Origin of the sequence: Paenibacillus typhae, assembly GCF_900099765.1 — a bacterium.
Taxonomy (GTDB): Bacteria; Bacillota; Bacilli; order Paenibacillales; family Paenibacillaceae; genus Paenibacillus_AQ; species Paenibacillus_AQ typhae.
Map to the genome: position 1 here is coordinate 57,672 of NZ_FNDX01000006.1, position 115,343 is coordinate 173,014.

Consider the following 115,343-nt stretch of genomic DNA (forward strand, 5'->3'; position numbering starts at 1 on the left):
TATTCCAAATGGATTCAGTCGTACCGCGACCTGCCGGTGCTGATCAACCAGTGGGCGAACGTAGTACGCTGGGAAAAACGCACCCTGCCGTTTATCCGGACCACAGAGTTCCTGTGGCAGGAAGGCCATACGGCGCATGAGAACGAATCCGAAGCACGCGAAGAAACGATGCGGATGTTGGAGAACTACCGTGATTTTGTGGAGAGCTTCTTAGCGATTCCGGTTGTTACCGGCCAGAAGACGCCTTCGGAGCGTTTTGCCGGTGCAGTGGATACTTACTCTATTGAAGCGATGATGAAGGATGGACGGGCTGTTCAGGCGGCCACCTCCCATTATCTCGGAACCAAGTTTGCCGAAGCGTTTGAAATTCAGTATCTGAGCCGCGAGAACTCGCTGGAGTATGTACACACTACTTCCTGGGGATCTACAACCCGCCTGATCGGCTCGCTGATTATGGTTCACGGGGATGACCGCGGTCTGGCGCTGCCGCCAAAGGTTGCTCCGACTCAGGTTATTATGATTCCAATCGGACCGCCTAAGACCCGTGAAGCGGTAATTGGCCGGACGGACGAGCTGTTCAAGCAGCTGAAGGATGCCGGAGTGCGTGTGCGTGTAGACGACCGGGCCGATCTGACCCCAGGCTGGAAGTTCAACGAATACGAAATGCGCGGTGTACCTGTTCGTCTGGAGCTGGGCCCGCGTGATATGGAAAACGGCGTCTGCGTACTGGTGTCCCGGATTACCGGCGAAAAGAAGGTCATCCAGCAGGACAATCTGGTGGAAGAAGTACAAGCCATGCTGGAGCAGGTGCACAACGAGATGTTTGAGCGTGCGCTGAAATTCCGCGAGGACCACTTCTATTCCGTGGACAGCCTGGAAGAGATGAAGGCCTCGATGGAGGAAAAGCGCGGCTTTGCCTTAGCAGGCTGGTGCGGAACCGAAGAGTGCGAAGATAAAGTTAAAGAAGAAACGGGAGCAGGCAGCCGCAATATTCCGTTTAATCCGGCAGAGCAGAAGACTACCTGCATCTGCTGCGGCAAGCCGGCCAAGCATACGGTTGTTTTTGCCAAAGCTTATTAAACAACAATAGATTATAATAGACAGTATCTGAATGCAGCTTCTGGCGAGAGGAGTCGGCGGGCCGAAAGAACCCAACACTTTGTCGACCCGGAAGCTTTTTACAATTTATCATTGTGTAAGTGGGTGGGGGAAGCATGGAACAGAACGCGGAGAGAAGAAAAAGGTTCGAGCTTCTGATGAAGCAGGGGGAGATTCCGCCTGCGCTGATTGATTCCTATTTCATGGATGGACAGATTGAGCGTGTAGAGATCAGCCGTGGCAATAAGGACTGGCATATTGTCATCGCCAAGGATAGTCTCGTCCCGGCACAGGCGTACCGGACCTTTTGTTTGAGAATGCGTGAGAAGCTGCAGCATATCGCCAAAGTCAGCTTCCTGTTTTTATATGATGAAAAAAAGGTTGGCAGACAGGAGCTTGTACAGGAGTACTGGGGGCTGTTCATTGAGTGGGTGCAGCGGGAGATCCCGTCGGTTAACGGCTGGCTGACCCGGTCTGCACAGGAGCTGCAGGATAGCACGCTTGTCCTCAGCCTGAATGACAAGATGTCACTGGAGCTTGCCCGCAAAAAGGGAATCGAAGCGGCTATTATTAAATTTTATGATAAATATTTCGGATTTCCGCTGAAGGTAAAGCTGCAGATTGCCGAGAATGAAACCAGTAAAGCGGATGCTTATGAGGAATTCCAGCAGAAGCTGCAGCAGGAGCAGCGTGAGCTCGTGGAAATGATGATGATGACGAGCAGCGAACCGGAGGAGCCGGAGGAAGATGTTGATCCGAATGAAGTGATAAAGCTCCAGGTTGGCTATGAAATCAAGGAGCAGGCAACTCCGATTCTGCAAATCCAGGATGAAGAGAAGAAAATTACCATTCAAGGGACGATTTTTGGGCTGGAGAGCAAGGAGCTGCGCAACGGCAATACGCTGTTCACTTTCTGCATAACCGACTTCACTGATTCCCTGCAGATGAAGATGTTCGCCAAGACCAAAGAAGATCTGAAAATTATGAGCCAGCTGGCAAACGGCAAGTGGGTTAGAGCGCGCGGTAAGGTCGAGTACGACCGTTTCATGCAGATCCCTGAGCTTGTAATGATTCCATCAGACCTGACTGAGGTAAACGCGCCGCCGGCCCGCAAAGATAATGCCAAGCAAAAACGGGTTGAATTCCATCTGCACACGACCATGAGCACCATGGATGCCGTTACGCCGATTGGTGAATACATCAAAACTGCCGCCAAATGGGGCCATCCGGCCATTGCAGTTACAGACCACGGGAACGTGCAGAGTTTTCCGGAAGCCAACCATGCGGTCCATAAGCATAAAATCAAAATGCTCTACGGTGTGGAAGCTAACGTTGTCAACGATGCGGTCAATATAGTGGAAAATCCGCAGCCTATGGATCTCAAAACAGCTACCTATGTCGTATTCGATATCGAGACCACCGGCCTGTCCATCACACGCAATAATATTACCGAGCTTGCTGCTATCAAGATGTGTGAAGGCAAGGAGATCGGCCGTTATACAACATTCGTTAATCCGCACGAAAAAATCCCTTACCATATCCAGCAGCTGACCAACATTACTGACGAAATGGTTAAGGATGCACCGGATTTGGAACCGGTACTGAAGGAGTTTGTAGAGTTCATAGGCGATGCGGTTCTGGTTGCCCATAATGCGCGGTTTGATATGGGCTTCATTCAGGCCTCTCTGCTGAAGCTGGGCCAGCCGCAGCTGCCGAATCCGTCACTGGATACGCTGGAGCTGGCGCGGCTGCTGTTTCCGAGTATGAAGAATCACCGTTTGAACACACTTGCGGATAAATATAAAGTGCTGCTGGAAAGCCATCACCGGGCTGTTGATGATACCATTGCGCTCGGCGGCATTTTGACCGGCCTTCTGAATGACGCCGAGAAGATGAAGAATCTGACCCGGCTGGAGCGGCTGAACGACTATGTAGGTAACGATCTGTCCAATGTCCGGCCGTTCCACTGCGGAATCTATGCTCTGAACCCTACCGGCAAAAAGAACCTGTATAAGCTGATCTCCATGAGCCATACGGAGTACTTCAAGCGTGTGCCGTGCATCCCGAAATCGAAGCTTGAGCAGCACCGCGACGGGCTGATCGTGATTTCCGGCTGTGAGCGCGGGGAATTTTTTGAGACAGTGCTCAACAAGACTGTAGAGGAAGCGATGGAGGTTGCCCAGTTCTATGATGTTCTGGAGATTCAGCCGCTGACGATGTATATGCATCTTGTGGATAAGGGCTTTGTGGCAACGGCTGAGGATTTAAGGGATGTTGTGCGCAAAATCTGTGAAATTGGCGAACAGATGAACAAGCCGGTCATTGCCACGGGCAATGTTCATTATCTGGAGCCCCGCCAAAAGCTGTTTCGTGATATCACGATCCACGGAATTACCGGATTCAGTCCGCTGAAGGATCAGGTTAAGCCGGATGCCCATTTCCGGACAACGGATGAAATGCTGGCGGAGTTCGAGTTCCTGGGTGCGGAAAAAGCGATGGAGGTTGTTGTCACCAATACCGTAGCGCTTGCCGACCGGTTCGAGGAATATGATCTGTTCCCGAGCGAGCTCTTTACGCCGAATATTGAAGGGGCGGACGAAGAAATACGCAGCACCTGCTATAACACGGCCAAGTCCATTTACGGTGAAGATCTCCCGGAAGTCGTGGTGGCCCGCCTGGAAAAAGAGCTTGCGCCGATTATCAAATACGGCTTCTCGGCCAACTATCTGATTTCGGAGCGGCTTGTTAAAAAGTCGAATCAGGACGGTTACCTCGTAGGTTCCCGCGGCTCGGTCGGCTCGTCTGTAGTTGCGACTTTCCTCGGCATCTCCGAGGTTAATCCGCTGCCGGCGCATTACATTTGCCTGAATCCCGAATGCAAGCACAGCGAATGGTTCCTGGACGGCAGCGTGCCGAGCGGTTTTGACCTTCCGGATAAAGCCTGCCCGGACTGCGGCGGCAGGCTGAAGGGAGAGGGGCAGGATATTCCGTTTGAGACCTTCCTTGGCTTCAAAGGGGACAAGGTTCCCGATATCGACCTTAACTTCTCCGGGGAATACCAGCCCAATGCCCATAACTTTACCAAAACGATGTTCGGCCCGGATAATGTATTCCGTGCAGGAACGATTGGTACGGTAGCTGAGAAGACAGCCTTCGGTTTCACCAAGAAATATGAGGAGCATCACCAGAAGCGCTGGCGGGGGGCCGAGCTTAACCGTCTGGCGGCGGGCTGCACAGGCGTTAAGCGCAGCACCGGACAGCATCCGGGCGGTATCGTCGTTCTGCCGGATTATATGGAGATCGAAGATATTACCCCGGTCCAGTTCCCTGCGGATGATGTGACAGCCGAGTGGAAGACAACCCATTTCGATTATCATGCCTTTGACGCCAACCTGCTGAAGCTTGATATTCTGGGCCATGATGATCCGACCATGATGCGTATGCTGCAGGATCTGACCGGCGTCGATCCGACAACCATTCCGATGAATGACCCGAAGGTTATGAGCATGTTTAACTCTACCGAGGCGTTAGGGGTGCGGCCCGAACAGATCCGCACCCCTGTGGCCACCTACGGTGTACCCGAAATGGGAACCAAATTCGTCCGCCAGATGCTGATCGAATCGAAGCCGTCCAGCTTTGCCGACTTGCTGCAGATATCAGGACTGTCCCACGGTACCGGCGTATGGCTGGGCAACGCACAGGAACTGATCAAAAATAACACCTGCAACATCAAGACCGTAATCGGCTGTCGTGACGATATCATGCTCTATCTGATCTATAAGGCGGGTATGGATGCCAGCCTGGCCTTTAAAATTACGGAAAGTGTGCGTAAAGGAAAAGGGCTGCCTCCCGAATGGATTGAAGAGATGAAGAAATGCAAAGTGCCGCAATGGTACATTGATTCCTGTCTGAAGATCCAGTATATGTTCCCTAAGGCGCATGCCGCTGCATATGTAATCTCTGCAGTGCGGACCGCCTACTTCAAGCTGTATCATCCGATTGAATATTATGCGACCTACTTCTCGGTACGTGCGGCTGACTTTGACATCGAGCTCTGCTGCCAGGGCTATGAAGCGATCAACCGCCAGATCGGCGAGATCGAAGCCAAGGGCTTCCAGGCGCTGCCTAAGGAAAAAGCGATGCTGCCGGTGCTCGAGATGGCGCTGGAGATGACGGCGCGCGGGTTCACCTTCAAGAACATCGATCTGTACCGTTCCGATGCGAATCGCTTTACCGTTGACGGCACCAGCCTGATTCCGCCGTTCTCCGCGCTCGCGGGAATCGGTGAGAATGCGGCGATCAATATTGCTGCCGCCAAGGATGCCGGCGAGTTTCTGTCAATTGAGGATTTCCAGCAGAAATCCAAAGCAAGCAAGACGGTTATCGAGCTGCTGACCGGGATGGGCTGCTTCCGCGGACTTCCGGAGAGCAACCAGCTGTCACTGTTCTAAAAATACCCCGCAAAGTGAAGCGATGACTCCGAAGAATCACCTGGTACTTTGCGTGGACTCCCTGAATATCAGCCCCGCAAAGCCTTGCCGGACAGGCAGTCAAGGGCTGGTACTTGTCAGTGCAGATGCACTATGGTATAATTTTTCTTGGTAATAATGAGATAAGTCCGTTGTGTAAAGAGTGGGGAAACCCACTCTTTATCTTTGGTATATAGCAAAAGACAAGTTCGTGGAGGTAATTTTCTTTTGAGCACATCCAAATCCAAAATCAAACAAACGGTAGAGCAGATGCTCGGGTCCTATCTTGAGGACAATGGTTTCGAACTGGTGGACGTTGAATACGTGAAGGAAGGTTCCAACTGGTTTTTGCGCATATTCGTAGATAAAGAGGGCGGCATCGACATCGATGACTGCGGCATGATCAGCGAATATTTCAGTTCAAAGCTGGATGAGAATGATCCGATCCCCGAGGCCTATTTCCTGGAGGTTTCCTCTCCGGGGGCTGAACGCCCGCTCAAAAAAGCAGCGGATGTAGCCAAAGCGGTAGGCAAGGACGTATATGTAACGGTTTATGAGCCGATTCAGGGCCTTAAGGAATTCGAGGGCCGTTTGGTCTCGTTCGAGAATGAGGAACTGCTCATCTCCGCGGGCAAAAAAGAACATGTTGTGCCGTATGCCAAAGTCGCCAGCGCGAGATTGGCCATTATTTTTTAACGTTTTGAAAGGGGGACCGGAATTTCATGAGTATGGATTTTATTGAAGCTATGAATGAACTGGAAAGGGAGAAAGGCATCAGCAAGGATGTGCTGTTTGAAGCCATCGAAGCTGCGCTGATCTCCAGCTATAAACGCAACTTCAATGCGGCGCAGAACGTGCGCGTGGATATGAACCGTAACACAGGTGTTATTAAAGTGTTTGCGCGCAAGATGGTAGTCGAGGAGGTTCTCGACGCCAGAACTGAAATTTCCTTGCCTGCCGCAAGAGAAATTAACCCGCATTTCCAGCTGGAAGATGTCGCCGAGCTTGAAGTAACACCGCGCGATTTTGGACGCATTGCCGCGCAGACTGCGAAGCAGGTCGTAACCCAGCGTATCCGTGAAGCGGAGCGCGGACTTATCTATAATGCTTTTATTGATAAGGAAGATGATATTGTTACCGGTCTGGTTCAGCGCCAGGATATGCGCAACATCTACGTCGATCTAGGCAAAATCGAAGCTGTGCTTCCGCTCAGCGAGCTGATGCCTGGTGAGAAGTTTAAGCAGAGCGAGCGGATCAAGGCGTATATCACTAAGGTGGAGAACACGACCAAGGGGCCTCAGATTATGCTGTCACGCAGCCACCCCGGCCTGCTCAAGCGTCTGTTCGAGCTGGAAGTGCCGGAAATTTTTGACGGAGTCGTTGAAATTCGTTCCGTTGCCCGCGAAGCAGGCTTCCGCTCCAAGATTGCCGTATATTCGCGCAATGAAGAGGTTGATCCGGTCGGCTCCTGCGTAGGCCCTAGAGGTACGCGTGTCCAGACTATCGTGACAGAGCTGCGCGGCGAGAAGATCGACATCGTGCGTTACTCTGACGCGGTACAGGAATATGTAGCCAATGCGCTCAGCCCGTCCAAGGTGCTTGAAGTTCAAGTCTTTGAAGCTGAGAAAATGGCCCGCGTTATCGTGCCTGACTATCAGCTGTCGCTGGCTATCGGCATCAAGGGCCAGAACGCCCGCCTTGCCGCCAAGTTGACCGGCTGGAAAATTGATATCAAGAGCGAGACGCAAGCGGAGCAGGAGTACGGCAGACCGAAAACGTTTAGCGATGAAATGCATCAGGATTCCGTCTCCATCGATTAATTTGGCTGTTGACTGACGGGGGGCGATTAGAATGAAGCAAAAGAAGGTTCCGCTGCGCAAATGTGTTGCCAGCCAGGAAATGATGCCCAAGAAAGAACTGATCCGCGTAGTCCGGACTCCGGACGGCGAAGTGATGATCGATCTGACCGGGAAGAAATCAGGGCGCGGGGCTTACATCTGCGGTAAACTGGAATGCTTTAAACTGGCACAAAAAAACAAAGCGCTTGACCGTGCATTAAAGTGTCAGGTGAGTCCTGAAATCTATGCCCAGCTGGCCAGGGATTTTGCATCCGTAGAGGAAGAATTTCTAGCAGCAAAGGATAGTGAGGACAATGAGTAAAACCCTTTCTTATTTAGGGCTTGCGATGAGAGCAGGCAAGATTGTCACCGGAGACGAGGCTGTACTCAAGGCAGTGCGGTCTTCAGAGGCGAAGCTGGTCGTCCTGGCAGGTGACGCTTCAGATAATACCCAAAAAAAGTTTCGCGATAAGTGCGGAACCTACGATATTCCACTAGTAATCGCATTTCACCGGGATGAACTCGGTGCAAGTATTGGTAAGGACCAGCGCGTTGTGCTGGCCGTTACGGATAAAGGATTCGCGGAAATGATCTCCAGAACGCTTGGAGATACTGTCGGAGGTGGAGTTATTGACTAAAGAAGACAATAAGGATAAACTGCGCGTGTATGAATACGCGAAATCACTGAATATGAGCAGTAAAGAAATTATTACAATTCTGAAGCGTTTGAATGTTCCTGTGAATAATCATATGAGTGTGATGGAGGACGGCTCCGTAAACAAAGTGGAGCAGTTCTTTAAGGATATCAAGTCAAACGCTGCAGCCAAGCGGGACACCGGCACCAGCAGCCGTCCGGCATCAGCCGTTACGGTAACCGCCGAACCCCAGAGTGCTCAGAATGCCAACAAAAATCAACCGGAAAAGCAGGTAGGTATGAACAGTAACCAAAACAACAACCAATCGACAACGTCACCTAGGCCCCAAAGCGGACAAGATTCCCGCAGAAGCAACTCAGGCTCCACCCAGAATTCCCGCCCGCAAGGCAGCTCGACTGGCGGCAACCGTCCGCAAGGCAGCTCCACTGGCGGCAACCGCCCGCAAGGCAGCTCGGCCGGCGGCAACCGCCCGCAGGGCAGCTCGACCGGCGGCAGCCGTCCGCAAGGCGGCTCCGGCGGCAACCGCCCGCAAGGCAGCTCAACCGGCGGCAACCGTCCGCAGGGCAGCAGCGGCGGCAACCGTCCGCAAGGCGGCAGCGCAGGCAGCCGTCCGCAAGGACAAGGCGGCGGTGCTCCGCGTACCGGCGACCGTCCGCAGAGCAGCGCTCCGCGCACAGACAGCCGTCCGCAAGGACAAGGCGGCGGTGATTTCTCCCGCGGCGGAGACAGAGGTCCGAAGAAGAACACATCCGGCGGCAGACCCAACAACAACGGCGGCCAGAAGCGTTTTGAAGACGGTAAAGGCGGCGGTAATTTCCGCAACAACCGCGGCGGCAAGAACAACCGCGGCGGCAGAAACCAGCCGGTCGTACACCGTGAGAAGATTGACAACACACCGAAGAAGATTATCGTCCGCGGTAATATGACTGTCGGTGAAACAGCCAAGCTGCTGCATAAGGATGCTTCTGAAGTCATCAAGAAGCTGATCCTGATGGGTGTAATGGCAACTATTAACCAGGAGCTTGATATCGACACCATCCTGCTCCTGTCGGGTGAATTCGGCGTAGAAGTTGAAGTGAAGATCCCTGTGGACGAAGACAGCTTCGAAACCGTGGAGGAGAACGATTCCGAAGAGGATCTGCAGACCCGTCCGCCGGTTGTTACGATCATGGGTCACGTTGACCATGGTAAAACAACATTGCTGGATGCGATCCGTTCAACGAACGTAACCGGCGGCGAAGCCGGCGGGATTACGCAGCACATCGGTGCGTACCAAGTGGAAATCAACCACAAGAAAATTACGTTCCTGGATACTCCGGGTCACGAAGCGTTTACCGCCATGCGTGCCCGCGGTGCACAGGTCACTGATATGACCATTATCGTTGTAGCTGCCGATGACGGCGTTATGCCGCAGACGGTAGAAGCAATCAACCACGCGAAGGCTGCCGGTCTGCCGATCATTGTTGCTGTTAACAAGATTGATAAACCGGGTGCAGATCCAGACCGCGTGAAGCAGGAGCTTACCAATTATGAGCTGGTACCGGAAGAGTGGGGCGGAGACACCATCTTCGTTAACCTGTCCGCCAAACAGCGCATTAACCTGGAAGAGCTGCTGGAAATGATCCTGCTCGTTGCCGAAGTTAACGAGTACAAAGCGAACCCGGACAAACGGGCACGCGGTACAGTAATAGAAGCCGAGCTTGATAAGAACCGCGGACCGGTTGCCCGTATTCTCGTGCAGAACGGTACACTGAAGGTCGGAGACGCTTTTGTAGCAGGTAACTGCTTCGGCCGTGTCCGCGCCATGGTGAATGACAAGGGACGCAAAATTAAGGAAGCGGGACCTTCGACTCCGGTGGAAATTACCGGTCTGACTGAAGTGCCGCAGGCGGGCGATCCGTTCATGGCCTTCGAAGATGAGCGCAAAGCCCGTGCAATTGCCGACAGACGTTCCACAACCCAGCGCCAGTCTGAGCTGAACACAAATACCCGTGTTACACTGGATGACCTGTTCAAGCACATCAAGGATGGCGAGATCAAAGACCTGAACGTAATCATCAAGGGTGACGTGCAGGGTTCGGTTGAGGCACTCAAGAGCTCTCTGGCGAAGATTGAGGTTGAAGGCGTACGCGTGAAGATTATTCACAGCGGTGCCGGTGCGATTACAGAATCTGATATTACGCTGGCTGCAGCATCCAATGCCATCGTAATCGGCTTCAACGTACGTCCGGACGCACAGACCAAAGCTGCTGCAGAGCAGGAGAAGGTTGATGTGCGCCTGCACAACATCATTTACAACGTAATTGAAGAAATCGAAAGTGCCATGAAGGGCATGCTCGATCCGGTCTTCAAAGAAAATATTATCGGTCATGCCGAAGTGCGCAACGTCTTCAAAATCAGCAAAGTGGGCAGTGTTGCTGGGTGTATGGTTACAGACGGCAAAATTACCCGCAATGCCGAAATGCGCCTGATCCGCGGCGGAATTGTTGTCTTCGAAGGCAAGATTGATACCTTGAAGCGCTTCAAGGATGATGCAAAAGAAGTGGCGCAGGGTTATGAATGCGGCATAACTTTGGAACGCTATAATGACCTCCAAGAGGGGGACGTTATCGAAGCGTTCATCATGGAAAAGGTAGAGCGCTAAGCGAAGAGGTGAATACAAATGTCTAAAATCAGAGCAGGACGGGTTGGCGAGCAGATTAAGAAAGAGCTGAGCCAGCTTATCCAGAGCGGATTGAAGGATCCGCGGGTAGGCTTTGTTACCGTAACCGGCGTAGACGTGACGAACGATCTGTCGCAGGCCAAAGTATACCTGAGCGTGTTCGGCGATGCGGAGCAGCAGAATGCCTCGCTCAAAGCGATTGAGAAAGCCAATGGCTTTCTCCGCTCTGAGCTTGGCAAGGCGATCCGCCTGCGCCACACGCCGGAGCTGATCTTCAAGATTGATGAATCCGTTGCTTATGGAAGTCATATCGAGAAGCTGCTCGGCGAGATCAAGCACGAAGAAAGCTAGGAAACATAAAGGAGACGGCGAATGCAGAGCTATGAACAAAGTCTCCAGCAGACCCGTGAGTTTCTGCTGGAACACGACGATTATCTTGTAGTGTCGCATGTTCAGCCGGACGGAGATGCAGTCAGCTCCACCCTTGCGGTGGGCTGGCTTCTCTCATGTCTGGGCAAAAAATACACTATGCTGAATGAAGGTCCGATTCCTAAGCGGATGGAATATTTATGGCATGCCGGTGAAATCGTGAATCTGGCGGACGGTGAGCTCCCCCGCCAATACAGCAATATCATTTGCGTCGATTGTGCAGATTTTCAGCGCGTGGGCCTGACCCAGCGTTACTTTGCCAGCGATGCGCGCATCGTGAATATTGATCATCATCCAACCAATAACGGTTATGGCCTCGTTACGCTGATTAAGCCGGATGCTGCTGCGACTGCAGAAATTTTGTTCGACCTGCTGAAGACGTTTCAGGTGGAATGGGACCTTGATATTGCTACAGCCATTTATACCGGACTGCTGACAGATACGGGCGGCTTCCGCTACACGAATACTTCACCAAAGGTTATGGCGGCCGTTTCGGAGCTGCTGGCAATGGGTGTAAACGGCCCTGAACTGGCGGAGAACCTGCTGGAGGAGATGACGCTTGCACAGGTAAAGGTGCTGAACCGGGCGCTTAATACCCTGCAGCTGTCGCCGGAAGGAGATATTGCCTGGCTGTATGTTACCCCGCAGGATATGATCGATTGCGGTGCAGCTAATGAAGATCTGGAAGGTATCGTCAATTATCCGCGTAACATCCGCGGGGTAGAGGTTGGCATTCTGTTCAAGGTGATTGATGAACATGCGGTCAAAGCCAGCCTGCGTTCAGCCGGCAAGGTGGACGTTGCTGCACTGGCCCAGGTATTCGGCGGAGGCGGACATACCCGGGCAGCAGGAGCGCGTATCGACGGGACACTGGACGAAGCGGTTGCGCTGGTGCTTCAGGAGGTCAGACGCCATCTATGAGTGAGCTTACAGGTGTACTCGCAGTCTTTAAGCCTGCAGGTTTTACCTCACATGATGTGGTCGCCAAAGCCCGGCGTATTCTTGGCATGAAGCGGATCGGCCACACCGGGACACTTGATCCTCAAGTGACCGGGGTGCTCCCGCTGTGTCTTGGACGGGCTACCCGGGTGGTGGAGTACATACAAGAGCTTCCCAAGGAATATGTAGCCACACTGCGTCTGGGCCTGTCGAGCGATACCGAGGATATGACTGGAACGATTACGGAATCGGTGGATGAGGTCCGGGTAACCGAGGCTGAGGTGCTGGCTGTACTGGAATCGTTCAAAGGAGTTATTTCTCAGGTGCCGCCTATGTACTCGGCGGTCAAGGTCGACGGCAAACGGCTTTATGAGCTTGCCCGGGAAGGCAAGACCGTGGAGCGCAAGAGCCGTGAAGTGGAAATCTATGAGATAGAAATGACGGATATGGTCTGGAACGGCAAATATCCCGATATTACCTTCCGCGTGCTTTGCTCGAAGGGTACCTATATCCGTACGCTTTGCGTGGATATCGGCCGTGCGCTAGGAATACCCGGTGTCATGGCGCAGCTTACACGTACGATGTCTGCCGGAATCTCTGCCAGCCACTGCCTGACGCTGGAACAGATCGCGGAATATAAGGAAGCAGGTACGCTTCAGCAGCATCTGATTGCAGCTGATGAAGCCATCTCCAATTTGCCCCGGCATACGGTGGCTGATGAGAAGAAAGGGGCCGCCCTGCAGGGGCAGCGTCTCTCCATCCGTTATGTAGCGCCTGAGGTGAAGGAGAGCGGCGATTTCCGGCTGTATGACGGTGCAGGTGAGTTCCTCGGCATTTACAAGCTCGACGATGCGGGAGCCATTGCTCCGGTCAAGGTATTCGCACAGCGCTAATTATTAATTTATTTGTGAATTGTAGGTGAGAAACAGCGTGAGAACCGTAACCTTAAGCTATCCAATACCGCCGGAGACCGCAGCTTCATGGGCTCAGCCGCAAGTAGCTGCCCTGGGACAGTTCGACGGGCTGCACCGCGGACATGCCAGCGTCATTACATCCGCTGTTGCCCTGGCCCGCAGACAAGGCGTTCCGGCTGCAGTGATGACCTTTCATCCCCATCCCAAGGATGTTATGGGCAAAGGCGATTATGATGGATATTTGACCCCGCCTAAGGACAAGCAGAAAATCCTGGCCGGTATGGGCGTCGATATTTTGTATATAATAGAATTTAATGAGCATCTTTCCCGGGTCAGCCCGCAGGATTTTGTATCTGTAATGCTGCTGCCGCTGCAGATTATAACGGCCGTGGTCGGATTTGATTTCCGATTCGGTTATCTGGGCGAAGGGGATGCGGATATGCTTCGTGAACTGGGGCAGGGAGCAATGGGGGTCGAGACGGTTCCGCCTTTCCTGCTTGAAGGGGAGAAGGTGAGCAGCTCAGGAATCCGGAGAAGCCTGCACAGCGGGGATCTGGCCCTGGCGAACAGCTGGTTCGGCCGCTGCTATCATCTGCGCGGAACGGTTGGACATGGTGAGAAGCGGGGGCGTACGATCGGTTTCCCGACAGCGAACCTTCAGCTTGAGGACCGTTATGTCATTCCGGCCAAAGGCGTTTATGCCGTTAAGGTTTTCTATAAGAATGAAATCCTGTATGGTGTCATGAATGTCGGTGTCAAGCCTACCTTCCATGAAGGAATGACAGCGCCGAGCTTTGAAGTGCATCTGTTCGATTTTGCTGATGATATTTACGGGCAGGAGCTTAAGGTTGAGCTTCAGGCGTTCATCCGGCCTGAACGGAAGTTCGAGTCGATTGATGCGCTGATCTCGCAGATTGCACAGGATGCCGGTACGGCAAAAGAGCTGCTGGGTTATTCTTCATAATCTTCTGCGGACATGCGTTTACTTTTGTCTCCGAAGATGCTATACTGATTAACGTTGCTGGAATGACAGCATCATAACCTTAGCTTGGTTGCACGTTCTCACCGACGGCGACGAGGCTACTGGCGATTATAATGAAGGAGGTGAACAGGATGGCATTGACTCAAGAACGTAAACACCAATTGATCGACGAGCACAAAACTCACGAATCCGATACAGGATCCCCTGAGGTGCAAGTTGCTATCCTTACGGAGAATATCGTTAATTTGACTGACCACTTGCGTACGCACAAGAAGGATCACCATTCCCGCCGCGGACTGCTGAAGATGGTTGGACAACGTCGTAAACTGTTGGCTTATTTGAAGAATAAGGATATCCAACGTTACAGCGCCCTGATCGAAAAACTGGGATTGCGTCGCTAATTTCCATAAGAGTAACCTTAAAGCAGCCTGGTTGTATACCGTATGTCCTTCTTACGATCGACAACGGGACAGCCGGGTTGCTTTTTGAAAATTTACGGAGATTTTTCCAGTTTTCAAAAAGGATATGATTCGCAGAAACGGCTATTTTACCTTTATGGAGGACAAGCCGTTTTTGCTTGTAGAATGAACCGCAGAAAATTACCCATCAAGGAGGGATTTTATGGAACAACGTGTTGAGATGCAGCTTGGCGGAAGACGCCTTGTGCTGGAAACCGGGCGTCTTGCCAAACAGGCAAATGCCGCTGTTATGGTCCGCTACGGAGATACTGCAGTATTGTGTACGGTTACTGCCTCCAGTGAGCCTAAAGATCTGGATTTTTTCCCGCTTACAGTGAACTATGAAGAAAGACTATATGCAGTAGGTAAAATTCCGGGCGGATTCATCAAGCGCGAAGGCAGACCAAGCGAGAAAGCGATTCTGTCCAGCCGTTTGACGGACCGTCCGATTCGTCCTTTGTTCCCGGAAGGGTTCCGTAACGATGTTCAGGTATTGAACATGGTAATGAGTGTGGATCAGGACTGTGCGCCGGATATCGCGGCAATGATCGGTACCTCTGCTGCACTGAGTATTTCCGATGTGCCGTTTGACGGACCTATTGGCGGAGTGGCTGTCGGCCGGATCAATGGCGAATTCGTCATCAATCCTGACGTTGCCCAGCAGGAAGCCAGCGATATTTATGTCGTGGTTGCCGGAACAAAAGACGCCATTATGATGGTTGAAGCAGAAGCAAATGAAGTGCCGGAGGATGTGATGCTGGAAGCCATCATGTTCGGGCATGAAGAAATCCGCAAGATCGTAGCCGTTATTGAAGAGCTGGTAGCTGTTGCCGGTAAAGAAAAGATGGCCGTGAAGCTGCATGCGGTAAATGCTGACGTGAATACTGAGGTTCGTGCTTATGCCGGAGACCGTCTGGTGGAAGCTGTTAAAATCGCCGAGAAGCACGCGCGCCAGGACGCAATCGATCAGATCAACAGCGAAACAGTGGAGTATTTCGTTGAGAAATACATAGAAACACCTGAGCTGCTGAAGGATGTCAAGGAAGTGCTGCATGATATCGTCAAGGATGAAGTGCGCCGCCTGATTACGCATGACAAAGTGCGTCCGGATGGCCGCAAGCTGGATGAGATCCGTCCGATCGAATGTGATACGGCATTGCTGCCGCGTACACACGGTTCCGGACTCTTTACACGCGGACAGACACAAATCCTCAGCGTATGTACACTTGGTGCGCTTGGTGACGTGCAGATTCTGGATGGAATCGATCCGGCTGAAACCAAACGCTTCATGCATCATTACAACTTCCCGCCGTTCAGCGTAGGGGAAGCCCGTCCGCTGAGAGCACCGGGCCGCCGCGAGATCGGTCACGGAGCATTGGGTGAACGCGCCCTGTCCAAGGTTATCCCTAGTGAAACGGAATTCCCGTACACCATTCGTCTGGTATCGGAAGCTATTGAATCCAACGGTTCGACTTCCCAGGCAAGCATCTGCGCCAGTATCCTGGCGATGATGGATGCAGGCGTACCTATCAAGGCTCCTGTAGCCGGGGTAGCGATGGGTCTGATCAAAGACGGAGAGCATGTCTCCATTCTGACTGACATCCAGGGTATGGAAGATCACCTCGGTGATATGGACTTCAAGGTAGCAGGTACTGCTGAAGGCGTAACTGCAATCCAGATGGATATCAAAATTGCCGGTATTGACCGCAAAATCCTGAAGGAAGCTTTGGACCAAGCCAGAGAAGGACGTCTGTTCATCCTGGACAAAATGAATGAAGCGATTTCTGCGCCAAGACCTAACCTGTCCAAATATGCGCCTAAGATCATCATCATCAATATCAATCCGGACAAGATCCGTGATGTTATCGGTGCCGGCGGCAAGATCATCAACAAGATCATTGAAGAAACCGGCGTGAAGATCGATATTGAGCAGGATGGACGCGTATTTATCGGTTCCTCCGATGAGGCGATGATTCAGAAAGCCCGCGGTATTATCGAAGGTATCGTGAAGGAAGTTCAGGTTGGCGAAATCTATGTAGGTACAGTCCGCCGTATTGAGAAGTTTGGTGCGTTTGTGGAACTGATTCCCGGCAAAGACGGCCTGGTTCATATTTCCCAGCTGTCCACAGAGCGCGTAGCCAAGGTTGAAGACGTTGTTGCCATCGGTGATACCATCACCGTTAAAGTAACCGAAATCGACCAGCAGGGCCGTGTTAACCTGTCACGCAAGGCGGTATTGACTGCTGAGAGCGGTGCGAAGGCCTAAGCCTTCCCATACCGGTCTATAAGGAATATGTATGAAGAAGAGACAGAAGCTTATGCATTCTGGCTCTTTTTTAACGTTCCTGCAGGTTTGCTCCTGAAGCCGGTTACTTTAAAGTTGAAGTGTCATATTTCATTTCTGTCAATCATAGGCTGGGACAAAGCGTCCTGTGTGTGCTATGCGGGACGATGTAGACCGTATCTAGCCGGGGAGGACAGTTGCATGAAAACGGACAAGGCGGCGCTTGTGCTGGCCTGTATAGCTGTTGTAATCGGAATAGGCAGTACCAACGGTCCGGTAAAGGAGATGCTGGCGCAGCTTAAGCCGCAGGATGCTCTTGCGGTAACGGCCGTATTGCCTGGAGAGAAGGGCCGTAAAGATCTGCGGGCCCAGGTGGAGCAAAAAGCAGCTGAACTGAATACCCCGCCGGTGGATGCCACTGTAGACCGTGTCTGGAAGGCTATTCCGGGCTATAACGGCCTTGAGGTGGATGTGGAAGCGAGTTACCGGAACACCCTGCTGCAGGGGCCGGGAGAAGGACTAAAGCTGGTCTACCGCCAGACGCAGCCCAAGGTTTCTTTAAATGACCTGGGCGCTCATCCGATCTTCCGCGGCAATCCGGCCAAGCCGATGGTAGCCTTCATGATTAATGTGGCCTGGGGCAATGAGTATATCAAGCCGATGCTTGATATTCTGGATGAGGAACAGGTAAAGGTGACCTTTTTTCTGGACGGCACCTGGCTGAGCAAGAACAAGGAGCTTGCGGCTGAAATGCTGAAGCGCGGGCATGAGATGGAGAATCATGCTTACACCCATCCGAATATGAGCACTTTAAGCAGGGCAAGGGCAACCGCCGAGATCCAGAAGACACAGCTTTTGTTAAAAGAGAGCCTGGGGGTAACCAATCAGTGGTTTGCTCCACCGTCTGGAGATTTTGACCAGGAGACCGTGGAGATTGCTGCAGCGCTCGGGCTGAAGACGGTGCTCTGGACCCTGGATACGGTAGACTGGCGCAACCCGGCACCTGAAGCTGTTGTAGCCAAAATCAGTGCGAAGGCGGAGCCGGGTACACTGGTGCTAATGCATCCGACAGCCTCGTCATCCAGGGCGCTTAAAGGGATGATCCGGGCGGTTAAGGCAAAAGGACTTAAGCTCGGAACCGTCAGCGAGACCTTGTCAGCAGAACGGCTTTTACCCTCTGATGTTGAGTGAGCCGTTATTTTCTGGTAGGATTAAATTCGCTTAAGATTTTGGACAGAACAGAAACAGGGCTATGCCAGGAGGACGTACAATTGGAAAAAATAGTGTTATCGAACGGCCTGCGGGTGGTGACGGAGAAAATCCCGACCGGCCGGTCCGTTTCCTTTGGAATCTGGGTCAGAACCGGTTCCCGCAATGAAAATCCCTTGAACAACGGTATTTCCCATTTCATTGAACATATGCTCTTTAAAGGCACCGACCGCTTTAGCGCCAAGGATATTGCCGAGCAGTTTGATGCGATTGGCGGCAACGTCAATGCATTTACCTCGAAGGAATATACATGCTATTATGCAAAAGTGCTGGATGAGCATCTGCCGATAGCGGTGGATGTGCTGTCAGATATGTTTTTCCGCTCAAAGATGGACGCCGAAGAGCTGGCCAAGGAAAAAAACGTCATTCTCGAAGAAATCGCCATGTGCGAGGACACACCGGATGATCTGGTGCATGACCTGATGTGTGCTGCCGCTTACGGGGAGCATCCGCTTGCTTACTCGATTCTCGGGCTGAAGGAACGCCTGCTTGAGATGACGCCGGATGATCTGCGGGCTTACATGAAAGAGCAGTATACGATCGAAAATACAGTAATCAGCGTAGCCGGGAACATTGATGATGGCCTGACTGAGCTGCTGGAGCGCCATTTCGGCGCATTTGACAATCATGGCCAGGCCCCGGAGCTTACATCGCCTGATTATCAGGGCGGACTGCTGTTCCACCGCAAAAAAACCGAGCAGAACCATATCTGTATTTCCCTGCCGGGTGTACAGAGCGGCGGACCGCTGCAGTACCCGATGGTGCTGCTTAATAATACGGTCGGCGGCGGAATGAGCTCACGCCTGTTCCAGGAGATCCGCGAGAAACGCGGACTTGCTTATTCCGTGTATTCGTACCACAGCTCCCAGGTAGACAGCGGCCTGTTCACCGTGTATGCGGGAACGGCTCCCAAGCAGACGAAGGAAGTTACGCAGCTGATCAAGGAAATGATGCAGGAGCTGGCTGTGAAGGGCATCAGCGAGGATGAGCTGAGAAAAGGCAAGGAGCAGCTCAAGGGCAGCCTGATCCTCAGCCTCGAAAGCACCAGCAGCCGGATGAACCGGATTGGTAAAAACGAGCTGATGCTGGGAAGACATGATACACTGGACGATATGATTGACAAAATCAGCCGGGTAACGATGGACGATGTAAACCGGCTGCTGGACCACATGTTTGCTGAACCTCTCGCACTGGCGATGGTCGGCTCAACAGATAAAGCGATTGCCAATGTTAGGAGAGATGACCTTGTCTTATCACGTTCAAATTAACAAGCTTCCGGGAAATGAGGATGTGCAGCTCCCGCGCAAAATGTCGGAGCAGGCATCAGGCTTTGACCTGCATGCCTCAGTGGCAGAGCCTGTAGTGCTTGCTCCCGGCGAGCGTGCCCTGATCCCTACCGGTATTGCTCTGGCCATGCCAGACGGGCTGGAGGCACAGATCCGGCCGCGCAGCGGGCTGGCCTTCAAGCACGGCATTACCTGCCTGAACACCCCGGGAACCATCGATGCCGATTACCGCGGTGAGATCAAGGTGCTGCTGATCAACCTGGGGCAGGAGCCCTTTGCCATTGCCCGCAATGAGCGGATTGCCCAGATGGTGTTCCAGGCTGTTCCGGCAGTAACACTGGTGGAAGTGGAAGAGCTGTCTGAAACGGTGCGCGGCGCCGGCGGCTTCGGCCACACCGGGAAGTAAGGATTTATTGCACATTTAAAAGCTTGCAGATAAACCGCCTCTTGGGCGGGCTGTCTGCAAGCTTTTTTCTTGCTGTAGGGCCTTTATTTGCCACTGCTATTCATTTTCGGGCCGGCCCGTACAACCTCACGCAGCTTCTTCAGCTGGGCATCCTGCCGTTCGATGATCTCGTTGGCTGTAATGTAGGCTTCAATGTCCGGATGCAGGGAATCGGCTGGATCACGTTCCGGTGCGGACCGGATGAATTTTTTAAACGAAACCTGAAAATGGATGCCTGAGGCAGGAAGCTGGAAGGTAAGGATATCACCGTAAGACGACGGCTGGTTGCCTGTTGCTTCACCGATAATCCGGCCAAGGCCGTTATCCTGGACAGTGACAGCGAACATGTCGGCTGAGCTGAACGTCTGGGGAGAGGTCAGCAGGTACAGCTTGCCCATGTATGGAGAGTCTGTCTTCCTGACGTTCTTGATTAGCTGCCTTGGCGACCGCACTACTCCATCATCCTGATCTGCATCGTAGGCTGCCTTAACCTGCGGGGAGTAGCGGACAATAGCACCGTAAGTGTAGTAGGATTCAACATCCGTACAGGACAGAAATTCCTCAATAACGGACGAGTCACCGCCCCCGTTACTCCGCAGATCCGCTGCCACATGCTGTAAGCCCCGCGCCTTAACCTTATTGAAGAATACCTGCGAGAATACCCGGAAATATCAGGTCACGGTAAAAATGCTTCTGTGATACTCGAGGTCAGTAGGAGCATTAAGGGGCTATACTTCCGATAATTATTGCTTCTTCTGTCAGTTGTTATTATTTGAATGGAAAAGCGGAGATCAGAAATCTCCGCATTCTTGAACAGATTCAATTGTTTATTCTACAGCTGCCGCTTAATGAAGCGTCTGAGCAAAACCTTCACGCCATGAAGCGAACCGCGGACTCCAGCCATAACGAAGTGCTTTTGCATTAAGCGCTCCACGTTCTCCTCTCACGCTTCCTGGTATTGCCATGGGTTCAGGAGCGTTAAGGGCTTTCGCATAGACAGGCACCCATTCGGTACCCGCTGCTGGATCGCTATCCACAATGTTATATGTTCCTGTGGGCCATTCCAGTGCCAAAACAGCTGCAAATGCGGCGTCTTCTGTATGCACAAAAGAAGTGACGCCGTCAGTAGCAGGCAAGTTCCCAAGCCGAGCTTGCTCTGCGAACAATCCGTTCGAATCGTACCAGGTCCCTTCACCGTACAGCACGCCATATCTAAGAATGACATGCTCCAGCATTTCCGCAGCGGTGGTTTCCAGTGCATGAACACCGTTCACGCTTGTGAGTTGCGGTTCCGGAGCCTCAAAGTCTAGTGGGCAATCCTCCGTTGCCGGCCCTTCTCCGGGCGCATAGGTCATTGTGATGCTTTGTGCGATCATCCGGCGAACGCCAGCGGCGAGCGAAGCATCCACTAAGTTTCTCGTTCCTTCCACGCGAATTCTTGCATTGGCGGATGGATCCATAGCCTGCAGCGAAGTCAGCTGGTGAATGACCACCTCTGGGGAAGTTTCGGCAAGTACGCTGAACAGATTCTTGCGATCATATACATCCGCTTGGACGAATGAAGCCCCAGCATTCTTTAAACTTTCTGCATGCTCCGGGTTGCGTATTAACCCAACCACTTCATGTCCCTTCTGTACTAGCATCGGAATGAGTAACCTCCCGATGACGCCACTTGCTCCAGCAACTAAAATCTTCATTTGTTATTGCCTCCTTTATCTATTTTTATTTAAGACAATTCTGCTATAGCATTTGTGACATAAGATGCGACAAGGGCTAAATTAATATGCTTGAGGGGAACGTTAGCACCACGACATGAAGGCAACCGACTACACGATCGGTTGCCTTTGTTCGTTGAAACGGGCAGAATAGGCACCCCGTCCCCGGCGAGGACGACAGCTGCCTGATTCTATGGCATAAATCCGTAGCCGTTGGCCGATTAAGCTAGAACCGGTCTCGAAAAATTTCTGGACGGCGCAAGTCTCGATAAAAACCTGAAGGAGCTTGTCAAAATTCGCGCTTCACAACTCAACAGATGCGCCTTCTGTCTCCATATTCACGCAACCGACGCCCGCAAGCTGGGCGAAACGGAGGTTCGCATCTACACGCTTAATGCTTGGCGCGAAACAACTTACTTCACATAGCAAGAGCGCGCAGCGCTGGCGTTGACGGAAGCCGTGACCCTGGTCGCCTCTAATCACGTTCCCGACGACGTGTACGAAGAAGCAGCCCGCCACTTCAGCGAGCAGGAAATCAGTGAGCTGCTGATGGCCATCATCACGATCAACGCCTGGAACCGCATCGCGATCACGACGGGCTTGACCCCTCCGGCATAATGGATGTGGTATGGGCGCCAGTCGTTCTTGCGGGCGCTGCAGCCATGTACGTTGCAGAGCAAAGCAGATACAGGTACAATCAAAGCGAGGAAAATGGATGAGAGGCTATATGAACAAAATCAGGAGAGAAACGATGATATAGCAATTTTTATAATATAACGCCTGATAACATTCCACTATTGGAGAACGATAGATGAATGACAGCAGCGGCAGTCTAGGACTTTATTTTCTTGTCCTTGGCTGCCGCTCTTTATATTAACGCTTCAGTCTGAAACTTATTTTACAAAAGCTGCCCATTCTTCGATTCAAAAACCACGCTAGATCAACAACTCTAGTCTAATACTTTTTTCCTGCATTACACGAGCTCCTGTTCCAGATCATTAATGCTGCGTCCCCGATAGCTGTAACAATATCACCGGTATGCAGATTGCCCCGGTTATTATTAACCACCAGTCCGTCACTAGTCCAAAACAAAGGAAGATTAAGGAACTTCAGGTTCTCCTGCTCCCAATATAAAACCGTATGCCCGTCATGCATCAACAAATGATTTTGGATCATTTTCTGTGATTTATGTGGACCGCCCAGGAATTATTCTCCACTTTTCACCCATCCGCGAGCCCCGGCATAAGATGCTTTATAGTCGATAGTGTATGTGGAAAGGAGCGTCATCCCTATGCTTACTGGCATCAGGATCGTGTTCCTGGGCGGGGACGCGAGACAGCTTGAAGTGATTCGAAAGTGTGTGGAAATGGATGCGGTGGTCAGTGCCGCCGGATTCGAGAAATGGGAGGCCCCTAGCCCGGGGGTGAACCTGGAACAGCTGTCGCCTGAGCTGCTCGGCAATGCGGATGTGCTGGTACTGCCTACGGTGGGCTGTGACGAGGAAGGAAATATCAATGCGCTGTTTTCATCCGGCCGTCTGCAGCTGCTGGAGGAGCATGCTGCCGCGCTGCCGGAAGGATGTACAGTATACACCGGAATGGCCAAGGGCTATCTGCGCAGCCTGTGCGCAAGACATAAGCTTAAGCTTATAGAGCTGCTGAACCGGGATGATGTGGCGATCTATAACTCGATTCCGACAGCGGAAGGTGCGCTGGTCATGGCCATTCAGAATACCGATTTTACCATTCACGGCTCCACTTCCATGGTGCTTGGGATGGGACGCACCGGCTTTACTATGGCAAGGGCACTTCAGGGGCTCGGCTCCACAGTCAAGGTGGGTGTAAGGAAGCAGGATCATTATGCCCGGGCGGAGGAGATGGGCTGGAAGCCGTTTATGACCGGGGAGCTGCTAACACAGGTGGGCGATACCGATCTGATTTTTAATACGATACCAAGCATGATTATTACAGCACAGATTCTTTCCCGTGTTCCCAAGAGTAGCGTCATTATTGACCTGGCTTCAGCTCCGGGCGGATGCGACTTCCGGTATGCGGAGAAGCGAGGCATCAAGGCGATGCTTGCACCCGGGTTGCCCGGGATTGTCGCCCCGAAAAGCGCCGGGATGATTATGGGCAATGCGCTGGTACAGTCGATCTCGGAGGAGATTCTAACGAAGGGGGACCAATAAATGGATTGGCACGGAAAAACAGTAGGTTATGCGATTACCGGCTCACACTGCACCTTTGCGGAGGTGATGCCGCAGATTCAGCGGTTTATGGACGGGGGAGCGAAAGTGGTGCCGATTGTTTCCGCATCCGTGTTGAATACGGACACCCGGTTCGGCACATCGGAAAATTGGCTAAAACAGTTGAAAGATATAACGGGGAATGATATCATTTCTACAATTGTTGATGCGGAACCGCTGGGTCCATCCAAGCTGCTCGATGTGCTGACAATAGCTCCCTGCACAGGCAATACGACGAGCAAGCTGGCTAACGCCATGACTGACAGCCCTGTCCTGATGGCTGCCAAATCGCAGATGCGCAACGGCCGTCCGCTTGTGCTGGCCATTTCGACAAATGACGGACTGGGTCTGAACGCGGCGAATATTGCGAAGCTTCTGGTAGCCAAACATATTTATTTTGTGCCGTTCGGCCAGGATAACCCTGAGGGCAAGCCCAATTCGCTTGTAGCACGCATGGAGCTCATTCCTGAAGCCTGCTACGCCGCTCTGCAGGGCAAACAGCTGCAGCCGATGATTATCGAACGGTTTCATTCAGCATAGCATGAAGGCCTGCAATAAGCAGACCTGAATTGATTTATAAGCCTTACTTGCGCCGTCCTCATGCTGGGGGCGGTTCAGCACTTTTTTAGCTTGTTTAGAGAAGTAATGGAGGAATTATACGATGGGTATTCTAGTGCAAAAATTCGGAGGGACTTCACTTTCGACACCGGCAGCAAGAGAGCATGTCATCAGCCATGTCAAACGGGAGCTGGCAAGCGGATTCAATCTTGTAATCGTTGTATCTGCAATGGGCCGCAAAGGCGAGCCTTATGCTACCGACACCCTGCTGGACTGGGCGGTACAGAACGGCAACGCGCTGCCTGACCGCGAGAAGGATCTGCTGATGTGCTGCGGAGAGATCATCTCGGCAGCTACGCTGTGCGGGCTGCTGGAGGAACAGGGCATTCGCGCTACTGTGCTGACGGGGGCACAAGCGGGCTTTTTGACTGACAGTAATTACGGAAATGCAAGAATTCTCGATGTCCGCACCGAACGGATTCTACGTGAACTGCGCGAGCATAAAGTAGTAATAGTAACCGGGTTCCAGGGTCAGACCGAAGCCGGGGATTTCACGACCCTTGGCAGAGGCGGAAGTGATACTTCGGCAACTGCGCTCGGAGCTGCCCTCCGTGCAGATATGGTCGATATTTATACCGATGTGGACGGAATCCTGACTGCTGATCCGCGGATTGTCGAGGATGCCAAGCCTCTTAGTTATGTCAGCTATACCGAAATCTGCAACATGGCTTACCAGGGGGCTAAGGTTATTCACCCGCGTGCCGTGGAAATTGCCATGCAGGCCAATATTCCGGTACGTGTACGCTCTACCTTTTCCGAATCGGAAGGCACGCTGGTTACCCATCCCGAAGGGTTTAATGATGTATCCAACGGCATTGTTGACCGGTTTGTAACAGGGATAGCCTACGTGAGCAACATTACACAGATTTCTGTTGAATGCCCGGACGGCAACGGTACAGGCGTACAGCTGCAGATTTTTAAAAGCATGGCCGACAACGGCATCAGCGTTGACTTTATTAACGTAACGCCTACAGAGGCGCTGTATACCGTCAATGACGACAAATCCGAGCGGGCTATCGCTGCGCTGCAGGAGCTGGGGCTCCGTCCCAAGAGCTTATCCGGCTGCGCCAAGGTCTCCGTAATCGGGGGCGGAATTAACGGTGTGCCGGGGATTATGGCCCGGATCGTGGAGGCGCTCAGCTCGCAGAATATTCAGATTTTACAGTCGGCGGATTCGAATACTACCATCTGGGTTCTTGTGAAAAAGGAAGATATGGTGCAGTCGCTGCGTGCGCTGCATGCCAAATTTGAATTGCACCGCTGACAAGGAGGAATTCAAAGTGGATTTCGGTAGACTGATCACTGCGATGGTAACCCCCTTTGACGGGGATGGAGAAATCAACTGGGAAGGAACTTCCCGGCTGGTCGATTATTTGATCGAAGAACAGAAATCCGAAGCGCTGGTGGTCTGCGGGACGACGGGAGAATCGCCTACCCTGACCGATGAGGAGAAGCTGAAGCTGTTTTCCTTTGTCCTGAATAAAGCAGATGGACGCTGTAAAATTATCGCCGGAACCGGCACCAACAGCACGAGACATTCCATACATCTTACGAAGGAAGCAGAAAAGATCGGCGTTGACGGTGTTCTGCTGGTCGTTCCTTACTACAACAAACCGAACCAGGAAGGGCTGTATCAGCATTTCTCGGCGATTGCCGGCAGCACCTCTTTGCCTTGTATCCTTTATAATGTTCCCGGACGAACAGGGGTGAGCATGAGTGCGGCAACGACACTGCGGCTTGCGGAGATTCCGAATATTGTCGCCACCAAAGAATGTGCCTCCGTGGACCAGATTACACTGATTGCTACGGCATGCCCTGAAGATTTTCATGTCTACACAGGCGATGATTCTGCAGGTTTGGCTACCCTTGCGGTCGGCGGGCACGGAATTATCAGTGTGGCGGGACATATTATCGGCTCCCAGATGTCAGACATGATTCAGGCATACCTGACCGGAAATGTGAAGCGGGCAGGAGACCTGCACCGTCAGCTGTTCCCTGTGTTCAAGGGTCTTTTTGAATGTCCGCAGCCGCTGCCGAATCCGGCCGCAGTCAAGTATGCCTTGTCGCTGCGCGGAATCGACGTCGGTTCGGTCCGGCTTCCGCTGGTCGGCCCGAATGAAGCCGAGGCTGCTTTTATCAAAGCGCTGCTGAATTAGCCTTGATCCGACACTGAATCGTTGCTAACTGAAACCGGCATCCCATTAACGGGAGCCGGTTTTTTTTAATGAAATTCGGCATTTTATATGGGCTGGTTGATGCACCTTTTCTGTAAATAATGCCTGTATTCTAAGGAAAGAATAAGCTTACATAGCGGATGACTTGTCTTTTGCCAAAAAAATCATGTATAATGTTCTTAAGTGACTGGGTGCGGTTAATTAAATATGCGGTAATCTTCCGTCAATGTTTTTTTACATTGTGAGACAGGGTAGGTCCTTCTATAAGTCTGTGCTATTGCTGTCGTTTTTTTGCGCGAGGAGCGCAGCATTGATCTTTGACGGATATTATCCGGTTCAAGAAGCTACTCACTTCTCGGTTTCGGGATTTTTCGCATTGCACAGCAGATATGGTTAGACTTAAGCGGAATATCCCTGTTCTTTATGGAAGCTATCGGCAATTTGAACAATGTGTTCAGCGCCGCTGAAATATGAAGCTTAATGATTTGCCAATAAAAGGGTGACGTCCAACATCATAGGAGGGTTAGATTCATTTGTCCAAAAAAAATAACAACAACGATAAGCTAATGATTTTCGCTTTGGGCGGAGTCGGAGAAATCGGAAAAAACATGTATGTAGTCCAATATGCTAACGACATTGTGGTCGTGGATGCAGGACTTAAATTCCCGGAAGAGGACATGCTCGGTATTGATATTGTTATCCCAGACATCTCATACCTGACGGAGAACCGTGATAAGGTTAGAGGGATCGTCCTCACTCACGGACACGAAGATCACATCGGCGGTCTGCCTTATGTGCTCAAGAACCTGAATGTTCCGGTATACGGAACAAGACTTACGCTCGGCCTGGTCGAGAACAAGCTGAAGGAAGCCAACCTGCTTGGCGAAACGAAGCGCATCCTGATTAACGAAGATTCTGTTATCGATCTGGGAACTTCCCTGCAGGTGACCTTCTTCAGAACCAATCACAGTATTCCGGATTCCGTAGGCGTATGCATTGAGACCCCGGAAGGTAATGTCGTTCATACAGGGGACTTCAAATTTGACCATACACCAGTCAATGGCCAATATGCGAACCTGCACCGGATGGCGGAAATCGGCCAGAAGGGTGTACTAGCCCTTATGTCTGACAGTACCAATGCTGAGAAGCCGGGCTTTACCCCTTCGGAGAAAAATGTCGGCATCGTGCTGGAGGATATTTTCCGCAAAGCCGACCAGCGCGTAGTAGTGGCGACTTTCGCCTCTAACGTGCACCGTATTCAGCAGGTGGTTAATGCTGCTGAATCGACAGGCCGCAAGATCACTGTTATCGGACGCAGTATGGTTAATGTAGTTGCCATTGCTTCCGAGCTTGGATATCTGCATGTACCAGATGGCATGCTGATTGAGCCGGAGGAAATGAACCGCATGGCCGCCAACCGCGTTGTGGTGCTCTGCACAGGCAGCCAGGGTGAGCCGATGTCGGCACTTACCCGCATGGCCCGCTCCAGCCACCGCAAGGTGGATATCCTGCCGGGAGATACCGTTATTATTGCGGCCACTCCGGTTCCGGGGAACGAGAAGTATGTCGGCCGTACCATTGATGAATTGTTCCGTCTCGGCGCCAATGTAATCTACAGCGGCTCGAACTCCGGGGTTCACGTATCCGGTCACGGCAGCCAGGAAGAGCTCAAGCTGATGCTTAACCTGATGAAGCCGAAGTACTTCATTCCAATCCACGGTGAATTCCGGATGCAGCGCAGACATGCGCTTCTGGCAGAATCCGTCGGCGTGGATCCAAGCAACATCTTCATCACCGAGATTGGTGAAGTGATTGAAATTCAGGGCGGTGGAGCCCGCAGAGCTGGTAAGGTTACTGCAGGCAACGTACTGATCGACGGTCTGGGTGTGGGTGACGTAGGCAACATCGTACTCCGCGACCGCAAACTGCTGTCCCAAGACGGTATCCTCGTAGTCGTCGTTACACTGAGCAAACAGAACGGAGCGATTGTCTCCGGGCCGGATATCATTTCCCGCGGCTTTGTATATGTCCGTGAGTCCGAAGGACTGCTGGACGAAGCCAACCGTATTGTATCCAGCACGCTGCAGCGTCTGATGAGCGAGAAGGTTAATGAGTGGGCTTCCCTCAAGACCAGCGTCAAAGATTCGCTCGGCCGTTTCCTGTATGAACAGACACGCCGCAGACCAATGATTTTGCCGATTATTATGGAAGTTTAAGAAGAGAGCTTCTATTTAAATAAGCAGGGCGCAAGAGCCCCTTCTCTCCCGGAAATATTGGACGGTTTCCTGGGGAGGAGGGGTTTTTGTTATTTTTTTACGGCAAGAGACAACATTTCCTTCGTTCAATCGTTATACTGCCAGGGAGGTGCATAATGGGGGCTAAGCTTAAGGAACAGCTGCTGGGGTCCAAGATGGCCGAGATCCGCAGATATCTGATCCGCCTGGGCGCAGCGCCTGAAGATGCGGAGGATATTGTACAGGATACGGTCTGCAAGGCACTGCAGTATATAAGCGGGATTGAAGAGCGTAATTTCAGCGCCTGGCTCTATAAGGTTGCGATTAACCGCTATTATGATTTGTGCCGCAGACATAAACGGTTTCAGTACACCATGGAGGCAGAGGAGCAGTCAGCGCCCGATAAGGAGCAGCCGGAGTCGCAGCTGTTGCAGCGTGAGCAAAAGGAACAGATTGAGCAGACGCTAAGCCGGATGATTCCGGCAAACCGCCAGCTGATTCTGCTCAAATACGAGCTGGGTTTATCTTACAAGGAAATCGCAGCATTGCTGGGAATCACTGAAGGAACGGTTAAAGCGTCGCTATACCGGGCAAGACAACAGTTTCAACAATTTTACGGAGGTGAGGCACATTGATGGCCCCATGGAATGAAGAAGAGGACAAGCAGCTGTCACAGGTCTTGAAAAGGGCAAAACGCAAAAGTACGGTACGCAGCATTTTAATTTCGCTGGCCGTAGTGCTTGTGACATTAACCGCCATATTTTTTGGTGCTGCCCAGATGGTGAATCACAGATCCTTAGAGACCCTGACGAGCGAATGGATGTACAGGATGATCAGCAGTCCTAACGAATATGAATCAGGGTATAAAGATACCCGCGGATTTTTATCCGGCGTGCTGGAAACGAACACCTACAAAATCATTGAGGGTGTCCCTATACCCTGGGATCAAGAATGGACGAACTACAATGAATGGTGGTTTCCATTCACTACAGGCGCATACGGAGGGACATCGGCTCTGACAGTCAGCGATCACGAGCTGGAGCAAGCCGGTTATGAATACGGCAGACAGTATAATCCTTACAATGGCCAGCGTGAAATGCTGTACTATATTCCTGAAGTGGATTATAACGGGAAGATCTTTAATGACCTATCGCTGCTTAGTGAAATGGAGCCCGGGAAGCTTGCGGAAATGTCGCTGTCATTCGATCAATCCTATTCGTTTGAAGAGGTCCGAGACATGCTGCCGGCGGGTGTACGACCGGTATGGTATTGGGTTGATACGTATGGTGAACGTATAGGATTTCAGTTTGAATCCCGCGATGACGGAAACGGAGGAACAAGCTACCCTTTGCCAATGTCAGGTTATGGGGTATACGGCTTCGGAAACCGCCCCGACTACGATAAAATAACGCCTGAGGACTTTGTCGACTCCGTTCAAAGCGGGTTGTCGCGCAAGGACAGATACTATGAAGAATATAAGCAAATTATTGAAAATTTGAAAAAAGATAAAGCTGCGCCGGATGCTAGTGATGTCCGTATTCTTGGCGTGGTTGTTACAGGTACAGCTTCCGGACTGGCCAGCCTGCAAGGACAAAGTTATATCCGCGGCGCGGTGCTTGGGGCTGTTGCCGACAAGTACTAAAAGGAAATGTTCATTTCTGCATAAGCCGCTAACCGTAAATGTCATACTAAGCACAGTCAGTATGGCTGCAGCTGTTGAAGAGCTGCAAGCGGAAAGGGTGAGCTGCAAGTGGATAAAAAGCAAGGTAAGGATACGGGCATCAGCAACGCGGAGGTCCAGCCGGAGGAAACCAGGACAGCTGCTCCTGAAGCAGTCGCGCCGGCCGTAAATATGCTTAAAGAGCTGGGCCAGACAGCGGTGCCGAGCGCAGAGCCGGATATTTTCTGCATGACGATCATCGGCCAGATCGAGGGGCATTTTGTACTTCGGCCGCACAACAAAACGACTAAATATGAGCATATTATTCCGCAGCTTGTGGCGGCAGAGCAGAACAAGAATATTAAAGGCCTTCTGATTATTCTGAACACTGTCGGCGGTGACGTAGAGGCCGGGCTGGCTATTGCCGAAATGATTGCCTCCCTCTCCAAACCGACGGTTACGGTGGTTATCGGAGGCGGACACAGCATCGGTGTGCCGATTGCCGTTGCATCCAGCTACTCCATCATTGCCGAAAGCGCAACGATGACCATTCATCCGATCCGGATGAACGGGCTTGTAATCGGCGTGCCGCAGACATTTGAATATATGGAGCGTATGCAGGAGCGGATGGTGCGGTTCGTCACCTCCCATTCGCGGATCAGTGAAGAGATGTTCAAGGATCTCATGTTCAAAACAGGAGAACTGAACCGTGATATCGGTACCGCGGTAGGCGGGTATGATGCGGTTAAGTTCGGGCTGATGGACGAGGTTGGCGGAATCGGCGCCGCCCTGGCCCATTTAAACCGGATGATTGCCGGCACAGTAATACCGGCTCCAGGAGCCGGTGAGCTTGCACAGGGGGGGCTGACGCAATGACCTTTTATACCGTTGTGCCGCTTGAACAAATGTTTGAGGGGGCTTACAGTAACGGGCAGCAGCTGCAGGAAGTGACAATCGGGGGAATGCTGATGCAGGTAGAGCCGCTGGAAGGCAGGCAGGCACGGATTGTCCGCCTGCTTCAGTGTCCGCTGGACAAATATCTTGATCCGTCGTTTGCTCCCGGTGCAGTTGTCGATTACGATAAATAACGGAGTGCCATAAAGTTGCATTTTTTTACAGAACAGAACATAGGTACGCCACGCCATTATATGGTATAATGTTGCCGGGGGTGGCTGGCGTGGCTAAACGGAGAAAGAGAAAGTCTAAGAAAAAAGCGACAATCGGCAGCGTTCTTAAATATGAAATTTATGGTATTATGCTTATTACCATTTCGGTAATTGCCCTGTCCGGCGAAGCTGCCGTAGGGCGGTCTCTGTCCAGTATGGCGGGATACCTGCTGGGCAGATTTTATTTTGTTCTGCCGGTCGTCGGCATCATCTACGGACTGATGGTCATGATACACAGGAAGTGGCCGTCCGGCTGGAACACTCGTTATACCGGTGCAGTGATGCTGGTCCTGTCCTTATGCCTTATGAGTTCGATCTCGGCCATGCAGCAGAAGCTGGGACCTATTAATATGCTGCATCCCGGCAATGTGCTGGCGCAAATACATAATGATTTATCCGGTGCGCTGAAGCCCGGTACCAATGACAGCAGTGTCTATCTGCTAGGCAAGGATATCAGCGGCGGATATGTTGGCGCGCTGGAGTTCGCAGGACTGCTGTGGCTGTTCGGTACATTGGGTGCGAAGCTGATTATGATTGTAATGCTGGCAATCAGCTTCATGCTGGTTACCAATCTCTCCTATGTGGAGCTGTTCTCGCTGCTGCGGGTACGCTCCGTGAAGCTGCTGGAGAATCTCAGGCAGAGATCGGCCAACCGCCCGGCTGCGGTTCCTGTTTCACCCCGTTCGTCCAGAAGCGGCAGGTCTTCTGCGCCACCGCCTCCTGACGATGACGAGGACGATGAAGAAGAGGACGAGCCGTCACTTCCAAGAAGAAGCCAGCCGCTGTTCTTCCGCCGGATCGGCAGCTGGCTTGGCGGATCCGGGGCTGGAGGATCTGTTGAAGCTGGCGGTGACGAGACAGGCTCAGAGGTGAGAACACCAGATCCGGGTATGCCTGTATCTCCGTTGATTTCAGGATTTGAAACAGACAGCAGGCATGCTGTTCAGGACGGGCCTGAATCTGGATTTGCCGATGAGGATCTTGAGCCGGTGACTCCGATCATCCGTGACTTCTTTGAGCATATCCGTTCAGAAGGGTTAAGTGAGGAGGAACGGGAAGAGTGGGGCGGGTTTTCACCTGCGGCGCGCAGTGCAGAAGCACGCAGTACAGGTGCTCCGGGCACTCCTGCAGCCGCCCGGCAGCCTGGGCCAGATGATGTGCCGGATGAGGATATTACGGTAGATCTGGAGGGCCTGCTGGGTACGGCAGACAGCGCAGAGACTGCTCCGGCTCCGCCGCTTCCGCCGCCGCCCAAGCCATATAAGCTTCCGCCGTTCAGGCTGTTGTCCAAACCGAACGGCGGCGGCAAAGCGGGAGACCAGAACGATTACATGCAGACTGCCCGCAAGCTGGAGGCGACGCTGGAGAGCTTCGGCGTCCGTGCCAAGGTGCTTGAGGTGGTTCGCGGTCCTGCTGTAACCCGGTATGAAATCCAGCCGGATATCGGGGTTAAGGTCAGCCGGATCGTTAATCTGACCGATGATATAGCGCTTGCGCTTGCAGCGAAGGATATCCGGATGGAAGCTCCGATCCCTGGTAAATCGGCTATCGGTATCGAGGTGCCGAATCCGGAGGTTTCGCTTGTAACGATGCGTGAAGTAATGGAAACACAGATATTCCAGGATGCCGAATCCCGGTTGTCCATTGCCTTCGGACGCGATATTTCCGGCCAGACCATTGTCGGCAATCTGGCCAAAATGCCCCATCTGCTCGTTGCCGGGGCTACCGGATCAGGGAAGTCGGTCTGCATTAACGGGATTATTACCAGTATTTTGTACAAAGCCAAGCCGGACGAGGTCAAGTTCCTGATGGTCGATCCCAAGATGGTTGAGCTTAATGTCTATAACGGCATCCCGCATCTGCTTGCTCCCGTAGTTACCGATCCGAAACGGGCCAGTCTGGCGCTGAAGAAGATTGTAGTAGAGATGGAGAAGCGTTATGAGCTGTTCTCCAAATCGGGAACGCGCAATGTGGAAGGCTACAATAATCTGATGAAGGATAACCCGGCCGCTATTCTCCCCTATATTGTTGTTATCGTGGACGAGCTTGCCGATCTGATGATGGTGGCGGCTAATGATGTAGAGGATGCAATCTGCCGTCTGGCGCAAATGGCACGTGCTGCAGGCATTCACCTGATCATCGCTACCCAGCGGCCATCCGTTGACGTTATCACTGGTCTGATTAAAGCGAACATCCCTTCACGGATTGCCTTCGGCGTATCCTCCAATGTCGATTCCCGGACGATTCTTGATATGCCGGGTGCCGAGAAGCTGCTGGGACGCGGCGATATGCTCTTCCTTCCGATGGGTGCTTCGAAGCCGGTCCGCGTCCAGGGCGCTTTCATGAGCGACCAGGAGGTGGAGTCGATCGTGCAGTTCGTAAGCAGCCAGGGAGAAGCCGAATACGACGAAACGCTTGTACCCGAGGTGGATGATATGGTCTCTGAAGATCAGGAGCCGCAGGACGAATTGTATGAACAGGCTGTTCAGATTGTACTGGAAGCGAAGCAGGCATCTGTCTCGCTGCTGCAGCGGCGTATGCGTGTGGGCTACACCCGTGCAGCCCGGCTGATAGACGCAATGGAAGCCCGTTCGGTTATCGGGCCTTACGAGGGCAGCAAGCCGCGTGAGGTGCTGATGTCGCTGGAGCAGTATCAGCAGAACCGGATCAGCTCTTAACCGTTTTAATGATCAAGCACTCTTTCCTTTGCGGAGAGGGTGCTTTTTGCTGTACCCGGTACAGCTGCCGCCGGATATGCATTGCAGTTCAGCCTGTCCATGCATAGGATGTCCTGCCAGTCGTCATAATAACTTTAGCCATCCATGTTGAACTTACAATAGAAAGGTAGAGCGACCCCAATGAAAAAACATAAGCAGTGGATATTTGCCTTAATGACTCTGCTACTGGCAGCCGCACCGTTTGCGGGAGTAGCTTTCAAGGACCAGGATGTATACGCCAATCCGCAGCAGCGGACGGAATCCGTCAGCCCTTTTTCCGGGGAAGAGGCGCTTCCGGCTTTCGGGACGACTCCGCTGAAGGTAGGCTCATCAGGTCAGGATGTATATGAGCTACAGGGCAGACTGAAGTATCTCGGTTACTATAACGGAAAGATTGACAGCAAGTTTGGTGCCAAGACCAAAAATGCGGTAACCTGGTTCCAGTGGAAATTCGGAATGAAGGCAGATGGCGTTGTCGGGGCTAAAACAAAGCTGAAGCTGTATAATGCGACCAAAGCATGGAAGCCGACAGAGCCTTCAACCACGACTGCCAAAAAGAATACGGGCAACAACACGGCTGCCAAGACAGGCAATACCGGCAAAACGAATACAACTGCAGAATTGTCCTCCGGTAATACTATGGGCTTGTCCGAAAATGATCTGAAGATCATGGCCAATGCCGTATACGGCGAGGCACGCGGGGAGCCGTTTGAGGGGCAGGTGGCGGTGGCTGCGGTAATCCTGAACCGGGTTAAATCCCCGAGCTTTCCCAATACACCGTCCGGTGTTATTTTTCAGCCGGGAGCCTTTACGGCGGTAGCGGACGGCCAGATCTATCTCGAGCCGAATGAACAGGCACGCAAAGCCGTTCAGCAGGCGCTTAACGGCTGGGACCCTTCCGGCGGCTGCCTCTATTATTTTAACCCCCGGACTGCGACCTCCAAATGGATTTGGACCCGGCCGCAGGTCATCACGATCGGAGAGCATATCTTCTGTATGTAAGTCTATACACCGACTTAAAGCAACCGGTAAATCCTCAGCCGGTTGCTTCCTTACTTTGGAATGGTTTAGAATGGATAATACTTCATAAACTTAAATAGCACTGCATCTATCCACGCCGTAAAGGAGTTTTGGAATTGACAAACAATGGATTTCAACATGGCAACGCTGCAGGCATGCGCATCCATGTACTGCCGACCAAGGCGTTTAAAACCTTCGCCATTTCCCTCTATGCCGGAGTGCCTCTGGATGAGAGCACAGTCACCCCGACAGCGCTGGCTCCTTTTGTCCTCCGCAGAGGCACAGCCACTTACCCGGAGACCATGCAGTTCCGCGAACGGCTGGAAGAGCTTTACGGAGCCGGATTCGGCTTTGATGTCTACAAACGGGGCGATTATCAGATTGTCCAGTTCCGGATGGACACGATCAACGATTCTTTTGTTCAAAGTAAGGAAAGTCTGCTGGGCGAGTCATTCGCCTTTCTCGGTGAGGTGCTGACCCGGCCTTTGCTGGAGGATGGAAGCTTCCGCGCCTCCTATGTGGCAACCGAGCGTGAAACGGTGCGCAAGAAGCTGGAAGCGATCGTAAACGATAAAATCCGCTATGCCGCTGAACGCTGCATTGAGGAAATGTGCCGCCAGGAGCCTTACCGTCTGCATCCGCTTGGACAGAGAGCCGACCTGGACAGCATTACGCCCAAGAGCCTGTATGATTCTTATACAGCATGGCTGAACGGCGCCATTCTTGATCTGTATGTGGTTGGCGATACAACGCCTGAAGAAGTCGAACGGCAGGTTATCCGCCATTTTGGCCGTGCCCACAAGGAAACAGCCGGCTACAGCTCCAACTTTAAGCCGGTGGCTGTTTCAGAGGTCCGCACGGTGGAAGAAAAGCTGGATGTTAATCAGGGCAAGCTCAATATGGGTCTGCGCACCTCCATAACCTATTCAGATGACAGATATGCTTCAGCGCTGATGTACAACGGTATTCTCGGCGGGTATCCGCACTCCAAGCTGTTTGTTAACGTCCGTGAAAAGGAAAGTCTTGCGTACTATGCATCCTCCCGCTATGACGGGCACAAGGGCATCGGCACCATCCAGTCGGGGATCGAAACGCAGAATTACGGCAAGGCTGTAGACATTATCCGCAAACAGCTCGATGAGCTGAAGGCCGGGAATATCAGCGATCTGGAGCTGAATCAGACCAAAGCGATGATCCGCAACCTGTTGTCCGAGATACAGGACTCTGCCTTTGAGCTGATTTCGTTTGATTTTAACCGCCAATTGTCCGGAAAAGACCGTTCAGCGCAGGAATTGCTTGCACAAGTGGACGGAATTGGTGCTGAAGACGTGAAGGCGGCTGCCGACACCTTCCAGCTGGATACGATTTATTTCCTGACAGGGAAGGGGGAATAGCAGATGAACAAACTTCATTACGACAAGCTGCAGGAAACGCTGTATCACGAGGTCATGGATAACGGGCTGCACGTATATGTACTGCCCAAACCTGCCTTCAAAAAAACCTACGCCACCTTCGCGACCAAATACGGCTCTGTAGACAATCATTTCAAAGTAGCCGGGGGTGAAGAAACGACTGTTCCGGACGGGATTGCCCACTTCCTCGAGCACAAAATGTTTGAGGAGCCGGAAGGCGATATTTTTGCCACCTTTGCCTCCAACGGTGCGTCGGCGAATGCTTTTACCAGCTTTGACCAGACGGTATATCTCTTTTCGGCAACTGAAAATATTGAGACCAATCTCAGCACCCTGATTGATTTTGTGCAGCGTCCTTATTTTACGGATGAAAACGTGGAGAAGGAAAAGGGCATCATCGGACAGGAAATCAATATGTATGCCGATAATCCGGACTGGCGCGTCTATTTCGGATTAATCGAAGCGATGTATTCCAAGCATCCGGTGCATATCGATATTGCCGGCACGATTGATTCCATTGCCACGATCACCAAAGAAACGCTCTACACTTGCTACAATTCCTTTTATCATCCGAGCAACATGCTGCTGTTCATTGTCGGCGGTGTTGAGCCCGAGAAGGTATTTGAGCTGGTCCGCACGAACCAGGCGGCTAAGGCCTATGACAAGCAGGGCGAAATTACGCGTATTTTTGAAGAAGAGCCTGTCCAGGTAGCACAGAAACATAAAGAAAGCCGGCTTGCTGTATCCATGCCGAAATGCCTGTTCGGATTCAAGGAGAAACCCGAGGGGCTGACCGGGGAAGCGGCGGTACGACGTGACCTGACAACGAAGCTGATGCTCGACCTGCTGTTCGGAAGCAGCACGGCGCTCTATCAGAAGCTGTACGATGAAGAGCTGATTTCGGACAGCTTCGGCCATGAGTTCAACAGTTCCCCGCAATATGCCTTCTCGGCAGTCGGAGGAGATACGAAGGACCCGGATCTGCTGCTGAAACGGATCAAGGAAGAGGTGAATGCGGTGCTTGCTTCCGGCTTTGCCGAGAAGGATTTTGAACGGGCCCGCAAAAAGAAAATCGGCGGCTATCTGCGTATGCTGAACTCGCCGGAGAGCATCGCCCATGAATTCACGCGCTATCAGTTCCGCGGCGGCGATTTGTTTGAAGTGCTTCCGGTCTACGAGTCGATTACACTGGATGAGGTCAATGCCCGTCTCCGTGCCCATGTTGACTGGGAACAGCTTAGCGTATCGCTTGTGGTGAGCCCTTAATGGCGTTAACGGGAGATGGCGGCAAACCAATCAATGAGATGACGGTGCTTATAACAGGAGGAAGTGGGGGGATTGGCGGTGCAATCGCCGAGCGCTTTGCTTCTGTAGGCATGAACATTGTCATTCATTATATGAATTCACATGAAGCGGCAAATGATGTTGCCCGCCGCTGTCTGGCAATGGGGGCAAAGGTGATGACCGTGGCTGCGGATATGAAGGACCGCAGCCAGCTTTTGCGTATGGCTGAACGCCTGGAAAGCAGCGGCATGCTGCCGGATATTCTGGTCAACAATGCCGGAAAGGCCCATTACGGGATGCTGGCCGATGTCACGGAAGAGGAATGGGACGAAGTAATGGCGGTCAACCTCAAAGGAATCTTTTTATGCAGCCAGATTTTTATGCCTTATATGGTCTCGCAGCGCTTTGGCCGGATTATTAATGTATCTTCTGTCTGGGGCATTTCCGGCGCCTCCTGCGAGGTGGCCTACTCCGCAAGCAAAGGCGGCGTCAACGCCTTTACGAAGGCGCTGGCCAAAGAGCTGGCCCCTTCGGGGGTGACTGTGAATGCTGTGGCGCCGGGGGCCGTGAATACAGCGATGCTTAATAATCTTCAGGAGGACGAGCTGCGCATGCTGGAAGAAGAAATTCCGGCCGGCCGGCTTGCTTCACCGGAAGAGGTGGCTTCACTTGTCTATTTTCTGGCATTGCCCGAATCGGGTTATATCACCGGCCAGGTGATCAGTCCGAATGGCGGCTGGATTACTTAGCGTATCTGTTTTTCCGAGCGGCTTGGAGAAATGCTCCAGCATAAGAACAGCACGTACGAGACATATTAATACTGTTGCTTTTAAATCATCACGTAAGACGGCTGACGGCTGAAACAGGGCGTCCGGACCGTAACCATGAAGGAGGATTTAAGATGTCAACAGAATCCGTAGTAAAGAACTTTGATACCTGGAAGAGCTTTCTGGGTGAACGGGTCATTCAGGCTGAAAAAATGGGGATGAGTGAAGAAACCATCACCAAGCTGGCTTTTGAAATCGGGGAATTCCTCGACAAAAAAGTCGATCCGGGCAACTACTCCAACCGGGCGATCAAAGAGCTGTGGGATGTCGGTACGGACGATGAGAAGCATACCATTGCTTCCCTCATGGTCAAGCTGGCGAAGAAAAACGCATAGGCAAGCGGAAGGAGCTCCCCATAGCGGGAGCTTTTCTGCAATTATTACAACAGTGTCCTTGCCTTTCATTTTTATTTTATATATCATTAACATGACCCGTGTTTCAGAAGCTATGCCGAAGCCGGTTTTTTTGAGGTTATGGCAACTTACAGGGAAAAGGAATCTATGAGGTGCGAATCAGTGGAATATAAACAGTGGTACATGGAGTACAAGATACATAAGAACAGACCTGGTCTGCTTGGTGATATCGCTTCAATGCTTGGTATGCTCGAAGTCAACATTCTGACGATTAACGGTGTTGAAGGCAAAACCCGCGGGATGCTGCTGGAAACCAGTGACGACGAGAAAATTATGCTGATGGGTGAAATGCTCAAAAAGGTGGATAATATTACGGTTACGGCCTTGCGCTCCCCGCGTCTGGTGGATAAGCTGGCTGTCCGTCATGGACGATATATTGACCGGGATTCGGATGACCGCAAGACTTTCCGCTTCACGCGGGATGAACTGGGGCTGCTTGTCGACTTTCTCGGCGAATTGTTTAAAAGGGAAGGCAATCAGGTTATAGGACTTAGAGGCATGCCGCGTGTCGGCAAAACAGAGTCCATCATTGCGGGGAGCGTCTGTGCGCAGAAGCGCTGGACCTTCGTCTCGTCCACGCTGCTGAGACAAACGGTGCGCAGCCAGCTGGCCGAGGATGAAATGAATCCGAATAATGTCTTCATTATTGACGGCATTGTCAGCACCATCCGCTCCAACGAGAAGCATTACAATCTGCTGCAGCAGGTCATGAGCATGCCGAGCACGAAGGTGATTGAGCACCCGGATATTTTTGTGCGGGAATCCGAGTATACCTTTGATGATTTCGATATCATTATCGAGCTGCGCAACAATCCTGGAGAAGAAATATTGTACGAGTCGTTTACGACAAGCTACAGTGATGATCTATAAATGAGCACATGCTTCTGAAGCGAGTTCTGTACGAAACAGAATCGTGGAAGTATTGCTCACAAAAACTTAAGCGTATGCTTCCGAAATGAGTTTTGTACGAAGCTAAAATCGTGGAAGTATTGCTCACAAAACTAAGAGTATGCTTCCGAAGTGAGTTTTGTACGAAGCTAAAATCGTGGAAGTATTGCTCACAAAACCAAGAGTATGCTTCCGAAGTGAGTTTTGTACGAAGCTAAAATCGTGGAAGTATTGCTCACAAAACTTTTAGGAGGTGATGGTATGTCGGAACTGGGCCGGCATTTGAAAGAGGCGCGTCTCCAAAAGGGGATGAGTCTTGACGATGTCCAGGAAGTAACCAAGATTCGCAAAAAATATTTAGAAGCCATCGAAGCGGGGGATTACAAAGTGCTTCCCGGAAGCTTTTATGTCCGGGCCTTTATCAAAACCTATGCCGAAGCTGTCGGAGTTAATCCGGACGAGCTGATGGAAGAGCACGGCAATGTTCCGGCGGCTCCTGTAGATACCACGATGGAAACGGTGATCCAGAAGCGCAGCCGCAGGACGGAGACGGAACGGAATGCCAAATGGCTGCCGACAGTCCTGATGTGGACCTTTCCGGTCCTGATCATCGCGGTGATCTACTGGTACGCTTCCTCGAATATGAACAAATCCGATCCTGAAACGGTAGATTCGTCCAACGTAACGAATGAACAGCAGGATCCGTCCAAGATCCAGCCTTCGCCGACTGCCGTCGGTGGCGGAATTGTCAGTAATTCTCCGTCAGCGGGCGGGGACAGCACGGCAACTGCAACAGCTTCGCCTACAATTGCGCCGACTGCTACACCTGTACCTTCTCCGACAGCAGGCCCGGTGACGGTTACTGAGGATCGCAAATCAGGCAAGACTACAATCTTTAAAGTAACTGCCTCCTCCGGTACTCCTGTAGAGGTTAAGATTGCAGCTACGGGTACTAGCTGGCTTGAGGTTTACAACGGCGAGAATTCCCAGGGAGAGAAGCTCAGCTTCGGTAATACTGCAGCTGGCGATTCCCTGAGCTTTACGCTCGGTGCGGAAGGGATGTATATCAAATCCGGATACTCTCCGGCGACCACCATTACCGTGAACGGACAGGAAATTACGGACGGCAAAACCTCTTCCCGTCTCCTGCTGGAGCTGGACAGCGGTGCTTCCGGCGGAACTGAAGGAACGGAAGACACTGCCGGAAATACAAACGAGTAAAACCAGTCCTGCATAGACTTTGGTAATTTGGAGAACCTAAGAATGATTTACAGTTCTTACGCCAAAGTGAGGTGTATCTCATGACTGTCAGCTGGATTGTTACCGGGCTTGGCATTATTGTCAGCCTTCTCGGGTATTATTTGACACCGAGCGCCTGGGGCTATGGAATTCTTGGTTTTGGACTGGCGCATATTGTGCTGGGAATTCTGGATATGTTCCGGGCTCCCGCACGCAGCAGATAAGGCCAGTGAAGGAGTCTCCCGGGAACGGATATGCCGGGGGACGGGAATAATCTTTTGTTTACGCAGAAAAACGGGTGCCGCCTTTCAGGCGGCACAGCCGTTTTAAGGTATTTTGAAAGATAAGACTTTATATGTTGCCCGTTATAAATTATTTATCTATTTAATGCAGAAACGGATACCGCCCCTGAAGGACGGCAAAGCCGTTTCTTCTTGCATGCCCGGCAGCTTCCTTCCATAATTAGACTTCATGTGCCCTTTCTCATATAATAGAAAAGAATAATTGTAAGCAAAGGACGTGGAAGAATGAGTTCGGAAAGTTCATTTGACATCGTATCCAAAATGGATATGCAGGAATTAACCAACGCGGTTCACCAGACGGAGAAGGAAATTGATAACCGCTTTGACTTCAAAAACAGCAAAAGCAGTCTGAAGCTGGAGAAGGACGCGCTTATCATTGCCTCCGAGGACGAATATAAGCTGAACGCCGTCATTGATATTTTGCAGTCCAAAATGGTCAAACGCGGAATCACACTCAAAAATCTGGATTTCGGCAAAATCGAGCCGGCTGCACTGGGCACAGTCCGCCAGCGTCTGGGCCTCAAGCAGGGCATTGATCAGGAAAATGCCAAAAAGATCAATATCCTCATCCGCGACTCCAAACTGAAGGTGAAAAGCCAGATTCAGGGAGATACCATCCGTGTAACCGGTAAAAGCCGTGACGATCTGCAGCAGATCATCCAAATGCTGCGCAAAGCTGATTTGCCGCTGGATCTGCAGTTTAACAATTTAAAGTAAGCCTATGCACCCCGCAGTGTATGCGTAACTGCCGCAGCGGGGTCTTTTACCTACATATTTTGGAATCAGGATGGATCAGGGGAGGAACTTCAGTGAATTTGCCCAACCGTATTACACTTGCACGTATTTGTCTTATCCCGATTATGATGTTTTTTCTGCTGGTGGATTTTAAGTTCTATCCCGAGCCGATTCATTGGGGATCATTCCAGCTTTCCATTAATCATCTAATCGCAGCCGTAATTTTCCTGCTAGCCGCCAGTACAGACGGGATAGACGGGTACATTGCCCGGAAATATAACATGGTTACCAATCTCGGCAAGCTGCTTGATCCCCTTGCGGACAAGCTGCTGGTATCCGCAGTGCTGATCTCGCTGGTAGAGCTGGGCAGATGCGATTCCTGGATTGCCATCGTTATCATCAGCCGCGAGTTTGCGGTTACCGGTCTGCGCCAGGTTGCGCTGCTGGAAGGGAAAGTGGTAGCTGCCAGCAAATGGGGTAAAATAAAAACAGTGACGCAGATTGTTGCCATCTCACTGCTGCTGCTTAACAATTTCCCGTTCCAGTTCGTGAGCATTCCGCTGGATGACATTGCAATCTGGGCGGCGGCTCTGATCACGATTTACTCAGGGATCGATTATTTTGTGAAGAACAAGGAACTGCTGGAGCTTCATAACGCCTAACCCTAATCCTTAACTAGTCATGACATTATCACCAGGAGGAGAACGCCAGCTATGAAAGCAGAGATTATTGCCGTCGGCACAGAGCTATTGCTTGGACAAATCGTTAACAGCAACGGCCAGTTTTTATCGGTAGAGCTGGCCGCGATGGGAATTGATGTTTATTTCCAGACCGTAGTCGGGGACAACAAGAGCCGGATCCAGGAGGCGATTGAGATTGCCCGGAGCCGGGCGGATATTATTCTGTTCACCGGCGGCATCGGCCCGACGGAAGATGATCTTACCAAGGATGCGCTGGCAGCAGCGCTTGGACGTTCACTTCATATAGACCAGCTTGCGATGGATCATGTACAGAGATTCTTCGATGACCGTAAAATAGTCATGACCGAGAATAACCGCAAACAGGCCGTTATTATTGACGGAACAACTCCGCTTCCGAATGAAATCGGCCTCGCCGTCGGCCTTGCTTTTGCCCATGAGAGTAAATATTACATTGTGCTCCCCGGACCTCCCCGTGAGATGAAGCCGATGTTTACAGACAAAGTTAAGCCATGGTTGCTGCAGCATGCCCTCACCACAGAAATGCCGATCTACTCCAAAATGCTCAAGTTCGCGGGTATCGGTGAATCGCTGCTGGAGGACAAGCTGATAGATCTGATCCGCAACCAGAGCGATCCTACCATTGCCCCCTACGCCAAGGAAGGTGAGGTGACGGTCCGTATTTCCACCAAAGCACCTTCTGAACGGGAAGCGATGCTGAAGCTTGATGTGCTGGAGGAGCAGATCAAGGCAATCCTGCCTGAGAATATGTATGCCAATATCGATGTGCCGCTGGAGCAGCTGCTGGTGGACTGGATGGCGGATGCCGGGCTGACGCTCAGCGCAGCCGAAAGCTGCACCGGCGGATTGTTAATGGAGAGCATCACGAACATTCCGGGGAGCGCGTCCATGTTCAAGGGCGGTATTGTCTGCTACTCCAACGAAATTAAGAAAAAGCTGCTGAACGTGCCTGCTTCTTATCTGGAAGGCCCTGATGCCGTCGGAGCTGTCAGCCCCGAGGTTGCAGAGGTGCTGGCGGAGCAGGTCAGAATGCTGGGAGACACCGACTTCGGACTATCGGTTACCGGGGTAGCGGGACCGGGATACTCGGAGCGCAAGCCGGTCGGTCTGGTATACGTCGGCCTGGCCGAACGCGGTCACAAGACAGAGGTCTTTGAGCTTAACCTCAAAGGAACACGCGAGAACATCCGGCTGCGCTCTGTCAAAGCGCTGCTGTACCGTCTGTGGCGCAGGCTGGAGGAACGCAAGGTGGAGACACCACTTGAAGGATCAGCCTTGCAATAGTTCTGCAGGGCGGTATATAATTGTAAATACGGAAGAACCGTGGCATAGTGAACCTTTTGCTGCGGTTTTTTGTTTTTGTGACTGCGGTTAGCCTGTAAATGTGAGTCTGCTACACCGGCTGGTTAATGACTATGTATGGTACATTCATCAGGAAAGGGGGCTTACAATAAAAGGGTATCTTTCGCCCGCGGTCAAAAAAAACGAATGTATGTTCGAAAAAAAGCTTGGCAAGACCTCTAAAACACGGTATTATATTACTATAAACAAGTGAAGGAAGTGGTCTGATTGTCAGATCGTCGTGCTGCGCTGGATATGGCGCTTCGTCAAATAGAAAAACAATTTGGTAAAGGTTCGATCATGAAATTGGGTGAATCCAATCACATGAAAGTGGAAGTTGTACCAAGCGGAGCCTTGGCACTTGATATTGCCCTGGGTATTGGCGGACTTCCAAAAGGACGTATTATAGAAGTATATGGACCGGAATCTTCCGGTAAAACAACGGTTGCCCTGCATGCTATCGCTGAAGTACAGAAGGTTGGCGGACAAGCTGCCTTCATCGATGCGGAACATGCGCTCGACCCTAAATATGCCAACGCGCTTGGCGTCAACATTGATGAACTTCTGCTGTCCCAGCCGGATACAGGAGAACAGGCACTGGAGATCGCTGAAGCACTTGTGCGCAGCGGTGCGGTAGACATTATTGTCGTTGACTCCGTAGCGGCACTGGTGCCTAAGGCGGAGATTGAAGGCGATATGGGGGATTCCCACGTTGGTCTTCAAGCCCGTCTGATGTCCCAGGCTCTGCGGAAGCTGTCCGGTGCGATCAACAAGTCCAACACGATCGCCATCTTCATCAACCAGCTACGTGAGAAGATCGGCGTTATGTTCGGCAATCCCGAAACGACTCCGGGCGGCCGGGCGTTGAAATTCTACTCCTCGGTACGTCTTGATGTTCGCCGTGTAGAAAGCATCAAGATGGGCAATGATGTAGTCGGTAACCGTACCAAAATCAAAGTCGTGAAGAACAAGGTGGCTCCTCCGTTCAAACAGGCAGACGTTGATATCATGTACGGTGAAGGCATCTCGAAGGAAGGAAGCCTTGTCGATATCGGAACGGAAATGGACATTGTCAACAAGAGCGGAGCTTGGTATTCCTATGAAGGCGAACGCCTTGGCCAGGGACGTGAGAATGCCAAGCAGTTCCTCAAAGAGCATCCGGAAATTGCCTTGCTGATTGAGAACAAGATCCGTGAAGCAAGCAACCTGACCACCATTGTTGCTGCTCCGTCGGAAGCTGAGGCTGCAGCGGAGAAAGAGGAAGAAGAAAACCTGCTGCTTGAAATTGAATAATACGTAACCTAATATTAAGCGCCCTGTGTATGTTTGCAGCAGGGCGCTTATTTATTGATAATTACTTATTTATTGATAATTAATAGTAAAGTTTTCGCATTTTATATCGTTAGAGCGAGAGGTGAATGAACCTATGGTAATTCAACTTAATCCTGAGCCCGAAGATCAGGAAGTGCAGGCACTGGCGGATTTTCCGGAGGGTGAGCTTCTGGAAATAACCAAGGTAGAGCGGCAGAAGAAGTCGGATCACCGCTATATTATACATTTCGGCGCCTATAACTTGACTGTGCATGAGGATGTCATGATTAAATACCGGATGATCTCCGGGAATTCATTCATGAAGGAAGACCTTGAAGAGATCGTAGTGGCAGATGAGCGCCAGCGGGCCTATGTCGAGGGCTTGAGATACCTGGAGCGCAAGCCGCGGACGGCCCAGGAAATGGCCCGCCGTTTAAGGGAGAAAGAAATAGGAGAGACTATAATTACAGAAGTGCTGCAGCGTCTGCAGCAGGAACGTTTCATTGACGATCCCCTGTATGCGAAGCAGTGGGCAGAGCAGCGGATAACGAACCAGCGCAAGGGCAAGCTGTGGATCCGCCAGGAGCTGCGGGAGAAGGGTATCGACAAATCGCTGATCGCTGAAGCGCTGGAGAATATTTCGCCTGAAGAAGAACTGGAGAGCGCACTGCAGACCGGGCGCAAGAAGTGGAACATGATCCGCGGGGATAAGAACGACAAGCGCAGAAAGACCGGTGCCTTCCTGATGCGGCGCGGTTTCCCGGGTGAAGTGGTCCGGCAGGTATTAAATACTCTGCGTGAGGAAGAGAACGCGGAAGGCTATGATGACGAATTTTACGATTATGAGTGAACGGCTTGACATTCTCTTGACTTTAATGGCATTATCGACTCTCTTGACAATGTCTTTTTATAAATAATAAAATATAACATGAATCGGCATAAACTAAGAATCCTTTTTCCTTCCCAAAAAGCAGACTCTTAGGTAACCGGTTCGCGTACAACTCATATGAAATGTAATCGCCGGATAAGGCGGGCAGTGTGCATGTGCAGCATGTGCAGTATGGCAATCGGTGTATTACCGGTTTTTTGTATGGTGATGAACGGATAGTTTAACAACTGCACAATTCCCAAGGCAAGTTCCTTGGAGGAACCAACGAGGAGGTGAACAGATGCATACTGCAATCTGGGTCATAATCGTTCTCGTTGTAGCTGCAATATTCTTTGGATTCGGTTATTTTATTCGTAAATCCCTTGCAGAAGCTAAGATTCAAAGCGCAGAGAAAGAAGCACTCGTCATCGTGGAGAACGCGAAGAAAGACGCTGAGGCGCTGAAGAAGGAAACGGTACTCGAAGCTAAGGATGAAGTACACAGAATCCGTACTGAAGCTGAGAAAGAAACTCGTGAACGCCGGAATGAAATCCAACGGCAAGAGAGACGTTTGCTGCAAAAGGAAGAATCGCTGGATAAAAAAATGGAATCGCTTGAACGAAAAGAAGAACAAGTAGCTAACAAAGAGAAACGAATTGACGAAACACAACAGCAAATTGATGTTATTTACAAGAATCAGGTTACCGAGCTGGAGCGTATCTCCAACCTGAGCATCGATGATGCCAGAAGTATCATTCTGAGCAATGTAGAGCAGGAAGTTCGCCATGAAACCGCGCAGATGATCAAGGAAATTGAACAGCAGGCCAAAGAGGAAGCGGACAAGAAAGCCCGCGAAATCATTACACTGGCTATCCAGCGCTGTGCAGCTGATCACGTTGCCGAGACAACGGTATCTGTGGTAACTCTGCCGAATGAAGAGATGAAGGGCCGGATTATCGGCCGTGAAGGCCGTAATATCCGGGCACTGGAGACTCTTACAGGTATTGATCTCATTATCGATGATACGCCGGAAGCTGTTATTCTGTCGGGATTTGATCCGATCCGTCGTGAAGTCGCCCGTACGGCACTTGAGAAGCTGGTTGCCGATGGACGTATCCATCCGGCACGGATCGAGGAAATGGTTGAGAAATCCCGCAAAGAAGTGGATGAGCGGATCCGCGAGTACGGTGAACAGGCTACCTTCGAGGTTGGCGTTCATGGTCTGCATCCGGATCTGATCAAGATCCTGGGCCGTCTGAAATTCCGTACGAGCTATGGTCAGAATGTACTCAAGCACTCCATGGAAGTTGCTTATTTGACTGGACTTATGGCCGGTGAGCTTGGGGAAGACATCGTGCTTGCTAAACGTGCCGGGCTGCTCCATGATATCGGCAAAGCGCTGGATCATGAAGTGGAAGGCTCGCACGTTGAAATTGGCGTTGAGCTTGCGAAGAAATACAAGGAACATCCAGTGGTTATCAACAGTATCGCATCCCACCACGGAGACTGCGAAGCTACCTCGGTTATTGCTATGCTGGTCGGAGCAGCTGACGCCTTGTCGGCAGCACGTCCTGGCGCACGCCGTGAGACACTGGAGACCTACATCAAACGTCTGGAGAAGCTGGAAGAGATCTCCGAGAGCTTCGAAGGCGTCGAGAAGTCTTATGCAATTCAAGCGGGCCGTGAGGTTCGCGTGATGGTGCAGCCTGAGAAGATCGACGATGCGGAAAGCTTCCGTCTGGCACGCGACATTACGAAGATGATCGAGAGTGAGCTGGATTATCCGGGTCATATCAAGGTTACCGTTATCCGCGAGACACGGGCTGTGGAATACGCAAAATAAGCAAGGAAATTGGCCCCCTGCGGGGCCTTTTTTCTTTCCCGCAAAACAAAGAGAAAAGGTTAGGCAGAGCAGTTAATGTTAGGAGGAGAAGGATATCAAAGTTTTATTTATAGGTGATATTGTAGGCAATACCGGCAGAAAGGCTCTGCGGGAAATGCTGCCGACATTAAAGAGCAAGTACCAGCCCCATATCATCATCGTTAACGGTGAAAATGCAGCCGCAGGCAGAGGGATTACCTCAGCAATTGCCAATGAATTTTTTAATTGGGGTGTACATGGTATTACATTGGGTAATCATACTTGGGACAATAAGGATATTTTTGAATTTATCGACGATGAGCCGCGGATGATCCGACCGGCGAACTTTCCGCCGGGAACCCCGGGCAGAGGGTATACGGTGGTTAAAGGCAACGGCAAACAGCTGGCGATTGTCAATCTGCAGGGACGCACCTTTTTGCCGGCTATTGATGACCCGTTCCGGGTAGGGGAAGAAATTGTGGAGGAGCTGCGCCGTACCCACAAGTGCATTCTCGTTGATTTTCATGCCGAAGCAACTTCTGAGAAGATTGCCATGGGTTATTTTATGGACGGCATGGCATCTATTGTAGTCGGCACCCACACGCATGTGCAAAGCAACGATGATGTCATTCTTCCAGGCGGAACCGCTTATCTGACCGATGCGGGCATGGTTGGTTCAAGAGAAGGAATTTTGGGTATGGAAAAGGATGCGGTCCTTTATAAATTCACTACCCAGCTCCCGTCGAGATTTGTGGTAGACGAAGGTAAATGGCAGTTGAACGGGTTATTCGCGGAGATTGACGAGGCTACAGGTAAAGCGACACGTCTGGAGAAGATTCGTTTGCGTGAAGATGAATGGGTTATGAGCTAGGCCTGGATATCGTGTAGTAGGACATTCGGGAAAAATCGCAGTTTTTGGATAAAGTGTGATCTTTTTTATATCGAAAAAGAGTATCTTTTGTACCAATTTCTCCGGCGTAGTCCGCAAAAAGAAGGAATTATTTCTTCTCCCGCGAATAACATCTACAGTAGTGGAAGAACACCATCATTTTCCCAGGGGAGGTACTTACTATGGATGTATTAAAAGTATCAGCTAAATCCAATCCGAATTCCGTTGCCGGTGCATTAGCAGGTGTTCTTCGTGAACGTGGATCGGCCGAGCTGCAGGCTATTGGAGCAGGAGCACTGAACCAGGCAGTCAAAGCAGTTGCCATCGCCCGGGGATTTGTCGCGCCAAGCGGTGTTGATCTGGTCTGCATTCCAGCTTTTACGGATATCGTAATTGACGGAGAGGACCGGACGGCGATTAAACTCATTGTGGAACCCAGATAATTTATGAACTTGTTCTGATGGACCTGTTTACTTAGGTAAACAGGTTTTTTGCTGTTCTGGGAAAAGGAGCGGATTGATGGCATAAGCTGTTAATATAAACGGCTGACGCTAATGATTAGAAAGGAATAAGGGCGTTGCATGGTATTTTAGCGGTATGGGAAGAGGGGAGAAGATGGGGACGGCGGCAAAATTTAAGGTTGCGGATTTTCATTGTGATGCACTGAGCAAGCTGCAGGCGGAACCGGACATAGATTTTAATAATGATCACCGGCTGGATGTGACAGCGGAACGGCTGGCGGCGGGTAATGTGGGACTGCAGGTTTTTGCGGTCTATTTGTCCGGGACTTTGGGAAAACCCCGGTTTGAAAGGATACTCGGTCAGCTTGAGCTGTTCCGCAAACGGATTATCTGCGGGGAAGGCCTGCGGTGGCTTCGCTGGAAAGAAGAGACGGTTGTAACGTCTGCCCCCGAATCAGCCTGGGCGATGCTTTCGCTTGAGGGTGTCGACGGCCTGGAAGGGAATTTATTTTATGCAGAGCTGCTGTTTGAGCTTGGTGTGCGATTTCTTGGGATCACCTGGAATTATGCGAATTGGGCAGCGGATGGGGTACTGGAGTCAAGAAACGGCGGATTTACGGAAAAAGGCAGGCAGCTCATCGAATGGTGCAATACCAGCGGAATGCTGCTGGATGTGTCCCATCTCTCTCCGGCCGGGTTCTGGGAGCTGGCTGAGCGCAGTACACGCCCCTTTATTGCATCCCATTCCAATGCGGCAGCTGTGTGCGGACATCCCCGGAATTTAAGTGATGAGCAGATTAAAGCGGTCATTGCCATGGACGGACGGATCGGGCTGACCTTTGTTCCCTGGTTTGTCCGTAATGGGGGCGGGGCCAAGGCAGAGGATCTTCTGAAGCATATCGAGCATGTCTGCAGTCTGGGCGGATCGCGTCAGCTGATGTTCGGGTCGGATTTCGACGGTATTGATGCCTGGATTGAAGGACTGGAGCATCCCGGAAAATATACGGAGTTGGCCGATTTGCTGCTGAAGCATTATCCCGAGGATGAGGTGAAGGGCTGGCTGCATGGGAATGCCATGCGTTTTTTGAGTACACAGCTGCCTTCACGGGTTTATTTATAAAATGGCGAAACGGTGACTGAGAAGGAGGAAATAATGCGAATTGTCGGAGAAATGTCGAAAAATTAACGCTTAATGTGAGCCTGGCCTTTTTATTTTTGGGTAAGAAGTTGTATAATGTTCAGTGGCTTGTACAGATACTAGAGAAAATACAAGGAGTGACTTACAATGAGCAAGACTGTACCCGTAGGTGTGTCGGCCCGGCATATTCACCTTACGCAGGAGCACGTGGAAGCATTGTTTGGCCCAGGCTATCAATTGACTGAGTTCAAACCGCTCTCCCAACCAGGACAATTCGCAGCAAACGAGCAAGTGGCCGTTATCGGCAGCAAAGGCAAGTTCGACAAAGTTAGAATTCTCGGACCTGCCCGTCCGGCATCGCAACTTGAAATTTCCCGCACCGACTCTTTCAGCCTCGGTGTGAAAGCCCCTGTCCGCGAATCCGGACATATCGAGGGAACACCAGGCATTACTCTTAAAGGACCAGCAGGTGAAGTTGAGCTGGAGACTGGCGTAATCATTGCAGCCCGTCACATTCACTTCCACACTTCCGAAGCAGAAGCTTGGGGTATTGCTGACAAGCAATTGCTCAAAGTACGCCTTGGCGGTGAACGCGGATTGGTTCTCGAAAACGTGATCGCCCGTGTATCTGACAGCTTTAAGCTTGATATGCACATCGACACCGACGAAGCGAATGCTGCAGGTGCCAATAACGGCGACACTGCTGAAATCGTAGATTAGTTATATTTTTATAGCAGAGAAGGGCGGGGGGATGTTCCTCCGCTCTTTTTTGTGTAAATAAGGCCTGTTTTAGATAATGGGGTTATTTTATTTGCAGATTTATGGTATCATTATTTGTTATGTCTTAGCTTTGCGCATTGTGGAAACGTATGGATAAGCGTAATCCCGCAAGTCCGGGTGAACTGACAATATATGTGTTTGAAATAAGGAGACAACCATGACTTTTAATGATTTGGGTCTGAGCCCGGCAATTCTAAAGGCGCTGGATCTTGCAAACTATACATCACCTACACCTATTCAAAGAGAAGCAATCCCCGCAGCATTGACCGGGAGAGATGTGCTGGGCTGTGCGCAGACTGGTACGGGGAAGACGGCAGCTTTTTCGCTGCCGATAATTCAGCTGCTTAGCAAGCAAAATGTTAACCGGAACGGCAAACGCCCAATCCGTTCACTGATTCTTACCCCTACCCGTGAGCTTGCGCTGCAGATTTATGAGAATATTCAGGTCTACAGCAAGTTCACCGGTATCCGCTCTACTGCCGTTGTCGGCGGGGTTTCACAAAGATCCCAGGAGCGTGCGCTGGCTCTGGGTGCGGATATCCTGATTGCTACTCCAGGCCGGCTGATTGACCTGATTGCCCAGAAGCATGCTGACCTCCAACAGGTGCAACTGCTCGTCCTGGATGAAGCTGACCGGATGCTGGATATGGGCTTCATTCATGATGTGAAGCGGATTATTGCCAAGATGCCGGCTAAAAAACAGACCCTGTTCTTCTCCGCAACGATGCCTCAGGAGATTTCACAGCTGATCAAGACGCTGCTGGTGAATCCGGTCAAGATTGAAATTACCCCGGTTTCTTCGACAGTGGACAGAATTCAGCAATCCGTCTACCTGCTGGAAAACGGCTGTAAGCAGAAGCAGCTAAACCGCCTGCTGGAGGATAAGTCGATAGTATCTGCGCTTGTGTTTACCCGGACGAAACGCGGGGCCGACCGGGTTGCGCGCGATTTGGGCAAGGTCAACATTGCCGCCCAGGCGATTCACGGCAACAAATCGCAGAATGAACGGCAAAATGCGCTGCGTAATTTCAAAACCGGGGTCACCCGGGTACTGGTAGCCACTGATATTGCTGCTCGCGGTATTGATATTGACGAGCTGTCGCACGTGATCAACTTCAATCTGCCGAATATTCCGGAGACGTATGTGCACCGGATTGGCCGCACTGGCCGTGCCGGGATGAGCGGCATCGCCATTTCCCTGTGCGAAGCAGAGGAGCTTCCGTACCTGAAGGATATCCAGAAGCTGATCGGCAAGACCATCCCGGAGATGAAGGATCATCCGTATCCGATGGTCAAGATCAATCCGGCGCTGGCGGCGGAGGTGGCTAAAGCGAGTAAGACCGTTGCCTCAGCCAAAGCAGGCAACCAGCCAAAAGCCAAAGCTAATCCGGCACGCAAGCCGAAGGAAGAATGGTTCACTCAGGGCAACCGCCCTCGCAGCGGCTCTGAAGGCGGCAAGGTAGAGTGGCCGGACCGCAAGGATGGCAGAGCTGCAGGCAGCGTTAGCGGCAATGCACGCGAAGCGCGGACTGGAGGTCCCGGCAGAAAGCAGGCTGGCGGAGCTGGCAGAGAGCAGGCTAACGGAGGGCGGACTGGTGGTGCCGGCAAAGGACAGACTGGCGGAGCAAGGACTCCTGTAGCTGATAGAGCACAGGCTAACGGAGCGGGCAGATCTGCTGGTAACCGGTCCGGCGGCGGAAGGAACACCTCAGGAGCTGCGCGAGGCTAACAGGCAGCAGGAACGAACATAGTTTATATTAGTGGCGCCGCTACTGCATTAAGAACTAACACAAAAACCCGTATTGCACACTCTAGCCAGAGCGTACAATACGGGTTTTTGCGTCTACGGCGGCCAGCCGGGATAATCCGGGCAAGGGCTAGCCGGCGAGATGAGCGCCCAGCTCCTCGCGGAGTGCGTCGCTGATTGAAGTCATCGGCAGGCGGAGGGTATCCGAGGAAATCTCGCCTTTGGCGCTGAGCAGCCACTTGATCGGTGCAGGATTGGATTCCTTAAACAGCAGCTTCATCAGCGGCACCAGCCGGTCGTACTCGGCTCTGGCAGCTTCTACCTGGCCGGCTCTGTATTGTTCGTAGATGTCCAGGAATCTGGCGGTATGCACATTGGCGGAAGCAAGCATGCCGCCGGCGGCACCGCAGCCCAGCATGTCGAAGAAGGAAAGGTCGTCGCCGCAGAGAACAGGCTTCGAGCCGTGACGCGACAGCTCAGAGACGAGCAGCGGTGAGCCGGAACAGTCCTTAAGGCCGACAACGTTGTCCATCTCCAGAATCGTGCGGGCGGTATCAACCGTCATTCCGACTCCGGCGCGGCCGGGAATATCGTAGGCGATGATCGGAATACCAACCTCAGCGGCTTTGCGGAAGTGTGCGATGATCCCCTGCTGGGAGGGGCGGCTGTAATAGGGAACAACAACGAGTGCAGCATCAACGCCGGCATTGGCGGCCAGCTCCGTACGTTTGACGGTAGACATCGTGTCATTGGTGCCCGTACCGATTACGAGCGGAATATCACTGCCCTGCAGCAGCTGTTTAGAAGCATCGATTAACAATTGTAATTCTTGTATACTGACTGTCGGCGATTCTCCAGTGGTTCCATTTACGACCAGACCATGAATATTGTTCTTGATAATGCCTTGCACATACCGCTGATACGAAGCCAGATCAATCTCGCCTGCTGCATCGAACGGTGTTACCACGGGAACATAGATTCCATAAATCTGCTCTTCTGTTAACATGAATATCGTCCTCCAAATTTGTATAACCGTTTATTCTACTGTAGCATGGAATAATTCATCGGTGTTAGCTATAATAAATGATATGGGGCATCAAAAATATTGATGTTATATCTGATGAACCTGAGAAGGGCGGCGGGTCTGATCTGCTGAACCACTCATGTTCACGTTCTGAAGGGTGATAGCATGGATTTAACATATATGAGAACCTTCCGCGAAGTAGCGAAGCGCCAGAGCTTTACCAGAGCGGCAGAGGAGCTGGGATACGCCCAGTCGAGCGTAACGATGCAGATTCAGAAGATTGAAAAAGAATACGGAGTAACTCTGATGGAGCGCCACGGCCGGATTTTGCGCCTGACCCCGCCGGGTGAAGAGCTGCTGAAGCTGTTTGTGGAGATTCTTGATCTGTATGACAGGTCGAAAGAAACCATTGCCCAGCAAATCGGGGGGACGCTGACCATCGGGACGATAGACTCACTGGCCGCATTCTATCTTCCGCCTTTTCTGCAGCAGTTGCGGACAACGTTTCCCGGTCTGAATATTCATCTGCAGACCGAGCAGGAAGCGAATCTCGTGTCCAAAATCAGGGACGGCGAGGTGGACATCGGGCTGATGCTGGACCGCTGTACGGCCGATTCCACGCTGGAGCGGACGATCATCCGGGATGAGCCGCTGGTGCTGGTCGCTCCTGCAGGTCATCCGCTGGCGAAGCTCGGTAAGGTAACACTGCAGGATTTGAACAACTGTGAGCTGATTGTTTCGGAGGAAAGCTGCATTTACCGCAGCATGTTCGAGAATTTGCTCCGCGAGCATGGCATCGTGTTCCGGATCGGCTTTGAGCTGTCCAATCTGGAGGCGATCAAACGCTGTGTGCGCAACGGCCTGGGCATTGCCCTGCTGCCGAGAATAGTGGCGGAGGAAGAGATTGAGCGGGGGAATCTGGCTGAGCTGCCGTTCGCCCATCCGGAGATTCATTTTGACCTGCAGCTGCTCATTCATCCGAAGAAGTGGAAATCGCTGCCGCTGCAGTCACTGATCCAAATGCTGCTGACCGATGCTGAGGCCAAGAAGGCTGCGGTATGAAGGGTGGACCCGGACTGCTGCCATATAATTCAGCTAACGCCAGATAAGCAGCGCGGGGGTACCCTGCGGTTTTATGAACGTTTGGATTTGAGGCCGCCCACACCGGGCAAAATATGAAACTATATTGGAGGACCAATGAACATTATCGAGCTTCCTGTTGAATTTATGTATGAAGGACAGCCGTTTTACCTTTATCCCAGCTTGATTGCAGCTGACAATGAGCTGATACTGGTGGATACAGGTTATCCCGGTTTCCTGCCCCTAATTGAAAATGCTATCGAGCAAAAAGGGTATGACCTCAGGCAGCTGAAGTATATCGTGATTACCCACTACGACGACGACCATATCGGCGCATTGCAAGATTTTAAGGAAAAATACCCTTGGGTAACGGTGATCTCCAGCCAACGGGAGGCTGTCTATATCAGCGGCGAGGTGAAATCCGAACGTCTGGTTCAGGCGGAGGCTTTGCTTGAGCAAATGCCTGATGAGCAGAAGGCCTTCGGCCAGTCGTTCGTAGAGCTGCTGACGAGCCTGCGGCATATTCCTGTCGATCAGACCGTAACGGACGGGGAGTGGCTGTTTGGCGGGACTTGTAAAATTGTGGCGACACCGGGACATACGTCAGGCCATATCTCCCTTCATTTTCCGGAGCTGGACAGCGTGATTACCGGTGATGCCGCCTACATAGAGGACAATGGTACAGAGCTGCTGGTAGCCAATCCGAAGTACTGCCTCGACCTGCCGCAGGCGGAGCAATCCCTGGAGCTGCTGAAGAACCTCAAGGCGAAGCATTATTACTGCTATCACGGGGGATCGTTACATATATAATGAGGTTCATTTAAGCACTGATATGCAGCAAGATATTGACATCAAAAACGACAATATGGTATATAAAAGGAAGTGTTAGCACTCACCCTTATGGAGTGCTAACCGTCCGGAAGCTATCAGCAGGCTATTTTTGAAAGGAGATTCTATATTCATGTCTAAAAAAGAGTTCAAAGCCGAATCCAAACGACTACTGGAAATGATGATTAACTCCATCTATACGCAGCGGGAAATTTTCCTGCGGGAGCTGATCTCCAATGCAAGCGATGCCATCGACAAAATCTATTACAAAGCACTGGCCGACGACAGCCTGGTGTTCAATAAAGAAGATTATTTCATTAAAGTTACCGCCGATAAGGGCAGCCGTACACTGACCATCTCCGATACAGGGATCGGGATGACGCAGGAGGAGCTGGAGAACAATCTGGGGATTATCGCGAACAGCGGCTCTTTTGCGTTCAAGAAGGATAACGAAGTGAGGGACGGCCATAACATTATCGGGCAGTTCGGGGTCGGCTTCTATTCCGCTTTTATGGTGGCAGAGGATGTTACGGTCATCAGTAAGGCGCTGGGCAGCGACCAGGCTTACAAATGGGAATCGCAGGGGGCTGACGGTTACACAATCGAGCCGGCCGAGAAAGACAGCGTAGGTACTGAGATTACGCTCAAGATCAAAGCCAACACCGAAGAAGAGAACTATGACGAGTTCCTGGAAGAGTACCGCCTGAAAGCGATCATCAAGAAATACTCCGACTTCATCCGTTTCCCTATCAAAATGGACATCACCGGCAGCAAGCCGAAAGAGGGCAGCGAAGGCGAGTTCGAGGAAACGAAGGAAGAGCAAACGGTCAACAGCATGGTGCCGATCTGGCGCAAGAACAAAAGCGAGCTGACCGAAGAGGACTACACCAACTTCTACAACGAGAAGCGCTACGGCTTCGACAAGCCGCTCAAGCATATTCACATCAGCGCCGACGGTGCAGTGGTATATAACGCAATTCTGTTTATTCCGGAGAACACCCCTTTTGACTACTACACCAAGGAGTACGAAAAAGGCCTGGAGCTCTACTCAAACGGCGTGCTGATCATGAACAAATGTGCGGACCTGCTGCCGGACTACTTCAGCTTCGTCAAAGGGATGGTGGATTCCGAGAATCTGTCGCTCAACATCTCCCGCGAGCTGCTGCAGCATGACCGTCAGCTGACGCTGATTGCGAAGAATATCAAGAACAAGATCAAGAGCCAGCTCCTTAGCCTGCTGAAGGACGAGAGAGAGAAATATGAGACGTTCTACAAATCCTTTGGCAGACAGCTGAAGTTCGGCGTGTACAATGATTACGGTATGGAAAAAGAAACCCTCCAGGATCTGCTGATGTTCTACTCCTCCAAGGAGAAGAAACAGGTTACGCTGGCTGAATATGTGGAAAGAATGCCGGAAGACCAGAAGTATATTTACTATGCTTCCGGGGAGTCGGTAGAGCGGATCGAGAAGCTGCCGCAGACTGAGCTGGTGCTCGACAAGGGCTATGAAATCCTCTATTTCACTGACGATATCGATGAATTCGCAATCAAGATGATCATGTCCTATAAGGAAAAAGAATTCAAGAACGTCTCCAGCGGCGATCTCGGCATTGAAGAGGATGCTGCAGACAAGCAGTCGGAAGAGGAGCAGAACGAGAATAAGGACCTGTTCGAAGCGATGCAGGGCATCCTGTCCGGCAAAGTGAAGGCAGTCAAAGCCTCCAAGCGGCTGAAGTCCCATCCGGTTTGCCTGTCCACTGAAGGCGAGCTGACCATCGAGATGGAAAAAATCCTTAAGGCTATGCCAAACGGCCAAGAGGTTCAGGCGGATAAGGTGCTGGAAATCAACGTGAACCATGACGTTTTCAAATCGCTTAAGGCTGCGGCTGACAGCGACAAGGAGAAGCTGGGCCTGTACACGAACCTGCTGTACAACCAGGCGCTGCTGATCGAAGGCCTGCAGGTTAACGATCCGGTACAGTTCACCAACGATATCTGCAAGATTATGGTGTAATGCTTAAGCGGCAGCTGTCTGCTGCTGTAAAGTGGCTATAAAAGATAAAACCCGCTTCCGGCGCTGCCGGGGCGGGTTTTTACACGTTTCGCAGCGGCCGCATCCTGCCACAGAAATGCATACAGCAGCTCAAGTGGCCCTGGTTTAGCCCTCCCGGAAATTCTCGATAAACTTCTCGGCCAGTGCGGACAGGTATTTATCCTTCATCCAGACGGCGGCAACCCGGGTATTCAACGAATCGCTGCGGATCTCCTTGAACACAAGGTTGCTGTTGGCGGCAAGGCTGTAAGCGGATCTGGGAATAATCCCGACGCCAAGCCCAGCGTTAGCCCACAGCAGGGTCGTGCGGGCATCATCATTCATACAGAAAAACTGCGGATCAAAGCCGTGCTCCAGACAGGTCTCGCGGATCAGCTGCTCAAACCTGCGGTAGACAATGAGCGGCTGGTTTTGCAGCTCGCCAATTTCGATGGCGCTTCTTCCTTTACTCCAGTCATAATCGGGTGACATCACGGCAATCATAGGTTCTGATGCAGTATAAATAGATTCCAGGCCGGTGCTGCTGAACGGGGTGCGGACGATGCCAACCTCGACGATGCCCTTGCTGAGCAAATCGAGAATCCGGAAGGTGTTGCCTTCATGAATCTCAAACTTTACGCCGGAATAGAGCTGATGGAAATCCAGCAGCCGTTCCTGCAGCAGGGTGGCGGCAGAGGAGGAGACGGTGCCGATGGAGAGTGTGCCGGACACGCCCTTCACATAATCCTTCAGCTCACGGGTAGTCGAATCTGCCAGCTCCAGAATCTGCTGGGCCCGTACGCGCAGCATCATTCCGGCTTCGGTCAGCTGTACGCTGCGCGGGCCGCGTTCCACGAGCTTTACCCCAAGCTCCTCCTCCAGCAGCTTCAGCTGCTGGCTGAGCGGCGGCTGGGCCATCTGCAGCCGCCTGGCTGCCGACGTTATCTGTCCTTCCTCGGCAATGGCCAGAAAATATTTCAGTTGACGGATATCCATCGTTAACCTCCATCCTTATGATATTGACATATGAGATACGTATCTCAGAGATATGAAACCAATATTATTAATATGGTAGCAGATATGACATAATCATAACGGGTCTTCTAGAAGTTGCATAGAGGTTACATACTGTATAGGCTGGTGAGTACTTATGTTTAAAATTGCTGTTTTTCTGAAACCGTACAAAAAAGAGGTGATCCTCGGTCCGATCTTCAAGCTGCTGGAGGCTATACTGGAGCTGCTGCTGCCGACTGTTGTTGCACTGATTGTTAATAACGGCATCGGCAACCAGGACAGCGCCTATGTATACCGGATGGGAGGACTGATGCTTCTCATGACCTTGCTGGGCTTCGGCTGCTCCATGGTCTGCCAGTATTATGCCGCCCGCGCTTCACAGGGCTTCGGCACATTGCTGCGCAATAAGATGTTCAAGCATGTATCCTCGCTCTCCTATGCTGAGCTGGATAAGCTGGGAACGCCATCGCTGATCAACCGGATCACCAATGACGTGAACCAGCTGCAGCTGGCCGTAGCCATGCTGATCCGGCTGGTTGTCCGTGCGCCGTTCATCTGCATCGGGGCGATCATCATGTCGATGATTCTCGACTTCCGGCTGTCGCTGATCCTGCTTGCTGCCACACCGGTGTTCGGCGTGATTCTGTACTTTATTATCACCCGGAGCAGCCCGCTATACCGCAAATATCAACAGAAGCTCGATCAACTGGCGCTGGTGCTGAGCGAAAATCTGTCGGGTATCCGCGTTATCCGTGCGTTTGCGAAGTCGCGCCGCGAAAAGCAGCGTTTCGCGGCGGCTTCGGATGACCTGACGGAGACAGCGATCCGGGTCTCCCGCATCGCCGCCTGGCTCGGACCGATGACAACACTGGTCGTTAACGCGGCGATTATCGCCATCCTCTGGGCAGGCGGCTGGCACATCAATGCCGGGCGCCTCTCGCAGGGGAAGATTATCGCTTTTATCAACTATGTCACCCAGATCCTGCTTGCTCTGATTGTCGTATCGAATCTGGTGATCCTGTTCACCAAGGCTTCGTCCTCTGCTAACCGGGTCAATGAAGTATTGGCCGCAGCTACCTCCGTTCCAGATGAGGGGAACGCAAGGAAGACTGCAGCAGTAACGGCAGGCACCCCTGCGATCACCTTCGAGCATGTCTCCTTCGGTTATAACCGTACCGGTGAGCTTGCGCTAGAGGACATTACGGTCAAGATAAGCCAAGGCCAGACAGTCGGGCTGATCGGCAGTACGGGCTCCGGCAAGTCGACGTTCGTTCACTTAATTCCGCGCTTTTATGATACCGTTCAGGGTGAAATCCGGGTCAGAGGGGTGAACGTTAAGGATTACCCGCTGGAGCAGCTGCGGAGCCTGATCGGCATCGTACCGCAAAAAGCGCTGCTGTTCACCGGCACGATCGCCGATAACATCCGCTGGGGCAAGCAGGACGCTACCCGTGAGGAGCTTATGCAGGCAGCTGCGGTGGCTCAGGCGGAAGAGTTCATCAGCAAGCTGCCGGAAGGGCTGGATACGCAGGTAGCCCGGGGCGGGCTGAATCTCTCCGGCGGCCAGAAGCAGCGTCTGACGATTGCCCGCGCTGTGGTTGGCCGGCCGCCGATTCTGATTCTGGACGATTCCTCCAGCGCGCTGGATTTTGCAACAGATGCCGCACTCCGCAAGGCGCTTAAGGAGTACGGGCGGGATATGACGGTTCTGCTTGTATCACAGCGGGTCAGCACCGTGCAGCAGGCGGATCAGATTATCGTCTTTGACGAGGGACGGATCGCGGGAACCGGCACCCACGAGGAACTGCTTGCATCCTGCGGGGTCTACAGGGAAATCTGCGAATCACAGCTGTCCAGCCAGGAGGTGGCGCAATGAATACCAATGAGACATGGAAGAGACTGCTGAACTATACAAGACAATACCGCGGCATTTCTATCGGAGCTGTAATCTGTGCCATCTTGAGTGTGGCCGCCAGTCTGATTGGCCCGCTGCTGATCGGGCGGGCAATCGACCGGATGATCGGGCCGGACAATGTCGATTTTCCGGAAATTCTCCGGCTGCTGCTGATCCTCGGCGCCGTGTATGCCGCCGGCAGCTTTTTCGGCTGGCTGCTCACCTATTACACCAACAAAATCGCCTACAGAACGGTCTATGATTTGCGCCGTGACTTATTCAATAAGCTGGATACGCTGCCGCTCAAATTCCATGACAATCACCCGCAGGGCGACAGCATCAGCCGGTTTGTCAACGATATGGATGCCGTCTCTGACGGACTGCTGCAGGGCTTCTCGACCCTGCTGACCGGTATTGTCACGATTGCCGGGGCAATTGGTCTAATGCTATACATTAGCCCGGTTATGACTGTAGTAGTGCTGCTGTCTGCACCTGTGACTTATTTTGTCGCCAGATTCATTACGACACGCTCCCAGAAGCTGTTCCGCGAGCAAGCGAAGATTCTCGGCGGACTGAACGGCTATGTGGAGGAGATTGTCGGTGGGCAAAAGGTCGTGCAGGCCTACCACTACGAGGACCGGTCCTTTGCCCAATTTTCAGAACGCAATAATGAGCTGTATCAGACCGGGGTCAAATCACAGTTTTACGGTTCACTGGCCAATCCGACTACCCGGCTGGTCAATAATATTACTTTTTCGGTCATTGCTATGATCGGCAGTGCGCTTGTTATCGGCGGGCATTTCTCGGTCGGAGACCTGTCGAGCTTCCTCATCTATTCCAATCTGTTCGCCAAGCCGTTCAATGAAATCACCGGTGTCATCACCCAGCTGCAGTCAGCGACGGCTTCGGCCCAACGCGTCTTCAAGATTCTTGATATGGTGCCGGAAACGCCGGATGCCAAGGATGCCCATGTGCTGGGTGCAAGCCAGGGGACGATCACTTTTGACAAAGTAAGCTTTGCTTATACGCCGGAGCGGCCGCTGATTCGTAATTTCAGTCTGGAAGTAAAGCCGGGTACCCGTGTAGCCATAGTCGGCCAGACGGGAGCAGGGAAGACCACGCTCGTTAACTTGCTGATGCGCTTCTACGATGTGGACAGCGGAAGCATCCGGATCGACGGTGTGGATATCAATCACATCACCCGTGACAGCCTGAGGCAGAATTTCGGGATGGTGCTCCAGGATACGTGGCTGTTCGGCGGCTCGATCCGCGACAATATCGCCTACGGCAAGCCGGGGGCGAGCGATGAAGAGGTTATTGCCGCTGCCAAGGCGGCGAGCGCCCACAGCTTTATCAAGCGGCTGCCGGAAGGCTACGCCACCAAAATCAGCGGCTCCGGGGACAATTTGTCCCAGGGCCAGAAGCAGCTGCTGACGATCGCCCGTGTCATGCTGGCTGATCCGCCGATGCTGATTCTTGATGAGGCGACCAGCAGCATTGATACGCTGACCGAGATCCGCATCCAGAAGGCTTTTCTGAAGATGATCTCCGGCCGGACCAGCTTCGTCATCGCCCACCGGCTGTCGACGATCCGCGAGTCGGATATTATCCTCTATATGAAGGACGGGGACATTGTCGAGAGCGGCACTCATGAAGGGCTGCTGGCCAGCGGCGGACATTATGCGAAGCTGTATAACAGCCAGTTTGCGGCGGTATAACGTTGTTAAGAGTTCTAGAACCTGCAGGATTACAAATTTCAATAATTAAGCGGCTGCCCGCCGGGACTTGACTTTGACAGACAAGAACCCGGCGGGCAGTCGCAATTTATTCGTAGAATCGGCGCCACAAAGGAAAATCTTATAAGATTTTTGTTTGACACCAAAACCGTCCAGACGGTATAGTAAATATAGAGGTGAATCCAGTGAATGTTAATTCTAAACGCGGGGTTATTTTGACAGCCGCATCCTTAATCATCAGGAGCCAGGGGGTAGAGAAGCTTACGCTCGAGGCGGTTGCCAGAGAGGCCGGCGTCAGTAAGGGCGGACTGCTGCACCATTTTCCGAATAAAAATGCTTTGATTCAAGGGCTGGTCGAAGAGCTGACGGACGGGTTCGTGACCGATGTCCAGGAGCGGGCGGCGGCTTCAGCGGTTAATGAAGGCAAGTGGAGCAGGGCATACACAGAATCTGTGGCCTGTGATATCAAGGACGGGAACGGGATCAGCACGGCGCTGTCCGCGGCGCTTTTCAGCAAACCGGAGCTGCTGGAGAAGCTGCAGGAGCAGTATGCGCTCTGGCAAAAAGATATTGAAAACGACGGGATCGACCCCGTGCGTTCCACCATTGTACGGCTCGCTGCCGACGGGCTGTGGTTCTCTGAAATGTTCAGCTTAGGGAAGCTGGATGCGGAGCTGCGCGAACAGGTCATACAGGAACTGCTCAAAATGACGGTGTAGGAGGAAGTGGATTGTGAATCCGTTTATTTTACTGGCGATTGCCATTGTGTCAGAGGTCTGCGGCAGCTCGCTGCTCAAATTATCCAACGGCTTCAGGCGGCTATATCCGTCTCTCGGGGTGGTAGTAGGACTCGGCTCAGCATTTTATTTTCTGTCTCTGGCCCTCCAGTCGATCTCACTCGGTACGGCTTATGCGATCTGGTCCGGGGCAGGTACGGCGTTAACGGCTATGGTTGGAGTATTCTTTTATAAAGAACGGCTTAAACGAAAAAAAATACTGGGTCTGCTGCTGATCATCGGCGGTGTCATTACACTGAAGCTTGCTACGGGCGGAACGCATTGATTTATTTTAAGGGCAAAGAAGAGGAAGGGGATTCAATTGAAAAGTTACATATACCTGGCTATGGCCATCTGCTTTGAAATATTCGGGACAACGATGCTTAAGCTATCAGACGGGTTCACGAATCTGCTGCCCGGTCTCGGGGTAGTTGCGGGGATGGGGTTATCTTTTTACAGCTTATCCATGAGTCTGCGGGTCATTCCCTTAAGCTTCGCGTATGCGGTCTGGTCAGGCGTCGGTACGGCTATTACAGCCCTGCTTGGTGTAGTGGTGTGGGGCGATCCGTTTACCTTCGTGTCTTTCCTCGGTATTGCGGCTATTATCGGCGGTGTGGTGCTGCTGAATTCTTCTAATCATCCGGAAAAAGCACCGCAGGGGCAGCTATGAGCTCATTTGAATGAGGAGGGATCATCGTGGTACCAGACCTGGAGAAAGAATTGAAGGAAATTTGTATCGCTCTTACCGTAAAGCTCAGAGGAAACGGCGGCGGGAATGGGAATGCTTTGATTGATCACGACCTGATTCAACGTCTTCATACAACACTGGATTCTTACAAGGAAGCGATTCGTACAGAAGAAAGGGTATCTAAAGAATTAGTATGGTCTCTTTTGTATACCTGCAGCAGATTTTATGTACAAAGTAAATACTCTAAAAACGAAGCAGATCTTATGAAAGAATATGATGAATTAAATCAAAGGTTAGTTCGCGTTTTCAGCAATTACGATGATAGCAAGTAAAAAACTCCGAAACCCGCTCCAATCGCGGGTATCCGGAGTTTTTTTAGAGCATAAAGAGTCAGCTCAGGACAGGGGTGTTCTTCATTTCGTATATTTTTTGGAGCGTCCGGAGATTAAGCACCTTGCCGTCCTCGTCCTTTGCATGCAGATACCCTTCCACAAGCCTGTACCCGAATATGATCAGGATCAGCTCGCAGATGCAATGATCTGCAACCGGGGGAGCATCCGCATACTCTGCAAAACCTCTATAATACGCGGGGATGCACCGCTGGTAATATTCGATCATATGATCAAGATCCACTTCATCCGCCAGCAGGCTGGCGATGTCCTCGCCCAGATAGCCCCATCCGGAGGTATCCCAGTCGATGAGCGCGATTGTCCCTCCGTCATAAATGATATTGGTGATCCAGAAATCCCGGTGGCACAGCACAAGCGGCAATTGTTCGATGCGGGCGAAAATGTCCTCTGAATGCTCGTCGATATCTATAAGCATTTGCCGCACATGCTGCGGAAATTCACAATCCTCCGAACGGATATAATGGTAGACGAGCGGCCAAGACCGGTAATGCAGATACGTATTCTTCATGAGATCCGCCCGGCTCAAATTGGTCAGACGCTCCAGCACAGCAGGCTGCTCCGCATACAGCTTGCCCTGATAACGCCCTAACTCCAGTGCAGCCTGCTCATACATGACACCGGTCAAGTCTAAGCCGGAAACGCCATCGATGAATTCCAGCCACAGCTGATATTCATTCTGCACGTCATTCATTTCAGCATGATAACATTCCGGCCAGCGGAATTTATCTGTGAACGTTGCGCCTAAGTCAGAGGCATAGAGGTCATACTCCCGGCGCCATGAACCCGGATCACTGTAGCGCTCCCATTTTTTCTGGATTTTCAGCACGACACGGTACGGCAATTTCTCTCCGTCAGAGGTTTCGGCGGTTCCTGTTACCAAATTTACATTTCCTACCGTTCCGCCCTGCAGAGACTTAGTAGTGAAGTCTGCTGAGAGGATCTCCTTCTTGAACTGCTGGCTTAAGACATATGTTAATATTTTGTTTGTAATCTTCATTTTTTCCATCCCCCGATTTTCTTGGTTTGCTTGCTCTGCATGGCTAATGTTTTGTTTCGGGCCCGCTTGTCAATCAGGTAGCCGGATTTATCCTGGACATATTGGTGCTCATGCTGCTGGGTAAGATAATGCTCCCAGCGTTCACGAGGCAACGAACCCTCCGCCAGCGCAGCGAGAACGGCACAGCCCGGTTCAGTCACATGGCTGCAATCGGCAAAACGGCATTTCGGAAACCATTCCTCCACATCGCCAAAGCTTGCATGAATGCCTTCGGCGGCATCAAAAAGTCCGAGCTCACGCATCCCCGGCGTATCAATGATCATCGTACCGGAGGGGAGCATGAACAGCTGTCGGTGTGTTGTCGTATGCCGGCCGCGGCTGTCAACCTCACGTATCGCCTGAACCTTCATTACATCCTGTTCCATTAACGCATTTAATAGTGAGGATTTACCGACGCCTGACATGCCGAGAAAAACGGCTGTTATGCCCGGCAGCAGATAGGGAGCGAGTTCATTCAGCCCAAGGCGGGTATGACTGCAAATGGCGTGAACCGGCACACCGGGAATGCTATTTATGACTTCTGCGAGCAGGGGATCATAGTCTTCAACGAGATCCGCTTTGGTCAAAATAACAACCGGCTGGCCGCCGCTCTGCCTGACTTGGGTCAAATACCGCATAATGCGGGTGACGTTAAAATCCAGGTTAAGCGAAGTCACTATAAACACATAATCAAAGTTGGTTGCGACGACCTGCTCCCGGATGGTTTTGGCGTAGCCTGCGGCATGCCCGGAATAATCTGCGCGTGAGAACTTGGAGCGGCGGGGGAGCACAGTAGCGATTAACGAATCTCCATTCCCGTTGTACAGCAGCAGGACGAAATCACCGACACACGGATAATCTGAACGCGTATCCGCACTGTGATAAAAGGTTCCTTTGAGCACCGCTGTAACTTCACCGCTTCCGGTCATAACAGTAAAACGCTCACGCCGCAGCTCCGTCACTCTGCCGGGCACTAATCCTTCTTGAATATCTTCTGTTTCAATATAGCCATAGGCTTTTAAAACAATCATGTTTGTGTTGTTAGCTCCTTTAATGTTGTTTTTGGACGCAAAAATGCCGCGGACCAGCAGCCTCTTAAGAAGCTGCTGATACACGGCATAAGAACGCACCCTAAAGAGACGATCCTCATCGTATCCAGTAAACAGCAATTTTCACGAAAGGTTACTTTGGATGGCATCACAAAGAATACGGGCAATATCCCGCGTTGTTCGTATATGCCTGCTATTCGATTCTAAGACGAAACCACCGTATAAGTAGCTGCCATTAAAATCACATCCCCTTTCGTGTACGGAACTTGCTTATCGCTAAGCTTTCTATAAGATATCCTATTATGGAAAAATGTTCAATGTAATAAATGATTATAATTAAAATGCACACTCGGCAGTTGTAATCTCGTTGCTCTGGTGCCGCGAAATCCGGAAGTTTACTCAAAAAGTATAAGCATGACCTCCAACATCTGCCCAGGCTAACGTCCCATCCGGCATCCAGCCAAGCAGAACGCCTGCTGCCACGAATGTTATAATCCGTTCTTTTTTGTCATATAGACGGATTGTATCTGAGCTGGCTGTGTAAGCAGCAAACCTGCCGTCCTGCGACCATTGGAGTGTAGACAGAAGGTAGTAATCCTGCTGCCGCTCATGCTCCCAAATATCCTCTTTGACCTGCTCCGTAATCCGCTCATCCGGTAAGACTTTAGAAGCTCCGCTGACGATGTCAAAACGGATTTTGCCATGCGGGTTGCTCTCATCGTAATCTGCGGGGAGTATCAGAATTGAGTCATCCTCCCAGGCCAACGGATACACAAACAGGAACCCGTCACTGTGTGAGAGGAAAGCTGCATTTTCCCGTGATAACAGCTTATTCCCCTTCTGATCCAATACCAGCAAATCTGCTCCGGGGCCGATGTAATCATCATGTGCATATAGTACGGCGATGCGGGTGCCATCCGGCGATGAGGACATCCCATAGACCGGCTTGTCAAAAACATGAAGCTTCTTGCGTGTGAAATCCTTCAGATCTACCCGGTATAGCGTTTTGTTCCCTGATACCATATAAGTGTAGCCCGGATAGAAACGGTCGGAATACATCTCATGGTAACCATAGTCATTGCCATAAGCGCCCTCCTCACGGGGAAAAGCAGGGATCGTAAGCTCCTGGCCAGTCATAGCCTGAACCAGATGATGCTCTTCTTGTCCATAGAACAGGTAGGAAGGTGCCTTGTAGTCCTGGTTATCAACGGCTTTCACCCAGCCCGTATTCCAGACCGGAAGCATCCGCTGGGTACCGGATACGATGCCTTTAAAATGCACACTGCCCTGCTCCGTTAGGGATCTGACAACAACAGTGTTGCGGTACGGCTGCTCTGTGCTCGCATAGCTTCGTCCATCTGCTGTGTTAGCTTCATCCAGATTGAATGTCCCGGAAAAAGTACGCTCCTCATCCAGCTTCAGACGAATCTGCACAAACCGCGGCGACTCCCATTCCAGCGTATAGCTGAACTGTGCCTGCGGATCGCTGGTCTGCAGACTTTTTTCGAGTGCGGCTTCCAGTGAAGCTTGGTCAATATCGGTATTGGACTTCACCTGTACCACTTGCCCGTGTCCTCCCAGGCTCTTCAACTGCTCTATATAGAGAAATGGCTCCTCCGGGTTTAAGGGAGCTGCGGATGAAGGCGGGGACGGAGTAGCTGTAGCTGTCTGGAGCGTTGCCAGAGGAGGGGACGAAGAAGTGTCCGCTTGTTCTGCTGTATCCGTCTGCTGACATCCTGCGAGCATGGCAGCCGCCATTATAATCACTGTCAAATAACGCATGTATAAACCTCCCTGTTGCAAATAGTAAGAGTTTACCATATTAATATGGACGTTGTTTATGCGGATAAGTTGCTTAGACTGACCATTTGACAGAGCTGCTCTTACAAGATATTCATGAGTGCATTGACTAGCCTGGAGGCAGCAACGTATAATTTTTCCAAATGTGTTTTTAAGTATAAGGTTAAAGGGGATTTATGATGAAGCGCTTTTTGGGAAAACTATTCTTTTATTTCGTTCTGTTCGTTTTTGTATTATTTATGAGATTAAATAACTATCCACTTACTCTGACATTAGGAATTGCTTTAACGGTTTCCCTAATTGGTTATATGATCCTGTTTGTCTATCCTTTAGTTTTGGAAAAGCGAGTGGAACGGGTGGAAGACTTTCTGCTTAGCCAAAAACACAAACCTGGGATATATATTCATTACGTTCTTGCAAACAGGCTTGATGACGAAGCGAAAACGACTATGGATAAGCTGATGAGAAAATATAAGCACTCAAAGGCATTGGCAACTTACAAGGCGGCCTACGGGCTTTACTGCAAAGATATGGCTGCAATTGGGGAAGCCGTGTCGCATATCCGCTATCCTGATTACCGGAAATATTACGAGACAGTGCTATTGTTGGAGGAGGGGAAAAGTGCTCAGGCACAGGAACATCTGCAATCCATTAAGAAACGGTGGATGAGATCGGCACTGCTCGCTGAAATGGAACGTAGAGCGGGGGACATCGAAGCCGCAGTCAAACACGCCAGCGAAGCTGTGGATGCATCGAGAGGTGCCCAGCGTTATTTGTTACAAAGGGAATATGAAAGGACGTTGCCGCAGGCGGTCGAGCGGGTATCGTGAGGCTGGAGGAAGTAAAGAATTTGTTTAGGGAAGGAGCTGCGCTCCAGAGGATGGAACTACGGTGTAGGTTCTGATACTAAGTGGGAAGTTTTTGAAGCAAGGGTGGAGGAGCTTATAAGGGATACAAAAAAATTAAAAAATGAAGCTTTTTTATGAAGAGTTGCTGGGGGATTCGTTGAAGATTAACTGCGGAGAACCGTATCATAAGTAGCAGCAAGTTTTATGGCGGGTAACTGCCTAAAAGGCGTTAAAAAAGAATAGCATGGCGAGGGTTTACATTAAGTGACTTTCTGTGATAAAGCCTGCTACAGAGGCGATATACTGTGATTTGAGGGCATAGAGCTGGAAGGGACTTACTCCTATTTGGCATCAGATGACGATAGTGTGCAATGGAATCGTTGTTTGATAGATACAAATGTCCGGCCGTATAATTTTTCCATTACAGGGCAAGATAAAACCGCAGGATTTTGATTTCTTTAATGAAGGAGAAGACTATGGTTGAAAAATACGACCCTCAAATGAAAAATCATCAAATGTCCGCATGGCTTGATGAATTAAAACAGAAATTAAACCATATGGATGATGCCGAAATTGTTGAGCACAGAATGGGTACCAGTGCCTCCGTTTATCTTGTATACATAAAAACGTTAATCGATCCAGAGCGTTTAAACGAGACGATTATTCAGCCACTTGATCGTTCTGCCGGCGATTCGCTTTCTTCATGCATAACCAATGCCAAAGTTTCGGATGTTATATCGATCGATGATGCTGAGCAAAAAATAATGCAAGGATTTGTGCTTCTAAACGATTCAGTCAATGATCAGTGGTTAGGCGTCCAACTGGAAAACCCTCTTGGCCGGGCAGTTGAACCTTCCCAAACGGAAACGGTTATATATGGAGCGAAAGACAGCTTCAGTGAACAAATAGACAAGAACATTACGATGTTGCGCAGACGTTTGCCTATATCGACATTAAAAACAGAAAGCTTTACTATCGGTTCACTGAGTAAAACAAAAGTTGTGTTACTGTATATAGACGGATTAATTAATCCAGAATTTGTTTCCCTTGCAAGAAAGAAAATTAATAGTGTGGATTTCGATCAATTTTTAGACTCCTCTCAGCTTGCAGCTTTTATTGAAGATCATAACCATACGGTCTTTCCGCAGTTTCTACAAACGGATCGGCCGGATGCCTGTGCCTACGCCTTAGGTGAGGGAAAGCTGACGCTATTGGTTTCCAATTCACCGTTTGCCTTAATTGCTCCCATTACTTTTTTCCATCTAATCCAATCGCCGGAAGACTACTTCCTTCGTTGGCCGGTAGCCAGTTTTTTACGTTTAATCCGGTACGGAAGTTTTGTTGTTTCTTTGACGATGATTCCTTTTTATGTTGCGTTAACGACATTTCATTACCAAATGGTTCCGCTGCCGCTTCTTTACGTATTATTGGAATCGAGAAGCAAATTGCCCTTTACTCCGTTTGCGGAAGGGTTTTTCATGATCATAACGCTGGAAATCATCAAAGAAGCAAGTTTGCGAATGCCGACCAAAACCAGTCAAACATTGGGGGTTATCGGTGGTATCGTCATTGGACAAGCTGCAGTAGAAGCAGGCTTTGCAAGTAAAGTACTGATAGTGTTGATGGGTATATCCGCTATTGCTTTCTTTTTAGTTCCCAATTATCAAGTTACAAAATCCATGGTGCTGCTGCAAATTCTTCTTCTTATCCTTGCATCGTTTCTTGGGTTGCCGGGAATCGTAATCGGGCTAATCGGGATTCTTGCACATCTCCATGCATTAACGTCATTAGGTCAACCTTATTTAGCACCGATTGCTCCTTTTTATGGAAAGGATTGGAATGACCTCTTTATCCGCGGCCCTTTAATTTGGATGAAAACGCGTCCGAAATATCTAAAACCACTACGGAAATGGCGACAGGAGATGAAGAAGTGAAGAGTTTATCCTTATATAATCGAACTTCCACCCTTGGCGGCATCTATTTCCTTTTCTTAGTGAATCGCATGCAAATGCATTATTTTATTTTAATCATGCCGGTTTATTTGGTTCATTCATATATGGTTTGGGCAATTGTCGTGATGGGGCTGCTGTCCCAGCTTAATTTGATGATGATGTCCAAATGGTTTACTTCCAGTTATGCAGCGAAGGGCTATCAAGGATTTTTACAGCTTTTCGGGAAACGGGCGGTTCAAATTTTCGCAATACTTGGATTTTTGATCATATTGTTAAAAATTTCAATTGTCACACTGGGATACGTTGAAATGCTCCATAGTTTTATTTTTCCATCGATGGATAAAAAGTGGCTGATCCTAATGATTCTTTTGATCAGCTTGTTTGTGGCCTCACATGGAATGGAGAATACATTGCGTTTTGTCGTCATCGCCTTTCTTTGCGGGGCTTGGATCGTAGTCCTGTTTATTCCTTTTTTCTTTCAAGCGGATGCAAGTTACCGCGATTTGTATCCTCTCATCCCCACTGAATGGTCAGGACAATCATGGCAAGGTTTGTGGTTTATTTGGTCGGCATTTTCCGGTCCGGTATATTTGGCTTTTATGGTTCCATGGTTAAGCTCCAATAAAAAAATATCGAAATACCTGGTCATTGGAAACATGCTGTCGATCATGGAATATATATTATTGTTCGTTGCTTCGGTATTATTTTACGGTTCGCACTACTTACGCAAGATCGATTTCCCGATAGGATATATGGGAAGCTACATTCAAACGAGCGGTTTAGAACGAATCGATTACATCCTCATCTCTTTCCATATGTTTAATTATGTGTTTGACATTTCAATTCTTCTGTTATGTTTTTATGGAGCAGGAAGAATCTTTATGAGAAAAATGAAAGAACGCTCCACTCGGATCGGATTATTGTCGAGCTGGTTCGTCATTTTGATAAGCATTATCTTAATGGATCAATGGTTATGGCAAACGGTTCCTGGTCAAAAGATGTTACTGAACCTTCAAATCTGGATCGGCGCATGCATTTATTTACTTATTCCTACGATCCTTTTCACTGCAGTTAAACGAAAGGAGAGTATGTAGGCATGGTACCATACAAGCACTATGGTTTATTGGCAATTGTAGGCCTTATGTGGATGGCCGGCTGTTCTTCTCCATATGTCGAGAACAATAAGATTGAAGAGATTGCTCCGGTAGTTTTCTGGTCGATTGACAAGGGGACGGAAGGAAAGTTGAAAATCAGCACGTTAGTACCACCGCTCATCCAAGAAAAAAAACGTCTTCTCTCCAAGGAAGTCGATCTGTTAAAGCAGGGAGGCCAGGAGTTTAATTTAATTTATTATCGGGAATTAAAGCAGGGGCAGCTGCGAATGTTATTAATCAATGAGGAGCTGGCAAAAAAAGGAGGCATTGAAAAGCTGATCAATACTATACTGGTTGATCCCGATATTTCAATGCGTGTCTATTTGTTGATTGTCAGAGGCGATTTTGATGAATACATAAAAAATCAATTGACGAAGCAAGAAAACCAAGATTATTTTCTTTATCGGATGTTAAAGCATTACGAGGAGCATAATCAAGGTGAAATGAGCATCGTCAATATTCATAAATTTATGAAAAAGGTATATTCCCCTTTTAAGGATCCGATCCTGCCGGTTTTTCATTCGGATAAGAACAATTTCAATTACGTAGGAACAGCCCTCTTCCAAAACGATAAAGAAGTAATGGTCATTCAAGACGTGGATGATAATATTTTCCAACTTCTGGATAACGATCATTTTCTAAAAGTCTTGGCCATTCCAAAGTTCTCTATCAGTTTAGGACGTATCCGATCCAATGTTCGCATGAAACTATCGAGGGACTATTCATCCTTGTCTTTACATGTGGGATTGAAAGGAAGAATTGAGGAATACCAGGGAGAATCGAATATTCAAAGTGAGGAACTATTGCAACATTTAATTCATGAAATTGAGGTCTACCTTGAGGAACAAACGTCAGATTTATTAAAAAGAATGCAACGCTTGAAAGTGGATCCCTTAGAGGTCGGAACCCACTCGCTTAAGGCGTTTTCTAAAGAAATAACAGATGAGCAATGGATGAAGCATTGGGAAAATATGAAAATTAATGTTGACTACGACATTAAAGTACATCCTTTGATTAATGGAGCGGTTGATGTGTTTCAAAACAAGTAAATCGTTCCGAGCCGCTTAAGAGCGTATGACATACTATCACAGATCAAAGTGACGTACCTTGCATTCCCTGTACCCCATTGTCAGTATAAAAAACTTGCCCCTTCAGCCAGCGCGGTGAACCGTACCATAAATGATGCTAAATTTTATATGGTAAAGGCAAATGTAGTATGTAAGCCGTAATATTTAACATAGTTTTTAGGATTATTACCTATAGTTTTAAATATTTTACTTTATGATGGTTCCTAACATAATACATTTTACCTAAATTGGATCTGTGCAATAGCATAAGGTCCATTTTTTTATTATAAGAGAAGGTAATTCTCTCCCATTTGTAGAATAATGGGAATAGCTATTGTTATTATTATTATTTGATCGAATAATAATCGAATTCTGCCCATCAATAATTGTAGAATGAAGGGATATTATGCCAAGCACACTAGCCGTTTTTCAACCGAGAACTTTTCTAAATAAGAGGGTACATGTAATCGATGTTGAGGATTTCGCCTCTGAGCTAATCTCATCAATAGATGAGTATTTTGTCGAAATTTGTGAGGGTGACGCTGGAGGCAACCTTGCAACACTTAAAAAATATGTTAAAGAATTTATCGAGACGAAAGATCAGAGAACACAAATGGGAGCGGCTGCGGAGTTTTTTATTCACTTATACCTAAAGCACTTAGGATATAAGCAGTTATTTACCTTTCTTAATCTTGAAGAAAAGTCAATAAAGAAAGGTTTTGATGGATATTACACACTAAGCGATGAAACATGGATAATGGAAAGTAAGTCTGGTTCAATTAATACACAAAATATTAGTCACCCCAGCAAGATTAGGGAAGCATATGATGACTTGATTAAGAAGTTTCGAGGTAATGTGTCTAATAATCCTTGGCGAAATGCTTTTAATCATGCACGTGTAGTTGGAGCGCGTAATAGTATAAAAGAAACAATCAGAAAGCTGTCAGAAGACTTTGTGAATTCTATTTATCCATCGATTGATGAATATAATATAATTCCTGCTTCGACAATTTTCTTAGCTGATAGTTGGATTGAAATGGATGTTACTGATTTTGAGACGAAGATGACTACAACAATTAAAGAAATGAAATGTAAAGAACTGTTTGTAATATGTGTTAACAAGAAGTCCCTAAAATTATTTTTAGATTACCTTGGAACCTAGAGGGAGATAACCATGGATAGATCTGAAAAAATTAAACTTACGAACATTAACAAAATCGAGCAGTTTAGAATTGTAATAGAGAAATTAACAATAGATGAATTACTTACAGAAGACGAAAAAATCTACATATTAGGCTGCGCAATAGCATTTATAAAACATTATGAAGAAGACCGTCGACACACAACTTTTGTGGAGTTAGGGTATTATATCATTTTGAAGTACTCGGTTAGGTATGAGGATTTTACACCGCTTTTTGACTTCTCGGTGAATTTTGGATTTTATCCAATTGCAAAGGAGATTCTTAAACACAACCTCATAGAACATATAGGAATTGAACATAGTTTGTTAGATTTTAGATTAGGTGAGTTTACGCATAAGAATCACATCGAAACTTTTGAACAAAAACAGGTTCGAGAGAATATTTTAAGTGATGTGACCAGTAAGCACATAAGCTATGTAGCTCCCACATCCTTTGGCAAAAGTTCAATAATTATCGAACATATTATAGAAAACAGTCAGTTCAATAAAGTTGGTGTAATTGTTCCGACAAAATCACTTTTAATACAGACATATAGAGCAATAAAGGAAGCAGGAATAGAAAGAAAGTTAATTGTTCATGATGAGATGTTTAACGATGATGAGAAATTTATCGGAATACTGACGCAAGAAAGGGCTCTTAGATTGATGGATAAGCATGGTGTGGTTTTTGACATATTGTATATTGATGAAGCGCATAACCTCTATGAAAAAGATTCAAGAAATGTATTACTATCAAGACTGATAAGGAAAAACTTAACACACAACCCATTGGCTAAGACAGTGTATTTATCTCCGCTAGTTGGTAACAGTAGCAATCTAAAGCTCAATCAGCAAGAGGCAATAACTGAACAAAGGATATCACATAATATTAAAGAGCCAGAAATCTATGAATACACATTATCTGCAGAAGTACACAAGTATAATAGGTTTTCTAATAAATTTTACAATGTACCGTTTGAAGGTGATTATCTTAGTTATATTCTTCAAAAAAAGGGAAAGAAGAATTTCATATATGTCCTTTCCCCCAGGAAAATTGAGAAGTTCTCAAATGAATTAGCTGCTGTATCTGAACAAATTGAAACTGATAAAGATATAACAGAACTAATAGAGGAACTCAAGGAATTTGTACATGAAGATTTTTACGTAATTAATTTACTGAAATTTGGGATAGTTTATCTCCATGGGAAAATACCTGATATCGTGAAGGAATACCTTGAGTATAAATTTAAAAAGATCGAGAAACTGCAATTTGTCGTTGCCAATACTGTTATCCTTGAGGGTATTAACCTGCCAATTGATACTTTGTTTATTCTTAATACCTGGAGTTTGCAAGAAAAAGAACTTACAAATTTAATAGGTAGAGTAAATAGGCTTGATCAAATATTTAATGCAAGTGTCCCCAGATCCCAACTGAACAAGCTTTTGCCTCAAGTACACTTTGTAAATAATGAGTATTACGGCGGCGCAAGAAGCAACATGCGAAACAAAATAGAAAAGCTTAGAAGTAATGTATTTAACGACACTGTAAGTAATCCAACGTTAAACGCTTTTAATGTGGAGGATGTAAAAAATGAAACTGAAAAGGAACGATTGATTAGAATTATTGAGAATGAGAATTTATTATACAATGATGATCCAAATGAGTTAGGTATGTTAAAGAAATACCTCATTAATGTAGGATTGGATCAGGCATATAGATTGTCAGACCATACACTCGGTACATTAATGGGAAATATTTCAAGAATAGACCGAAGGGATATATCGTGGATAGATATCCATATTATTGAAAAGGTCTATCTTGTTTTTATAAATAATCTTGTAGACGATATTACGGATTTTGAATTTCGTCGGTTATCCAATCAAAGAGCAAGGGATTTTTATAAGCTTCATATGTTTAATGCGCGTGTTTATTCTCTAAAGAGAAACGTAGAATTGACTTTTGAATACTTTAAGGGAAAAATTCGCGAGGGAAATACTCGGTTTTATTTTGGTCAACAATATGGTGAAATTACAAGCAACACGGAAGTTTATTCAGAAGAAGATAATCTGAAAGAAGTATATGTTGATCTTCAACAAAAGAGCGATGGTGAAATCATCAATCTGTCTATTGTGAAGCTAAAAATAGAAGATGACTTCGTAGGCTATAAACTAAATAAAATGATTAATGCATTATTTGACTTGGAATTAATTTCAGAAGATGAATATAATCGTGTAGTTTACGGAACAAATGATGGAACGAAAATTGGATTAATTAAAACAGGACTGTCAATAAATCTTATAAATAAACTACAGTCCGACAACCAGATCACCAATATTTATTTCGATGAAAACAATAATATCAAAGGTAATTTTGAATTTTATCGATACAAGCAAACCCTCAAAGGCTTTTATCTGTTTGAACTCGAAAAGTTCTTATAAATTGTCCTGCTTGTTTTTATTATCGATGCGTCATTCGCCGTTAGCCCGTTTCGGAGAACCGTATCATAACGCTTCAATGAACGCTTCAGTTCTAATATTATCACTATTATAGATCCCTTCAGTAACTGTAGAGATCAAATCAACAGCACTTCGGAATATTTCTTTGTACTTAGCAGAGAGTGATATTCAGGAGATCGTCAGCATGCTCCGTGAGGCCAATGATGAGAAGGTACGTCTGGCTAAAATGTGCTGAAGTAATAATTATATAGAATCATTATGAGGCAAGCCTCTCATGGCAAATAAGGTCATTAGAAACAAAAGCGCAAGCCATTGGTTTGTGCTTTTTGCCGTAGCTTAAGTGTAAATCTTATTTTATGATCAATGGTGCTGAGTTTGACTTATATAGGCGTAGCAAAAAAATATCTCATACGGAGGAAGAAATGACAGAATTATTAGCTCCAGCAGGAAATATGGAAGCTTTAAAAGCAGCAATATCTAATGGTTGTGATGCAATATACTTAGGAATGCAAAAATTTGGTGCACGCGCATACTCATCTAATTTTGATATAGAATCGTTAAAAGAGGCTGTTACCTATGCGCACCTCAGGGACGTTAAAATCTATGTTGCAATGAATACCATCGTTTTCGAAAACGAAGTAGAAGAGATGAAGGAGCAGATACGTGAATTAAATGAAATGGGTGTAGATGGCATTATCGTCCAGGACCTGACTGCATTCGATTATATCGTTAAAAACTTTCTTGATATGGAAGCACATTGTTCAACTCAAATGGGAATCGACGATGTAGACGGAACTTTATTATTTAAAGAACTTGGTGCTAAAAGAGTTGTTCTGTCCCGTGAGGTTAAGATTGAAAAAGTAAAAGAGATCAAAAGAATAGCTGAAATACCTTTAGAAATTTTCGTTCACGGTGCTTTATGTGTATCTTATTCGGGAAACTGTCTAATGTCAGGATTACTCGGCAATCGATGCGCAAATCGCGGAAGATGTGTGGGTTCATGCCGTAAGGAGTATGAGCTGATGGATAAGACAACAGATACATCTTTAGGGAATAGCTATATCTTATCTACTAAGGACTTAAACACAATCGACTATATCCATGATTTAAAAGAAATCGATTCTTTAAAAATAGAAGGCAGAATGAAAGCACCTACGTATGTTGCGAATGTTGTATCCAAATATCGCCTGGCCTTAGATCATAAAATAACCGAAGAAGATAAAGAAAATCTGAAGAAAACATTCAACAGAACCTTTACGAAAGGATATTTATTTCGCGAAGATAAGAGAAATATTACCAACATCTTAAGACCTAATAACTTTGGGTATGAAATTGGAACAATCAGTAAGATTGAAAAAGATCGGTATGAAATAACCCTTACACATCCTCTAAACCAAAACGATACCATCCGAATAAGTCACAACCATGAGGATGTTAATTTAACAGTTGCAAAGCTGTACGATAAAAACGGTGAATTAATCAACAAAGCAGATCATATCTGCTACATCAAAGTCAAAGAAAAGTTGTCTACGGGAGATTTAGTTTATAAAACGAAGGATTATTTGTATACCAAAGAACTAGAAGCATCGCTGGAAAAAGAGTTTAAGCGGTTCACCCTCGATCTTAGAGTATATGCAAGTCCGGGTTCGAAGCTTTTCATAGATGCAGAGGGCTTAGGCTTTCATTATTTTTATGAGAGTGAGGAAATACTGGGCGAAGCCATTAATAATCCAACAACAAAAGACCAGGTAATCAAGCAATTTTCAAGATTAAATGATACGGTATTCGAACTTAATCATGTGGATTACGAGGAATGCAATGCGTTTATTCCAGCTAAACTATTAAATGCAGCAAGAAGAGATATTGTACTGGGCTTGTATGACTTAAAGCTTAACAGCCAAGAGAAAAGAACCAGGGCTGTGGAAGCAAAAGAAAAAATAAGCTTTGCCCCTGTCAAACCATACCTTACGGCCTCTGTAACGACTAAGGAGCAGTATGATGCTTGCGTGAGCTGTGGCATTCAGGAAATCTATTATGAAAATGTTATAAGAAGAAATCAGAATGATTATCAGGAAAAAGAAGGGCAGCTGCTCATTGGAGGATATGGCGGGGTTTATCACTACAGAGCAACGAATCCGTTTGTTACGGACTATTCTCTTAATGTTGTTAATGCTACCAGTTGCTATGAATTATTTAAATTAGGTGCCAAACGAGTCACTTTATCTTATGAATTGAATAAGAGCCAAATTGAAGATTTAATGAATGCCTATGTTGAAGAAAATGACGGCTACCCTGCACTGGAAATGATTGTGTATGGCAAGGCTCCTTTGATGTTTACAAAATATTGTCCGATGAAAAAAATGAATCAATGCAGAATCTGCAAAACGAAGAGCTATGAGTTAAAAGATGAGCACGGAACGTTCCCTATCCTTTCCCATGAGGATTGTACAACGACTATTCTTAACGGGAAGACGCTTAATCTTTTAGATGAGCTGCCAAACATCAAAGGAATCGAGGCACTCAGATTAAACTTCACAGTTGAATCTAAAGAGCAGGTTGTGAAAGTCATTCATATGGCCTCAGGCAAATTAAATGGCTCAATGAATAATGCTGTCTTTAATCAGGAAACAGACACAAGAGGACATTTTAATAAAGAGATTGTGTAGGCAGCCAAAGGGAAGGGGAAGTCATGCAGTAGCAAAAAGAAATGCTTGAGATCAACAAAGCAACCGTATCATATAAAATTTCCTTAGTCGATTACTATCTATTCAGATAGTAATCGGCTTTTTTTGTATAATGAAGTTGACATGATGTATAGTTTGTTATACATTATGTTTAGTTGATTTTACTTTACTAAAGGCGGTGTCATACATGACTTATCAAGAAAAGAAGAGCATCGTATCGCTGATCAGCACCATACTCATTTTTACAGTGTATTGCTTGTACAAGTACCAGGAGTATTCCAATGAAATGCTGGATTCAAAAGTAACCTTTCATTACTGGGGATCCTTTGTTCTTGTATTGACCTTAGTTTCCCTTGCAGCACATATCGTGATCAGCATTATTTTTAACATCATCTTCCGCATGACTACAGGAGAAAAGGAACCCGCATTCGCGGATGAACTGGATAAGAGGATTGATTTGTTAGCCTTCCGGAATTCATTTGCTGTATTTGTCAGCGGTTTTATTCTGGCTATGGGCTCATTGGTTGCTGACCAGCCCTTAAAGGTGATGTTCATTGTCCTTATCGCTTCCGGCTTTCTTTCAGACGTAACCGGTTCTTTATCGAGACTATATCATTACCGGAGAGGAGTCTAAAATGGGTAAGGTTCTTGTTGGCAATTACATCCGAAAATTGCGGTTCAATCACAATGAAATGACTCAACAGCAGCTGGCCGACAAGGTGGGGGTAACCAGACAAACGATTGTAGCTCTTGAAAAAGGAAACTACTCCCCGTCACTGGAGTTGGCCTTTCGTATTGCTCACGCCTTTAACTTACCGCTTGAAGAAGTATTCTTTTACGGAGAAAACTCAGAGGAGAGATGAGGTCATGGAGTTTTCACCGAAGACAGCAATCAAGGAGGGGAAAAGATGAGAGCAATTGTTTATACCAAATACGGTCCGCCCGATGTTCTTCAACTGAAGGAGCTGGAGAAGCCTATACCCAAGGATAATGAAATCTTGATCAGGATATATGCTACAACGGTAACAGCAGGAGACTGGCGCATGCGAAAGGCTGACCCGTTCCTTTCAAGACTGTACAATGGTCTCCTGAAACCCAAAAAGGTAACCATACTGGGCTTTGAATTAGCCGGGGAAATCGAAGCCGCAGGCAAAGATGTAAAACGGTTTAAGATCGGCGATCAAGTATTTGCGTCTTGTGGCTTTGGCTTCGGTGCATATGCCGAGTACAAATGCTTGCCTGAAGATGGAATGGTGGTCACCAAACCGGCCAATGTGAGCTATGAGGAGGCTTCTGCTGTTCCCGTAGGGGGAATAACCGCGTTGAATTTTCTAAGGAAGGGGAATATCGCGGGCGGAATGAAGGTCCTTATTTATGGAGCTTCTGGAAGTGTGGGTACTTATGCAGTGCAGCTAGCCAAATATTACGGGGCAGATGTAACAGGGGTATGCAGTACCGGCAACCTTGAGATGGTAAGATCTATAGGAGCTGATCGAGTCATAGATTATACGAAACAAGATTTCATGGCGCTTAAGGAACGTTATGATTTAATCTTTGATGCCGTCGGAAAACCGATATCGAAAATTAAAAAATCGACATTCAAAAAAGCACTGCGTGCGAACGGGAAATATGTGAGTGTGCATATGTCGCAAAAGCCTTGCGTTGAAGACCTTATCTTCCTCCAAGGGCTTCTTGAAGCCGGTAAAATCAAACCAGTCATCGATAGATGCTATACGTTGGAACAAATTCCCGATGCCCATCGGTATGTTGAACAAAAACATAAGAAGGGGAATGTCGTCGTTACTGTAAGTAGTGATGGGGGGCTTATAACAAATAACTAACTGGTGATGTATAGCAGGCGATCCTGTTGTGAAAACAGGGAACCGATTCAAATCGGTCCTCTGTTATTTTGGCAGTTATTAATCCGATTTCATTTCGGACGTTCCAATCTGCTGCGTTCACGCATGGCGTTCATCTGCCGGACATGTCTTGCTTCACGGCGGTTTCCTCCCGGCATCAGCTGGCCCAGCATAATGAGCAGCCCCAGGGTGCCAAGCACATAAGAAACGATAGGGCTCACTTCATTCCACAGGTTGGCAGCCGTCAGAAGAAATACCGCTCCAATGATCGTCGCAATAATCCGCCGTGTATTTCTATTTTGCGTCTCGATCAATTTTTTCTCAAAGGAGCTCGATAGCTTCACCCGTAAATTTCCGCTATCTATTCTGTCTACTGCAGAAATGAACTTCTTAGTCGTCGGAAGGATTCCTTTGAGCAGAGTTGTGCCTTCATCTACAACGGTGGAAAAGACACTTCCACGCAGATCCTTAAGTACAACCCTTTGGATGTAAGGCCTAGCGGTCCCGATCAAATCAAGCTCAGGGTCCAGTCCCAGACAGAGTCCATAAACCGTGATCATTGCTTTTCCCATAAATGTTGTATTTGCAGGTAACTGAAAGGGCTGGGAATAGAGGAAGTCACGCAACTCTTCAGTATTGTCACCTGATGTCACAAAGCTCAAGTCAAACGTATCGCCGTTGATTTGTTCAAATAATAATGTAAGATTTCTTGAGAACACCTCTAAATCTGTATTCCGTCTTAAAAATCTCAAACGGTTAATGGCATTAATTGCGCCTTGGGCATCTTTTAAATATACGGCCATTAGAAGGGCTACCATCTGTGTCTTCATATCCTTTGCAATTCGTCCAACCATTCCAAAATCGATTAAGGCTATGGTGCCGTCAGGCTGCACGAGAACATTGCCCGGGTGGGGGTCCGCGTGAAAGAACCCGTTTACGAGAATCTGTTCCACGAAAATCTCCAGCAATGACTTCGCTAATGCCGTCCGGTCCACACCCCAGGCATCAAGCTGGGCAAAATTGTTGATTTTAACACCTTCCATAAACTCCATGGTCAGCACCTTTGAGGTTGTATAGGACCAGTGAATGCCTGGAACAACGATATCCTTCCGGTGGGTAAACTGCTGCTGAAATTCTTCTGCGTTCCGTCCCTCTTTTTGATAATCCAGCTCGTCCATCACGGTATCGTAAAATTCCTCATACACCGCATCCAGGTCCATCAGGGCTGCAATCCGGGACTGGCGTTTTAATAACCGGACAGCAATTTGTATAGATTTCGAATCAATTTCAATAATATCCTCGACCCCGGGACGCATAACCTTCACTGCGACTTGTTCACCTGTCCGTAATGTCGCCCGATGTACCTGGCCTAAGGAAGCCGCTGCAATAGGAGTTGTATCGAATTCGGCAAAAAGCTCGTTAACGGGCGCGTGAAGTTCGCTCTCAACCTTACGTTTGATCTCGGAAAAATCCACCGGAGCTACGGAGTCCTGCAGCTTGGACAATTCATCTAGAATTTCCTTTGGCAAAAAATCCACTTGCGCACTGACATGCTGCCCAAGCTTGATAATTAATCCGCCCATGTCCATTGCGGTCTCTGTAAAATAGGATGCCTGCTTTCGGTATAGGGCTTTTGTTTTGGCTTCCCAGCGCCGTCTCGGTATAAAATATTTTTGTTTGCCAAGCCACCAGAAAGCCCAAACGAATTTGAAAAGCATTCGCATGGTTCTTCTGAACCGGAGATCCTTCATCAATCCCAAAAATTCGCTCATTCTTTTTTATCTGCCTCTCATTTGTGATAGACAATCTGCACATAAGTATGATATTTCATACCGTTATTATTTTCAATGACTCTAATGATCAACGCCGGCAATCCGTTATTTGGCGTCCTGGTATTGGGAAATGCTTATAAACAATGCTAAACTGATAATAACATGATACAAAGGAAGAGATTCGATGGGAAGAAAACAGTCTTTTACGGAGTCAGAACTGCTTGATATGACCAAGAAACTAGTGCTGGAGCATGGATACGACGGGTTCCATCTCAAATTACTGTCAGAGCATCTGTCAGGCGCCCGAAGCACTATATATCAATATTTCTCTAACAAGGAAGAAATTGTGGCTGCTTGTATGAAGCGTGTAATGGTAAAGGTATTAGAAAAGGCATTAGCCATTGATGAAACAGATCCTATGGATGCCCTCGAGCAGCTGCTTCTTGTTTATGTGGAAGAGTCTGCGCTGCATCAGCTTTTGGGCCAAGCCGGTAAAATTAATGTTGCTAACTCCTCTGCAGCAGCGAAAGACCTTGAATTTATTGACGAAGCACATACGACGCTCAAGGTTCAATTATCACGTTTATTTGAACGCGCACAACAGAATAAAGGACTGCGGCAGGATATTCCACTTCCTGTACTTATTGGTGTGTTTTTTAATTTAATCGATACCCCTAATATGATGAATATCCCTGCTCCTGACTGGGGAAAGCTGTTGTTTCAAATGTGGATCGGAGGAGCCAGGAGCTAGCCCCGGTCCGGGATTAAATTTGACACATGTGTCATATATGTTGTTTAATAAAGGTGTCGAGCTTGGTGGTAGAACAAAAATGACACAAGTGTCAAAAAAAGAGATTAGAGGAGCTGGTAGAGCGGATGTTTTTAGCTGTGAAAGAATTGATGCATAGTAAAATGAGATTTTTGATGATCGTCATTATTTTTGTATTGCTGGCCTGGCTGGTATTTATCTTATCCGGTTTAGGGAATGGATTATCTACGTTAGCTGCTTCGACATTCAAAACCATGAAGGCGGATTATGTCATATTTGAAGAAGGGTCGCAGTCTTCGATGAGCAAGTCGCTGCTGTCTGATCAATTAATACCGGAAGTGCAGCTGCTGCCAAATGTGATTGCTGCCGCACCTATGGGAAGTACGATGGCGACGGCGTTAAAGGAACAAAGCACCAGAAACGAAGATAAGCTGGATATCGCAATCATCGGAATTAACCCGGGGAGCTTCCTGGAGCCTGCTGTTGTGGAAGGGGAAGGCTTGTCCACTGAAAATCCAACTGGTGTCATAGTGAATTCGACCATGAAGGAAGAAGGCTTTGCCATCGGTGATACTTTTCAGTTAGACGGTACGACGCAAGCATTAACCATCATAGGCTTTGTCGAGAATCAGACCTATAACCATGTAGCATCCGTATTTACTCCTATGGCTGAATGGCGGAAGATTGCCTTCGCGGCTCCGGGTTCAGATAAAGGGGTTACAGGGCCAGTTAATGCCATTATGCTGCAAGGCAAGGACATTGATCCAGATGCCATTGACAACAAGCTGACTGGTACGGACACGGTTACCCGGTCGGGGGCTGTTCAAGGTATGCCGGGGTACAAAGAAGAGAACGGCACTATTTTCATGATGCTGGCCTTTCTGCTTGCCATCGCCGCATTTGTGCTTGGTGTGTTCTTTTATGTCATAACGATGCAGAAGACGAACCAGTTTGGCATTATGAAAGCTATTGGTGCCAGCAACAAATTCTTGAGCAAAGCCATTGTATCGCAAGTGTTTGTGCTTTCGCTGATTAGTATTGTTGTTGGAATCTTACTTACTTATGGAACGGCAGCCATCATGCCTAAGGGAATGCCATTTAAACTTGAAACGAATCTGGTTGTGACTTATTCCATCATTTTGCTGGTTATCTCCATTTTAAGTTCAATGGTGTCGGTCCGGAAGATCACAAAAATTGATCCGCTCAAGGCACTCGGGAGGGTTGAATAATGACTAAGGGATTACAGATGAAGGAGCTCACAAAGTACTATAACGAAGGAAGTAATCGGATTGCTGCACTGGATCATGTGTCCATATCAGTGGAGCCGGGTGAGTTTGTTGCTGTAGTTGGACCGTCCGGTTCCGGAAAAAGTACATTTTTGTCCATTGCCGGAGCGCTGCTCAAAGCTTCAGAGGGCGAAGTTAAGCTGAACGGAAATAACATTTCTGCGCTTACTGCCCAAGAGCTGGCGGATACAAGACTAAAAGAAATCGGATTTATTATGCAATCCTCGAATTTGGTTCCCTATTTGAATGTGCTTGATCAGCTGCTCATTATAAAAAGGATGTCGGGAAAGGTTAAAAGAGAGGATAAAGAATTTGCCGTTAAGCTGCTGGAAAAGCTGGGGCTGGGCTCGAAGCTAAAGAGCTTCCCGGAAGAGCTGTCCGGCGGTGAGAAGCAGCGCACAGCGATTGCCCGTGCCCTGATTAATGATCCCAACATTATCCTGGCGGATGAGCCGACAGCAAGCCTGGATACCAAACGTGCACATGAAGTAGTTAGTCTGATCGCACAAGAAGTGAATTCAGGCCAGAAAGCGGCGATTATGGTTACTCACGATGAGCGTATGCTTGAATACTGCGACAAGGTATACCGGATGGAAGACGGGAAATTGTCGTTGCAGCAGGCGGTTAAGAAGTCTAATCTGAAAGAGCCTGCCGGAACGAGGTGAAGTCTGTCGCAGTAATGGGTACGCAATAATAACACTTATAAGAGTCAAAGAAAGGCATCCGTTTGCGGGTGCCTTTTTGATTTTTGGGAGCGATGTCTACTTCATAATCATCCAAAAGTCGAACCACATACACCGCTTAATTAGCCGTCTTATTTACAAAATCAATCTCATTCCGGATCCCTTTATGGGCGTCATTCCACAATCCCTTCGTCAGCCGGATGCGCAGCAGGCAGGTGTTAGGGTCTTCGTCATTATTGGCTTCGTTATACCACCCGGCGAATATTGTCCGCAGTTTGGTCATCATCTCCGCGTTTTTCTCGCCACATACCCAGCCCAGGTTTTCACCGATTCCGTCAGCCGTAAAGTTCTCAACGATGATACAAACGGAGACCTCGGGGTTTTGGGCGATCTGCTGCATCTTGTTTGAAGTTGCGTAAGTGACAGTGTAAAATGAGCCGTCTTCATAATAGGCATCTACAATGCGGGATGCGGGACGGCTTTTGCCATTGGGCCCCGGTTCCAGCGCTATGGTGGATAGAGTGATCAGGCCGTCCTTGTTACCCGCTTGTGTATCCAGCAGCTGCATGGCTTCGTCATACTTGCTCATTGTATTACCTCCTGGAATGTTGTTAGGCATATATTTACAGCTTATCATTGTAAAATCCTGGTGCATGTGAAAAATAATATAACTCGACATAATCCTGTCAAGTTTTTTGTTTATACTAAAAGCTAAGAGGTGAGCGAATGCAGATTAGCAGACTGCTTCAAATGACGTATATTTTACTGGAGAAGGGGACGGTTACCGCACCGGAGCTGGCTGAGCGGTTCGAGGTGTCGGTCAGAACAGTCTACAGGGATGTAGAAGCCTTAAGCCAGGCGGGAATTCCGGTCTATACGAGCCAGGGGAAAGGCGGAGGCATTTCCCTTACGGACAGGTTTGTCCTGAACAAATCTTTGCTTAGCGATAAGGAGCAGGATGAGATCCTGTTTGCCCTGCAGAGCTTGTCCGCAGCCCGGTTGCCTGATTCTGACGATGTCTTTTTGAAGCTAAGCAGCTTGTTCAGAAAAAACAGCACCAGCTGGATTGAAGTTGATTTCTCGCCATGGGGGAGCGGGCAAAAGCAAAAAGAGCTGTATACACTGCTGAAACAGGCCATTTTGGAGCATAAAATGATTACATTTACCTACTTCAGTGCTGCCGGGGAACAAAAGAGCCGGAGAGCTGCACCAGTGAAGCTGCTGTTTAAGAATAGATCCTGGTACGTAGAAGCCTACAGCTTTGAAAACGGTGCTCCAAGAACCTTCAAGATTACCAGGATGTCGAATGTACAGCTTTTAGAAGGGGAGGGGACCGGTCTCTTAGAGTTTCAACAGGTGCGGATAGATTCTGCAGGGACTTCCGTTGAAGAGATTAAGGTTAATGAAAGCCCGAGAATCCGTTTGGTATTAAATATAGAACCGGCAGGAGCCTATCGCATCGTGGATGAGTTTAAGGAAGAGGACATTTTGAAACAGGAAGACGGGTCTTTCCTGGTCATATCAGATATGCCCTCCGGAGAATGGCTTGTTCAATATCTTCTTTCCTATGGAGACCTACTGGAGGTTATGGAGCCGGAAACTCTCAGGCTGGAGATGAAAGCCCGCACAGCCACAATGGCCCAAAAATATTCAGGATAACTGGACACGCAGCTGTCAGGTTCTGTTGATTACACTAGCCTTGTATTTAAAACATACCAGGGAGGCTTCAAATGAGTAAAGAATTTGCAGGTAAAAGGGCACTGGTGACCGGCGGCACCAGGGGAATCGGCCTCGCGATCGTGAAGCGTCTGCATGCAGCAGGAGCTGAGGTTATAGCTACGGCAAGATCCGTACCAGAGGCATTACCAGAGGGGGCAGGGTTCATTCAGGCAGATGTGAGCATTCCGGAAGGCGTGGATCATATCGTTCAGCAGACGCTAGAGCAGCTCGGCGGTCTGGATATTTTGATTAATAATGTGGGCGGTTCCTCTACAAGTACAGCAGGGGCTTTAGCTTTAACGGATGAAGATTGGCAAACGACATTTACTGCCAACCTGTTTTCTTCGGTCCGGCTCGACCGCGGATTCTTGCCTTACATGGCCGAACAGCAAAGCGGAGTTATTGTCCATATCTCTTCGATTCAACGTAAGCTTCCCGGCATCATGACTATGCCTTATTCGGCTGCCAAAGCTGCGCTTGTGAATTACAGTAAGAACCTGGCGACCCAGTTCGGCCCCAAAGGGATTAGAATCAATACACTTGCTCCGGGATTTACTGAGACAGAAGCGGCAGAACGCTTAATCGCGAGAATGGCCGAACAAGCCGGAACAGACTATACCGCTGCCCGGCAGCAATTAATGGACGAGCTTGGCGGCATTCCCCTCGGCCGGCCTGCCAAGCCTGAGGAGGTTGCCGAGCTTGCGGCTTTTCTCGCGTCATACAGAGCCTCTTATATTACCGGCTGTGAGTATGTCATTGACGGCGGAACCATCCGCACCGTGTAACAAAAGGAAAAAGGAGCTGATCTTATGAAGCCTAATCTGCTTCCGCAGGTTATACAGGATTTTATAGTTGCTGCCAATAAACCGGATCCAAAGGCATATGCCGACTGTTTTTCAGAAGATGCCCTTGTATTCGATGAAGGCAAAGAGTGGGCCGGCAAAGCCGCTATATCAAAATGGAGTGCCGAACATCACTTTGCTGCTAACATAACGCTTGAACCCATAAAGGATAAACAGGATGAGGAAGAAACCATAGTCGTTTTTAAGGTTGACAGGGATTTCGACAAAACAGGTCTCCCGGACCCGCTCTATTTGGATTTTTATTTTGAGATAAGTAAACATAAGATTAAGCAGCTTGCGATACGGCTGTCTGATCATATAAGAAACGAGGGGGAGCAACAATGATAGTGAATCATGTGCTGTTAAAGCTGAAGGACCGGAGCCCTGAGCATATTGAGCATATTCGGACCGTTCTGCTGGGCATGAGAGGAAAAATAGAGGTTCTTCTCGATATTCAGGTCGATGCTAACGTTCGTCCCGGCCCTTCAGCCTATGATTTGATCCTGATCACCAGGTTTGCTTCTTTAGCAGACATGGAGGAATACCTTATACACCCGGCCCATCTGGATGTCGCCCGGCTGATTGGTCCGGCTCTGGAGACGCAGGCCTCTGTCTGCTGTGCCATCTGATAGAAGGTAACTGGCTTATTGTAAAATATAAACAGCACTATATTCTTCATCATTGAAGAGTATGGTGCTATTTTTATATATTAAACCAGAAGTGCAAAGTGACATATCCGGGAGGGATTACTGTCTATGACGGAATACGTTAAGACTATGAGAAAATTAATTGGACACAAGCCATTACTGCTATGTGGTGCCAGTATTATTGTATTTAATGAGTTAAACCAGGTTTTAATGCTAAAAAGAAACGATAACGGATGCTGGTGTTTTCCGGGGGGAGCCGTTGACCTCGGTGAAGATACTGCAGAAACAGCACGCAGAGAACTGCTTGAGGAGACCGGTTTAAGTGTGGGTGAGGTTAGTCTTTTTGGTGTGTTTTCAGGACAAGAACTGCACTATGTCTATCCAAACGGAGATGAAGTATATATCGTTGATGTAGTGTACTCAAGCAATAATGTTTACGGAGAAATCTCTGTAGATAATGAAAGCAGAGAATACCGTTATTTTGATATTGATGATATTCCTGCTGAGATCAGCCCTCCTGTAATGCCTGTTGTAAATGAGCTGAAGAGGAGAGGGCGAGCCTGATGCGCTTTTCTATTAGGCTAAGCCTAAGCTACCTAAGAATCTGCAAGAAGAAGCGGTAAATTCAGACAACTACATACGTATTGGAAAGGAGGACGGATATGAACAGATCTTTTACTATCAATAAAATATCGGAACTGATGGGATTGACGAGCCTGACGCAGCGGCAATGTGAAGCAGATGCCAAGCACTCCCGGTAAAGCTTATGGGTATGAAATGTGCGCCACGATTCCCGAGGGGGACGGTGGTCTTTACGCGATGTTTGTGAGCAGTGAGGATATCTCCCTATCCTGGAACACTTTTATGAAGAGATTGGCAGAGACAGAAATTACAAATCGGACTGGTGAAGGCTGTGTAAAATGAGGTGCATAATGAAGCAGATGAATATTGGGGATTGTGTTCTTGAGGTTGATATCGAAAGAACCACCACAACGTCCATATCGATAATAGGTTTTGCTGCTAAACCAGGAACTGAGTTACTTCCAACATGCTCAATTTCGCAAATGTTCCAGTTTACTCCTTCGAAGTATGACACGGTTCGAGTTTTTATGTAAAAATCATTTTTAATATCCCAACACCGTCTTCTTGAGGATATAACCATACAGAAAGAATCACAGTTACAATTAATAACGATACCCGTATAAAAAGGTTCAATGCTCCATTGCGTTTTCTAAATAAAAATAAATATAAAAGGACAATCACGCTGTTGAGAAAGTATATAATTGGTAAATAAATTATACGTCCTAGTCCTGTATATGGGAAGGTCAGTATTAGGAGTGTAATTATTAGTATTGAAGGTAACATCGCAAGTAAATATATATCGTTATTATTTCCTACCCAAAAGTTATTTAAATTAATTCTGGGCAATCCGAAAAATCTTTTATTACAGTTAGAGCATTTGTATGAATAAGGAATAAAAACAGGAATTATAGCAATCAAAGCTCCGTAATCAATGGCACCTGTAAAAAAGTAAAAATTTAAAAATAAGTAGATGGAAAGTAAGAGTCTTGTATGAAATGAACTTATCTGTTTGATGTTTGTGTTTTGACAATTAGAACAGCGATTCATATTTTCACCTCTTAATTATAGACAACGCACAACATAAATCTACCTTCAGTTAAATTATAGGATATTTTGTTTTAATTCAATAGTGCTATCTTTTTATAGTAACTGAATTTATTTACCGCAGTATACTGCCGCTGTGGCTCTCGATGATCAAGCTCTAAAAGCTAACAACCAGAAGAATCGAATAAAGTTAAACGTTCCTTTGACCATATGCATGATTGAAATTAGAATAAGGTGCAAAGAGGTGAGCCTATGATATATGTAAGACCATTGGAACAAAAAGAATATGATTTTCTTATGGATATGCATTATGAGTCCATATATATTTTAGAAGGGACGCCATCGAAACATGAGCTTTTGAATGCCCCGCATATTATGAAGTATAGTGAGAATTGGGGAAGAAAAGGTGATATGGCTTTAGTAGCTCTGATTGACAATATACCTGTAGGTGCTGCATGGTATAGATTATTTGACGAGAGGAATAAAGGCTATGGGTTTATTGATTGTGAAACCCCAGAACTAGGCATTGCTATACTATCTAACTATAGACAGCTGGGGTTAGGAATGAGACTCATGCAAGACATCATTCAACAAGCAATATCCGATGGTTATAAATCACTTTCTTTAAGCGTTGACCCAGAGAATCAAGCAGCAGTCCGGTTATATGAAAAACTTGGATTTGAGTATTTTGGGTTATCTGGAACCTCTTGGACTATGAAGTTAAACATCAGGATCTAGTAAACTCACAGGAAACATTAATTCACATAAAACCTCTACTTATCTCCTTTTAACTAATACTCAGGCGAGTACCTCCAAGTCTGGTTACTACATGGCTACAAACAGTACAATCATTCCGAGACAAATCAGCCAGATTAATGGGTGACCGAAATTTAATCCCCAGCCGACTCCGAACCTTTTCTCGACAATAAGGTTTGGATCTTTGCGATCGAAATAAAACATGCCTAATTTCCATTTATCATGATCATGGACAGGTCTGACATTGGGGCGATCGGTAGATTGCTCCAAGTCGCTTCCTCCCTGACCAGCCCAGAACGATAAGGCGAAGGCGTATAGGATGATAAGGGCTATTATGATTAGGACAATGGGGATAGTGATATAGGTGCTAAGCAGAGAAGTCATGTTTAGTTGCACGACGGAAAGCAGGATAACTATTAAGAAGCCTGCCGTAATCATAAAACATGACCAAGTATTGCGGAACGTTACAGCTTGTCGGATGGAACGGTTAGGATTAGTTAGTTGAAGCTGCTGCTTCACTCTGCGGATACTCCAATTTTCAAATACGAACAAAAGTGTTGTGAACACTTGCATTATCGTAGGCATAAAAACAGAACTATATGTTTTAGCTGCATAGCGGTCTGCGGTCCAACTGCCGTTGTAATGAATCGGAATCTGATCAGGAATCAGATCGTAGTTGGCTAGCACAGTTACAATACTAACAACAATAATTAAAGCATGAAGGAGGAACCATTTATTAGACAAGCCAATGTTTCTTTTCCGATATCCAGTGTCCATTGCCATGATCGATGGTTCCTCAGCAATAAGCAGCACAGCCAGTGAACTTTTTGTTTTGAAATAATAGCTGATGTTTATGATTAGGGAGATTAGGACCATGGCGAATGAATAAGCGACAATAATCCAACTTTGTTGCTTGGAACGATCATCACTGTATATTAGGCAGATGATACAAATAATGAATAGGATGGTATGCAAGGTAGCACTAATCGTAGCATATGACCTCCGCATCTGGCGCAGAGGCTCACTGTAGAATTGTACATCGCTGACGGTGACCCCAAAGCTAATCGTCTCTTTTGTCAAATAAGGCATGCTCACCATGAGAATGATAGCAGGTACAAATACAAGGATCATTACAATAACAGGCATTAGTGTCATATCATTCGCCTCCTCTTAAGTGTGTATTTTAAACGCTGTAACCCTTATAGCAGGGACGATTTATCACGATGCCTTTTTGCGTATTAATGATTCCAAAATAGCGAAATACTTAATTCTATATCCAATCCTTGAAATGATCGGTTATAAATTGAATCTCGCTTTCATAGTGAGCCAAGTGTCCTTCATCAACCATTTTTTGGAAAGCGGGATTTCCTTCAGCGGCACCATTTCTCAATGTATCACACAAGGTTGTCAATCGCTTAACAATCCACCCACGCAGGTCATTAGGGACGGGAATCCCATACGCTTCAAAAAATAATTGAATTCGCCGGCTGCGCTCCAAAGCGTGCAGATCTGTTTGATACTCTACTGTTTTTCCCGAGGCATAGTCAGGTGAGAAGCTGGCAAGCGGAACCGAGGTATAAAGGGAGTACGCAATGTCCCACATTCGCGGACCTGGTCCAGCCATATCGAAATCAATCAACGCCACGGGAGTCCCCTTTTGAAAGACCACATTATACAACGCAGCGTCATTATGACATATCACATCGTAATCATGATCATCACTGTAGCTAAGCTGCCATTTTCCCTGTGTCATGAGAGGAGAGCCTTCCGTCGCATCATGGAAACAGCATAAAAGACGTGCTAAACCCGCAAGTGTATCATCCGACCACATGTAAGGCTCAAGGTTGGGGTAATCATTTCCTGGAACTTCCCCTGAAATGAATGTTAATATTTCCCGATTAGATTCATCGATTCCCAGAAATCTTGGTGCTCCCTCGAAGCTTTGCTTTTCTAAATGTTTAAGAAGCCGGTGAACAGACGGACTCCAATAACCAGTGGGGCGGAGAACTGTATTCTCTTTACGGACAATAAGATTAACATTACCGCCCTGCAATACTTCGTCCTGAGTCATTATGCCTTCCCCCTCTTATCTTGTTAATTTGTTTTAAAGGCTCAACCAGTATGATCACTCTCAATGATCGCGCTCTCCCGCAAGCCGGCTGCGCATAACACCCGGGGTACACCCGTAAGTCTTGCGGAATACCCGGATAAAATAATTCGTCTCCATGCCCACGTTCAGCGCCAGATCCTGCACCGGCCGCTCGGGGCTTTCGGTAATCATCTGCAGTGCCCGCTGCAGCCGCAGGTTCTGCAGGTATTTATGCGGTGTGACACCGTACTCCTGCAGGAACAGGCGCTGGAAATGCTGCACTGAGTAGCCGACCGCAGAAGCAAGATTGGCAATCAGCAGCGGTTCGGTAAAGTGCTCGTTGATCAGACTGACAGCTTTTTGCAGCGCCTCGTTACGGACGGTTTCGGTCTCCGGCCGTTCAGTCTGGCTAAGGGAGGAATCGCCCCGGCGCAGCATCAGCAGCAGCCTGTACAGGGTGACGGACAGCTCCTGCATGGTCTGTTCATCCAGCCGGGCGGCGTTATTCCGGTCCACGGTATGCCAAATTCCGGCAATCATGTCCCAGCACTCCTCAAACCGCTCGGCCATTACAGGAACAGAGGGCAGCAGGCGCAGTCCTTCCAGTACTGCGGAAGACTGGCTGCCGTCAAAGCCGATAAAAGCCAGATGCCACGGCTCATGGGACAGCGGATAGTATTCATGCCCCCGGTCAGGAGGAAAAGCAAATACCATCCCCGGACTAAGCACCGTTTCGGTGCCGTCTGTAAGATCTCGGAACAGCCCGCTGCCGCTTCGGATCAGGAACACCTGGTGCACAGGGAAGCCGGAGGGACGGACATGATGGTACTGGATATGATGGCCTACAGAGTAAGGATAGAGCGGAAATTCATCAGGCTGCCGGGGCAGCTCGACCAGGGAAAAAGGGAGCAAAGTATACACCTCATATTCATTTTGTGCTATGCAGTCGCGAGTATATTCCTACTGTCTGATAGTAGTTATCCTATATTATAAATAGTATAAATGATTATCCGTGTTTTGGACAAGGATGTTGAACGAATGTAATCAGAGAAAAGTCCCATCCTGACACGGAAGATGATGAGAGGATGAATCTACTACTATGAGTCTTAAATCCCCTGCAATCAGCAGCAAAGCCCCGGTCATGCTGCATGGAGCCGATTATAATCCTGAGCAATGGCTGAAATACCCGGAAGTTTTTAAAGAGGATATCCGCCTGATGAAGCTGGCAGGCTGTAACGTGATGTCTGTCGGTATTTTCTCCTGGGTGTCCCTGGAGCCGGAAGAGGGCGTCTTTACGTTTGAATGGCTGGATCATGTACTGGATACCTTTGCCGAGAACGGGATTTTTGCTTTTCTGGCGACTCCGAGCGGCGCGCGTCCAGCTTGGATGTCTGCAAAATATCCGGAGGTTCTGCGTGTAGAGCGCAACCGCGTACGCAATCTGCACGGCGTCCGGCACAACCACTGCTTCACTTCCCCGGTCTACCGGGAAAAAACAGCGCTGATCAACTCCAAGCTGGCCGAGCGTTACGCCCACCATCCGGCAGTCATCGGCTGGCATATCTCCAATGAGTTCGGCGGCGAATGCCACTGTGATTACTGCCAGAATGCTTTTAGAGATTGGCTGAAAGTGAAATATAACGGCAGTCTGGAAGAGGTTAACCATGCCTGGTGGGCCACCTTCTGGAGCCATACGTATACGGCTTGGGAGCAGATTGAATCCCCGGCTCCGCACGGTGAGACCCAGGTTCACGGCCTGAATCTGGACTGGCGCCGGTTTGTCAGTGAGCAGACCATCAATTTCTGCAGCCATGAGATGTCCGCAGTGCGCAGTTACAATCCGGAATTGCCGATTACGACCAATATGCACATGATTGACGGTATCGACTACCGCGAAATGGCCAAGATTCTCGATGTCGTTTCCTGGGATGCTTACCCGGACTGGGGCTACACCGAAGATAACGATGATGCCCGTCTGGCTGCCTGGACAGCCATGCATCACGATATGTTCCGCACCTTCAAGCATAAGCCGTTCCTGCTGATGGAGAGCACGCCATCCCTGACCAACTGGCAGTCGGTCAGCAAGCTGAAGCGCCCGGGCATGCATAAGCTGTCTTCCCTGCAGGCGGTAGCGCACGGCTCGGATTCCGTGCAGTACTTCCAGTGGCGCAAGAGCCGCGGCTCCAGCGAGAAGTTTCACGGTGCCGTGCTGGATCACAGCGGACATGGTGAAACCCGCGTATTTAAGGATGTAGCTGAAGTGGGCCAGATTCTGGCCGGCCTGACTGAAGTGGTTGGTACCTCGACACCGGCTCAGACAGCGATTTTGTATGACTGGGACAACCGCTGGGCAATCAAAGATGCCCAAGGTATCCGCAATTCCGGTCTGAAGTTCGAAGAGACGGTACTGCAGCACTATCGTGCGCTATGGGAGCAGGGCATTCCGGTTGATATCGTCGGCTCCGGTGACGACCTGTCCCGCTATAAGCTGGTTATCGCTCCAATGCTGTACCTGATCAGCGAAGAGAACGGGAAGAACATTGAGCAGTATGTAGAGCAGGGCGGTACTTTCCTGGCGACTTACTGGTCAGGAGTTGTAGGCGAGACGGATCTTTGCCATCTGGGAGGCTTCCCTGGCCCGCTGCGCAAGACGCTGGGCATCTGGGCAGAAGAGACAGAAGGACTGCACAGCCGTGATCTGAACGGCCTGGTAATGGAAAGCGGCAACGCCCTGGGCTTGTCCGGCGACTACGATGCTCACGAAATCGCTGAACTGATCCATCTGGAAGGCGCAGAAGCACTCGGCCATTACCGCGCCGACTTCTATGCCGGACGCCCGGCATTGACCGTTAACAAGCTTGGCGCAGGTGAAGCGTACCATCTGGCAACCCGGGTTAAAGACCTGGCGTTCTACGTGGAGCTGTATGCTGCGATTACTGCCAAAGCAGGAATCACCCGCACGCTGGAGTCGGATCTGCCGGTAGGCGTGACTGCACAGCTGCGTACGGACGGCGATAACGAGTATGTATTCGTGCAGAACTTCAGCGGCGAAGCACAGACGGTGAAGCTGGACGGACGCGGTTATACCGATCTGGAGTCCGGTGCTGAGGCTCCTGCAGAGCTTGAGCTGCCGGTGAACGGATTGGCGCTGCTGAAGCGTCAGGCGAAGTAAAATAGTAGAAGGACCCGCACAGCCGGTGGATGGCTGTGCGGGTCCTTTTATTTTGTTTTACTGATATTTTGGATAGCACGAATCCAATATTCACCTGAATTGCGTCGATCATAAAATGACGTACAGAAGGTACCGACTGAGGCGCTTCGCGGACGATTGGGTGGTGCTCTGCAAGATGCAAGCGGAAGCTGCGCGGGCGCTCCGGGATGCGAGAATTAAACTGAAGTACTACTCTAAGCTGAATTACTCATGAGGATGCTACCTGCTTTAATAATTAAACGCATTAAGCCATTGAGCATGTACGGGCAAGCAGCTCAAAAGAACGCAACCGTTTCCCATAGTCGGGAATCATTGTAACGACAATGAATTCATCAACGCCATACAAATGAGATAACTGTTCGAGCTTTTTCTTTAGACTCTCAGGCGTGCCTATCAGCAGCTTACGCTCCGAAAGCGGAGCCCTTTCCCCTGCGGAAGCTTCTTGTTGAAACAAAGCTGTACCCGAGGATGCCAGCCGCTCTGCCTCCTCCTCTGTTTCCGCGCAAACGACACCAACGGCAACGATCGCTCGCGGTACGGGGGAAAGAGCTGACGGAGTAAACGCTTCGCGGTAAGCTCTCAATACTTCCTCCCCGGCTACTTCGCTCATAAACTGGCCAAAAACATAACCTGTTCCAAACTCCGCTGCATAAGCTGCGCTTTTCTTATTTGTACCGAGTAGCCACAGTTCTGGTGATAGGGATGGAGTTGGGCGGGCGGTGATTCGACGTCCTTCATATTCATAGCTCCCCTGCAAAAACTCGGAAACTCCCCGGAGCAATTCTGGCATTTTCCAGACATTTTCAAGAAAGTTGTCACTGAGAGCAAGACTGACTTCAGCTGAACCACCCGGCGCTCTTCCTAACCCAAGATCAACTCGTCCCGGGTACAAGCTAGCGAGTAAATGAAAGGATTCTACAACTTTAAGAGGTTTATAATGCGGCAACAGCAATGCCCCGGAACCGATACGGATGCTATGTGTTTTTGCACCGATATGCGATAGTAGCACATCCGTTGAGGTGCATGCCAGCCCTGGCATATCATGATGTTCCGCCACCCAATAACGGAAATAGCCCAGTCTTTCGGCTGCTTGAGCCAGCTTTACAGCTTGTCCCAGTGCGTAGGTTGCATCGACCTCATCAAAAACGGGGACCAGATCCAAAACACTAAGTTTAATCGGTTTCGCTGTCATCGGTGTCCTGTCCGAGGATTTCGGTAAAATTCTATCATATCGATAAACGTAACCCTGTATTCGCTCATTACCTTACCCAAATCATGCATTCGGCCATGACCGTCCTCTTTGGAAGCGAATACGACGTCGTGCCGCACCTTATCCATAATGATTTTACCAATGAACTGGTGCTCGTACTCTGCATACTTTTGTTTGAATTCCTCATTAAACTCCAATAAATCTTGGTAAGACCGCTCTAGCATCGCATTAACCAAAGTCAGCTCATTACCTTCCTTGTGGACTGCTGCGTAATAATTGCCCCGGTCATCTTTAATAAGATCCTTTAACAATTCAACATTCAAAGTATTTAACCCCCTTCATAACTCCTATGCAATAACACTATATCTTGTTTATTATTCCAGTTCAAATGGTACATATACGACTAAAAATGGAATCAGTATTCCACGCTCGTCCAGATAACAAACATTTATGCTTGTGGTGATAAAGCGTTGATATCACCCAACCTTCGTTATGGACATACACATATAGCACTGCTATAATGGGCGTATGAACACATATGATAAAATATTGGCTGCTGCTCTTAAGGTACTCGAGGAGGAGGGCGGAGCCCAATTTTCGACGCGAGCAGTAACTGCGATCGCGCAGGTTTCAGCTCCTACACTCTACCATCATTTCGGCAATGCCGATGGACTCCTGAGTGCAGCAATAGTGGAAGCGTTCAAACAGTTATTTGAAAGCAAGATTGCCGCCGTGGAGTCCATCATTCCAGAGATGGCTCTTCGTCAAGGATGGGATGACTATGTCCGCTTTGCGGCAGCCCGTCCCCGGATTTATGCGGCGATGATGGGGCGGCTGCTTGAAGGCGCCCATATCGAGGCGGCAGACCAGTCGTACCAAGCACTTTTGCAAAATGTTCAGAGGGTCGATTCAGCAGGCAAACTGGCTGTGCCAGCCCAGGCTGCGGTTGATCTGGTCTGGGCTTCCGCCAATACGGCCTCTTGGCTGTATGTAACGTCCCAGATTCGTAAGGCACCCCCACCCCAGCCCGACGTCGTTGATCTCATTCGGGAAAGCGTAATGCAGATCATTTTGCTCCAAAGGCCTGACGCTGATTCAAAATGAGGAATCGATGCCAAAGCTTGGAGACTCTCCAGGCAAGCCCTAATCTAGAAAAGGAATAAGAAAGATCGCCTATCCAATCTGGAGCTCCAGATTGGATAGGCGATCTTTCTTATGTTTAGAGGATCTGAGCATAGCCCCAGTCAGCACGTTTTGAAAAAAAACTATAGCACCGCTATATACAATCAAGTATAGCGCTGCTATAATAACCGTATAACAGTGCTATACAGTGAACCATATCATATCAAACTCAGGAGGGTTACGATGTCATTCAAAACTCAAGAACTGGTTGTCGTCACAGGTACGTCCAGCGGCATCGGCAAGGCTACCGCGGAGCGTCTCGCCGCTGACGGATTTCACGTATTGGCGGGGGTTCGCCGTCAGGAAGACGCCGATAAAATCAAACGCAAAAATATCGAGCCGGTGATCCTTGATGTTACCAATATCGATACATTAAAGACACTGGCCGAACGGGTGGAGAAAGATCCGCTTGGTCGCCCTTTGCGGGCAGTGGTTAACAATGCAGGCATCGCCGTTAATGCGCCTCTCGAGATGGTTCCGCTCGATGAATTGCGCCGTCAGATCGAAGTCAGTGTAATCGGTCAGGTCGCGGTAATTCAGGCGCTTACTCCTGCCTTACTGAACAGCGGCGGACGCGTTGTCAATATCGGATCCGTTGGCGGCAAAATCTCCATGCCGGGTTTCGGAATTTATTCTGCAGCCAAGTACGCGATGGAAGCGATCAATGACAGTCTCCGCAGGGAGATGTCTTCGTTCGGGCTCATGGTCATCATGATTACTCCGGGCGGTGTCAGCACTAGCCTGTCGGAGAAAGGGGTTACGACAGCCGATCGGCTGTCCAAGTTGATGACGCCCGATCAGCACAGGCGCCATGATCGTCTTTTTGACGCCGTGAAGGTTCAGGCTGAATCGTGGGCAAAGGACGGTATCCGCCCTGAGAAAGTGGCTGAAGTGGTTTCACGAGCTATCCACGCAAGCAAGCCGCGAACCCGCTACACGGCCGGACGCGATTCGGCACTGCTGACCCGACTGGTGCGTATTCTCCCAGACAAACTCCTCGACCGGATGCTCCGCAGCCAGATGAAACTGCAGTAACGGGCAGGGCATTATGACAGATCCTCTTAGGCAGAAAACTAAAACGGGGAATGAAATATGCCGCAAAATAAGTTTGAACATGCCATTATTGTTGGCGGATCTTCAGGTGGTCTGATGATGGGGCTTGCGTTCTAGAAGAACTATCACAAACCAGCCAAGCCAATCGGAGTAAGGAAGAAGATGCCATACTGCAAATTGCGATTAAGGACCGCATAGCCAAAAATACGAAATGTTTATAAATTAGGAGGGTTTTTCATGAACGATACAAAGAATCGTTACGTTACTGTACTCTGGGAGGCGAGAGCTAAGCCAGGGAGAGAAGCCGAGATGAGGGCATTCATGACTGCTGCTGTTACCCCGTCGCGCAACGACCAGGGTAACATTGACTACGAGGCTCACGAGGTAGAAGGCCAACCTGGCACATTCATCATCTACGAGCGCTGGGAAAACCGGGATGCTCTCAATCGGCACCTGAGCGCCCCCCGGATGCAGGAACTGGTGCCCCGGCTCTTAGAAATGATGGAGGGATCCATCGAGGAAGGGATTCGAATCCTGCAGCCGTTCCGCCCAGCGCGGTAAAATGCAACACCGGGCGGAACTCATTAGTTTCTGTCCACAGAACGTGAGAGATATTTTCGTCAGTGGTGAAGGACTATAGTGGAGGAGGCAAAACGTTGGCAACGATCAATGATTTCGCAGCACTGGATATTCGTGTCGGAACAATTAAGGAAGCGGAGCTTTTTGAAGAAGCAAAGATCCCTGCGATAAAGCTTAAAATTGACTTTGGACCGGAGATCGGGATGAAATCTTCAAGTGCACAAATAACTAAGCGTTACAAGGCTGATGAAATTGTAGGGAGGCAAATAATAGGAATCGTCAATTTCCCTCCCCGGCGCATTGCGGGATTCAAATCGGAGGTGTTAGTTCTGGGAGGAGTACCGGAAAAAGGAGATGTGATTCTATTAAAGCCGGATACCGAAATACCTAATGGTACTCCTATTGCGTAAAAACAAGACGCTACAAGCGGCTCAACCTTAAACTCAGCGCTTGGCTATTAGGGCCACATGCGGTGCTGACTGCATTCCTATCATAATTGTTGCAGACATCATCAAAACGTAACAGCTTCCACATCAATTGGCTCTGCAAGATGATCCATTCATCGGCAGGGCCAAAAGTGCCGTTAGCCCTATTCTGGTGTGGGCGTAACGCCGCAGCAATACCGCGCCCGAAAAAAGGTTTAACGTTCACTGAATGCTGGCTGTCTAAAAAGAAAGCCCGACCGTTTACAGCTAGACTCTGTTGCGCTCCATCCAGGCTGTTGCCCAGTCGACCAAGGGACGCTGTTCCAGGAACCGGACGTCGGCATTCCCGACTTTATGAAGCTTCACCTTTTTTTCATTATCATAGAGCTGGCCCAACCGCACAAAATCCTCATCATCCACGGCCTGGGTCCTGTATGTAACCCATTCGCGCTTGCCGTTAACCATCATGGCGCTGCTCTCCTCGGAAAACTTCTTGCCGGGGAAATCCGCCCGCGTTTCTGCCAGATGCAAGGAAGTATTTTTGTCATAGCCGACGCCGACCAAAAGCACGTGACCCTGCAGCTGATACAGCTTATCCAGCGGAGAGCCCTCTCCAAAAATATTGCACAAATCATGATCTTGCGTTAAGTACGCCGCATGTTTGCCTACTGCCGCAACAGAACGTGCCGGGTGGTCAGACCTTTTGGCTCCCGGCCATTTGCGGAGCATTTCGGCTACAACGCCCATGCCAATAGCCGGGGTTACCTCTTTATCATAGGCAGGCCAGTGCTCTCTGATGGCAGGCCACCACTCCGCGGGCTCCTCCCAGTGTACGCCGGTGGAAGGGTCGAGATTTTTCCACGTCTGGGACGGCATCATCAGGGTTCCTTCTGCTCCGACGATTTCAAGCAGCGCCCGGATGAACGTTTCGGCTCCGCCAATAACAAAACCCAGCTTGCTTAACGATGCATGAACCATAACGGTTTGTCCTTGCTTGAGCCCGCAGTCTTTGAACTGCTTAGTGAGGTCTTCTTTCGTGAGGAGGGCTCTTGTTTCCTTTGTGGTCATAAACGGATTCGCCACCTTTTCAGTGTACTAAAAACAAAAAAACAACCCGGCTACAAGTAGCGGGGTTGTCTCTAGCGATGCTAGCGAAGCAGTGCCCTTAATTTCTATTACTTTCATCATTATACACATTTCCAATATGTGGTACAATTGCTGGCGGATAAAATAGAATTATTTTATATGAAAGGTTGAATCCTGCCAATGAATAACGAAAAGCCTATCTGCCCAGCAAAAGTAAAAACGATATTTCTGCACCCGTTACTGCTACTCCTTATCATCGCACTTGCGGCCGGCAGTCTTGCAGCCTGCAGCAATTCCGCCGAAGGGAAGACACCGGGCAAGCCGCTGCAGCCGGCTAGAGCCACTATTGTTGCAGCCCAGGCATCCGGCAACATCTATCTGTACGGTGAGGCGCATGGCGTAGCCGAGATTTTGGACAAGGAATTTGAACTATGGTCTCAGTACTATCATAACGAGGGCATGAGGCATTTGTTCGTCGAGCTGTCCTATTTTACCGCCGAATATTTGAACGTCTGGATGCAGTCGGACAATGATGATATTCTGGATGAGATTTATGAGGATTGGAAGGGAACGCGTAGTTATAATCCGGATACCAGGAATTTCTACAAACAAATAAAAAGCGAATGTCCGGAGACGATTTTCCACGGTACAGACGTTGGGCATCAGTATGATTCTACCGGAAGCCGTTTCTTGGCTTATCTTGAGGCGAACGGTCTGACAAAAACGGAGAAGTATGCTTTAACCAAAGAAGCGATCGAGCAAGGCCGGCTTTATTACAAAAAATATTATGAAGGAGAATACAGGGAAAACAAGATGACCGAAAACTTTATCCGTGAATTCGATATACTGGGAAATGAGAGCATTATGGGCATTTACGGCTCGGCACACACTGGACTTGATGGAATCGCCTATGGTACAAAATCACTCCCTTGTATGGCCAATCAATTACGGGCACGTTATGGCGAGAATATTTTTTCTGAGAACCTGGCTGATTGATCGAGAGATCATTTCACTGTTCCTTGTTTGGCAGAGTGCAACATTGTTTAGTATTAAGAAAGACAGCCAAACAAGGAGGTAGATCATGGACGATCTGTGGATGGCATTCGTTTATCCCGGCAGCTTCTTTTGTCTGCTCGGTGTCGTGCTGATGATCATTGGTTACAAACGGACGAGAACCGGACGGCGTACCGGTCTGGAAGGCGTAACAGCCAAGCCGGGTCCGCCTGCACCCGGAGGGCCCGGAACGGCATCCTTTCAACAGGAGGCCAAGTATTTCCTCATAGGAGGCATCCTGTTGGGCATCGGCGTGCTTCTGCTTGCCCTGCTGGGCTTTACTTCACTTTTTGACTAACAAAATCTGTTTCGCAAGCAGGGAAAAGGACCATACTCTACATCTTCTGATGAGGGAATGGTCCTTTTATTAGTTATATAGAGGAGACGATCTATCGTTCCATCGATTGGTTGAAGGCTGAATTTATGGGGAGGGCTGCACAGAAATTGTGCGGCTCTTTTCTTTTGAAATAGCAGGTGTTTATCCGTTTTTTTGTATATGCATACCATAGACTGTCTGTTCATTAATAGGTATATCTGTCATATATAATGTGAAATTATGTCGAATTTAGTTGAAAAAAAGTGCAGGAATATTCACGTGAACACTATACGGAGGCTTGGGTTCCTGTATAATTTACGCATAAGCAGGTAGTTAAGGCTGCCGTTACCGAGTTACATTAAATCCCTCACGAAAGAGAGTAATGACTATGAAATCCATCGCCTGGGTAACCGACAGCACGAGCACCATTGATTCTGAATTCGCCGGGAATAACCATGTCTATATTATTCCTCTGCGTCTAATTGTGAATAATGAATGTTACAAAGAAAATATAGATATCAGCGCTGAGCAATTCTATGAAAAAATGCGTAAAAGCGACAAGGCAGGAAGCTCCCAGCCGCCGATCGGTGAATTTGTGGAGCTATATGAGCGGCTGAAGGAAGAGTATGACGAAATTATTGCGATTCATTGCTCCTCTGAGCTCAGCGGTACTTTCCATACCTCTATGCAGGCTGCAGATATTGCCGGCGTTAACGTAATCGGCATCGATTCAAGAGTCGGTGCGTATCCGATCCGAGAGATGATCCGCCGCGGTGTGCACTGGCAGCAGGCAGGCTGTTCTGCGCTCGAGATCAGGGACAGAATCGAAGATATTATCAAAGAGATGTCTTTCTACCTGATCCCGGCCAGCCTGAGCCAGCTGCACCGCAGCGGCCGGCTCTCCGGCTCTCAGCTGCTGCTGGGCCAGCTGATGCGGATTCATCTGCTGCTGAAGTTCGATGCAGGCAAAATTGTCGTGGTGGACAAAATCCGCACCTTCAAGAAGACCAAGCAAGTTTTGCTGGAAACCCTCAATAAGGATATCCGGCAGATCCAGAAGATTTGCATTATGCATGCCAATAATATTGAAGAGGCGCTGAGCCTGGAATCAGTCATTAAGGAATTGTCACCTTCCATCGGGACGGAAATCATGACCTTTGTACCCGTTGTAGGTGTACATATGGGCGAAGGAACGCTTGCGCTGTCATGGATTAACAGCACAACCGTTAACAGCATCATGGTACCGGATAAAGAGCTGGAGCCTGCCCTCTAAGGCTAGAAGTTTGTAAGGCAATATGTTATCACAATAAACCAGCAGTCCCGCGAGGAGCGGGACTGCTGGTTTATTGTATTGAAGTACTGAGATAAAGCCTCACAGTACCTTAGAATTTGATCAAGTTATGGAGTAGACGTGTCAAGTAGTCTGATTGATTCCCGGTGAAGCGGGTAATTGAATTAGGAAAAATCAGACACCACACATGTACAAGGAGGATGCATACTATGTTTTATCACATCAAGGAACTCCAGTACCGGGCAAAGCCTGAGAGACCTGATCCTGTGTACGCCCGTAAACTTCAGGAGGTGCTGGGCGGGCAATACGGTGAAATGTCAGTGATGATGCAGTACCTGTTCCAGGGCTTTAACTGCCGGGCCGAACAGAAATACCGTGACATGCTGCTGGACATCGGAACCGAAGAAATCGGCCATGTCGAGATGCTGTGTACAATGATCGCCCAGCTGCTGGACGGCGCTCCGGCTGCCGAGCTGGACGCTGCTGCCCAGGACCCGCTGCTCGCAGCTGTGCTTGGGGGAACCAATCCGCAGCATTTAATCGTTTCGGGCATGGGTGCAGCTCCGACCGACAGTAACGGTTACCCTTGGAACAGTAAATATATTATCTCCAGCGGCAATTTGCTGGCGGATTTCCGGGCCAATCTTAACGCGGAGTCCCAAGGACTAGTCCAGGTAGTTCGGTTGTATGAACAGACGACAGACCCTGGCATCCGCGATATGCTCTCCTTTATGATCTCCCGCGACATTCTGCACCAGAACCAGTGGAAGGCGGCAATCGCTGAAATTGAGCAGATGGAGGGGGTCATTGCCCCGGCCTCCTTCCCGCGTGAGCTGACGGTGGAGCCGGCGACCCGCCAGTTCCTTAACCTCTCCGAAGGCGAGGAGAGCAGCGAGGGCAGCTGGGCCAGCGGCCCGCTGCCGGATGGAACCGGCCATTTCGAATATGTCTCGAAGCCGGTGCCGCAGGGCGGTGCGCCAACTCTGGCTCAGCCGGCAGATCATCAGCATTCCACATTGGGCTCGGGCCCCTATATCGTCAATAAGGGAATGGAGAGCCTGTAAAGGGTGTCTCAAGGCTGAATAAGCCATCCCTTCTGCAGGACAGCAGTGCGCAGACAGAAGGACCGTACTCCACATCAACGGATGAGGGAGGCGGTTCTTCTTTTTTTACAGAAATAATATCTCAAAGGATTTATGGCAATTGTTCACTAATATGAATGCATATACCAGTAATTGCTATAATCAGTAAAGGAATTGGAGGGATGTTCATGGTATGGCCAATGCATATTGTTGCCGTTAGCGGAATTGTGGAGAATGAAGAGGGGCAGATCCTTTTGGTGAAGACTTATCGTGGAGGCTGGGTGTGCCCGGGTGGACAGGTGGAGATCGGCGAGAACCTATTGGATGCTTTGATCAGGGAGATTAATGAGGAGAGCGGAATCGACGTTATCGTCTCACAGCTGTATGGAGTAGTCTCCAATACAGGCGTTCATAAATGGTATGACGGCGTAACAACTGTACCGACGAAAGTAATGCTGGATTTTATCTGTAAGCCTGTTGGCGGAGAACTGCGTACATCGGACGAGACCTCAGACTGCCGCTGGGTCGCAAAGGACCAGGTGCTGGAGATGATTACAGCCCCCGCCATCCGCGCGCGTTATCAGGCTTATTTGGATTTTAACGGGAAAACGCAGTACATGGACTATGTGACTAAACCTGATTTTGAAGTGAAATTAAGCCGAACCATCTAATCCGTTTTAATGAGGGGTAGTGTATGGGATCAATCTTTAAAACCGAAGCAGGCGAAGAAGAATACTATCTTTGTTACGAGAAAAGCTTGGAGTGCCTTGAGCTAGAAGGAACGTCATATTATATTGCGACGGCATCCGGAGATACATATGTGACCCGTTTTGGTGATCCAAGGAAGGAGCCGCTGCTTCTTCTGCATGGAATACCAGCGCTTGATTGCCGGGGCAAGCCATTCCCTGACGATGGAGCACGCCGATACGGTGAATGAACTAACCGTCCGGTTTTTACAAAGGAAACCATTGGATATGGCGTAAGGAGCGGCCTCAGCATCCTGTCTCATAAATTCTAATGTATCCGGGTTGTCATGAAGCTGCTGGCAGGGTAATAAAAGGAAAAGAGCTTTTGAATGAACCGGGTGGACTTCATACTCAGTCCAGGAAACGGAGGGGGCCATTATGGCGGTACAGACAGTTGCAGGCATTAGTTCAGTACAGGCACTTACGGCTTACGGGGACACGCAGAGTGATATCGGTTCCCTGGAGAAACGGCGGGACCGGCTGATGATGGAGCTGGAAAAGCTGAATGCGGCGCAGGATAGCGGAGTAGCGTCCTCCAGCCGCCGTGAGCAGCTGCAGCGGCAGATCCGGGTGCTCGAGGTACAGCTCGCACAAAAGGTCGGGAGTACCGCTTCTGCTGATGTGGTATCCCTTTTTCCCCAGAGCCAGGCTCCGCTTTCACGGATGGATTGGAAGGGTGGCCTCAGAGGCATCGGCATGACGGATCCGCGGACGGCGACGGTTGACTCGCAGGGCCACTTTGACGCTTTAATCTAATATGGGAAAACGAAAAAAAGGTGCAGATGGGCCCAGTGTAACTGGCCTTTTGCACCTTCAATTGTTTAATGCCCGTGAAGCTCACGCTCTTCCGCTATCCGCAGGGATTTCGCGTATACCATTCCTACAGCAACGGCAAAGCAGGTCAGAACAGCTGCGAAAATATAAAGCTTGACGATCCCGAACGTCTCGGCCGCCCAAGCCATCCCGAGCAGCGAGATGCAGAAGAACAGGTGAAGCACGGTCGCCTGGGCAGACAATACCTTGGGCAGCTGTGTGCTGTCCACGCTATGTTGAACTAGTGTCCGGCGGGTCACAATGCTCAACTCGGCAAAGGGCCCCATCAGGAGGACAAGTGCAAGCGCAAGAATGAGATTGGTATTGACCGCATACAGGAAGGTAAGCAACCCGTAGCCGGCCATCCCGATCAGCATATAACGCAGCAGACTGCTGCCGATTCTGCGCACCGCCGAGATGACCAGGAATCCTCCGCCGATGGTGCCGGCGAAATAGGCGGCATTAATGAAGCCCCACCATTCCTCGCCCTGTCCCAGTGCCTGCTGTACAAAAATCAGGGTAAACGCACCGACCCAGACCGAACCCCCGAGCATATCGATAGCATCAATAGCGGTAAGCGCCCTCAGGCTTGGCGTACGCCAGATGATCTTCCAGCCTTCAGACAGCACAGCACGTGTAGAGGGAAGGGGAGCATCTGATTCAGCATGGACTGCTGAACCGGCGTCTGCCGGACTTGCCGTCTGCGGTTCCTTGACCTGCAGGGTCAGCAGGGCGGCCACAGCATAGATAACCGCTGTCAGCAGGAGGGTATAGGACGTGCCGATCCAGACGATGATCAGGCCGCTCAGCCCCCAGCCGGCAAACTGTACGATCTGATCACTGACCGACAGCAGACCGTTGGCCCGGAGCAGCCCTTCCCGGGAGGCAGTGAGCCGTGGTACAAGCGCATTGCGCGCCGGAACGGTCCACCCGTCCAGAAAGGACATGGCAAAGATCAGAACGAACACGATAGCCAGGGAAGCGCTGCTGCCCTGTGTCCCAAGGTACAACGCCATTGCGCCAAAGAACAGGAATTGGCCGGATTGTGACAGTAAAAGCAGGCGGGACAGCCTGAACCGTTCAATCAGCAGCGGCGCAAGCAGGCCGCTCAGCATTTGGGAAAGGGAACGGAAGAGGGGAACCAGTGTCGCCGAGATCAGGCTGCCGGTATGATCCAGCACCAGCACGGTTAAAGCCATAATGTACAGGACATCGGCCGCATTTGCTGCGGATTGTGTGCCCCATAAAAAGTAAAAAGGCCTGCTGAGGCGTGTTCTAGTCATAACAATCTCCATGATTCAGGATGTGATTTGGTATAATTAAGTAAATGCAGCCGCAATGCCTGCAATAATCTTCCTATAATAGGACTGCTCATGCGGAACAAAGCTGCCGGTTCCGGCTTCCTCATCAATCGTTATGCGGCTGTCTCCTTCGACACGGAAGCCGCGGATCCGGATGGAAGAGAGCTTGCCCTCCCACAGGCTGCGGAAGTCATCAAAGCGGGCGGTAACAAGGCCCGCAACTTCCTCGGGCTGCAAATGAAAGGCCTCCAGCGGCAAGGAGGTTTCGTGCAGGAAGACATTGGCCCGTTCGCGGTCCAGGAAGCCTGCTGTATCCATGGTATACGGAATAATGCCCAGCGGATGCAGAGAGGTAAAAGGTACAGTGATTCCCAGCTCCTCCTCGAGCTCCCGCAGTCCATCCTCGGTTGTTTCATGGGAGAGCAGATGCCCGGCTGCCGTAATATCCAGCAGACCGGCGTAATCGCGTTTCTGCCCGCTGCGCAGCTGGAGCCAGATGGATAAGCCCGTACCGGGGTCACGGCTGACCAGCCAGCAGTGAAAGGTTTCATGCCACAGCCCCAGCCGGTGCACATCACCGCGGGGAGCCGTTCCGGTAATATTTCCGTGTTCATCAAACGTAGTCAGTAATTCGTCGTTCATGCGCCGTACCCCTTTGGATCATTTTTACAACCTGATGTTCATCGGCTTAATATAGCACAGCCTTTGTCACACAGGCAATGCTTAGCCGGAGGGTTGCGGCTCTGTGCCCGGTTAGCTATCTGAAATTCTGTCACAAAAAAACAGGGAGGTATGAAAATGAATACATTTATGAGTTCCCGCTTAGGGAAGCTGATTATTGCGGCGGCTATTATGTGCGCAGCCTTTTTTACCGGAAGCGGGTCAGCCCTTGTTCATGCGGATTCTCCGGTTACTTCAACCGCTATTTACAAAGCCTATCTGGATGTCAAAATTGTAGCTGAGGCCGAAAAAACCGGGCTAACCCGCACTGTAGCAGACTATCTGGCCCTGCCGGCCAACCCGGTGGATGTGAAAGCGGCCGCAATCAATGCCTTATATTCGGATTTGGCCTGGTCGGACAGGGAGCATGCTGAGGAATACGCGCAGCTGGTGTACGGTAAATCAACTGCATCACTGGATATATCTGCTCTAAGTGCGCAAGAGATGTTTGTAATCGGCTACCTGAAGGTGCTGGATCACTACATGGAGCCGGATATTACCTGGATTACTGCAGCACAAAAGGCGCTGCCGGACAGCCAGACCGTTGCGCTGATTCAGGCGCTTGCCGCCGCACAGCAGAATATGGACTGCGGCTGGGTAATTACGGAACAAGTGCTTAATAATACGAAGCTAACCAAAGACATGCGACCGGCAGCAGTGGATATTATCACTGACTATATGGCGTTGTATAAGGGCAGTCCGTGCCAGTCTGACGGAGAGGGAACAACAAGGAGTGCCCTGACGGATGCGATCCTGGAGGATGGGGTCGTGCTGACGGTTGGAGACTCTGTTGTACTCGCGAGAAACCGGCTTACCCGGGTCGATGAGGACAATTACAAGGTTGAGCCCTATATCCGTAACGGACGGACGATGGTGCCGTTGAAGTTCATCTCTGCAAATTTTGGTGCCAATATAGCGGTCGATCTCAAGAAGCTGGAAGCGACGGTGTTATACATGAATCAGAAGACCGTAATACCGGATGCGGAAATTTTAAATGGCCGGACCTTTGTGCCGCTCAGGGCGGTAGCAGACGCTTTGAAAAAGCATGTATATTACGATAAAGGCCTGATCATCATTACGGACAAAATGACAATTAATCCGCAGGATAAGCAGAGCACAGAGGCAGTGGAGCATATCAGACGTGTGCTGAAGCTGCTGCAGAAATAAAAGCAGAATAAGAACACCAAACACCCGCATGCCTGTGGCATGCGGGTGTAAGTGTATGTGAGAAAGCTCCTTCATCGGGAGGAATGAAGCGATATTATCTGGCCAGCCATCCGCCGTCAACAGCCAGGATATGGCCGTTCAGGTAGTCGGAAGCAGCGGAAGCCAGGAATACTGCAGGACCTTTAACGTCTTCAGCAGTTCCCCAACGGCCTGCAGGGATACGCTCAAGGATGGAATCGGAACGGTTCTGGTCCGCACGGATTGGTGCTGTATTTTCAGTAGCCATGTATCCAGGAGCAATAGCGTTAACGTTCAGGCCGTATTGTGCCCATTCGTTAGCGAAAGCCTTGGTCAAGCCGGCAACAGCATGCTTACTTGCTGTGTAGCCTGGAACGTTGATACCGCCCTGGTAGGACAGCATGGAGCAGATGTTGATGATTTTGCCGGTTCCTCTTTCCAGGAAGTGACGGCCGGCGATCTGGGACAGCAGGAATACAGTGTTCTGGTTGAGATTGATTACATCGAACCAGTCTTTTTCGCTGTGGTCCTTGGCTGGAGTACGGCGGATCATACCTGCGCAGTTAACGAGAATGTCCACTTTGCCGGTCAGTTCCAGAGCCTGGTCAAATGCAGCCTGCAGCTTGGTGTGGTCGCTCAGGTCAGCTGAGATGCTAAGGGCTTTGACGCCAAAAGCTTCACAGCCCGCTACTGTTTCATTACTTTCATTGAGCGAGATGGATACAACGTCTGCACCTGCTTCGGCAAAAGCAAGGGCGATCCCTTGGCCCAGACCTTGTGCTGCTCCGGTTACAATTGCTGTTTTGCCTGCAAGACTGAATAAAGATGACATAATATAATTCGCTCCTTTAAATGGGTAATATGAATGTTTTGTGTTTGGCAGCTTAGCCGACTTCAATGCTGACGCCTGCCTTACGGAATTGCTCCGCCGTTTCAGGGGACAGGCCGCTGTCTGTCAGCAGCACATCGACTTCCTGCAATGAAGCGAAGGTACGCAGCGCAGTCTGTCCGAACTTGTGATGGTCACAGGCAGCAAAAACTTTGCGTGCTGTGGAGACAAGCGCCTGCTTGAAATCAATTAAATCACCGGTGTAGATAGACAGTCCGTGCTCGATATGCACGGCTGTAGCCGACAGGAATGCTTTTTGTATATTTAGCTTTTGCACGTAGGCGACGGCTTCAGGACCGGCCAGCATATTGCGGACCCGGTACCCTCCGGGAACGACCAGACGGATGTTGTCTTTTGGAACCAGCTCGCTGATGATGTACACATCATTGGTAACCACTGTAAGAGACATGTTGTCCAGCCGCCGGGCAATTTCCAGCGTCGTGCTTCCGCCGTCCAGTGCAATGATGTCATCCTGTCTGATGTGGGAAATGGCACGCAGCGCAATCTCCGTTTTCTCGTCTGAATATTTATCCAGCGGGTTCTTTACAGGGAGGATGCCGAACTGATCGCTTTGGGCAAGTACGGCTCCGCCGTGCACCCGCACAATCAATCCCTGCTCCTCAAGCTTGCTAAGGTCCTCGCGGATTGTTTTTCCGCTGACCTGCAGCTTGTCGCTGAGCTCATTTACCGTTACATCCTTCTGGTTCAGCATAACTTCCATAATCATCTCGTGTCGCCGTATCGGGTTCATCCGCCTGCCTCGTCTTTCCGTAGTTGGTTTTCTTCTATTTTAATTCTTTCATGCCTACGGGGTCCATATCATCGTAACGTTTATTGTCACCGGCCATACTCCAGATGAAGGTATAGTTGTGTGTACCTACGCCGCTGTGAATCGACCAGCTTGGGGAAATGACAGCCTGCTCATTGTGCATTACAATATGGCGGGTTTCAGTCGGCTCGCCCATCAGGTGGAACACAATGGAATCATCCGGAAGATCGAAGTAGAAGTAGGCTTCCATCCGGCGCGGATGAGTGTGGGACGGCATTGTATTCCACATGCTGCCCGGCTTCAGCTGAGTCATACCCATTACAAGCTGAGCGCTCTGTACGCCGTTCGTATGGATGAAACGGTGAATGGTCCGTTCGTTGGAATTCTCCAGACCGCCGAGTGCGCCGGATTCGGATTCTTCCAGAGTAGTCTTGGTAGTAGGGTAGGACTGGTGTGCCGGAGCAGAGTTCAGATAGAACTTGGCAGGCTTGGCACTGTCTGCGCTTTTGAACACAACATCCTTAGCGCCTTGTCCGACATAGAGACATTCTTTGAAATCAATTTCGTATTCAGTGCCGTCTACAATGATAGAGCCCTTACCCCCGACATTGATAACACCCAGCTCGCGGCGCTCCAGGAAGTAGGTTACCCCAAGCTCCTTCAGGTCCGTTGTCAGTACAACATCTTCGTTTACCGGATTAGCTCCGCCCACGATCATGCGGTCTTCATGGGTCAGGACCAGCTTCAGCTCATCTGGAGCAAAAATAACCGGGATATGGAACTCCTTGCGCAGGCGCTCTGTGTCAAACTGCTTCACTTCATTCGGATGCGATGCAAAACGTCTTTCCATTACGTATTCAATCCCCTTCGCTGACGTATTTTCGTTCGTATAGGTACAATTTAATCCATTTACGTTCATTTGGCAAGAGATAATCTTTTTTAGTCTGTTTATTTTAGTTTATTTGTTGTTTTTTGTGATTGCCATATGAACGGAAAGCGTGCACAATAGGATGGAAATAATACCCTGGGAGGGGAAAAGGATGACGGCTAAGCTACACTATAAACTAGATAATCCCTATGCACAGAGACAACGGGAGATCATTCAAAAGGTGGCACTCGAGGCACAGGCGCTGCCGCTGCTGGATAGTGGCCTCTGGTTTCACGATGACGTCCGCAATAACTTCTATTATGCTTCCTATCTGTTTGCGGCTGCTGTAGACGATTCAATGCTTCCGGAAGCAGAACGTGAGCAGGCCCGGCAGAAAGCAGAGGCGGTGCTGCTGGAAACCGTGCTGCTGCAGAACCGGCAACCGGGAACCCGCCTGTACGGCCATTGGCCGCTTGGCCTGAATCCGCTGCCGCGCGAAGCTGCACCGCATGAGCTGCCGGCAGAAATTATGGGCAGCCTGCTGGTCTGGTTCTGCCGGCATTACAACGGCCTGCTGAGCGCTGGGCTCAGAGTAGCTTTGCATACAGCAACCGGGCATATTTACCGCAGCGGCTTTTTCCGTAAAGAGGTGGTGCATTACGGGCACCATGAAGCCAAGTATACAGCCGCCAAGCTGATTTTCGGCCAGCTGTTCGGAGACGAGGAGCTGCGTGCAGACGGCGTGGCCAGTCTGGAACAGACACTCAGCCATATCCGGGCAAAAGGGATGCCGGAGTATGGCAGTCTGCCGTGGTTCTGGCACTGGGTGCAGGCGTTCACCTGTGCCTGGGAGCTTGAGGCGGACAGCGGAGTCCGGGCATTGCTTGGAGAGATGCTGGACTACCTCTGGCAGGTGCGCAGTGACTTCTATCTGCGCGGTGCCTGGGCCGGCGCACATTCCCGCGGCTGGCCGCATGATGTGCCGGCTGACCGGAACGTGCTGCATGATTATGTGCAGTTCGGCGATTTCCCGCTAACCGGGAGTATGCCGCGCACGGAATATGCAGGGTTTCTGTTCTACGAGGCTCCGGCACAAGCCCGGGAAACAGCGTTAAACCGCCGGGAGCCTGTAGAGGTGAAGAAGCTAACGCAAAAAGTAAATCCCGGCGAATCTAAGGAGCAGCCGTTGCTCCATTCATACGCTTATTTTACAGACGCGTATGCGGCAGGCGGCCTGTGGGAACGGGTAGAGGAATTTGATAATGAGCAGCTCCGCTGGGCTTATTCACTGCCGGTCAGCGGGGAAGGGGAAGT

Annotated in this window: 106 protein-coding genes and 2 pseudogenes (2 of these 108 cut by a window edge); 87 read left to right on the top strand and 21 right to left on the bottom strand. The window is 49.3% G+C overall.

The features are described 5' to 3' along the window. From proS to dut, 16 genes are all read left to right on the top strand, one after another. A protein-coding gene (gene proS / locus BLR64_RS07345) for a proline--tRNA ligase (RefSeq protein WP_090713507.1) crosses the window boundary here: on the top strand, positions 1–1,080 show its 3' portion. 369 nt of this gene lie to the left of the window's left edge; the window shows 1,080 of its 1,449 coding nt (coding positions 370–1,449); its start codon lies beyond the left edge, outside the window; its stop codon occupies positions 1,078–1,080. Between the two features lie 134 nt (positions 1,081–1,214). After that, entirely contained in the window at positions 1,215–5,549 is a 4,335-nt protein-coding gene (locus BLR64_RS07350; RefSeq protein WP_090713508.1) for a PolC-type DNA polymerase III, read from the top strand. Positions 5,550–5,795: 246 nt separating this feature from the next. Continuing rightward, complete coding sequence (gene rimP / locus BLR64_RS07355; protein WP_082707846.1) at positions 5,796–6,263, top strand: ribosome maturation factor RimP; 468 nt, start codon at positions 5,796–5,798, stop codon at positions 6,261–6,263. A gap of 26 nt (positions 6,264–6,289) precedes the next feature. Continuing rightward, on the top strand, positions 6,290–7,387 hold the full coding sequence (nusA, locus tag BLR64_RS07360) for a transcription termination factor NusA (RefSeq protein ID WP_090713509.1): 1,098 nt from the start codon (positions 6,290–6,292) through the stop codon (positions 7,385–7,387). Between the two features lie 31 nt (positions 7,388–7,418). Further along, positions 7,419–7,727 carry an RNase P modulator RnpM gene (rnpM, locus tag BLR64_RS07365; RefSeq protein ID WP_042177492.1) on the top strand — a complete coding sequence of 103 codons (309 nt, stop codon included), beginning with the start codon at positions 7,419–7,421 and terminating at the stop codon, positions 7,725–7,727. Continuing rightward, a complete protein-coding gene (locus BLR64_RS30235) occupies positions 7,720–8,043 on the top strand; it encodes a YlxQ family RNA-binding protein (RefSeq protein ID WP_036724725.1) in 324 nt (107 codons plus the stop codon). Before rnpM ends, BLR64_RS30235 begins: the two co-directional genes overlap by 8 nt. After that, positions 8,036–10,705, top strand: coding sequence for a translation initiation factor IF-2 (gene infB / locus BLR64_RS07370; protein ID WP_090713665.1), 2,670 nt, complete (start codon positions 8,036–8,038; stop codon positions 10,703–10,705). The genes BLR64_RS30235 and infB overlap by 8 nt, the downstream gene beginning before the upstream one ends. 18 nt (positions 10,706–10,723) lie before the next feature. Beyond that, positions 10,724–11,074: a 30S ribosome-binding factor RbfA gene (rbfA, locus tag BLR64_RS07375; protein ID WP_090713510.1), complete on the top strand. Its 351-nt coding sequence runs from the start codon at positions 10,724–10,726 to the stop codon at positions 11,072–11,074. Between the two features lie 21 nt (positions 11,075–11,095). Beyond that, a complete protein-coding gene (locus tag BLR64_RS07380) occupies positions 11,096–12,073 on the top strand; it encodes a DHH family phosphoesterase (RefSeq protein WP_090713511.1) in 978 nt (325 codons plus the stop codon). After that, positions 12,070–12,984 carry a tRNA pseudouridine(55) synthase TruB gene (gene truB, locus BLR64_RS07385; protein WP_090713512.1) on the top strand — a complete coding sequence of 305 codons (915 nt, stop codon included), beginning with the start codon at positions 12,070–12,072 and terminating at the stop codon, positions 12,982–12,984. The genes BLR64_RS07380 and truB overlap by 4 nt, the downstream gene beginning before the upstream one ends. A gap of 37 nt (positions 12,985–13,021) precedes the next feature. Beyond that, positions 13,022–13,969, top strand: coding sequence for a bifunctional riboflavin kinase/FAD synthetase (locus BLR64_RS07390; RefSeq protein ID WP_090713513.1), 948 nt, complete (start codon positions 13,022–13,024; stop codon positions 13,967–13,969). Positions 13,970–14,118: 149 nt separating this feature from the next. After that, positions 14,119–14,388, top strand: coding sequence for a 30S ribosomal protein S15 (gene rpsO, locus BLR64_RS07395; protein WP_068723950.1), 270 nt, complete (start codon positions 14,119–14,121; stop codon positions 14,386–14,388). Positions 14,389–14,608: 220 nt separating this feature from the next. Beyond that, positions 14,609–16,711, top strand: a complete 2,103-nt coding sequence (gene pnp, locus BLR64_RS07400) for a polyribonucleotide nucleotidyltransferase (RefSeq protein WP_090713514.1) — start codon at positions 14,609–14,611, stop codon at positions 16,709–16,711. Between the two features lie 219 nt (positions 16,712–16,930). Continuing rightward, positions 16,931–17,920, top strand: coding sequence for a polysaccharide deacetylase family protein (locus BLR64_RS07405; protein ID WP_090713515.1), 990 nt, complete (start codon positions 16,931–16,933; stop codon positions 17,918–17,920). A gap of 80 nt (positions 17,921–18,000) precedes the next feature. Further along, a complete protein-coding gene (locus tag BLR64_RS07410; protein WP_090713516.1) occupies positions 18,001–19,266 on the top strand; it encodes a M16 family metallopeptidase in 1,266 nt (421 codons plus the stop codon). After that, positions 19,238–19,690, top strand: a complete 453-nt coding sequence (gene dut / locus BLR64_RS07415; RefSeq protein WP_090713517.1) for a dUTP diphosphatase — start codon at positions 19,238–19,240, stop codon at positions 19,688–19,690. The genes BLR64_RS07410 and dut overlap by 29 nt, the downstream gene beginning before the upstream one ends. A gap of 83 nt (positions 19,691–19,773) precedes the next feature. Here the strand turns inward: dut and BLR64_RS07420 are convergent. Beyond that, positions 19,774–20,364, bottom strand: a pseudogene (locus BLR64_RS07420) (S41 family peptidase); the annotation flags it as partial. Between the two features lie 210 nt (positions 20,365–20,574). Next, a complete protein-coding gene (locus tag BLR64_RS07425) occupies positions 20,575–21,426 on the bottom strand; it encodes an NAD-dependent epimerase/dehydratase family protein (RefSeq protein ID WP_090713519.1) in 852 nt (283 codons plus the stop codon). A gap of 243 nt (positions 21,427–21,669) precedes the next feature. Here BLR64_RS07425 and BLR64_RS07430 point away from each other — a divergent pair. The 30 genes and pseudogenes from BLR64_RS07430 to BLR64_RS07575 all read left to right on the top strand — a co-directional run. Further along, positions 21,670–22,062 (top strand): annotated as a pseudogene (locus tag BLR64_RS07430) (carboxymuconolactone decarboxylase family protein); the annotation flags it as partial. A 673-nt stretch (positions 22,063–22,735) separates the two neighbouring features. Then, positions 22,736–23,632, top strand: a complete 897-nt coding sequence (gene dpsA / locus BLR64_RS07440) for a dipicolinate synthase subunit DpsA (RefSeq protein ID WP_090713521.1) — start codon at positions 22,736–22,738, stop codon at positions 23,630–23,632. Further along, complete coding sequence (locus BLR64_RS07445; protein WP_068723941.1) at positions 23,633–24,229, top strand: dipicolinate synthase subunit B; 597 nt, start codon at positions 23,633–23,635, stop codon at positions 24,227–24,229. Positions 24,230–24,350: 121 nt separating this feature from the next. Further along, positions 24,351–25,571 carry an aspartate kinase gene (gene dapG, locus BLR64_RS07450; protein WP_090713522.1) on the top strand — a complete coding sequence of 407 codons (1,221 nt, stop codon included), beginning with the start codon at positions 24,351–24,353 and terminating at the stop codon, positions 25,569–25,571. Between the two features lie 16 nt (positions 25,572–25,587). Further along, positions 25,588–26,463 carry a 4-hydroxy-tetrahydrodipicolinate synthase gene (gene dapA, locus BLR64_RS07455; protein ID WP_090713523.1) on the top strand — a complete coding sequence of 292 codons (876 nt, stop codon included), beginning with the start codon at positions 25,588–25,590 and terminating at the stop codon, positions 26,461–26,463. 584 nt (positions 26,464–27,047) lie between these two features. Further along, positions 27,048–28,697: a ribonuclease J gene (locus BLR64_RS07460; protein ID WP_376744604.1), complete on the top strand. Its 1,650-nt coding sequence runs from the start codon at positions 27,048–27,050 to the stop codon at positions 28,695–28,697. 155 nt (positions 28,698–28,852) lie between these two features. After that, complete coding sequence (locus BLR64_RS07465) at positions 28,853–29,350, top strand: RNA polymerase sigma factor (protein WP_090713524.1); 498 nt, start codon at positions 28,853–28,855, stop codon at positions 29,348–29,350. After that, positions 29,350–30,357 carry an anti-sigma factor gene (locus BLR64_RS07470; RefSeq protein WP_090713525.1) on the top strand — a complete coding sequence of 336 codons (1,008 nt, stop codon included), beginning with the start codon at positions 29,350–29,352 and terminating at the stop codon, positions 30,355–30,357. Before BLR64_RS07465 ends, BLR64_RS07470 begins: the two co-directional genes overlap by 1 nt. Positions 30,358–30,495: 138 nt before the next feature. Beyond that, positions 30,496–31,251: a ClpP family protease gene (locus tag BLR64_RS07475; RefSeq protein WP_244157639.1), complete on the top strand. Its 756-nt coding sequence runs from the start codon at positions 30,496–30,498 to the stop codon at positions 31,249–31,251. Further along, positions 31,248–31,463, top strand: a complete 216-nt coding sequence (locus BLR64_RS07480; RefSeq protein WP_090713526.1) for a YlzJ-like family protein — start codon at positions 31,248–31,250, stop codon at positions 31,461–31,463. Before BLR64_RS07475 ends, BLR64_RS07480 begins: the two co-directional genes overlap by 4 nt. A gap of 89 nt (positions 31,464–31,552) precedes the next feature. Then, entirely contained in the window at positions 31,553–34,219 is a 2,667-nt protein-coding gene (locus BLR64_RS07485; protein ID WP_415840991.1) for an FtsK/SpoIIIE family DNA translocase, read from the top strand. Positions 34,220–34,399: 180 nt separating this feature from the next. After that, the gene (sleB, locus tag BLR64_RS07490; protein WP_090713528.1) at positions 34,400–35,260 is read left to right on the top strand and encodes a spore cortex-lytic enzyme; all 861 of its coding nucleotides are present in this window, start codon (positions 34,400–34,402) and stop codon (positions 35,258–35,260) included. 134 nt (positions 35,261–35,394) lie between these two features. Further along, positions 35,395–36,672, top strand: a complete 1,278-nt coding sequence (yfmF, locus tag BLR64_RS07495) for an EF-P 5-aminopentanol modification-associated protein YfmF (RefSeq protein ID WP_090713529.1) — start codon at positions 35,395–35,397, stop codon at positions 36,670–36,672. Between the two features lie 3 nt (positions 36,673–36,675). After that, positions 36,676–37,956, top strand: a complete 1,281-nt coding sequence (gene yfmH / locus BLR64_RS07500) for an EF-P 5-aminopentanol modification-associated protein YfmH (protein ID WP_090713530.1) — start codon at positions 36,676–36,678, stop codon at positions 37,954–37,956. Then, entirely contained in the window at positions 37,956–38,723 is a 768-nt protein-coding gene (ymfI, locus tag BLR64_RS07505; protein WP_090713531.1) for an elongation factor P 5-aminopentanone reductase, read from the top strand. Before yfmH ends, ymfI begins: the two co-directional genes overlap by 1 nt. 152 nt (positions 38,724–38,875) lie before the next feature. Beyond that, positions 38,876–39,136, top strand: a complete 261-nt coding sequence (locus BLR64_RS07510; RefSeq protein ID WP_042177468.1) for a DUF3243 domain-containing protein — start codon at positions 38,876–38,878, stop codon at positions 39,134–39,136. A gap of 165 nt (positions 39,137–39,301) precedes the next feature. After that, on the top strand, positions 39,302–40,084 hold the full coding sequence (locus tag BLR64_RS07515; protein WP_167360621.1) for a DUF3388 domain-containing protein: 783 nt from the start codon (positions 39,302–39,304) through the stop codon (positions 40,082–40,084). 279 nt (positions 40,085–40,363) lie between these two features. Continuing rightward, the gene (locus BLR64_RS07520; RefSeq protein ID WP_090713533.1) at positions 40,364–41,323 is read left to right on the top strand and encodes a helix-turn-helix domain-containing protein; all 960 of its coding nucleotides are present in this window, start codon (positions 40,364–40,366) and stop codon (positions 41,321–41,323) included. An 80-nt stretch (positions 41,324–41,403) separates the two neighbouring features. Further along, positions 41,404–41,565, top strand: coding sequence for a hypothetical protein (locus tag BLR64_RS30240; protein WP_167347618.1), 162 nt, complete (start codon positions 41,404–41,406; stop codon positions 41,563–41,565). Positions 41,566–41,868: 303 nt separating this feature from the next. Then, entirely contained in the window at positions 41,869–42,360 is a 492-nt protein-coding gene (locus BLR64_RS07525; protein WP_068723917.1) for a YajQ family cyclic di-GMP-binding protein, read from the top strand. A gap of 92 nt (positions 42,361–42,452) precedes the next feature. Beyond that, positions 42,453–43,040 carry a CDP-diacylglycerol--glycerol-3-phosphate 3-phosphatidyltransferase gene (gene pgsA / locus BLR64_RS07530; protein WP_068723915.1) on the top strand — a complete coding sequence of 196 codons (588 nt, stop codon included), beginning with the start codon at positions 42,453–42,455 and terminating at the stop codon, positions 43,038–43,040. Between the two features lie 51 nt (positions 43,041–43,091). Further along, complete coding sequence (locus tag BLR64_RS07535) at positions 43,092–44,381, top strand: competence/damage-inducible protein A (RefSeq protein ID WP_090713534.1); 1,290 nt, start codon at positions 43,092–43,094, stop codon at positions 44,379–44,381. A gap of 285 nt (positions 44,382–44,666) precedes the next feature. Continuing rightward, the gene (gene recA, locus BLR64_RS07540) at positions 44,667–45,731 is read left to right on the top strand and encodes a recombinase RecA (protein WP_090713535.1); all 1,065 of its coding nucleotides are present in this window, start codon (positions 44,667–44,669) and stop codon (positions 45,729–45,731) included. A 133-nt stretch (positions 45,732–45,864) separates the two neighbouring features. Beyond that, positions 45,865–46,599 carry a regulatory protein RecX gene (locus tag BLR64_RS07545; protein ID WP_090713536.1) on the top strand — a complete coding sequence of 245 codons (735 nt, stop codon included), beginning with the start codon at positions 45,865–45,867 and terminating at the stop codon, positions 46,597–46,599. Between the two features lie 319 nt (positions 46,600–46,918). Then, positions 46,919–48,460 carry a ribonuclease Y gene (gene rny, locus BLR64_RS07550; protein WP_068723909.1) on the top strand — a complete coding sequence of 514 codons (1,542 nt, stop codon included), beginning with the start codon at positions 46,919–46,921 and terminating at the stop codon, positions 48,458–48,460. A 94-nt stretch (positions 48,461–48,554) separates the two neighbouring features. Further along, positions 48,555–49,349, top strand: a complete 795-nt coding sequence (locus BLR64_RS07555; RefSeq protein ID WP_068723907.1) for a TIGR00282 family metallophosphoesterase — start codon at positions 48,555–48,557, stop codon at positions 49,347–49,349. Positions 49,350–49,549: 200 nt separating this feature from the next. Next, the gene (locus BLR64_RS07560; protein WP_068723905.1) at positions 49,550–49,810 is read left to right on the top strand and encodes a stage V sporulation protein S; all 261 of its coding nucleotides are present in this window, start codon (positions 49,550–49,552) and stop codon (positions 49,808–49,810) included. Positions 49,811–49,982: 172 nt separating this feature from the next. Continuing rightward, positions 49,983–50,948, top strand: a complete 966-nt coding sequence (locus tag BLR64_RS07565; protein ID WP_090713537.1) for a dipeptidase — start codon at positions 49,983–49,985, stop codon at positions 50,946–50,948. A gap of 165 nt (positions 50,949–51,113) precedes the next feature. After that, a complete protein-coding gene (gene pduL, locus BLR64_RS07570) occupies positions 51,114–51,686 on the top strand; it encodes a phosphate propanoyltransferase (RefSeq protein ID WP_090713538.1) in 573 nt (190 codons plus the stop codon). A 217-nt stretch (positions 51,687–51,903) separates the two neighbouring features. Continuing rightward, entirely contained in the window at positions 51,904–53,475 is a 1,572-nt protein-coding gene (locus tag BLR64_RS07575; protein ID WP_090713539.1) for a DEAD/DEAH box helicase, read from the top strand. 148 nt (positions 53,476–53,623) lie between these two features. On the opposite strand, the gene dapA (BLR64_RS07580) is transcribed toward BLR64_RS07575, so the two are convergent. Further along, positions 53,624–54,499: a 4-hydroxy-tetrahydrodipicolinate synthase gene (gene dapA / locus BLR64_RS07580; RefSeq protein WP_090713540.1), complete on the bottom strand. Its 876-nt coding sequence runs from the start codon at positions 54,497–54,499 to the stop codon at positions 53,624–53,626. Positions 54,500–54,682: 183 nt separating this feature from the next. On the opposite strand from dapA (BLR64_RS07580), the gene BLR64_RS07585 reads away from it, so the two are divergent. From BLR64_RS07585 to htpG, 3 genes are all read left to right on the top strand, one after another. Then, positions 54,683–55,579, top strand: coding sequence for a LysR family transcriptional regulator (locus BLR64_RS07585; protein ID WP_090713541.1), 897 nt, complete (start codon positions 54,683–54,685; stop codon positions 55,577–55,579). Positions 55,580–55,714: 135 nt separating this feature from the next. Further along, positions 55,715–56,407 (top strand): MBL fold metallo-hydrolase, encoded by a 693-nt coding sequence (locus tag BLR64_RS07590; protein ID WP_090713542.1) that lies wholly within the window; start codon positions 55,715–55,717, stop codon positions 56,405–56,407. 151 nt (positions 56,408–56,558) lie between these two features. Next, positions 56,559–58,439: a molecular chaperone HtpG gene (htpG, locus tag BLR64_RS07595; RefSeq protein ID WP_090713543.1), complete on the top strand. Its 1,881-nt coding sequence runs from the start codon at positions 56,559–56,561 to the stop codon at positions 58,437–58,439. Between the two features lie 144 nt (positions 58,440–58,583). Here htpG and BLR64_RS07600 read toward each other — a convergent pair whose 3' ends face one another. Further along, a complete protein-coding gene (locus BLR64_RS07600) occupies positions 58,584–59,453 on the bottom strand; it encodes a LysR family transcriptional regulator (RefSeq protein WP_090713544.1) in 870 nt (289 codons plus the stop codon). 154 nt (positions 59,454–59,607) lie between these two features. On the opposite strand from BLR64_RS07600, the gene BLR64_RS07605 reads away from it, so the two are divergent. The 6 genes from BLR64_RS07605 (at position 59,608) to BLR64_RS07630 (ending at position 64,897) form a co-directional block, all read left to right on the top strand. Further along, complete coding sequence (locus tag BLR64_RS07605; protein ID WP_090713545.1) at positions 59,608–61,347, top strand: ABC transporter ATP-binding protein; 1,740 nt, start codon at positions 59,608–59,610, stop codon at positions 61,345–61,347. Further along, on the top strand, positions 61,344–63,083 hold the full coding sequence (locus BLR64_RS07610; protein WP_090713546.1) for an ABC transporter ATP-binding protein: 1,740 nt from the start codon (positions 61,344–61,346) through the stop codon (positions 63,081–63,083). Before BLR64_RS07605 ends, BLR64_RS07610 begins: the two co-directional genes overlap by 4 nt. 203 nt (positions 63,084–63,286) lie before the next feature. Further along, entirely contained in the window at positions 63,287–63,820 is a 534-nt protein-coding gene (locus tag BLR64_RS07615) for a TetR/AcrR family transcriptional regulator (protein ID WP_090713547.1), read from the top strand. A gap of 13 nt (positions 63,821–63,833) precedes the next feature. Further along, positions 63,834–64,163, top strand: a complete 330-nt coding sequence (locus BLR64_RS07620) for a DMT family transporter (protein WP_090713548.1) — start codon at positions 63,834–63,836, stop codon at positions 64,161–64,163. Positions 64,164–64,199: 36 nt separating this feature from the next. Next, positions 64,200–64,547 carry a DMT family transporter gene (locus BLR64_RS07625; protein ID WP_090713549.1) on the top strand — a complete coding sequence of 116 codons (348 nt, stop codon included), beginning with the start codon at positions 64,200–64,202 and terminating at the stop codon, positions 64,545–64,547. 26 nt (positions 64,548–64,573) lie between these two features. Further along, positions 64,574–64,897, top strand: a complete 324-nt coding sequence (locus tag BLR64_RS07630) for a hypothetical protein (protein WP_090713550.1) — start codon at positions 64,574–64,576, stop codon at positions 64,895–64,897. A 58-nt stretch (positions 64,898–64,955) separates the two neighbouring features. Here the strand turns inward: BLR64_RS07630 and BLR64_RS07635 are convergent, their stop codons facing one another. From BLR64_RS07635 to BLR64_RS07645, 3 genes are all read right to left on the bottom strand, one after another. Next, a complete protein-coding gene (locus BLR64_RS07635; RefSeq protein WP_090713551.1) occupies positions 64,956–65,972 on the bottom strand; it encodes an aminoglycoside phosphotransferase family protein in 1,017 nt (338 codons plus the stop codon). Next, positions 65,969–67,042: a ribosome small subunit-dependent GTPase A gene (gene rsgA, locus BLR64_RS07640; protein ID WP_090713667.1), complete on the bottom strand. Its 1,074-nt coding sequence runs from the start codon at positions 67,040–67,042 to the stop codon at positions 65,969–65,971. The genes BLR64_RS07635 and rsgA overlap by 4 nt, the downstream gene beginning before the upstream one ends. Before the next feature lie 417 nt (positions 67,043–67,459). Further along, positions 67,460–68,842 (bottom strand): WD40 repeat domain-containing protein, encoded by a 1,383-nt coding sequence (locus BLR64_RS07645; RefSeq protein ID WP_090713552.1) that lies wholly within the window; start codon positions 68,840–68,842, stop codon positions 67,460–67,462. 194 nt (positions 68,843–69,036) lie between these two features. Here BLR64_RS07645 and BLR64_RS07650 point away from each other — a divergent pair, with 194 nt between their 5' ends. The 10 genes from BLR64_RS07650 (at position 69,037) to BLR64_RS07695 (ending at position 82,043) form a co-directional block, all read left to right on the top strand. Next, on the top strand, positions 69,037–69,690 hold the full coding sequence (locus BLR64_RS07650) for a hypothetical protein (protein WP_139171929.1): 654 nt from the start codon (positions 69,037–69,039) through the stop codon (positions 69,688–69,690). Positions 69,691–70,184: 494 nt separating this feature from the next. Further along, a complete protein-coding gene (locus BLR64_RS07655; RefSeq protein ID WP_090713554.1) occupies positions 70,185–71,642 on the top strand; it encodes a spore germination protein in 1,458 nt (485 codons plus the stop codon). Further along, positions 71,639–72,754 (top strand): GerAB/ArcD/ProY family transporter, encoded by a 1,116-nt coding sequence (locus tag BLR64_RS07660; protein WP_090713555.1) that lies wholly within the window; start codon positions 71,639–71,641, stop codon positions 72,752–72,754. Before BLR64_RS07655 ends, BLR64_RS07660 begins: the two co-directional genes overlap by 4 nt. 2 nt (positions 72,755–72,756) lie before the next feature. Further along, positions 72,757–73,863 (top strand): Ger(x)C family spore germination protein, encoded by a 1,107-nt coding sequence (locus BLR64_RS07665; RefSeq protein WP_090713556.1) that lies wholly within the window; start codon positions 72,757–72,759, stop codon positions 73,861–73,863. Between the two features lie 424 nt (positions 73,864–74,287). Continuing rightward, a complete protein-coding gene (locus BLR64_RS07670; protein WP_090713557.1) occupies positions 74,288–75,043 on the top strand; it encodes a hypothetical protein in 756 nt (251 codons plus the stop codon). A 12-nt stretch (positions 75,044–75,055) separates the two neighbouring features. After that, on the top strand, positions 75,056–77,500 hold the full coding sequence (locus BLR64_RS07675) for a DEAD/DEAH box helicase (protein ID WP_090713558.1): 2,445 nt from the start codon (positions 75,056–75,058) through the stop codon (positions 77,498–77,500). 440 nt (positions 77,501–77,940) lie between these two features. Continuing rightward, positions 77,941–80,184: a U32 family peptidase gene (locus tag BLR64_RS07680; protein ID WP_090713559.1), complete on the top strand. Its 2,244-nt coding sequence runs from the start codon at positions 77,941–77,943 to the stop codon at positions 80,182–80,184. 205 nt (positions 80,185–80,389) lie between these two features. Then, on the top strand, positions 80,390–80,836 hold the full coding sequence (locus tag BLR64_RS07685; RefSeq protein ID WP_090713560.1) for a hypothetical protein: 447 nt from the start codon (positions 80,390–80,392) through the stop codon (positions 80,834–80,836). A gap of 1 nt (position 80,837) precedes the next feature. Next, entirely contained in the window at positions 80,838–81,065 is a 228-nt protein-coding gene (locus BLR64_RS07690) for a helix-turn-helix transcriptional regulator (protein WP_068722109.1), read from the top strand. Between the two features lie 45 nt (positions 81,066–81,110). After that, the gene (locus BLR64_RS07695; protein ID WP_090713561.1) at positions 81,111–82,043 is read left to right on the top strand and encodes an NAD(P)-dependent alcohol dehydrogenase; all 933 of its coding nucleotides are present in this window, start codon (positions 81,111–81,113) and stop codon (positions 82,041–82,043) included. A gap of 89 nt (positions 82,044–82,132) precedes the next feature. Here BLR64_RS07695 and BLR64_RS07700 read toward each other — a convergent pair whose 3' ends face one another. Next, a complete protein-coding gene (locus tag BLR64_RS07700; protein WP_167360622.1) occupies positions 82,133–83,650 on the bottom strand; it encodes an ABC1 kinase family protein in 1,518 nt (505 codons plus the stop codon). A gap of 367 nt (positions 83,651–84,017) precedes the next feature. Here BLR64_RS07700 and BLR64_RS07705 point away from each other — a divergent pair, with 367 nt between their 5' ends. The 3 genes from BLR64_RS07705 (at position 84,018) to BLR64_RS07715 (ending at position 86,553) form a co-directional block, all read left to right on the top strand. Beyond that, positions 84,018–84,584: a TetR/AcrR family transcriptional regulator gene (locus tag BLR64_RS07705; RefSeq protein ID WP_090713563.1), complete on the top strand. Its 567-nt coding sequence runs from the start codon at positions 84,018–84,020 to the stop codon at positions 84,582–84,584. Positions 84,585–84,709: 125 nt separating this feature from the next. Further along, entirely contained in the window at positions 84,710–85,831 is a 1,122-nt protein-coding gene (locus tag BLR64_RS07710) for an ABC transporter permease (RefSeq protein WP_090713564.1), read from the top strand. Then, on the top strand, positions 85,831–86,553 hold the full coding sequence (locus BLR64_RS07715; protein ID WP_090713565.1) for an ABC transporter ATP-binding protein: 723 nt from the start codon (positions 85,831–85,833) through the stop codon (positions 86,551–86,553). Before BLR64_RS07710 ends, BLR64_RS07715 begins: the two co-directional genes overlap by 1 nt. Positions 86,554–86,689: 136 nt before the next feature. Here BLR64_RS07715 and BLR64_RS07720 read toward each other — a convergent pair whose 3' ends face one another. Continuing rightward, complete coding sequence (locus BLR64_RS07720; RefSeq protein ID WP_090713566.1) at positions 86,690–87,160, bottom strand: pyridoxamine 5'-phosphate oxidase family protein; 471 nt, start codon at positions 87,158–87,160, stop codon at positions 86,690–86,692. Between the two features lie 137 nt (positions 87,161–87,297). Here BLR64_RS07720 and BLR64_RS07725 point away from each other — a divergent pair, with 137 nt between their 5' ends. The 5 genes from BLR64_RS07725 to BLR64_RS07745 all read left to right on the top strand — a co-directional run bounded on the left by BLR64_RS07725 (position 87,298) and on the right by BLR64_RS07745 (position 90,343). After that, positions 87,298–88,230, top strand: a complete 933-nt coding sequence (locus BLR64_RS07725; RefSeq protein WP_090713567.1) for a helix-turn-helix transcriptional regulator — start codon at positions 87,298–87,300, stop codon at positions 88,228–88,230. Positions 88,231–88,301: 71 nt separating this feature from the next. After that, positions 88,302–89,075 (top strand): SDR family oxidoreductase, encoded by a 774-nt coding sequence (locus BLR64_RS07730; protein WP_090713568.1) that lies wholly within the window; start codon positions 88,302–88,304, stop codon positions 89,073–89,075. A gap of 24 nt (positions 89,076–89,099) precedes the next feature. Beyond that, on the top strand, positions 89,100–89,477 hold the full coding sequence (locus tag BLR64_RS07735) for a Cif family virulence factor (RefSeq protein WP_090713569.1): 378 nt from the start codon (positions 89,100–89,102) through the stop codon (positions 89,475–89,477). Continuing rightward, the gene (locus BLR64_RS07740) at positions 89,474–89,761 is read left to right on the top strand and encodes a Dabb family protein (protein ID WP_090713570.1); all 288 of its coding nucleotides are present in this window, start codon (positions 89,474–89,476) and stop codon (positions 89,759–89,761) included. Before BLR64_RS07735 ends, BLR64_RS07740 begins: the two co-directional genes overlap by 4 nt. Positions 89,762–89,887: 126 nt before the next feature. Beyond that, positions 89,888–90,343, top strand: a complete 456-nt coding sequence (locus BLR64_RS07745) for an NUDIX hydrolase (RefSeq protein ID WP_090713571.1) — start codon at positions 89,888–89,890, stop codon at positions 90,341–90,343. Between the two features lie 325 nt (positions 90,344–90,668). Here the strand turns inward: BLR64_RS07745 and BLR64_RS30745 are convergent, their stop codons facing one another. Continuing rightward, positions 90,669–90,941 carry a GrpB family protein gene (locus BLR64_RS30745; RefSeq protein ID WP_090713572.1) on the bottom strand — a complete coding sequence of 91 codons (273 nt, stop codon included), beginning with the start codon at positions 90,939–90,941 and terminating at the stop codon, positions 90,669–90,671. A 716-nt stretch (positions 90,942–91,657) separates the two neighbouring features. Here BLR64_RS30745 and BLR64_RS07755 point away from each other — a divergent pair. Beyond that, positions 91,658–92,143 (top strand): GNAT family N-acetyltransferase, encoded by a 486-nt coding sequence (locus tag BLR64_RS07755; protein ID WP_090713573.1) that lies wholly within the window; start codon positions 91,658–91,660, stop codon positions 92,141–92,143. An 87-nt stretch (positions 92,144–92,230) separates the two neighbouring features. Here BLR64_RS07755 and BLR64_RS07760 read toward each other — a convergent pair whose 3' ends face one another. The 3 genes from BLR64_RS07760 to BLR64_RS07770 form a co-directional block, all read right to left on the bottom strand. Next, positions 92,231–93,316 carry a DUF1648 domain-containing protein gene (locus tag BLR64_RS07760; RefSeq protein WP_090713574.1) on the bottom strand — a complete coding sequence of 362 codons (1,086 nt, stop codon included), beginning with the start codon at positions 93,314–93,316 and terminating at the stop codon, positions 92,231–92,233. Between the two features lie 115 nt (positions 93,317–93,431). After that, a complete protein-coding gene (locus BLR64_RS07765; protein WP_208607147.1) occupies positions 93,432–94,232 on the bottom strand; it encodes an aminoglycoside phosphotransferase family protein in 801 nt (266 codons plus the stop codon). 60 nt (positions 94,233–94,292) lie between these two features. Next, entirely contained in the window at positions 94,293–95,162 is an 870-nt protein-coding gene (locus BLR64_RS07770) for an AraC family transcriptional regulator (RefSeq protein ID WP_090713576.1), read from the bottom strand. A gap of 187 nt (positions 95,163–95,349) precedes the next feature. On the opposite strand from BLR64_RS07770, the gene BLR64_RS07775 reads away from it, so the two are divergent. Next, a complete protein-coding gene (locus BLR64_RS07775; protein WP_090713577.1) occupies positions 95,350–97,422 on the top strand; it encodes a beta-galactosidase in 2,073 nt (690 codons plus the stop codon). A gap of 283 nt (positions 97,423–97,705) precedes the next feature. On the opposite strand, the gene BLR64_RS07780 is transcribed toward BLR64_RS07775, so the two are convergent. Continuing rightward, positions 97,706–98,653, bottom strand: coding sequence for an LLM class flavin-dependent oxidoreductase (locus tag BLR64_RS07780; protein WP_090713578.1), 948 nt, complete (start codon positions 98,651–98,653; stop codon positions 97,706–97,708). Beyond that, a complete protein-coding gene (locus BLR64_RS07785; RefSeq protein WP_090713579.1) occupies positions 98,650–98,994 on the bottom strand; it encodes a hypothetical protein in 345 nt (114 codons plus the stop codon). Before BLR64_RS07785 ends, BLR64_RS07780 begins: the two co-directional genes overlap by 4 nt. 205 nt (positions 98,995–99,199) lie before the next feature. On the opposite strand from BLR64_RS07785, the gene BLR64_RS07790 reads away from it, so the two are divergent. The 4 genes from BLR64_RS07790 to csaA all read left to right on the top strand — a co-directional run bounded on the left by BLR64_RS07790 (position 99,200) and on the right by csaA (position 101,895). Next, complete coding sequence (locus BLR64_RS07790; RefSeq protein ID WP_090713580.1) at positions 99,200–99,775, top strand: TetR/AcrR family transcriptional regulator; 576 nt, start codon at positions 99,200–99,202, stop codon at positions 99,773–99,775. Positions 99,776–100,036: 261 nt separating this feature from the next. Then, complete coding sequence (locus BLR64_RS07795; RefSeq protein ID WP_090713581.1) at positions 100,037–100,888, top strand: SDR family NAD(P)-dependent oxidoreductase; 852 nt, start codon at positions 100,037–100,039, stop codon at positions 100,886–100,888. A gap of 255 nt (positions 100,889–101,143) precedes the next feature. Further along, a complete protein-coding gene (locus BLR64_RS07800; RefSeq protein WP_090713582.1) occupies positions 101,144–101,467 on the top strand; it encodes a putative quinol monooxygenase in 324 nt (107 codons plus the stop codon). Positions 101,468–101,562: 95 nt separating this feature from the next. Beyond that, a complete protein-coding gene (gene csaA / locus BLR64_RS07805; RefSeq protein WP_090713583.1) occupies positions 101,563–101,895 on the top strand; it encodes a chaperone CsaA in 333 nt (110 codons plus the stop codon). A 282-nt stretch (positions 101,896–102,177) separates the two neighbouring features. Here the strand turns inward: csaA and BLR64_RS07810 are convergent, their stop codons facing one another. Beyond that, positions 102,178–102,978, bottom strand: coding sequence for an AAC(3) family N-acetyltransferase (locus BLR64_RS07810; protein WP_090713584.1), 801 nt, complete (start codon positions 102,976–102,978; stop codon positions 102,178–102,180). A 198-nt stretch (positions 102,979–103,176) separates the two neighbouring features. Here BLR64_RS07810 and BLR64_RS07815 point away from each other — a divergent pair, with 198 nt between their 5' ends. From BLR64_RS07815 to BLR64_RS07845, 6 genes are all read left to right on the top strand, one after another. Further along, positions 103,177–103,992 (top strand): hypothetical protein, encoded by an 816-nt coding sequence (locus BLR64_RS07815; protein WP_090713585.1) that lies wholly within the window; start codon positions 103,177–103,179, stop codon positions 103,990–103,992. 85 nt (positions 103,993–104,077) lie between these two features. After that, positions 104,078–104,347 carry a hypothetical protein gene (locus BLR64_RS07820; RefSeq protein WP_090713586.1) on the top strand — a complete coding sequence of 90 codons (270 nt, stop codon included), beginning with the start codon at positions 104,078–104,080 and terminating at the stop codon, positions 104,345–104,347. A 406-nt stretch (positions 104,348–104,753) separates the two neighbouring features. After that, on the top strand, positions 104,754–105,638 hold the full coding sequence (locus BLR64_RS07825; RefSeq protein WP_090713587.1) for a DegV family protein: 885 nt from the start codon (positions 104,754–104,756) through the stop codon (positions 105,636–105,638). A 227-nt stretch (positions 105,639–105,865) separates the two neighbouring features. Further along, positions 105,866–106,720, top strand: coding sequence for a manganese catalase (locus BLR64_RS07830; protein WP_090713588.1), 855 nt, complete (start codon positions 105,866–105,868; stop codon positions 106,718–106,720). Positions 106,721–106,926: 206 nt separating this feature from the next. After that, the gene (locus tag BLR64_RS07835) at positions 106,927–107,409 is read left to right on the top strand and encodes an NUDIX hydrolase (RefSeq protein WP_090713589.1); all 483 of its coding nucleotides are present in this window, start codon (positions 106,927–106,929) and stop codon (positions 107,407–107,409) included. A 453-nt stretch (positions 107,410–107,862) separates the two neighbouring features. Beyond that, on the top strand, positions 107,863–108,240 hold the full coding sequence (locus BLR64_RS07845) for a hypothetical protein (protein ID WP_090713591.1): 378 nt from the start codon (positions 107,863–107,865) through the stop codon (positions 108,238–108,240). A 65-nt stretch (positions 108,241–108,305) separates the two neighbouring features. On the opposite strand, the gene BLR64_RS07850 is transcribed toward BLR64_RS07845, so the two are convergent. Together BLR64_RS07850 and BLR64_RS07855 are read right to left on the bottom strand one after the other, a co-directional pair. Beyond that, a complete protein-coding gene (locus BLR64_RS07850) occupies positions 108,306–109,580 on the bottom strand; it encodes an MFS transporter (protein ID WP_090713592.1) in 1,275 nt (424 codons plus the stop codon). Positions 109,581–109,616: 36 nt separating this feature from the next. Continuing rightward, positions 109,617–110,240 carry an NUDIX hydrolase gene (locus BLR64_RS07855; RefSeq protein WP_090713593.1) on the bottom strand — a complete coding sequence of 208 codons (624 nt, stop codon included), beginning with the start codon at positions 110,238–110,240 and terminating at the stop codon, positions 109,617–109,619. 156 nt (positions 110,241–110,396) lie between these two features. Between BLR64_RS07855 and BLR64_RS07860 the strand changes: the two genes are divergently transcribed. Next, complete coding sequence (locus tag BLR64_RS07860) at positions 110,397–111,485, top strand: stalk domain-containing protein (RefSeq protein ID WP_167360623.1); 1,089 nt, start codon at positions 110,397–110,399, stop codon at positions 111,483–111,485. A 94-nt stretch (positions 111,486–111,579) separates the two neighbouring features. On the opposite strand, the gene kduD is transcribed toward BLR64_RS07860, so the two are convergent. The 3 genes from kduD to kduI are packed head-to-tail and all read right to left on the bottom strand — an operon-like array spanning position 111,580 to position 114,011. Continuing rightward, positions 111,580–112,335, bottom strand: coding sequence for a 2-dehydro-3-deoxy-D-gluconate 5-dehydrogenase KduD (kduD, locus tag BLR64_RS07865; protein WP_090713595.1), 756 nt, complete (start codon positions 112,333–112,335; stop codon positions 111,580–111,582). A gap of 52 nt (positions 112,336–112,387) precedes the next feature. Then, positions 112,388–113,143 (bottom strand): DeoR/GlpR family DNA-binding transcription regulator, encoded by a 756-nt coding sequence (locus tag BLR64_RS07870; protein WP_090713596.1) that lies wholly within the window; start codon positions 113,141–113,143, stop codon positions 112,388–112,390. A gap of 34 nt (positions 113,144–113,177) precedes the next feature. Beyond that, positions 113,178–114,011, bottom strand: a complete 834-nt coding sequence (kduI, locus tag BLR64_RS07875) for a 5-dehydro-4-deoxy-D-glucuronate isomerase (RefSeq protein ID WP_090713597.1) — start codon at positions 114,009–114,011, stop codon at positions 113,178–113,180. Between the two features lie 190 nt (positions 114,012–114,201). Between kduI and BLR64_RS07880 the strand changes: the two genes are divergently transcribed. After that, positions 114,202–115,343, top strand: partial view of a hypothetical protein gene (locus BLR64_RS07880; RefSeq protein WP_208607148.1) — the 5' portion only. 532 nt of this gene lie beyond the right edge of the window; the window shows 1,142 of its 1,674 coding nt (coding positions 1–1,142); the start codon lies at positions 114,202–114,204; its stop codon lies off the right edge, out of view.

What these genes read in the sequence shown, in the direction of transcription:
- BLR64_RS07705 (WP_090713563.1), top strand. Translation starts at nt 84,018, where the DNA reads ATGGGAAGAAAACAGTCTTTTACGGAGTCAGAACTGCTTGATATGACC.
- BLR64_RS30240 (WP_167347618.1), top strand. Translation starts at nt 41,404, where the DNA reads ATGACTGTCAGCTGGATTGTTACCGGGCTTGGCATTATTGTCAGCCTT.
- BLR64_RS07520 (WP_090713533.1), top strand. Translation starts at nt 40,364, where the DNA reads ATGTCGGAACTGGGCCGGCATTTGAAAGAGGCGCGTCTCCAAAAGGGG.
- rnpM (WP_042177492.1), top strand. Translation starts at nt 7,419, where the DNA reads ATGAAGCAAAAGAAGGTTCCGCTGCGCAAATGTGTTGCCAGCCAGGAA.
- BLR64_RS07445 (WP_068723941.1), top strand. Translation starts at nt 23,633, where the DNA reads ATGGATTGGCACGGAAAAACAGTAGGTTATGCGATTACCGGCTCACAC.
- dpsA (WP_090713521.1), top strand. Translation starts at nt 22,736, where the DNA reads ATGCTTACTGGCATCAGGATCGTGTTCCTGGGCGGGGACGCGAGACAG.
- BLR64_RS07605 (WP_090713545.1), top strand. Translation starts at nt 59,608, where the DNA reads ATGTTTAAAATTGCTGTTTTTCTGAAACCGTACAAAAAAGAGGTGATC.
- BLR64_RS07525 (WP_068723917.1), top strand. Translation starts at nt 41,869, where the DNA reads ATGAGTTCGGAAAGTTCATTTGACATCGTATCCAAAATGGATATGCAG.
- BLR64_RS07560 (WP_068723905.1), top strand. Translation starts at nt 49,550, where the DNA reads ATGGATGTATTAAAAGTATCAGCTAAATCCAATCCGAATTCCGTTGCC.
- BLR64_RS07870 (WP_090713596.1), bottom strand. Translation starts at nt 113,143, where the DNA reads ATGAACCCGATACGGCGACACGAGATGATTATGGAAGTTATGCTGAAC.
- kduD (WP_090713595.1), bottom strand. Translation starts at nt 112,335, where the DNA reads ATGTCATCTTTATTCAGTCTTGCAGGCAAAACAGCAATTGTAACCGGA.
- BLR64_RS07670 (WP_090713557.1), top strand. Translation starts at nt 74,288, where the DNA reads ATGCCAAGCACACTAGCCGTTTTTCAACCGAGAACTTTTCTAAATAAG.
- dut (WP_090713517.1), top strand. Translation starts at nt 19,238, where the DNA reads ATGACCTTGTCTTATCACGTTCAAATTAACAAGCTTCCGGGAAATGAG.
- BLR64_RS07775 (WP_090713577.1), top strand. Translation starts at nt 95,350, where the DNA reads ATGAGTCTTAAATCCCCTGCAATCAGCAGCAAAGCCCCGGTCATGCTG.
- BLR64_RS07745 (WP_090713571.1), top strand. Translation starts at nt 89,888, where the DNA reads ATGACGGAATACGTTAAGACTATGAGAAAATTAATTGGACACAAGCCA.
- BLR64_RS07380 (WP_090713511.1), top strand. Translation starts at nt 11,096, where the DNA reads ATGCAGAGCTATGAACAAAGTCTCCAGCAGACCCGTGAGTTTCTGCTG.
- BLR64_RS07635 (WP_090713551.1), bottom strand. Translation starts at nt 65,972, where the DNA reads ATGAAGATTACAAACAAAATATTAACATATGTCTTAAGCCAGCAGTTC.
- BLR64_RS30235 (WP_036724725.1), top strand. Translation starts at nt 7,720, where the DNA reads ATGAGTAAAACCCTTTCTTATTTAGGGCTTGCGATGAGAGCAGGCAAG.
- BLR64_RS07725 (WP_090713567.1), top strand. Translation starts at nt 87,298, where the DNA reads ATGCAGATTAGCAGACTGCTTCAAATGACGTATATTTTACTGGAGAAG.
- kduI (WP_090713597.1), bottom strand. Translation starts at nt 114,011, where the DNA reads ATGGAAAGACGTTTTGCATCGCATCCGAATGAAGTGAAGCAGTTTGAC.
- dapG (WP_090713522.1), top strand. Translation starts at nt 24,351, where the DNA reads ATGGGTATTCTAGTGCAAAAATTCGGAGGGACTTCACTTTCGACACCG.
- yfmH (WP_090713530.1), top strand. Translation starts at nt 36,676, where the DNA reads ATGAACAAACTTCATTACGACAAGCTGCAGGAAACGCTGTATCACGAG.
- BLR64_RS07855 (WP_090713593.1), bottom strand. Translation starts at nt 110,240, where the DNA reads ATGAACGACGAATTACTGACTACGTTTGATGAACACGGAAATATTACC.
- BLR64_RS07820 (WP_090713586.1), top strand. Translation starts at nt 104,078, where the DNA reads ATGGACGATCTGTGGATGGCATTCGTTTATCCCGGCAGCTTCTTTTGT.
- BLR64_RS07575 (WP_090713539.1), top strand. Translation starts at nt 51,904, where the DNA reads ATGACTTTTAATGATTTGGGTCTGAGCCCGGCAATTCTAAAGGCGCTG.
- BLR64_RS07510 (WP_042177468.1), top strand. Translation starts at nt 38,876, where the DNA reads ATGTCAACAGAATCCGTAGTAAAGAACTTTGATACCTGGAAGAGCTTT.
- htpG (WP_090713543.1), top strand. Translation starts at nt 56,559, where the DNA reads ATGTCTAAAAAAGAGTTCAAAGCCGAATCCAAACGACTACTGGAAATG.
- rbfA (WP_090713510.1), top strand. Translation starts at nt 10,724, where the DNA reads ATGTCTAAAATCAGAGCAGGACGGGTTGGCGAGCAGATTAAGAAAGAG.
- ymfI (WP_090713531.1), top strand. Translation starts at nt 37,956, where the DNA reads ATGGCGTTAACGGGAGATGGCGGCAAACCAATCAATGAGATGACGGTG.
- rsgA (WP_090713667.1), bottom strand. Translation starts at nt 67,042, where the DNA reads ATGATTGTTTTAAAAGCCTATGGCTATATTGAAACAGAAGATATTCAA.
- BLR64_RS07610 (WP_090713546.1), top strand. Translation starts at nt 61,344, where the DNA reads ATGAATACCAATGAGACATGGAAGAGACTGCTGAACTATACAAGACAA.
- BLR64_RS07680 (WP_090713559.1), top strand. Translation starts at nt 77,941, where the DNA reads ATGACAGAATTATTAGCTCCAGCAGGAAATATGGAAGCTTTAAAAGCA.
- BLR64_RS07515 (WP_167360621.1), top strand. Translation starts at nt 39,302, where the DNA reads ATGAGGTGCGAATCAGTGGAATATAAACAGTGGTACATGGAGTACAAG.
- truB (WP_090713512.1), top strand. Translation starts at nt 12,070, where the DNA reads ATGAGTGAGCTTACAGGTGTACTCGCAGTCTTTAAGCCTGCAGGTTTT.
- BLR64_RS07790 (WP_090713580.1), top strand. Translation starts at nt 99,200, where the DNA reads ATGAACACATATGATAAAATATTGGCTGCTGCTCTTAAGGTACTCGAG.
- BLR64_RS07480 (WP_090713526.1), top strand. Translation starts at nt 31,248, where the DNA reads ATGACCTTTTATACCGTTGTGCCGCTTGAACAAATGTTTGAGGGGGCT.
- BLR64_RS07535 (WP_090713534.1), top strand. Translation starts at nt 43,092, where the DNA reads ATGAAAGCAGAGATTATTGCCGTCGGCACAGAGCTATTGCTTGGACAA.
- BLR64_RS07810 (WP_090713584.1), bottom strand. Translation starts at nt 102,978, where the DNA reads ATGACCACAAAGGAAACAAGAGCCCTCCTCACGAAAGAAGACCTCACT.
- BLR64_RS07860 (WP_167360623.1), top strand. Translation starts at nt 110,397, where the DNA reads ATGAATACATTTATGAGTTCCCGCTTAGGGAAGCTGATTATTGCGGCG.
- BLR64_RS07845 (WP_090713591.1), top strand. Translation starts at nt 107,863, where the DNA reads ATGGCGGTACAGACAGTTGCAGGCATTAGTTCAGTACAGGCACTTACG.
- BLR64_RS07780 (WP_090713578.1), bottom strand. Translation starts at nt 98,653, where the DNA reads ATGACAGCGAAACCGATTAAACTTAGTGTTTTGGATCTGGTCCCCGTT.
- sleB (WP_090713528.1), top strand. Translation starts at nt 34,400, where the DNA reads ATGAAAAAACATAAGCAGTGGATATTTGCCTTAATGACTCTGCTACTG.
- BLR64_RS07720 (WP_090713566.1), bottom strand. Translation starts at nt 87,160, where the DNA reads ATGAGCAAGTATGACGAAGCCATGCAGCTGCTGGATACACAAGCGGGT.
- BLR64_RS07760 (WP_090713574.1), bottom strand. Translation starts at nt 93,316, where the DNA reads ATGACACTAATGCCTGTTATTGTAATGATCCTTGTATTTGTACCTGCT.
- BLR64_RS07850 (WP_090713592.1), bottom strand. Translation starts at nt 109,580, where the DNA reads ATGACTAGAACACGCCTCAGCAGGCCTTTTTACTTTTTATGGGGCACA.
- BLR64_RS07565 (WP_090713537.1), top strand. Translation starts at nt 49,983, where the DNA reads ATGGGGACGGCGGCAAAATTTAAGGTTGCGGATTTTCATTGTGATGCA.
- BLR64_RS07800 (WP_090713582.1), top strand. Translation starts at nt 101,144, where the DNA reads ATGAACGATACAAAGAATCGTTACGTTACTGTACTCTGGGAGGCGAGA.
- BLR64_RS07650 (WP_139171929.1), top strand. Translation starts at nt 69,037, where the DNA reads ATGATGAAGCGCTTTTTGGGAAAACTATTCTTTTATTTCGTTCTGTTC.
- BLR64_RS07755 (WP_090713573.1), top strand. Translation starts at nt 91,658, where the DNA reads ATGATATATGTAAGACCATTGGAACAAAAAGAATATGATTTTCTTATG.
- BLR64_RS07715 (WP_090713565.1), top strand. Translation starts at nt 85,831, where the DNA reads ATGACTAAGGGATTACAGATGAAGGAGCTCACAAAGTACTATAACGAA.
- BLR64_RS07795 (WP_090713581.1), top strand. Translation starts at nt 100,037, where the DNA reads ATGTCATTCAAAACTCAAGAACTGGTTGTCGTCACAGGTACGTCCAGC.
- BLR64_RS07685 (WP_090713560.1), top strand. Translation starts at nt 80,390, where the DNA reads ATGACTTATCAAGAAAAGAAGAGCATCGTATCGCTGATCAGCACCATA.
- pnp (WP_090713514.1), top strand. Translation starts at nt 14,609, where the DNA reads ATGGAACAACGTGTTGAGATGCAGCTTGGCGGAAGACGCCTTGTGCTG.
- BLR64_RS07830 (WP_090713588.1), top strand. Translation starts at nt 105,866, where the DNA reads ATGTTTTATCACATCAAGGAACTCCAGTACCGGGCAAAGCCTGAGAGA.
- BLR64_RS07695 (WP_090713561.1), top strand. Translation starts at nt 81,111, where the DNA reads ATGAGAGCAATTGTTTATACCAAATACGGTCCGCCCGATGTTCTTCAA.
- rny (WP_068723909.1), top strand. Translation starts at nt 46,919, where the DNA reads ATGCATACTGCAATCTGGGTCATAATCGTTCTCGTTGTAGCTGCAATA.
- BLR64_RS30745 (WP_090713572.1), bottom strand. Translation starts at nt 90,941, where the DNA reads ATGGTTATATCCTCAAGAAGACGGTGTTGGGATATTAAAAATGATTTT.
- BLR64_RS07655 (WP_090713554.1), top strand. Translation starts at nt 70,185, where the DNA reads ATGGTTGAAAAATACGACCCTCAAATGAAAAATCATCAAATGTCCGCA.
- BLR64_RS07545 (WP_090713536.1), top strand. Translation starts at nt 45,865, where the DNA reads ATGGTAATTCAACTTAATCCTGAGCCCGAAGATCAGGAAGTGCAGGCA.
- nusA (WP_090713509.1), top strand. Translation starts at nt 6,290, where the DNA reads ATGAGTATGGATTTTATTGAAGCTATGAATGAACTGGAAAGGGAGAAA.
- BLR64_RS07470 (WP_090713525.1), top strand. Translation starts at nt 29,350, where the DNA reads ATGGCCCCATGGAATGAAGAAGAGGACAAGCAGCTGTCACAGGTCTTG.
- BLR64_RS07765 (WP_208607147.1), bottom strand. Translation starts at nt 94,232, where the DNA reads ATGACTCAGGACGAAGTATTGCAGGGCGGTAATGTTAATCTTATTGTC.
- BLR64_RS07815 (WP_090713585.1), top strand. Translation starts at nt 103,177, where the DNA reads ATGAATAACGAAAAGCCTATCTGCCCAGCAAAAGTAAAAACGATATTT.
- BLR64_RS07600 (WP_090713544.1), bottom strand. Translation starts at nt 59,453, where the DNA reads ATGGATATCCGTCAACTGAAATATTTTCTGGCCATTGCCGAGGAAGGA.
- BLR64_RS07460 (WP_376744604.1), top strand. Translation starts at nt 27,048, where the DNA reads ATGATTTTCGCTTTGGGCGGAGTCGGAGAAATCGGAAAAAACATGTAT.
- BLR64_RS07425 (WP_090713519.1), bottom strand. Translation starts at nt 21,426, where the DNA reads ATGAAGATTTTAGTTGCTGGAGCAAGTGGCGTCATCGGGAGGTTACTC.
- BLR64_RS07740 (WP_090713570.1), top strand. Translation starts at nt 89,474, where the DNA reads ATGATAGTGAATCATGTGCTGTTAAAGCTGAAGGACCGGAGCCCTGAG.
- BLR64_RS07585 (WP_090713541.1), top strand. Translation starts at nt 54,683, where the DNA reads ATGGATTTAACATATATGAGAACCTTCCGCGAAGTAGCGAAGCGCCAG.
- BLR64_RS07710 (WP_090713564.1), top strand. Translation starts at nt 84,710, where the DNA reads ATGTTTTTAGCTGTGAAAGAATTGATGCATAGTAAAATGAGATTTTTG.
- BLR64_RS07690 (WP_068722109.1), top strand. Translation starts at nt 80,838, where the DNA reads ATGGGTAAGGTTCTTGTTGGCAATTACATCCGAAAATTGCGGTTCAAT.
- pduL (WP_090713538.1), top strand. Translation starts at nt 51,114, where the DNA reads ATGAGCAAGACTGTACCCGTAGGTGTGTCGGCCCGGCATATTCACCTT.
- BLR64_RS07465 (WP_090713524.1), top strand. Translation starts at nt 28,853, where the DNA reads ATGGGGGCTAAGCTTAAGGAACAGCTGCTGGGGTCCAAGATGGCCGAG.
- BLR64_RS07825 (WP_090713587.1), top strand. Translation starts at nt 104,754, where the DNA reads ATGAAATCCATCGCCTGGGTAACCGACAGCACGAGCACCATTGATTCT.
- BLR64_RS07675 (WP_090713558.1), top strand. Translation starts at nt 75,056, where the DNA reads ATGGATAGATCTGAAAAAATTAAACTTACGAACATTAACAAAATCGAG.
- BLR64_RS07730 (WP_090713568.1), top strand. Translation starts at nt 88,302, where the DNA reads ATGAGTAAAGAATTTGCAGGTAAAAGGGCACTGGTGACCGGCGGCACC.
- dapA (WP_090713540.1), bottom strand. Translation starts at nt 54,499, where the DNA reads ATGTTAACAGAAGAGCAGATTTATGGAATCTATGTTCCCGTGGTAACA.
- BLR64_RS07405 (WP_090713515.1), top strand. Translation starts at nt 16,931, where the DNA reads ATGAAAACGGACAAGGCGGCGCTTGTGCTGGCCTGTATAGCTGTTGTA.
- BLR64_RS07590 (WP_090713542.1), top strand. Translation starts at nt 55,715, where the DNA reads ATGAACATTATCGAGCTTCCTGTTGAATTTATGTATGAAGGACAGCCG.
- rpsO (WP_068723950.1), top strand. Translation starts at nt 14,119, where the DNA reads ATGGCATTGACTCAAGAACGTAAACACCAATTGATCGACGAGCACAAA.
- BLR64_RS07665 (WP_090713556.1), top strand. Translation starts at nt 72,757, where the DNA reads ATGGTACCATACAAGCACTATGGTTTATTGGCAATTGTAGGCCTTATG.
- BLR64_RS07350 (WP_090713508.1), top strand. Translation starts at nt 1,215, where the DNA reads ATGGAACAGAACGCGGAGAGAAGAAAAAGGTTCGAGCTTCTGATGAAG.
- BLR64_RS07835 (WP_090713589.1), top strand. Translation starts at nt 106,927, where the DNA reads ATGGTATGGCCAATGCATATTGTTGCCGTTAGCGGAATTGTGGAGAAT.
- BLR64_RS07735 (WP_090713569.1), top strand. Translation starts at nt 89,100, where the DNA reads ATGAAGCCTAATCTGCTTCCGCAGGTTATACAGGATTTTATAGTTGCT.
- BLR64_RS07645 (WP_090713552.1), bottom strand. Translation starts at nt 68,842, where the DNA reads ATGCGTTATTTGACAGTGATTATAATGGCGGCTGCCATGCTCGCAGGA.
- BLR64_RS07700 (WP_167360622.1), bottom strand. Translation starts at nt 83,650, where the DNA reads ATGGACATGGGCGGATTAATTATCAAGCTTGGGCAGCATGTCAGTGCG.